Source organism: Paenibacillus sp. J23TS9 (genome assembly GCF_018403225.1).
GTDB lineage: Bacteria > Bacillota > Bacilli > Paenibacillales > Paenibacillaceae > Paenibacillus_AQ.
This window is the reverse complement of sequence record NZ_BOSG01000001.1, coordinates 1783413-1898755: the sequence shown is the minus strand read 5'-3', so window position 1 is coordinate 1898755 and position 115343 is coordinate 1783413. Positions and strand designations below refer to the sequence as shown.

Sequence of the window (115343 nt, the reverse complement as noted above, 5' to 3'; positions counted from 1 at the left end):
GAAAGTACTTATTCTTTGATTACACCCTATTATCTGTTTATTTTCGTGGATATTGTGTTCTTTCTTTTCTTCATGTTTCGTCCGAAATATATTGCCAGATGGAAGGAAAGAGGCTCTAGACGTATGAACCGTCCGGTTCTGATCGTGATCACTGCCGTTTCCTTTGGACTCTGTATCTTTAACATCTGGCCCAATCACGCAAGCATGAATGAGATCAAAAAAGCGAAGAGCATGGGGATACTTAATTACGAGGTATATACTCTGTTTGCGGATACGACGGAAAAGGACGAGATCATTAACTCCAAGGAAATTTCACAAAAATCCATTGATGAGCTTAAAAGCATCACAACGCCTGTATCACCGCAGTATTGGGGAGTGGACAAAGGTAAAAATTTGATCGTCGTTCAAATGGAATCCTTCCAGAACTTTCTGATCGGACTGACCCTTGATGGACAAGAGATCACTCCAAATTTGAATAAGCTGGCAAAAGAAAATATATATTTCAGCAATTTCTATACGAATGCAGGTCAGGGCACAACCTCGGATGCCGAGTTCGTAGTGAATTCTTCTTTTTACGTACCCAAAAATGAACCGGCAACCTCGTCGGTATATATGAAGAAAGCAGTGCCGAGTCTGCCAAGATTACTGAGTGAAAACGGCTATGATACTGCTACTTTCCATACCAATGATGTGGAGTTCTGGAACCGTAAGGAATTATACAAGGCGATTGGTTTTGACAAATATTATGATCAGTCTTTTTATGGTGATGAAGACCATATTGCTTTTGGTTCATCAGATGAGGTATTGTTTGCCAAAACAGTACCGGAGCTTACCAAACTTGATGCAAAGAATGAGCCTTTTTATGCGATGGTCATGTCGATGAGCGCACATCATCCTTTTCGCATTCCGGAAGATAAGTACAACATGAAGCTGCCTGAGAGATACGAAGGAACGCTGCTTGGCGACTATATTCGTGCTCAGAATTATGCGGATTTTGCCATGGGACAATTCTTGGAAGGACTGAAGTCTAGCGGACTTTGGGATGACAGTCTGATTGTGTTCTATGGCGACCACCAGGGAGTACCGATGTATACCCTTGGGAGCAAAGAGAGGGACATGATGGAGGAGTTACTCGGTCATGAATATGGCTATACGGATATGTTCAACATACCGTTCATCATGCATTCCCCAAGCGTCGATCTTCCTGAAAAAATCGACTTAACAGGTGGACAGATTGATATTTTGCCTACGGTCGCGAATTTGCTTGGAGTATCGGTTCAGAATCAACTGCATTTTGGTGAAGATCTTCTGAACCAGCAGACAAATCTGATTCCGCTCAGGCACTTTTTGCCTTCAGGGTCTTTCATTAACGACAATAGCATGTATGTAACCGGTAATGCCTATGCGGATGGGCTTAACTATAGTTTAAGAGACAACACCATTTCAGCGGACGGATCAACCGAGATGCAATTTACAGCAGCGCAGCGTTTACTTCATATGTCCAACAGTTACATATTGCAGCTGCCAGATCTGCAATAATAAATAGCACGAAGTCAATTCTATTGACAGGGAATATTTGCAAACTGTATACTGAATCCAATTATAGGATTAAACGGAATGATTGGGAGTATTGAGGAATAACTCAACGATGAATAAGAGTGGTACCGCGAAGGGAAACCCTGTCGCCTCTTTGCAGGCGACAGGGTTTTTTTCAAGGGTGAAGAAAGAAAAAAGTGATACGGGAAATATCAAAAAATGTTGAAGGAGTGGATCTGTATGTCTTGTTTCATTTGTAATAAACATTCTGGTACCACAAACCAACCACCCGGAGGGTATATTTATGAAGATGACCATTGGATGGTCTGCCATTTTCCAGCTGAGCAATCCGTCTTAGGGCAATTGGTAATCGAATCCAAACGCCATTTTCTCGACTTTTCAGATATGACCGATGAAGAAGCGAAATCATATGGATACGTCGTCAAGAAAATATATACTATACTCAAACAAATGACAGATGCTGAACGGATCTATTCAGTGATAACGATCGATGGGGTCCCGCATTTCCATGCCCACTTCATACCTCGAATGAGTTATAGCGTTACGAAAGGTATGACGTACATCATTCAAGAGAAGTCATGTGACGAAAAAGAAGCCGTAGAAACAGCCCTGAAACTGAAAGAGATGTTTACATAGATTTGCGATACGAGTGATTCTAGCATTTGGAATATTGCAAAAAAAGCCGCTTAATAGCGGCTTTTCTATTTAATGGTTACTAAAAAACAATACTAAAGATCTGCTGCTGTACATTTAGCTATTTTGCAGAGCCGTTTCTTTGCTGGATAAGACTTCTTTTTTCAAGAACCAGCAGATAACAAAAGCAGCAATAATAAATCCGAGAGAAATCATGAACAAGTTGTGGAATGCATCCACGAACACGGTCTGCACTTTCAGTAGGAGTTCCATAGACAGACCTTTCGGAATACCGCCCGTAGCTAGGTGCTCGGCACTTCCTGCAGGCAGTTGACCGCCGATAGAAGAGACGCCGTCTTTAATATGCTTGGCAAGTAAACTGCCAAAGACGCTGAGTCCAACAGTCGTACCCAGGGATTGAATCAGATTAACCGTACTGAGCGCAATCCCGCTGTTGTCCTTGGAGACGGATTCCTGGACGATCAAATTGTCCCCTCCGAATAAAGCGCCGAGTCCCAGACCTAAGGTGAAAAACGAAGCGACAATATATACAACCGAGGTGTGAATACCAATCTGTGTCAGCAAAAAGATGCCGATGACCGGAAGAATGAAGCAGATGATAAACAGGTTTCGGTATGGAACCTTCGTAATCAGAAAACCATTCACGATGCTGGAGGGAATCGCGCCTGCCATAAAGGCGAGCATTAGATATCCCGATTCCGTCGGGGTTAATCCCATCACATTTTGGGCAAAGAATGGGAAAGTCGCAATTCCGCCCATAAGTCCGAGCATCAGAATAAATACCAGTAATGACAATACCACCACATTGCGGTTGCGGAACAGGTGAAGCGGAATGATCGGCTCCTTAACACGCGACTCTATCCAAATAAATAAGCCAAGCAGCAGGACGCCGAGAATCAGCATTCCTATAATTAACGGCGAGGACCATGCCAAGCCTTGATTATCCATCAAAACAGGCGACATCAGTAGTGACAGCAAGCCCATGGTAAGAACGGAAGAACCAAGCCAATCAATCGTTTTCTTCTCATTGATGCGGGATTCCCGCATTCCTACACCAAGTACTAGGGCGGCAATCAGGCCGACAGGAATATTGATGAGGAATACCCAATGCCAGTTCACGTGGCCGACGAGGTAACCTCCCACTGTCGGTCCAAGCAGCTGCGGCACAATCATCATCGGTCCGAATAAGCTTTGGATCTTGGCCCTTTGCTCCAGCGGGTAGGCATCTCCAATGATGACCAGAGCTATTGGCATGAGCCCACCGGCACCGATTCCCTGAATCCCCCGGCCAATCAGCAGCACCGTCATCGATGGTGCGAGTCCGCAGACGATGGAGCCTGCGATAAATAAGCCCATGCAACTTAAATAAATTACCTTCCGGCCGTATATATCGGCTAATTTACCAAGGATCGGCATAAATATGGTAGCCGCCAGCATGTATATCCCGGCCACCCATCCGTACAATGCCAATCCATGCAGGTCACGGATAATGGTCGGCATGGCCGTTGAGACGACTGTTTCGTCCAGTTCAGCGAAGATGAGACCGATCATCAGTCCGATCAGTACCAGCTTATTATGACTTGATTTCACTCCAAAACTCCCTCATTTCTGTATTCATTGTTCGAATAAAAACAATATAAGCAATGTATATGAACTGAATGTGAACTAAGGGAGGATATCTCAACTTACAAGCCTGTAAGGTTTATGTAAGCCAAATAAATAGGAGGAATAACCGTTTCCTTTTATACTGGGTGTAGGCTTTTGTTAGATGTTGTATCGACTTCATTAAGATGAGAGAGTAAAGGAGGGGTACTATGGAGGCAAAACAACGTAAGGATATCTTTACAATCGTACTTTATACTTTTTTGATCGTGTATATTATGTATCTGAGTTTTACTAAACTTCATGAACTCATTGATTGGGCTGCCCGGACGGGTGGACATTTGTTTAGTTATTTGCGCCATTTTCTTTAGATTAATTACACTGTGCGTCCTGCGAATCTGCTGGGTGAAAATGATACTAGGATATTTATTACAACAACGTTGTCTTAACGAAGCGTTGTTTTTTATTGATAACCGCTTATTGGTCAGAGGGATTTAATATTTATAACCAACACATTATTGATTTTGTTATATATAAAGAAAGTTACATTTAAGATTAAGGGGGAATCATGTCCATGAAATTAAAAAGAAATTTACTCATCGTGATATGCACATTGGTTTTCATAGGTGGTGGAGCAATGCTCTGGTTTGTTGTTAATCAAGCAATCCCAAATAATCAATCACAAAAACCCAAGTACAGGCAGTTAAATGCAGCGGAAAGACAACAATTGATGGATACTGTTAGTGGAATTATTACGAAATACGGAACATTTAAACTTACGTATACTACGGAACCACTGCCCGATGATGGAGTAGTTTATAGTATAAAAAAAATTAGGAAAGATACTCAGGTTGTTTTTGATAATGGCCATAGATATGACCGGGTGCCCGATGGAACGAAGTTCTAACTGCAAACCCAAATGAGGAAGACGTAGCATATATGTTAATAAATTGTTTGTGAATCCAATGGAATAAATACATAGACCTATCGTGCACACACAAGCATTGTTCTAAATTTCAAAAAATTGTTTACCTCAGCGTGTTTTTTTTATATTATAATGCTAATATCAAATGCGATGACGAGATGAGTAGATAATTGGATTCTTTTACAGAGAGCTCCGGAAGCTGAAAAGGAGTAGAGAGCACATTATTGAATAAAGCCTCAGAGCAGCACTTCGGAACCTGATGAAGGGGATGTCGTGCCAGGAGCTCCTGTTACAGAGCTAGAGTATATGCATGACATGATCATGCCTTACTCGAAGAGGCTTATATGGCGACATATTGGCGAATCTGGGGTGGTACCACGAGCATACAATCTCGTCCCTAAGACTACGGTCTTGGGGGTGGGATTTTTTTGTTGTATCCAAGTAAAACGCAGCACATCTGTCAAAAATGCACACCAATTCAGACGACTTGAATAGTTATCTAGAAGAAGAACATTGCCTGCCTAATCCGTTCTACGGAATATGGTGGATGCAATGAAACATGATGCCACTATCGAAAGGATTGAATATCTAATGTCAGAAAAGCTTAAAGTAGGTATTGTCGGAGGCACAGGTATGGTTGGTCAGCGCTTTGTTCAGTTGCTGGATAAGCATCCTTGGTTTAAAGTAACGGCCATTGCAGCGAGCAGCAGCTCTGCAGGTAAAACATATGAAGAATCTGTCCAAAGCAGGTGGAAGTTATCCACCCCCATTCCTGAAGATGTGAAAAACATTGTCGTACAGGATGCTTCGAAAGTGGAGGAAGTTGCCTCCCAGGTTGATTTTATTTTTTGTGCAGTGGATATGACAAAAAGCGAAATTCAAGCACTAGAAGAGGCATACGCGAAAACGGGTACACCTGTTATTTCCAATAATTCAGCGCATCGCTGGACACCAGACATACCGATGGTCATTCCGGAAATTAATCCAGGGCATATTGAAGTGATTGCTGCGCAACGAAAACGGCTGGGCACGAAATCCGGTTTTATCGCGGTTAAGCCTAACTGTTCCATTCAGAGCTATGTACCTGCACTGCATGCATTGATGGATTACAAACCAACGCAGGTGATTGCTTCGACGTATCAAGCGATTTCCGGAGCCGGTAAAAACTTTACCGATTGGCCGGATATGTTAGATAACGTCATCCCTTATATTGGCGGGGAGGAAGAGAAAAGCGAACAGGAACCACTCCGCATATGGGGCAGCATTGTAAATGATGAAATCATAAAAGCAACTTCACCTATAATTACGACGCAGTGTATTCGCGTTCCTGTAACGGATGGCCATTTAGCTACCGTATTTGCATCGTTCGAGAACAAACCTTCGAAAGAAGAAATCCTTGATCGTTGGCGTCAATTCAAGGGACGTCCGCAGGAACTGGGTCTGCCAAGCGCACCGAAGCAGTTCATCACGTATTTTGAAGAAGACAACAGACCGCAGACGAAATTGGATCGGGATATTGAACGTGGTATGGGTGTGTCGGTCGGCAGATTGCGCGAGGATTCCATTTACGATTATAAATTTGTAGGACTATCGCATAATACATTGCGTGGTGCTGCAGGCGGCGCTGTTTTGATTGCCGAACTGCTCAAAGCTGACGGGTACATTCAAGCTAAATAATAATGACTGTCGGTAACAGCAAATGTTGATAGGAGCAGAGAAGATGTTTCGCGAATTAACGTCATCTGAGTTGGACGCAATTTTGAGTTCGATCCATAGGGAGCAGCATTTTCTATACTATTCATACCTTACACACCGTAAGCATAATACAGTACATTACGGACAGTTTACAGACAAGGGTGAGCTGCTCGGCGTGATGGCCTATCTATGGGGACTTCCGTTTTATGCTTTTTCCGTGTATCCCATGAAGAAGTCATTTTGTCTCCGGTCCATGCTGTCATTCATAAAAATAGAACTTGAACTTCCTAACGATGCTGTTGGCGGCTTTATTATCAATGAAGAAGAGATGGGAATTCTCTCCTCTCAGATTGAGTTCTTCAAGCCTCCTAAAAAACTGCTTCTCATGAAGCATTTACATCAGGAAGCCTTGCCGCCGGCTGATCATCGGGTCATGCGATTGGGAACGTCTTATTTTGAGCTTATTGAGTCGAAAATGAAAGAACTACAAACAATGGCATTTACAAAAGAAGAATTAAGTAACCCGTTTTATGGCGTGCTGGAACAAGAGGAATTGATCGCAGTAGGCGGATATCATATTTACAGTGAGGATTACGTCGAACTGGGGAATATCGGAACAGACGCTGCATGGAGAAGACAAGGGTACGGTAAAAAGGTGTGCGCTGAGCTAACCCGTGACGGTAGATCCGTTACGCCAAATGTATATCTGAATGTCATCGAAGAGAATGTTGGAGCAATAGGACTTTATCGGTCGATCGGTTACGAAGCTATTTGCACTCAATACATTGTTGATTTTGTAATCTAAAGAACAAGGGGCTGTCTCATAAGTGGATTTCCCACGACAGAGACAGCACCGTTTTATTAAGGAACCGAAAAAATCTCAGCAAGGAGCGATTCTTCAGTTATTGGAGAACCGCATCTTTGCGCTTTTTCTCTACCGCGGCTTTCTTCAGTGTTTTTTCCTTGGACTTTTTCAGAGGTTGCGATTCCAGCACCTGTGTCCTGTGTTCGAGTTTCTCACTATTGATCTCCAACGATTCCCCGAGAAAGAACTTTGTCTTGATGCTTACACTCTTGATGCTCTGCGGCTTCGTTGCTGGCAAAAAACAGCACCTGAACCTTCTCTTGCAGCTTAACCTTGTGTTTAGCCACGGCCTTGCCCCAAACAAAGGTGTAGCGATTGCCATTAGCCTCAATCTTGGTATCATCTACGAAATAATGCTCCAGGAAGACATATTTTTCGTCCGTCAACGGCGGCATTCACGACATGAACGGGGTGATTTTCTCGAAGCAAGCAAAGTTGGTCCATGGAGTATTCAATGTACAAAGAAACCTCTCCTTTGAAATGGTTGTTCGCACTTCCATTTTACCAAAAGAAAGGTTTTTTTTGATTGTAGATCCTTGTCCGCTTAAACAGCGGAGAGGACGGACTGATTGTGGAAAAGCGGTAGCGGTCGCCTTGGTCTCCGGATTTTCACCGTAAAGGAGAATGAAAAAAATCTGGAGAGCACAGCGATTGGAACAACGGTCCGTTCACGCAGCGTCCACTCCAAGTGCTTACGTACATCAAGCCATAATAAATCCCATGGACATCATAATATATTCATACAGAGAACCACATCAACTCCTTTATGATGGTAATTGAAAGCGCTTGTTATTCCATCATGGGGTTGGGAGTGTGAACAATAGTGAAAAGGACGAATGCCGATTTAAAAATCAATTATGAGGAACTCGTATCACGGGCAGATTTACACTATGAACATACAGTGAAACGAAGTGAAGGCGGACTACCGCTGGGAAATGGGAGAATGGGCAGCTTGCTGTGGACATCCCCTTCCGCCATCAAATTTCAGGTCAACCGGGTGGATGTTTACGCAAACGACTGTAATACGAACAGCTTCAATCAGAGACATTCGGATTATGCTTATGCGAGTGCCTTTGTCGATATTGATTTTGTTGACTACGGAGAAGATGTTTTTCATGATGATCGAATCAAGCAGCATCTATGTCTATATGACGGATTAGCGGGGATTGCGGGCGATGGAGTGCAGGCACAGGCATATGCTTCAGCCAATCAAGATGTATTTGGAGTTAGAGTGCAGGACGAACGAGAAGCGCCCCAGGGAATCAATATTAAACTCAAAATGATTAGACCTGCGGAAGTCGTAACGAAAAGCCATTCGGCCATTTCGAGTCTTAGCATGGGAGACGGTATGATTATATTACAACAGGAATTTAGGGAGGGCAGCTATTACTGCAGCTCCGCCGTCGCCATCGGAATTTACGGACGTGAATCCATCGCCAGAATGAATGATGAGTATGGTGGCCAGATGCCTGTTGGAAGCTTTAGGGAGAGCCCAGTGATTGGACAGCCGAACGAAACCGAGATGCGTTTATGCGTTAAGCCGGGTAAGGGAACATTCGATATGTTTATCGGTAGTGCCGCCAGTTTTGACGAAAGTGAGGATGTCATCGAATCAGCAGTCGCGTTAGTGCGGCAGGCTGCTGTAACCGGGTATGACATCATGCTTCAGGAGCATAAAACTTGGTGGAATCAATTCTGGAGGAAATCGTATATTCGCTTAAGCAGTGAGGACAAGAGTGGAGAATTTGTAGAGCAGCATTACACTTATTATTTGTATCTAATGGCGTCGAACTCCAGGGGAAGCAGTTTCCCTCCTAACTTTGGAGGCATGCTGCTTAGCCCACGGGGAGATCTCAGACACTGGGGAGCTATGCACTGGTGGAATAATATGAATCTGTACTATAACGCTGTGCTTCCAACAGGTCATAACGAGCTTTTTCATCCATATTTCAACATGTATACCTCGATGTACGATTCATGCGCTGCGGCTGCAAAACAGCAATGGGGAAGTGAGGGCATCTACATACCCGAAGTAGTGACATTTAATGGAATGGAGGAATTGCCTGAGAATATTGCAGCGGAAATGAGAGATCTGTATCTGGTAAGGAAGCCATGGGATCAAATGTCTGACCGCTTCCGTGAGTTTGCTTATTCGAAGCGCCCGCATGAAAGCAGATGGAATTGGAAATATCATGAAAAATATGTGGATGGCAAATTCGTTTATGTAGAGAGAGGCTTCGGATCATTCGGTTTCACGACTCACATGTTCGCATCCCAAGCCGGAATTGCCTATCATTACTGGATGTATTATGAGTACACTCAAAACACTGCTTGGCTGCGGGAACGGGCATACCCAATGATTAAGGGAGTTGCTGAGTTTTTTCGCCATTTCCCGAACCTGAATAAGGATAAAGACGGCAAGTATCACATTTACAATACAACCAGTGACGAGAAATATTACGGTGGCAAAAATACAATGGACTCGATGGCGGGTATGCATACTATTTTTCCTATTGTTCTTAAGGCATCAGAGATCCTGGAAGTGGATGAAGAATTAAGACCTGTTTGGAAGGAACTATACGAACATCTTGCCCCCATGCCGCGCAGTGACCATCCTGATGCCGTTTTGAGTACTAAGGAAGGTGAGCCCGCTGTGTGGGTTGGTGCTATAGGACCTGTACTGGATAATAAGAGCGGCATTGAGTTGAAGCCGGGCCGGTTCGGTAATCTCTGCTCGTTGGAAACGGCATACGATAACCCGGAAATGTATGAGACGACGATGGCCACTATTAAATTCCAGGAAGGACTGCTTGATCATGATTGGAGTCGTGCGGCGTCGGAAATGTCGAGCACTGCGCGCGTGCTGGCCCACATGGGATTGGCGGAACCGTTCAAGCAGGTCGTATTGGCCCAATTGGAATGCGTCAACGCAGAACGGGATTATTGCTATTTTACGGACACAGGCAGGGTGAAATCTTTTGAAAACAGATTAACCGTTAGAGAAGGGATTAACTGCATTAGCATTCAGCGATTAGGCAATGCTGCCTCCGCGCTTCAGGCGGCGCTTTGCCAAAGCCAACCTCCAGGTCCCGGTAAAGAATCGGTCATTCGAGTATTTCCGGCATGCCCTGCGAATTGGGACGCACAGATGTCTTTATGGTGCCATGGTGGCTTTGTTGTCACATCCGAGATTCATTCAGGTGTCATTCCGTATGTTAACATCAGCTCTACATTAGGAGGAATATGCAGAGTCAGAAATCCATGGGGGGAAGCAGAGGTTACCTTGAACAGTGCGGCTGGCAAGGAATTAATCCTGAAAGGCTCATTGTTGGTATTCGACACACTGAAAGACGAGGATATTGAACTACATGTATTAAACTAATCGATTTGTATGGAAAGATACTCTGTTCGTTAAATATGTTTATGCTTTATATTGAAATTTTCACTTCATCATGCTTATAATAGATCGATAAAATTAGAAAAAGGTGTCTATATATGAGCATATTAAATGTTGAAGGATTAAGTCATGGTTTTGGAGATCGCGCCATCTTTAAGGATGTTTCGTTTAGACTTCTGAAAGGCGAACATATCGGATTAATCGGTGCAAACGGCGAAGGCAAATCTACTTTTATGAACATCGTTACGAACAAGCTGCAGCCGGATGAAGGCAAGGTCGAATGGTCTAAGCGGGTACGCGTGGGCTATCTCGATCAGCATGCAGTTTTGACGAAAGGCATGACCATTCAAGATGTACTCCGGGGTGCGTTTCAATACTTGTTCGACCTTGAGCAAGAAATGAATGAAATGTATAACAAAATGGGGGAAGTTACACCGGAAGAGCTGGAAAAGCTGCTGGAGGAAGTCGGCACAATTCAAGATACGCTGACCAGCCAGGATTTTTATATGATTGATGCGAAGGTACAAGAGACAGCCCGCGGTCTTGGCATTACCGACATTGGTCTCGACCGTGACGTCAATGACCTTAGCGGCGGTCAACGTACGAAAATCCTGCTGGCCAAGCTGCTGTTGGAGAAACCGGATATTCTGCTCCTTGATGAGCCAACCAACTATTTGGACGAACAGCATATTGAATGGCTTAAGCGTTATCTGCAGGAGTATGAAAATGCATTTATTCTGATCTCGCATGATATTCCATTTTTAAATAGCGTAATCAATTTGATTTACCATATGGAAAATCAAAAGCTGACCCGATATGTTGGTGATTACGATCAGTTCCAACAGGTTTACGAAATGAGAAAACAGCAGCTTGAATCGGCTTATAACCGTCAGCAGCAAGAAATTGCGGACTTGAAGGATTTTGTTGCCCGTAACAAAGCTAGTGTGGCTACCCGGAATATGGCGATGTCCAGACAAAAGAAGCTCGACAAAATGGATGTTATTGAACTTTCGAAAGAAAAACCAAAGCCGCAATTTAACTTCAAGGATGCCAAAGCGTCTGGAAAGGTAATTTTTGAAACAAAAGATTTGGTTATCGGCTATGACAGTCCTCTTTCCAGACCTCTTGATCTACAGATGGAACGTGGACAAAAGGTAGCGCTTGTTGGTGCGAACGGGATCGGTAAAACGACGCTGCTGCGCAGTATTTTAGGCGAAATCCCTGCATTATCCGGTTCGGTGGAGCTTGGCTACAATCAAGAGATCGGATATTTCGAACAAGAAATGAAAGAGGGCAATTACAACACATGCATAGAGGAGATATGGGAGACCTTTCCTTCCCTGAGCCAATTTGAAGTGCGCGCTGCGCTGGCCAAATGCGGACTCACAACCAAGCATATTGAGAGTAAAATTGCTGTACTGAGCGGTGGGGAAAAGGCTAAGGTCCGTTTGTGCAAGCTCATTAACAGGGAAACAAATCTGCTTGTTCTTGACGAACCTACGAACCATCTGGACGTAGATGCGAAAGATGAACTGAAGCGGGCGTTAAAAGCTTACAAAGGCAGCATTCTGATGATTTCTCACGAACCTGAGTTTTATAATGATATTGCAACACATATTTGGAATTGCGAATCATGGACGACAAAAGTATTTTAATTGACATTCATAGCAACGATGCTTAAAACCCAAAAGCCGCAGCAATGCGGATTTTGGGTTTTAAAGCAAATAGATTCAGAGTTAGGGTAGCTTGATTGTAAAATAATAGGATATGATGAAGCAGTATTCAAAATTTGATGTAGACTAGGAGGATGCATAATGAATCAAATTACTCTCGAAGTTCAGAACGCAGATGGAATCGTCCAGGCTACAAGCACGGATCATGGACAAGCCCATTTAGTTTACCGAAGATCCTATGGGCCTGGAGACGAGATTATTTTGAGAAGCGAAAATAAAAATGTATTTCTGGTCATCCAACTTGATGATGCGATGGATCCAGCCTTTATTTATATGAGAGGGCACGAGTACCGGTTCCACGTTCCTTTTAATGACAAAAAGATATCATACTCCCCAAAATCATTTGCAGGCGAATTGCATGTTCTGACTGCCCGCTCAGCGACGGAAGAAGAAATAAATGCCTATAAAAATCTAGCATTAAATGTATATGACCAGCATGAAAACGCAGCTTGTTTCCCGCATGCTTTTGCTAATGTGGAAACCCGCGGCGAATCCGTATTCGCGGCACGAAATGCCATTAACGGGAACAGTGTGAACTTCTCCCATGGAAAGTGGCCATTTGAGTCATGGGGAATTAATCAGAGGGAAGATGCAGAAATTACAGTGAACTTTGGAAGGACCGTGGAAATTGATAAGGTCGCGTTGACGATCCGAGCAGATTTCCCTCATGACAATTACTGGGAACGGGTTACATTAATCTTTTCGGACGGCAGCAAGCATACGGCAGAATTGGTTAAGTCGCATTTGAAGCAAACCATTCAGCTGGAACGAAGAAAAGTAGAGTGGGTTACCTTAAAAGAGCTCATTAAGTCAGATGATCCATCTCCATTCCCGGCTTTGAGCCAGCTTGAAGTTTTCGGTCATGAAGTCATGTGAACGCTTTCCTAGATGCTTGAATGTGGTATTGGAGTAATTAATAAGTTCTTAGGAGGAAATATCGTGAAAATTTCACAAATTCGTTTATTAGTGCCGAATGTCCGAGATTGTTTTTTGTTTTATAGAGATCTACTTGGACTACAAGTCCTCCATGGTAATGAAGACACTCCATATGCTGAGTTTTTAACGGGGGACATTCATATTGCGCTGGAGCCTCTTATGGTGAATGAACCACGGGCGGCTTTGCGTGAATCCAATGAATTCAGTGCAAACGATCAAGTTGCCATCATTTTCAGTGTGGATGATGTCGATGCAACTTTTGATCAATTGAGGAGCAGAGATGTTGAGTTTGTAAAAGAACCGCATGACACTCCTGAATGGGGTCATCGCGTAGCTTACTTTCGTGATCCTGCCGGTAATTTGATTGAGATCAATGGAGGAATTTAATTCTAACCTAAGAATCGATTAACACATATTTGTACAATTGGGTAATAAAACGGCGGCAGTCAAGGACAGGATTTTCTCGTCCACGATTGTCGCTGTTTCTGTTTTATTGGCAGTTTGATTCTTATTTTCAAGGGAGGCGTTTTTACGTATTTATGTTTTAAAGCTGTGCATATATTTGCGGGCTTGTGCCAATCGTAAGATGAGGAAGAATAGGGTGAGAATCCATCATGGGTTATTCCGCTGTCATATTTTAGAGGTTATGAAACAAGCAGCAATTGTTTAAGAAAGAATGATTAATGGGTAACTTTCTTAAGACGGTGTTTAACAAGAGGAGGACCCTATGAAAAAAATGCGGACATTCTTTATTATTATGTCTCTGCTGCTCTTAAGCTTATCGGGCATGCCTTATTTAATAGCAAGCTCAGCGGCAGAGCCAGCCTCAGGCAAAACCTATCAAATAGGAACGGACGTTACATTTGCCCCATTTGAATTCCAGGATGCTAACGGTAATTTCGTCGGTATCGATATGGATTTAATGGAGGCAATTGCCAAGGATCAGAACTTCAAGTTCGATATTAAACCGTTGGGTTTTAACGCTGCTGTTCAGGCTTTGGAATCCCGTCAGGTTGACGGGGTCATTGCCGGCATGAGTATTACGGATGAACGTAAACAAAAATTCGACTTTTCGGAGCCTTATTACAAATCTGGTGTGGTTATGGCTGTCCGCGAGGATCAAACAAAGGTCAAAGAATACGGAGATTTGAAGGGCAAGAAGGTTGCCGTGAAAACGGGCACCGAGGGCTATACCTTCGCACAATCCATTGCTTCGAAATATGGTTTTACCATCGTTCCTTTCGATGAATCCGTTCAGATGTATGATGATGTTAAAACCGGAAATTCGATCGCATGTTTTGACGACTTTCCCGTTCTTGCCTACGGGGTGAAACAAAAGAATGGGCTAAAGATCGTTACGAAGATGGAAGAAGGAGGATCCTATGGCTTTGCGGTCAGTAAAGGCCAAAATAAGGAGCTTCTCGAAAAATTCAATGCGGGTCTGGCTAATCTGCATGCAAACGGGGAGTATGAACGCATTACCGATAAGTACACCGGTGTAAATGCCGAAGAACCTGCCAAACAAAGCCGCTTGGGACTTATGGTGAATTCGCTGCCCCCGCTTCTTAAGGGGCTTGGCAAAACACTTCTATATACGATCATATCCTTATTTTTTGCTTTCATTCTGGGATTGATCTTCGGCTTCATGAAGGTGGGACAAAATAAGTGGCTGCGAAGCATCGCAACTGTATTTGTTGACCTTTTCCGCGGGATTCCGCTGATTGTACTTGCATTCTTCATCTATTTTGGCATTCCACAGGCTTTCGGCTTCAAAATGCCCTTGTTCGTGGCGGCAGTGTTGACGCTGAGTCTTAATGCGGGCGCATACGTGACAGAGATTATACGCGGCGGCATCCAGTCCATTGACCGAGGTCAGATGGAGGCTGCAAGATCGCTTGGTCTGCCTTACCGGAAGGCTATGATTAAAATTATTATACCGCAAGCAGTACGTATCATGATTCCATCATTTATCAACCAGCTTGTCATCACACTGAAGGATACATCGATTCTTTCAGTCATCGGTCTTGTGGAATTGACGCAATCCGGGAAAATTATTATTGCAAGAACGTTTGAATCATTCATTATTTGGGCTGAGGTCGCGATTTTATATCTGATTGTCATCACGATTCTGACCAAAATATCGAATCGCCTGGAAAGGAAGATGAATAATGGGTAAAATCCGGGTAGAGGCATTAAAGAAAAGTTATGGAGCGAATGAGGTACTGAAAGGCATCGACTTAGAGGTGAAAGAGGGCGAGGTTGTTTGCGTCATTGGCCCTTCCGGATCAGGAAAAAGCACCTTCCTTCGCTGCATCAACCGATTGGAAGACATGACAGCAGGCACCGTGATCGTAGATGATCAGGATATTAACGATCCCAAGACCAACATTAACAAGGTACGGGAGAATATCGGAATGGTGTTCCAGCATTTTAACCTATTCCCTCACTTCAACGTCCTGAAAAATATCATGTTCGCTCCCATGGAACTTGGAAAACAATCTGAGAAGGAGGCGCGTGCTACGGCATTGCGGCTTTTGGAGCAGGTTGGACTATCAGATAAAGCTGATGCATTCCCAAGTCAACTGTCGGGCGGTCAGAAGCAGCGGGTGGCCATTGCCAGAGCATTAGCGATGAATCCGGACATCATGCTGTTCGATGAGCCTACATCGGCGCTGGACCCGGAGATGGTCGGCGAGGTGCTCGGTGTCATGAATGATCTGGCACGAGAGGGGATGACCATGATGATCGTGACACATGAGATGGGCTTTGCCCGCGAGGTGGCCGATCGGGTCATCTTCATGGACGGAGGTTACATCGTTGAGGAAGGGTCGCCTGATAAAGTGTTCGGCAGCCCTAAACATGAGCGCACCATCAGCTTTTTGGAGAAGGTGCTGAAAGCTTAATCAATACCGATAAAATCATACACATAAAAAGCCGCCCATCGCGGCTTTTTTATTTGGAAATAGCAATCCAAAGGGAATTGCAACATGAGGCAACAGATTAGATTGCTAAATAGGTTTATCCGGAATGGCAAACGATACCGTCGTCCCTTCATTGGGCTTACTGGAAATGGATAAGCCTTGTCCGTACAATTGTATCAATCTTCTATTGGTATTGGAGAGTCCGATGCCTCCGTTTTCCTTCATAGTTGGATTCAACAGCTGGTTAACCTTTTCTTGTTCCATCCCCTTGCCATTATCGTATACTTCAATAAGCGTGAAGCTGTTCTGGCGGGTAATCCGAATACGAACCGTACCACCCTTGTCCTGACTGAGGAGGCCATGCTTGACCGCATTTTCAATCAGCGGTTGAATCGAAAGTGGAGGGAGCAGTATATTGATGTCTGGTTCAACTTCCCATACAACAGACAACCTGTCTTCAAAGCGCTCTTTTTCAATATACAAATAGGCTTCGGCCAGCTCCAGTTCATGGGAAAGCTTGACCAGTTCATCCGTATTAATAAAATCAAAGCTGATCCGCAAAAAAGATGCAAACGCTTCTCCCATATTCTGCATTTTCCCTATGTCGATCTCACTAAGTGACATAATTGAATTCAGCGTGTTGAACAGGAAATGGGGATGAATTTGTGCCTGCAAGTAAGCGGCCTCCATGCGCAAGCGTTCATTTATAGATTGCTTCATCGTGGTCAACGCCCTGATTCTGTATTTTAATTCCAGAGCATCTACAGGCTTCGTAACATAATCATTCGCTCCCGACGAGAATCCCGTGTAGATGTCAACAGGCTGACTCCGTGCAGTTAGCAGCAAAACCGGAAGCTCCGATACGGAATAATGCTCTCTTACTCTCTGGGTCAGCTCATAGCCGGACATCGTTGGCATCATGACATCGGCAATGAGTAGATCCCATTGCCGTGTACCCAATAATTCCAAAACTTCACGTGCGGAATGAGCTGTTGTAATGATATAAGGCTCCGTTGAAAGGATTTCAACGAGTACATTCAGATTAACGGGGTCGTCATCAACTGCAAGAATATTCAGCTTCCTCACACTCAAAAGGGGTGGGATATGTAAGGTTGTTGCAAGCTCGCCAATTGCGCTATCCGGAAAAGTGAATCCATGGGCTTCATTATCAGTTACGTCCATGATCTGGTGTAGAGGGACAGAGTCTTGCAACAATGGAGAAGTCGATTCGTTAGCTAACGGCAGATCAAAACTAAATACGGAACCCTTACCCGGTTCGGAGCGAACTGTCAATGCACCACCATGCATTTCAACCAATTGCCTGCAGATGCTTAAACCTAGTCCAATTCCTCTTCCATCGTTTATTCCATACGTCCCTTGTTCATATGGGAGAAACACTCTCGCCACTGTTTCCTCATTCATGCCGACACCGGTATCGGAGACATGAATGATGGCATTCCCGTCCCGTGTTTCTGCAGAAATGGAGATCATCCCTTCTTCCGTATATTTGAGTGCGTTATGTAACAGGTTATACAAAATTTGTACGAGTCTTTTCTCATCGGCCATGACCATCGGCATGGATTCCACGATATCCATATGCATTTGGATGGGCTTACCTTCAGTCATAAATTGTAACATCGCAATTATGCCGGGAATAATGGATTGAATCTTTAAAGACTCTTGCTGCAGCTCAATGCGGTGTTCGCGAAGTCGTGCGACATCTAGAAGATCACCAAGCATATAAGACATACGACGACTTATAGTAATTAGCAGATCCATATTCTTAACGCTTCTTTCATTCATCGTCCCTTTCTCATGGGTCACAACAGCCTGAGCGATATTCATAATTCCGTGCAACGGCGTTCTCAGTTCATGTGATGTATTGGCAAGAAATTGGTCTTTCAGCTTATCGGCTATTTGTAACTTCTCGTTAAGCTTGATATTTTCCCTGGAATTACGGAAGAATTTTTTAAACCAATACGTTGAAAATCCGATCATGGCCACAATGATATCAATTGGATAGTAAACGGTAGTAACGTTTTTGACAGACTCCACAATGCTCCATGACAAGTTGGATATGATGCCGACGGCGGATAGCAGTAAAAAGACGACGTCTTTGTCCAAGGTCTTCTTGGAAATCATTGTTCCAACGATATAAATAAACCAAGCAAATGGAATTGAATAAAAGACAATAAATATCTTATATTCGACCGCTCCATGTACCCATGAAGCCGGCGCTGCCATAAGAAATACGGAAAAGAAGACTAATACCGCGGTGTATGCCCGCAGCCATACGTTTTGCGGATAAATCAAAGAAAGCCTTCTAAATATAAGAAGAATAAAAAGGTTTTGCCACAGGAGGGCGATCAGCCTGATTTTGATCGCCCATGTGTAATTGATTGGCAGCCATAGCAAGAGGACGTTATCATGACCAATCGTAACAGCTACTCCAACAACGAACATTAAGAGACCTGTAGTGAACAAAGCCCTCTCTTGAGGATTGAAGAAGTATAGAATACAAGCATACAAGCCGTGTAGCAGCAAAATAATGAGTGTAACCAGTTGAAATCCGATAGAATACCAACGTGCATAGTCGATCGCAGCCTGAGAGCCAAAGCGAATGGAGCGCAGGATACCGCCGTTATATGGCTCGTCGAAATTGGCGACGTGAATAAGCAAGTGGATTTCAGTTGTTCCTTCCTTAGCGTAAGAAGCTGTATATGAGACATTCGTGGGGGTATATTCATGAGCGCTCACGGAAGGCTTGCCGATACTGTGAAATTTCACCTCATTCATTTCGACTTCCGATGAAGCTTCAATTCCCTGAAGCCAGAGCGCTACGGGCTGTTCCAGTGGATCAATCAAAATACGCAGCAAATACGTTCCGTACCCGTAGGAGGAACTTGAACTATTCAGTTGACTTCTCCAGTCACCAGGAACCTGGATATTGCTGAATCGAGTTTGCTCCGGCTGTATATCCTCATATGAAATGAATTGATCAGGGTAAAAATGCCACTGACCGTCCAAAAAGAATGAGGTGGATTTCTCCAAATCCAAACCGCGCATGTCAAGAACCCCATTGATGGCATGTGGATGCTCTGCTGTGGAAAATACTTCAGACCAGGCCCATCGAAGGCTGAGGAGAGTGCTGACAAATAATAGAATCATAGCTATGTATTTTAAGGTGGAATATTTCTTCATTCGCATCATAATACGATGGAATTCGACATAATTAGTTTGTATTCCTTTATTGATCGCGTTATTACGATGATGTCACAACATAAGCCGAAATAACGCAATAATTCCCCCAATCCTTTCTTACAGACCTGTAAGGAACGTGTAACCGAAATCAATAGGATAAATAGCGATCTCCTTTTAGAATTAAGGTAATTCTTTGTTGGAGCCCCCATGATCTTATAGCTTTTTTTTGTAGTCGAAAATTTCACTGAAAAATAAAGGAGTTACTATGGAAACAAAATTACGGAAGATCATCTTTACAGGATTCATTTTGTACACGTTACTGATATTATATTTTTTGTTTTTTGCTTTCAATAGATTAGATCATGAATACTCTGAGTTTGGATATGAATTTATGCTTATTCCAGAATCAGTCCCGATTCTATTTCCCAACTTGTCAGATCTATCATTTTCGTGGATATATGACTTGGGAAACATAGCTGCTTTTATCCCATTTGGTATAGTAATACCTTTGTTGTATCGTACACATCTTGTGAAGTTCATATCCGTGTTTGTCTTGGCGATTCTTGTGCTGGAGACTCTGCAATCGTTAACGTTTCTTGGTACTTTTGACGTAGATGATGTTATTTCAAATACATTAGGTGCATGGATCGGATTTTGTGCATATAAGGTAGGACTTATTATAAAAGTTTTTTGGAAAAAGCTCATTGCAATGGGGTTGACGATTACTGTTCTATTGGTCGGAATTATGGGAATCTCCGAAATCATTCATTATGCTGTGGAAAAAAGAGAAGGACCTATTCACGCATTAAATGAAGTGAAAGAAATTACGGGAAGTAAGCCTATGACGAAAGATCTTCCCATCTTCACTGTCGCTGGTAAGAAAATAGATCCGAAAATGAATTTGTATAGCAGTAATGGTCAAGAAATTAAAAAATATACTTATATTTTGGGGGATAAGAAGGATGTTCTGTTTTATTCATCTTTTGGAATTCCAGACAATGGGGACGATCATGGTGAACTAATCATCGCAGTGGATGGTAAGGAGATCGTTCAATACAATGAACAATATTATAAAGATGTGGAAACGATAGATTTTCCAATGAATACAGTTCATGAAATTACTATTACGCTTAAAGGAAATGCAAAGCTGTGGGATGTTAAGTTTAGTGAAATGAAGCATTGGTGGGAATGACAAACAGCTATGGTCCATAGCAGCTTCGGATTTCATTGTTCATAGGCAACGGGCATACTATGACGATAGGCCTAGAGTCATTTTGAAGCATTTTGACTGCCGTTTATAAAGTGGTTAACTTGGACAACTTGAGCAGTCATTCACAGATATCGGATGAATTTCGCCAAATTTTATAGCCTAAAAGAATCATTTTTCCGGGAATATCGTCGAAAAGGTTGTATGCCTAGCACTGGGTATAATACGATCAGACCAAGCCTTTTTATTCGTGAAAGCGAACAAAGTCGAATCACGACGAAAAACGGAGGAATATGTAATGAAGTTAACGATGGCCATTATGTCAAAATATTTATTGGGAGGCGTCTGCTTGCTTGGTATCGGCTGTTCCGAACAGAAACCGAGCGCGACGGAGGCATCCGCAAAACCTGAGGTATCCGGCAGTGAAATCCGGGTTCCGCACAATGAGAGCCTGCTTCTGTCGACGGACAAAAAGTGGATTGCGCAGGAGGGGCATCTGTCCGATTTAATCAGGCTGCAATGGACTGCGGATCGGGCCAAGCCGGCGATCGTCTGGGCAGATGAGAAAGGCAATGACAAGACGGCGATCATTTCCCATGACAAGGCAAACGATCCGAAGCAGCATGATCATAAGCATATCTCGTTTGAGACAACGATGTCGCCAACCGGAAAATATGCAAACCAGCTGTTTACCCGATTTGAAATCCCCTTCGACACCGACATCAGCGAGATCCGCACCCACTCGTCCAACTTCAATGTGATGAGCGGCATTTTGCGGGTAGCAGGGGAAGCCGAGACGAACCGGGACATCCAGTTCAGCGTTGCCGGCAAGGATAATGCAACGACACCGAGATGGGCCGTTCGCGCGGACAGCTCGAAGGAAGCAGGCGATAACACGGGGGCTGACCTGCAGTTCGTCCGCTACGGCGATGATGGAAAAGTGATTGACTCCGCGCTCACCATGCAGCGCAGCGGCGGTAATGTCGGGATAGGCACGAGTGAACCTGATACCAAGCTAGATGTAAATGGAGACAAGCTGCGTATCCGTGACAAGTATACGCCCGCTTCATCTACTGCCCCCTGCAGTCAGGGACAGATGTCTTGGGACGATCAGCATGTATATGTTTGCGTTGCTCAAAACAGCTGGAAAAGGACGGAACTGTCGTCCTGGTGACTTCACCATACCATTGTATTTACGCAGAGCAGCATCCCTAGGGAAGAATAAGTGTTTGCAGACTGCTTTCTAAGGATGTTTGACAGGAATATATTCATTAATAGCTGCGTATATCGCAGCTATTTTTATTGTGGCTATGTTAAATTCTAATGTTGATTTGTGGCCATAAGAAAACCGCCTTTGTGAAAAGGCGGTTAATTGAGCTATCGTCTCCCGTTAGCGTAATCATCTTAAGTGACAAGATCATCTTACCGTCTGGTAAACGAGACCTATGGCTCCAGAATCAAAGGTCTTGTTTTCGATAAGCTTAAGATTGATCTTCTCCTTGATACCTTGGAATAACGGCAACCCCTTACCGATCAGGACGGGAGAAACCGTAATTTTATACTCATCAATTAAATCAAGCTGCATAAGGTGGTGTGCGAACCTAGGACTGCCGAGGATGACCATATCCTTGCCTGGCTGCTGTTTGAGGTTATTGATCTCTTCCTCGATATCTTCTTTCACGAGTCTGGAATTATTCCATTCGACTTTCTCCAGTGTCGTGGAAAAAACGACTTTGGCTGTCTTTTCGATCCACTCGGCATGATTCCGTTCATGCTCCGAAGCTGATGGGTTCGAAGGCACAGATGGCCAGTAACTGTGCATCATCTGATAAGTCCCACGTCCCCAAATGACAGTGTCGGCAGTACTCAGAATTTCCTTCGCATGTTTCTCCAAATCAGCGTCGTAGGAAACCCAGCCAATGTCCATTTCTCCATTCGGCCCTTCTACAAAACCGTCAAGCGATGCGTGCAGAAATAGAACGAGTTTTCTCATTTTCAGTTCTCCTTTGTTCATGAGGGATTTTCACATTATACATTAACTACATTTTAGCAGAATTCTACTTGGGTTTTTCTTAAGGATTGTTAATCCCAAACCTGCCCGTTAGCTTAACAAGAATAAACAAAAAAGCCGAAGCTTTGTGCTCGTGTCGGTGACAGTAAACAGGACGATTTGATTTCTTATTCGATGAGGTGTTTTCATATTCCTTGTTGTCTATATAAAAAATATTTGGTTGCAACACCATTGAAGCGGTCCATCCATTTCTTCAAGCGGCTGTGATAGCTGTTTACGTTTTGGATATGTCATACGCCTTTCTGACGGTCACGGGCATCGAGGACACACCCTTGGTTCGGGATTGCAAAAAGATAAGTTCCTGCTTACCACTATCGTCTAATGTATCAGCAAGCTTTTTTAGCTTCTTTAAATCCATAGACAAGTTCAAGGTTTAACAAAGCCTTTATTTTAAGAATACAAGTTCTCGTCCATACCGAACAAAAACCCTTCATGAATTAGGACGGTCCCTTTTAATAAACAGTTATGAAAAGTAAACATAATTTGGTAGTATATAAAAAGATTGTTAATCGGAGGTGAGTTTATGATTCGAAGGTCAATCTTCATATTTGTAACGATAATTATATTCCTTGCGGGTTGTAGTAAGGAAGCAGAAAAGAATGCCTCAGATATTCAGAACTCCGCAGAGTCAGATCAAAGTAAAGCAACCTCAGACGTTCAGCACCCTTCAGATTCAACTCAAAGTGAACCGAGTTCAGAAGTTCAGAGTCCAGCGGACTCCAATCAAACTGAGCCTCCGGCTTCCCTAACAGATGAACAAATACTAATGAAACCTTCAGGCCGCTTTGCTGGTTCAAATTATAATGAACAGAAAGTTAATGAAGCGTTGGATCAATTACCAAGTGAATTGACAGCTGATCAATATAAGGAAGAACTCCTTCTCCTATTGGCCGAAGATTATCGTCCTTATGTGACTATTTTCAACAACTTTGAAACCGAGGTTAAAGTGAATAATGAGCGACCTGATGGAAATATCACGTTACCCACAAGTAAGAAGCTGCACATTTCGATCTTACTTGATGCCAGTGGCAGCATGAAAGCGCAGATCAATGGCAAATCAAAAATGGACTCCGCCAAAGAAGCTATACAGATCTTCGCAGATAAATTACCCCAAAATGCAGAGGTTTCTTTGCGGGTATATGGACATAAAGGAACAGGAAGTCAGAAAGATAAGCAAGTATCATGTAACAGTACAGAAGAAATATTTCATGGCCTAGGTGACCAGACAAATCAAATGAATACGGCGCTTCAAGGGGTAAAACCAGCTGGATGGACACCCATTGCAAATGCACTCAAATCTGTAAAACAAGATATTAATCCTGAAACAACTGATTCGGTCGTATATGTGGTTAGTGATGGAATTGAAACATGTGGAGGTAATCCGGTACAGGTTGCCAAAGAACTCAACCAATCCGAAGTGAAGACCGTTGTAAATATTATTGGCTTTAATGTGGATAACGAAGGACAGAAATTGCTTCGACAAGTTGCTACATCTGGTGGTGGAGAGTTCACTTCTGTAGATAATGACGAATCACTAAAAAATTATCTCAATGAAGCGTATGCCAAATTACAAGGCGAGTGGACGAGGTGGAAAGAAAAAGGAGAAGGACAGGCAAATACACAAAAAGAAAAGAAGCAGGGAACGATCAATAATGCAGAAACAGATATGCAAATACTAGCGAACAAAGAATATGATCATTTGCTGGCAGCCCTTAGGTATCTGGAAACTAAAAGAGGAAAGGCTATCCCTCACAGTGAGCTCTGGATGCAGATTACTGAACGTAAGAGTTTCGCATGGACTTATGCTCGTGATACCAAGAGACGTTTGTATGACGAAGTCACTAAAAGTGGAAATCAGGTTTATGACGATATCAAGGATGAAGGCGACAAGAATATCGATGATCTGAAAAACAAGAAAAATAACTAGGGGCTGTATCTAATGACATAAAAGTCTCAAGCATTAAAAGTCTGATTTTTTTCAGGCTTTTTTTATCGCTCAACTAATGACAATAAGTACTTATTACAGTTCACATTCAGTTCATAATTGTAATTTACAATTCTAAGTATTCAGTTATATAGGAGGAATTGCGATGGATCATGTATACAGAAAGGGAATAGATCCAAACAATGGAGATTGGGCGGTAGAAGCGCATGGACTCGTCAAAAACTTCGGTGATAACCGTGCAGTGGATGGCGTAGATCTGAAAGTGCGTGCCGGTTCAATCTATGGAGTGCTCGGTCCGAATGGAGCAGGCAAAACCACTACAATCAGAATGCTGGCGACCTTACTTCGGCCAGACGCGGGTTCGGCGCGAATCTTTGGTCATGATGTGGTGAAGGAGTCGCAGATTGTTCGTCAATTGATTGGAGTGACCGGTCAATACGCATCGGTTGACGAGTCGCTCAGCGCTACCGAGAATCTGATTATCTTCTCACGCCTGCTTGGACTCGGGCGCGCAGAGGCGCGCCGCAAGGCAGAGGAGCTGCTTGAGGAGTTTGGTTTGACGGAAGCTGCCAAGCGGCCGCTTAAGAACTTCTCCGGAGGTATGCGTCGTCGGCTGGATCTTGCAGCGAGCCTCATTGCACAGCCACCACTTATCTTCTTGGATGAACCGACTACGGGTTTAGACCCACGTACGCGTGCACAGATGTGGGATACGATCCGTCGTCTAGTGAATACAGGCTCAACAGTATTGCTAACAACACAGTATCTAGATGAAGCGGATCAACTGGCTGACCGGATCGCGGTTATCGATCAGGGCCGAGTCGTCGCAGAGGGAACCGTGGACGAATTGAAAGCTTCAGTCGGAACTTCATCGTTACAGCTGAGAGTCCAAAATCCACAAGACATTGAGAACGCGCGCCGGACCATTGAACAGGTGCTCAAAGTCCAGTCAAAAGTATCGGCGGAATCCGGTAATATTACGGCACCGATGGCGAACGCCGATCTGGTCACTGAACTGCTTATCACTCTCCGTGCAGCAGGAATTCACTTGACCGAATTGAGTGTGCAGAAACCAACACTTGACGAGGTATTTCTAACTATTACTGGGCATGGCGTGAAGGAAGATTCGCCACAGACATCCAGTGAATCGAATCAAGCTGAGGAGGCAAGAGTATGAGAAGCACTTCAATTCAGCCAGGCGCTGATCGCAATCTGAAAAATCATACGAGCTTTGGACAGTCTATTCGCAACTCGTTGACGATGGCCTATCGAGGACTGCTGAAGATTCGGCGAACTCCCGAGCAATTGTTCGACGTTACGTTACAGCCAATCATCTTCACCCTAATGTTTACCTATATCTTTGGCGGGGCCATCTCCGGTGATGTGGTAAGTTATTTGCCCGTCATCATTCCCGGCATCCTCGTACAGACCGTGATCACGACTTCAATTGTCACGGGCGTTCAACTGCGTGAGGATATGGATAAGGGCGTGTTTGACCGATTCAAGTCACTGCCTATCGCACGTATAGCACCGTTGGCGGGAGCCCTGTTGGCAGATACCGTCAGGTATACTATTGCGACTGTGCTCACCTTTGCCATGGGATATATTATGGGCTATCGGCCCGAAGGTGGTCTGGGTCATGTCGCCATCGCAGCGGTTATTGTCATTGCCTGTGCTTGGGCAATCAGTTGGATCTTCGCATTCTTCGGCGTGATTGCCCGTACTGCATCAAGCGTACAGGGGATATCGATGATCGTGCTGTTTCCGCTCACGTTTCTTTCTAACGCGTTCGTGCCGGTCGATACCATGCCGAACTGGCTTCAATGGTTTGTTAAAATCAATCCGATCTCACATCTGGTCACTGCCGTTCGTGATCTTGCTAACTCCGGAACTGTAGGATGGGATCTCGTTATTTCTCTCATCGGAGCGGCCGTCATTGTATTGATTTTTGCACCCATCACGGTCCGGGCATATATGCGTAGAACGTGATGACAATATCAATTGAAAGCAGATTAAGGTAGGGAAAATATGGGGGTGTCTCATAAGCCATGAAATGACTGCTTGGGACACCCCTGTTTTTGAGTAGGATGTACATAAGCACTTGGAGTGGACGCTGCGTGAACGGACCGTTGTTCCAATCGCTGTGCTCTCCAGATTTTTTTCATTCTCCTTTACGGTGAAAATCCGGAGACCAAGGCGACCGCTGCCGCTTTTCCACAATCAGTCCGTCCTCTCCGCTGTTTAAGTGGAAAAGGATCTTCGATCTACAATCTTCACAGAAACACAAAAAAAGAAACCGTTCTTTTGATAAAATGGAAGTGCGACCTACAAAAGCGGCAGGAAACCATGAGGTGGTATTGTCAGTCTAGAACGGCTGCGACACAGAATCAGGCTCGGGAAATACAACGGAGTGAAGAAGGTTACGCCTTGGCCGTATGTCGGATGACGGAACCGGAAAGCGTGTTTGGACAATTAAAGAACAACCGGGGCTTCCGGCTGCTTCGTGGCCTTTGCTGGGATTTAAAATAAGAAGGGGCTGTCTCTGTCGTGGGAAATCCACTTATGAGACAGCCTCTTCTTATAGATATTGATCCAGCCATTGTTTGCAGGTATCGGGTGAGCATTTGTAATTCATTCATAAAAATTCAGAGTGATACCCGCTCGTATCAGAACAATCGGTTTCATACTTGACCTACGATGCAACAATACCTGAGAGTGTAGTGTTTAATGCAAGGCGTTTCTGTCTTTATGTACCTCCTGATCACCGAAGGAAGTCAGGACGCTCTGTTCGACGACATCCCTGAGTTCTTTCTTGTGCGCGGCATATTGCTCAGCAGAAATACTTCCGCTGCGTAGGCGATCATCCAGCTGCTGTGTAAGCTGGGTCATCTGCAGATTGATGACATTGGCTATGTCCCCGCCTTGGTCGGCCGCAATATCATTCAGGGATTTGCCTTGATACAAGGATTCATACAGTTCCTCGTCGGACGATTGATTAAGTGCTTCCAGCAGGTCATCTTTTTCTGCGACGCCAGTGGAGAACCACTTCTCTAACGGACTTGCGCTTGTGATGGAACCGCTTAAAGCGGTGCCTCCGAAGGACATTACTACTACCATCGTTCCGACAATCATCACTCGCTTTATGTTCATGGTTAAAATCCTCTTTTCATGTTATTTGGTGCTTGTCATATGCGTAAAGTTTAGGGATGTGAGAGTTTCAGCCTAATGTTATTATAAACAGCAAACCTGAGTAGAACCTTAATTATTCTTTAAAATAATATAAAGTTGGGCGGATACGATCAGCGGGTGCATCATATATGCCGTCACATTATTTGATGTAAAGATATCCAAGCTCCAAGATTGATACGAAGGTTACTTGGGCTATTATGAATAGCGCAATACTCTGGAAGTAGGAAGTATGAATACATTCGTAGAATAAGAGTTATACGAATTCGAGGTGGATTAGAAAATCAACACAAAGAATAAAAATAATGAAGGAGATGGATGTATGATTCAAAGTTGGGTTAGAAGCATTTTCAAAGACAGAGTGAAAGGAGTGCCTGATCTTAGACCGTCCATGGAACTGAAAACACAAATGAAATTGCGCAATACATTATTGAAAGTTTAATTAGAACTCAACATCATATCTCTAGGCTTACTATAGTCGGAGCAACAAAGAGTGGGAAATCTAAGTTGAAAACGTACCGAATAAAAAATGACATAAAGTTTCGGACCAAATTTTTTTCTAGTATGGACCTAGCAAAAGATTGGTTGATCGATGAGATGGATTGAATCACAAGGAAGATCTCGACAGAATATAACACCGCTTCATGAAATCGTGCCTCCGGCCCTCGGTTCGACAGAGGCATTTTGGGGAGAGGGAACAGCCGGACAACCCTGCACAGGCTAAGTTCGTCGAACCCTTGTATTCGCGCCTAAGCCAGTGAGGGTTCGTGAATACAAAGACGTTTTAAGAAATTGGTCCAAACGATGAAATAATAGAGAGGATGAACGAATTGCCTTATCCCTTTGACTGTATTACTAAGTTTATGTTCTTTGAAACTCCTATTGAACCGTCTGATGTAATATTAATACCTGGTGGTAGTCATCCTCAATTGATGGAGAGAGCTGCCGAGTTATATCATAAGGGTCTGGCACCTTACATTCTTCCTTCAGGTGGACCAACTCAAAATGTGTCCTCTTCTGAATGGGATTTTCTTCGAGATGTGGGATTAAGTTTGGGTGTACCAGAAAGGTCAATCTTACGTGAAGATCAAGCGACAAATACATTTGAAAATGCAAGATATTCTTGGAAGTCTCTTCAACAACAGAGGATTTACCCAAGAAAAGCTATATTAGTTTGCAAGTCTTATTTTGCTAGAAGAGCTTTACTGACATACCAGGTTGAGTTTCCTAATGAGATTGAATTTTATGTGAGCCCGGTAACAGACAAGACGGGTATCACAAAAGATAACTGTTACTTGGATGAGCAAAAAATAAATGTTGTAATGAATGAATTGACGAAGGTAGGTCAATATTTTAAACACCATATTCCAAATTGGGTAAACAGTGAATAATAAGAGAAAGTTTTAGGAAGGCACCCCAAAAAACTATCGAATAGAGTTGATTAAATAATGGAATTTAAATCATTTGAGAGAAATGATCTCTTGAGTTGTACGAATACTTTTATTCATGTATTTAATCAAGAACCATGGAATGATGAATGGTCTACAGAAACTGCATTTCAATATTTACTTGATTATACGAATACACCTGGATTTATTGGTATTGTCGCTGAAGACGCAGGAGAGATCATTGGTTTTATTTTTGGTGTCCGTAAGCGTTGGTGGAGTAGAAATGAGTTTTTTATTAACGAAATGTGTGTAAGTGTAGAGAAGCAAAAAACGGGAGTAGGATCGAAGCTTATGAAATTCTTAGAGGAAAGACTTGAAATGGATGGAATTGAGAACGTAACTTTATTAACCGATAGAGGTATTCCTGCTGAGATATTCTATAAGAAGAATGGGTTTACTGAGATTAGTAGATTAATGTTTTTAAATAAGAACCTATAATGCCATCACTTAACCTGTAACAAATATTAAATCAAGATAAGTAAGTTGTTCGAAGTAACAATTACTTCGCATAACAATAAATGTCGCGGCCGTCCCTAAAACTAAACGAAACGAGTGATATTATTTTGATCCGTTTAATCCCAACGACAAGAGAAAACTGGAAAGATGCAATAAATTTACAAGTCCAAGTTCATCAAAACCATTATGTTCCATCAGTAGCTGTGTCTTTAGCTAAAGTACACATTCGTCCAGACGGTGATGAATACAAATATCTACCATTTTGCATATATAATACGGAGAATAGCTTAGTGGGCTTTGTAATGATCACAGTAGATGACACAACAGCTTGGTCATATTGGGTAAATGGTTTGCTGATTGATGCAAGCTATCAAGGTAAGGGTTATGGAAAGGCAACTATAGAATCTGTGATTAGGTATATAAAAGAGAACTACTATAATAGCAGGTGTTTGAATTTAACTGTATGTGCAGATAATGAAGCTGCCAGAAAGCTCTATGAAAAGTTGGGGTTTTCTGAGACCGGAGAAGTATATGATGATGAAATTGTATATCGATTCGTTTTTTAATTATAAAAGACATTCGTTATGAATACAGGGCGTTATAGGGAAACGTCGTAATACATAATCCACAGAACTAGAAAAGAAGAGACATATTCGAGAGTAAAACAGTCTTAAAAAGGAGTGCAAGAAAGAATGATTGCTTTTAAGAAATTAAGAAATAAATACGTAATATGGCATGCAAATCGTGTTAAATTTCCAGAGTTTACACCAAGCATTATAGTCAGAAAAAAAGTAACTTTTTCTGGAAGGGTACAAAAGGTAGGATTCCGCTTGGAATTAAATTGTATTGCTCAAAGATTGAAGTTAATTGGATGGGTGGAAAATTTGAAGGATGGAAGTGTGGAAGCGGATTTACAAGGAGAAGAGTCGCATATTGATTTTCTGATCAAATGCATGGGGACATTGAAACGGGCGTCTGTAAAGAAAATGACTATAATTGCTTTGCCAATTAGAGAAGGTGAAAAAAGTTTTACAATAGTGGATTAAAGCATATATAGCATAAGTGACTGATTCCAGAGATTACAACCGGTTAAAATAAAAATTGATGGGGAATTTCAATGAAAAGCAATATAAAGTACATCTTCTTTGATTGTATGGAGACACTCGTTGATCTATATGAACTGCCCAGAGATCATGATTATGCATTATGGGCCTTTAACGGTTGCGGAGTAGAACATTATTGGAATGACTTTGATGAATTTTTAAAGAAATACAATGAATCTAAGATTGAAATTGCATCAGTACTTGATCCGAATGAAGAGTATGAAATGATTAGAAGATTTGAATTCGTTGTTGAAAGAACAGATACCATCGATATTCACTTGAAAAATCATGTTGCAACAAATCTATATGATACTTTTTGGAGTACTTACAAATCAAAGTGCTTTATTAAGCAAGAGAAACTGGGTGTTTTGTTGGATTTAGCTAAGAAGTACAAGTTAGCAGTGGTTTCAAATTTTAAGATTAAAGATGGAATTGAAGAACTATTGCGCCTGAATGATGCAAGTAATCTATTTGAATTTGTGGTTACTTCTATTAATGAAGGTTGGAGGAAACCTAGTCCGAAAATTTTTGAATTAGCAATTAAATATGCTGATTGTACATCTGAACAGATTATATTTGTTGGCGACGATTACGAGAATGATTATTTAGCACCAAAGCGAATGAATATGATGTCAATATTATTAGAAAAAGAGACCAATAAAAATGATTACGAGTCGGAAGTAAGTACAGTAAAGAATTTTACTGAATTAAAGTCATTTTTGTTGGGATAATTCGAAGAAATCAATAAATCTAATAACTTATCGTTTTCCAATCCATATGAACAACCAATTTTTTAATCGGAATACATATTTCATCTTTGTAAATCTGTCAATTTAAAACAAGACAAGGACAAAGGAGCGAAAACAAATGACTAAGCCAGTACTTACAGGACCCACGATGGTATTACTCGTGCGGAATCTTCAAAAATCAATAAGATTTTATGAGCATCTTGGTTTTACTTGTGAGTTGATCGGTGGTCCAATAGTGCAGCATGTTCATATGAAAAGAGATTCTGTGACGTTTATATTACATCCTGTCACGAAAGAGGAAGATGTCAGACCTTATTCATCGATTGAAGGTGGATTGTATTTTGATGCTTTTTGCTATGGAGATGTCCGACGGTTGTTGGAGGAATTTATGGATAAGGAGATCCAAATCGTTAGAGGACCGGACTTAAATGACTCTTTTAGCGAATTTACGATTCAGGATCCTGATGGGTATCGGATAGCTTTTGGCGGATAAGTTATGTTTTTAAGGTTTGAACCTAAATGGTATGTAGTTACTGTGATTTGTATAATAATTACATTGATTATTGTTCTGATCACGGGTCATTTGAAATACCTGAATTTATGCGGTGCATTAATGTTTTTTGCTGCTTCGATTCGCTTTTGGAGAGACGAAGAAAATAGTTATATCCGCATCCCCTACCTAGTATTAGGTATATTATTTTTATTGGCATTTTTCAATATATTAAAATAATTACTTTTTGGAAATTTAAATAGGGAATCATCGATTACAAAATTGCCGTGAATCAGTGATTCCTGATAGCGGCTTTTTTAAATTAATATTAGTTATTAGCGAGACATCCACTCATATCGTGGCATACCCATGAAAACATTGAACAATTAAAGGTTGCGATTCTATGATACAATGGGTTTTACTGGAACTGTACATTGGTCAATTAATAACATGGGAGAGGTGCTTAACGAATGTCAAAAATTTTAACCCGAGCAGAAGTGGATACAGAATTAACATGGAATTTGAATGATATTTTTGAAACAAAAGAAGCATGGGAAGTAGAATTAAACGCAGTTCAGCAGGACATCTCCACTGTTACAACGTATCAAGGAAGACTCAGTGAAGGAGCAGATACGCTGCTGGCATGCCTTCTTGCACAGGAAGATCTTCAAGGAAGAATTAACCGAGTAGGAGCCTACGCTTATCTGCATCAATCTGGAGACAGCATAAGTCCTGAAAATCAGATGAATGCTACGAAAGCGCGTGATCTTTCTTCCATAGTCAGTTCAGCTCTTTCCTTTATCAAATCCGAAATTATCGAGCTTCCAGACGGAATGATTGAACAGTACATAAAAGAACAGCCTGAACTGCAGGTGTTCGAACGCAGTCTCGGATTGCTAATGCAATCCAAACCGCACAGATTGTCGGCAGAGACGGAACAGGTGCTTGCTTCCTTTGGTGAAGTATTAGGGGCGCCTTACCGTATCTATGAGCGCAGCAAGCTGGCAGACATGACATTCCCGTCCACAGAAAACGGCCAAGGAGAAGAGGTACCGGTTTCTTTTGCACTTTATGAGAACAAGTACGTTGAGTCTCCGGATACAGAACTGCGCCGTAATTCTTTTAAAGCTTTCAGCGAGACATTGTACAAATACCGCAATACGTTTGCTGAAGCCTACGGTACCGAGGTGAAACGCCAAGTCATTGAATCGCGTCTTCGCGGATATGACTCCGTTACGGACATGCTTTTGACGCCGCAGCAGGTCACCACAGAAATGTACAACAACATTTTGGATATTCTTCAAGAAGAGCTTGCGCCTCATATGCGAAAATATGCCGCGCTCAAGAAACGCGTGCTAAATCTAGACGAGATAACGTTTGCGGATCTGAAAGCTCCGCTTGACCCTGATTTCAGTCCCGGCATTTCTTTTCAGGAGGCAGGTGATCTGATCAAGGAAGCTTTAACCATCCTTGGTCCTGAATATGGGGAAATCGTATCGGATGCCTTTAAAAATCGTTGGGTGGATTACGCGGATAACGCAGGGAAGAGAACAGGTGCGTTTTGCATGTCGATTCCTGGAGTCCATTCCTATATTTTGATCAGTTGGGCTGATAGCATGAGAGGTGCCTTTACACTCGCTCATGAAGTAGGACATGCGGGCCATCTGATGCTTGCGAGCAAATATCAGCGTTTGACGAACTCTAGACCTTCGCTGTATTTCATCGAAGCGCCTTCAACGATGAACGAACTTCTGCTGGCTGATCATTTGCTGGCAAAGTCAAACGATCCGAGAATGCGTCGTTGGGTTATTTCGCAGTTGCTTGGCACCTATTTCCACAATTATGTAACGCATCTGCTCGAAGGAGAGCTTCAGCGCCAAGTCTACGACCTTGCGATGAACAATGTACCGATTACTGCGGTGAAATTATGTGAATTAAAAGGAAATATCCTGTCTTCCTTCTGGGGAGAGGATGTGGTAATTGATGAGGATGCCAAGTTAACCTGGATGCGTCAACCGCATTACTATATGAGTTTGTACCCTTATACTTACGCTGCGGGTCTTACCGCTTCCACGGCTGTAGCCAAGCTCATAAGAGAGGAAGGACAGCCCGCCGTGGATCGCTGGCTCGAAGTATTAAAAGCCGGTGGATCTATGAGTCCGCTCGAACTGATGAAACTGGCAGGCGTGGACATGTCTCAGCCTGATCCGATCCGCAGCGCCGCGGCTTATGTGGGCTCACTTATTGACGAGCTTGAGAGCTTGTATTAATTATGCAAAAACCCCACTTCTATATTGAATGATTTTTGATTAGCAAACTGCTGCGTATGGCTCCATGTTGTTGAGCAAATGCAGTATTCATCTATGTTTTTGACAAGTTCATCAATTTAGAGTAATATCCACATGTGATCGTTACCATCATCATGTGAACAGTCGCAGTATGAAAGCGAAAGTACGAATAAGTATCTAAAGCATAAGACTCTCTCTTAACAGGGAGAGCCTTTTTTTTGCATTTTACTTGCTAGGAATCCGGTTATAGGGGTGTGAATATTGGGAACGGAACATCGTAATCATGTACTTATTGTTGAAGATGACGACAATATTAGACGGTTTATATCAATCAATTTAACTACAAACGGATTCGTGGTCAGTGAGGCTGCGTTTGCAGATGAAGCGTTACAGCGCTTCACAACGAATCGGCCTGATGTTGTAGTTCTGGACATTATGCTTCCGGATACCAATGGATTTGAAGTCTGCCAGAAAATACGAGAGATGGATCCTGCGGTCATCATTGTCTTCTTAACAGCACGAGGACAAGATCTGGACAAAATCAAGGGCCTTGAGCTCGGTGCCGACGATTATATTGTCAAACCCTTTAATCCGTTAGAGCTGGTAGCACGAATTAATGCAATATTACGCCGATCAGAACTTGCTTTAAAACCGCCAAAAAGTGTACTTCAAGCCGGACCCATTCGAATGGATCTGAATTCGAATAAGGTGTTCAAACATGACGTTTATATCGAACTAACACCGAAGGAATTCCAAATGATCAGGACTTTCCTGGAGCATCCAGACACAGCACTTTCCAGGAATGAATTAATGAATCTCGTATGGGGAGAGGATTATATTGGAGATCCTAAAACGGTAGATGTTCATGTGCGGAAACTGAGAGAAAAGATCGAAGATAATTGTTCCAAGCCTCATTGGATTGAAACGGTATGGGGGCTAGGATATCGCTTCAGGAAGGACGATTGAATTAATGGGAATCCAGAAAAGATTAGTCGGAAGTTATCTTGTGGTCATTTGCCTCACGGTGCTCATCCTTGAGATCTTTCTTGTTTTTTCCGTGAGATATTATTATTTTCACAATATAGAGCGAATTCTGATGAATCAAGCGGAGTTATCCGCTTCTTTTTTTCAGCAATATTTTGCAGATGAGGATCTGGAGAAACAATCGGAACGATTACTGAAAGGATTTGCCAATAATTCCGATGCACAAGTGCAGATTATTAATCCATCGGGCCGACTATTGCAGGACTCTACCGGACTTCCGGGTGACAATATCATGATGAAGTTTGTAGATGTGCAAGAAGCTGTTAAAGGTCAACCTGGCGTTTGGAAAGGAGAGGACCCTGCAACCCAAGAAGCCATATTAGCGGTGTCTTATCCTTTAAAAGCTAATGATACTATCGTTGGGGGAGTCAGATTTATCACTTCGTTAACCGAAACAATAAGTACGGTTAATCAAATCACAGTCTTACTGATCTGTGTCGGAATGCTTGTTGTTGCGATCGTTACCATTCTTGGGCTCGTGTTATCATGGACCATTACAAGATCCATTAAAGACCTTAAACAGGCAGCCGACCAGATGACAGAAGGAAACTTCAGCATAAGAGTGCATAAGCGCTACCGTGATGAGCTCGGTACCTTGGCAGATACGTTAAATATGATGGCAAGTCGAATATCGAAGAGCGAACAGCTTAAAAATGATTTTATTTCTTCAGTGTCGCATGAACTGCGTACGCCACTTACGTCGATTAAAGGATGGATCATCACTTTGAAATCGAATGGGGTGGACAACAAGCCTCTGCTTCATGATGGACTGGGTATTATCGAATCAGAAAGTGATAGGTTAACCCGTATGGTGGATGAATTGTTAGATTTCTCTAAATTGGATAATGGAAGAATTACCATTCACTTTGAACCTGTGGATCTAACGGATCTAATACAGCGTATTGTCAGACAACTCGCCCCAAGAGCTGCTCGCCAAGGGATATCACTCGAAATACAAACAGGCAAAGCCCTTCCTGCCATTCAAGCAGACGAGAATCGGTTGAAGCAAGTACTGATTAATCTCATTGATAATTCAATCAAATTCACATCCCCCTCTGGGCAAATCCTCGTTGATGTTTATACGGCTCCAAGCAAAGTCGTTATTACCGTTGAGGATACAGGAACAGGAATTACAGAGGAGGATCTAAATAATGTACTGCAAAAATTCTACAAAGGGGATCAACATGCTTCCGGCAGTGGTTTGGGTCTAGCCATTTCTGAGCAGATCATTAAGCTGCATCATGGAGAACTGCGAATAAACAGTACAGTAGGCAAGGGAACGATCGTCCAAATTGAACTGCCGGTATAAGGGAAACTCAAATTTAACTATTTCATAACCACTTTATTCCCTTACACAGATACAATACTAAATAAGCTGATAAGCGAGGAGTCGATGATCCTAATGCCGAGCAAGTTCATTAGAATAGGTGCCATGTTGACAACGTTATGGTTGCTCGGAGGATGCGGGGTTCCAGCAACACCACTAGATACGATAAAACCTCCTTTATCAGAAGCAAACATGCAGCGATATAAGACAAGCCAAGAGTTGATCAAATTATTACCTGAGAAAGCGCAATTGTTAGCACCAATACAGGGACAAGAGGGGCAAGATATTTCTTTCGGAGATATGGACGGAGACGGTATTGACGAAGCTGTCGTTGTATATGAAGACAATGAAAACATAGGTAATACTCTAAAAGCCGCGCTGTTTAAGCAGCAAAATGAGACATGGCAAAAGATCTCGGAAGTCAATGGATTTGGTTACGGTCTGGAGTATGCCGGAATTTTTGATATTGATCATGATGGAAATAACGAACTTGCGTTAGGCTGGTCGTTGGGTGACGCAGGAAAAGGCCTGGATGTCTACAGGTTGAGTGAGGATAAGTTAAAGCTGTTATCCAAAAAGGCTTTTCACGAAGAATTGAATCTTGAGTAATTTGTCCCAAGGATAGTCTTTGTCGTTGATGGAGGTGTTCTATGATTTGAACAGTAAAATAAGAGGACGCCCTGATTATGTACTTCTATTTTTAACGGTGCTGCTTGTTGGTTTTGGATTAATGATGATATTTAGCGCAAGCTATCCGGTTGCCATATTAAAACATAATAGTCCGTGGCACTACGTCGTGAAACAAGGCGTATTTGCGCTCATCGGATTATTTGTGATGTTCATTTTTATGGGTATTCCTTTTTCACGGTGGAAAAAGGCTTCGCCAATTCTGCTGCTGTTCTCATTGCTCGCACTAATGCTTGTATTAATAGGGGGCGCGAACATCAACGGTGCGAGAAGATGGTTTGTGTTGAGCGGTTTTAATTTGCAGCCAGCAGAGTTCACCAAGTTATCCATTATCGTATATCTATCAGCAATCATTAGCAAAAAAGGGGATCAAATCCGGAATTTTCGTAGAGGCTTACTACCCATTTTGGTCATGATAGGCATCATTCTGCTGCTTGTCATGAAACAACCCGATTTCGGCACGGTGTTAATCCTGTTCTTTATTGCAATAACGATTCTTTTAGTCGGCGGTGTTGATCTCCGTCACCTTTTCATCCTGTTCTTGGCGCTCGTTCCTGTTTTGATTTACCTGGCCATAAGTAAGAGCTATCGTCTCCAGCGAATCACTTCTTTTCTACATCCACTTGATCATCCGGATGACTCGGGGTATCAGCTTATTCAGTCGCTTTATGCGTTAGGGCATGGAGGTATTCGCGGGACTGGAATTGGTCATAGTGTGCAGAAGCTGTTTTATTTGCCCGAAGCCTATACCGATTTTATCTTTGCTGTGGTTGGCGAGGAACTGGGGTTTATTGGCACGTCACTGCTCATCATCGTATTTTTTCTTTTTATCTGGCGAGGTTTTATTGCTGCAATCAGGAGTAATGATCCATTTGGCCTAATGCTGGGCATGGGAATCGTTATGATGATATGTATTCAAATTATGTTGAATATTGGTGCCGTTATCGGCAGCCTGCCCATTACAGGGGTACCGCTTCCTTTTATCAGCTATGGAGGATCTTCGCTCATTTTGTGTTTAGCATGTACAGGCATTCTACTTAGTATTTCTCGAGACAACTATAGAAAACGTAAAGAAAACGACAGAAATTCAACAAAATAGAGGTTGTCATATGTTTATCACCAGCAAACTTGCAAAACTTGATAAGTTCACGCTTTTTCTTATATTGTGTCTTGTTGCCATTGGAACCATAGCAATTTATGGGGCAACGACGGATACACATTTAGATGGTCTTCACATTAGTTATTTATATCTTTTCGGTGCTTTCTGCATTCCGATGTTATTTCTCGCATTGCTGGATTACAAAATTCTATTGGGCAGGTTGTCCTACCTTTTCTATGGAATCGGCATAGCGATGCTTATTGTGGTCAAATTGTTCGGAGAACACATTAACGGTGCATCCCGTTGGTTAAGTATTGGGGGCTTTCAGCTTCAACCTTCTGAGCTGGCTAAAATATTCACAGTGCTACTGATTGCTCATGTATTGGGTGAGCGGGAGGGAATGAAGCTCCGTCTTTTTCAAGATTTAGTTCCGATTTGCATCATTTTCTTGATTCCTTTCATCTTAATCATGGATCAGCCCGATCTAGGCACTTCTCTCGTTTTCGTTGGTATATTAATTAGTATGCTGTGGATTGGTAACATCCGTTCAATATATATGATTCTTTTCCTTGGTTTATTGATCACTACGATCGGCACAATATTGTGGTTATATTATGCCAACTTCGAATTGTTATCTAAAATTGTAGAGCCACACCAAATGTCAAGAATTCAGACCTTTCTGGACCCAACCAGCGATCCCGATAAATCATGGCATGTTAAAAACGCAATGACGGCGATAGGTTCGGGAGGATTGACAGGAAGCGACGGAATCTATTTACGTAAAGGATTTATTCCTTATGCGTATTCTGATTCGATATACGTGGTCATTGGCGAGGAATATGGTTTTATAGGTTCTTCCGTGCTGCTGCTGTTTTATCTACTGCTCGTGTATCGTATGGTGCATATTGCCATGGAAAGTAGGGAACGTGCAGGATCATATTTGGTTATCGGGTTTATCGCAATGATCATTTTTCAAGTTTCCGTTAATATCGGAATGCATATCGGCTTGCTTCCCTTGACGGGCATATCCTTGCCTTTCATAAGTTATGGCGGCAGCTCGCTTCTTAGCAATATGATTGCGATCGGCCTCGTGCTCAGTGTGAAAATTCATAAAAATGAAATCTCGATTGAACCATCTGTGAAATAAAAGGCAGATGATGTTAATAGGATCACGAAGGAGTATCTCTAAATGATTCAACTGGAAAAACTAAAGAATTTACTTTCGAACTGTGATGAAAATTCTATGTTGACATTTGTTGAAAATTTCAAGCCGTATGATGTGGCCATATGTGTAGAAAAACTGGATAGAGCAGAGCAACTCCAATTGATGAAATTGCTTCCCCCCGATATGTCTGCCGAAATCATAGAATATTTGGAGCCTGTATTGCAATATCAGATTCTTAATCATTTAGAGGAGAACGAGACATCGCAGGTACTGAATAAAATGTCAGGCGACGTAGTAGCAGATATGATGCTGGCCATTCATCGGCATCAGGCTGTCAAGCTGTTGAATCTGCTTCCACAAGATTATCGGGATAAAGTCCTAACATTAATGACATTCCCAGAACACACCGCGGGGAGCTTGGCAACGATCGATTATATCGCAGCACAAAGCTCATGGACTATCGAGAGAACGCTGCAGCATATCCGCAAAGTTGGGCATGATGCGGAAATCACTTCCTATGTCTATGTGACTGGAATTAAAGGGGAACTTTTAGACGTCGTTTCATTGAAAACAATTATTTTATCCGAGCCTCAGACAAGGCTGGAAGATATCGTAATAGGGGAAGTCATTTCTGTACCGGCCACGATGAAGCAAGAGGAAGCAGCGGAGCTATTATCCCGCTATGATTTGGTGGCCCTACCCGTTGTAGAGGTACAGAACCGGCTTATTGGTGTCATAACTGTCGATGATTTGATTGATGTCATACATGAAGAGGCTACAGAGGATATTCATAAACTGGGTGGAAGCCAGCCGTTAACAGATGCTTATTTCAAAACCTCCGTATTTCATTTGTACAGAAAACGGATCGTATGGCTATTGATTTTGTTTGTGGCTGAAGCTTATACCGGTACGGTTCTGAGACACTATGAGGAAACGCTCTCCGAAGTGATTGCACTGGCATTCTTTGTTCCGCTGCTAATAGGTACAGGTGGGAACACGGGAACCCAAACCGTATCCACTTTAGTCCGGGCTCTTGCCGTAGGTGACGTGCAGTTTCGTGATATTTTTAAAGTGATGAGAAAGGAAATAACCACAGGCCTTCTGACAGGAGCCTCCATTTCATTGATAGCTTATTTACGCGCCTTGTTTCTTGGAGTTGAATCGAATGTTGGACTGGTCGTTGCCATTACAGCCATGTCCATCGTCATTTGGGCTTCCTTTGTTGCCGCTATCTTGCCATTAATATTGCATAAGTTGAAAGCAGATCCCGCAGTCGTCTCGGGGCCATTCATTACTACTTTGGTAGATGGGACAGGTCTTATCATATACTTTACGATTGCCAAAATACTGCTTGGGCTTTAACTTAATTGCCTTTACCGCTGAATTCCCATGAAGGGAAATACAGCGGTATTTTTGTGTTTTGAGGTTCTTTTTTTGCATCTTTACATCAATTGTACATACTTGTCTGCATGTATTGGTTATTGCTCGAATAAGTTTAGAAAGTAGAACAGGACAGACAGTAGGGTGGAGATGCAGCAGATGGGAATGAATAAACAAAGCTTTATTCGCGGGACGTTCATTTTGACCGTATCGTCATTTTTTACAAAAGGGCTTGGATTTGTTAACGGAATATTGCTGGCACGCTTTTTGGGAGCTGAAGGCGTAGGACTGCTTATGATTGCACATCCGCTGCTTCCGTTGTTTATTACGATGACAGAACTTGGGCTCCCTGTAGCGATTTCGAAGCTGGTATCTGAGGCAGAGGTTAAACGGGATGAAGCACGAGTAAAGCGTATTCTCGCCGTATCCTTAACGGTCACAGGCAGCTTAAGTGTTGTATTAACCTTGGCGGCTTTATTCGGTTCCAAGTGGATCGCCTCGATTGTTTTAGCCGATCAGCGGGCGTATTTTGCAATGGTCGCCATTACGCCAATCATTCCTATTATCGCGATGTCAGCTGTACTGAAGGGGTATTTTCGCGGTAGACAGAACATGAACCCCCTCGCCTTATCTGACATCATTGAAAATCTGGCGCAAATCCTCGTCATCATCGGAGTTGTCAAAGTGCTGCTTCCGTACGGCATCGCCTACGCTGCGGCAGGGGCGATGGCTGCTGCTGTTATCGGTGAAGGCGTTGGTTTAATCTATTTGTTTGCCGTATTCAAATGGTCCAATCGGGGGAGGGTCAGGGAAAACCCGCCCATTGCGCCAAGTGCTTCGCTTAAGGGAGATCGCACGCTGAGAGATTTGCTGCGAATCGGCTTGCCGATGACAGGCAGCGGATTTATCCATTCCATCTATCATGCTTTTCTCCCGCTTCTGATTACGAAAAGCTTGGTGCTGTTCGGTGTCGGCGTGGAGGTAGCGACCAAGCAATTCGGTCTGTTGGCCGGTTATGCCATTCCGCTGCTATTCCTCCCCAGCTTCTTTACCCAATCGCTGTCGACAGCGTTAATTCCGGCGATCAGCGAGGCAAGTGTGGACAACAATACTCAGCTCATGCACAGCCGCATGGACATGGCCATGCGTACCGCGCTTATTGTCGGTGTGCCCTGTACTATCATCTTATATCTATGGGCAGTACCGTTAGCGACCTTAATCTATCATGCGCCAGAAGCTGGCGTGCTGCTCAAGCTGCTTGCACCTTTATTTTTTCTCCATTATTTTGAGGCGCCGCTGCAAGCGATTCTGCTAGGCTTGGGCAAAGCGTCAACCGTCATGTGGAATCATGTGATGACGAATATTTTTGAAGTGAGTCTGATTTATGTGCTCGGTTCTAACCTTGGAATCGAGGGAGTTGCGATGGGATTTGGGCTTGGCATCCTGCTGCTGACCCTACTGAATTTTTATTCCGTCGCTACTACAATCGGCTTTTATTTTGACCTCCGTATTATCGTCAAAGCAGGAGCGGGAGGCATTGTCATGACGGTTACCAGTCTGGCAGCTCACCGTTTTCTGGAACGCATGGAATTGGGACAGACGGTTGCGTTATTCGGAGCGCTCCTCATTTCGTTGATCGTCTATGCTGCAACATTGCAGTTAACCCGCGCTTTGCGCAGCGGTCCGAAAACGCCGACAATTACGCCGGTTTCTTGAATGGGAATTTACGTACTGGTTATGAAGCAGAGAGCGCTACTGAAATAAATAAGAAGATCCGGTACCACGTAGGCATCGGATCTTCTTGGATGGTCATAGTAATAAGATCATATAAGCTAACGAATCCGCGAAATTCGCGGATTTTTTGTGTGCATATGTATTACTTCCCTACGAGCTCATCTTTTACCTCGAACGATTCCACTTCTCTAACTTCACCGTATAATTCATTTAAATGCTCCACATGAGCCATGCCCCAATCATTCATTGCCTGCAACACAGGGGTCATACCTATTCCATATTCCGTAATAGAATATTCAACTTTAGGTGGGATTTGCTGATATATTTTACGATGAACGATATCATGATTCTCTAATTCTCTTAATTGTGAGGTAAGCATTTTTTTTGTTATATCCGGTATTGCTTTTTGTAGTTCGCTAAATCTCATCGTACCATTCGAAAAAAGCTGAAATAAAATAACAGGTTTCCATTTACCAACCAGGATCTCTAATGCCGTTTCGACTCTACATTCAGCTGACATGTTAGCACCCTCTCACAGTATTAGTATAAGCAATGTACTAGGTATCATTTTGTATACTATGTTTAATTTAAGTGCCTACTTCCAATGAATGACCCTTTGGCATTATTATAGCTCTATAAGTTAGGCATATACAAGGAGGGGCATCCGTTATGAATATTGCTTTATGGATCGTCCAGGGACTTTTAGGATTAATGTTTATTTTTGCAGGCTCGATGAAAGCATTTCAGTATGAAAAAGCGCAGGCTTCATTGCCCTGGGTAAAAGAATATTCAAAAGGTTTAGTTACTTTTATCGGGATCTCGGAACTGCTTGGCGGACTGGGTTTGATCATCCCTCAAGCTACGGGAATTCTACCTATCCTGACACCGATTGCAGCGATTGCTCTTGCAATAGTCATGGTACTGGCTGCCGGCTTTCACGCGAAACGAAAAGAATATCAGGGTATCGGGATGAACTTCATTTTGTTAGCGTTAGCTGTGTTTGTTGCAATTGGGCGCTATTAAGTTTGTCGTTTCAATCATACGAAAATCATGATGGAACATCGTTACCGACATGATGTAACTGTTACAGAAATAAGGAGGTCAGACTATGCTTTCCCCAGTCTTTTTGGCACATGGTTCACCGTTTACTATATTTGAGGAATCCGATTTTACGAAGTTTCTCAAACAATTCGGCCAAGAATATCGCCCTAAAGCGATCGTCATATTTTCGGCTCATTTCGAGAGCGAAATGACGACTATAGCCGCTACCGATGATGTTCATGAGATGGTGTATGATTATTACGGGTTTCCGGATTCCTTTTATCAGGTACAGTATCCCGCGAGAGGTTCAACGATTGTTGCTTCTATCGTGGAAGAACGGCTGCGCCGGAATAATATTCCTGTCCAGCAGAAATATCGGGGGCTGGATCATGGCGTATTCCCAATTATGATGCATGCTTATCCGGAAGCGGATATTCCGATCGTTCCCGTATCGGTCAATCCTTTCTTACCGGCAAGACAGCAAATTGCGATCGGTGAAGCACTTCAAGGTCTGGAGAAAGACGGTATTCTCGTCATCGGCAGCGGTTTCGTAAGCCATAATCTTCGTGCTTTTGACCGGGATAAGGATGCGCCACCTCGTGAATGGGCTGTGCAGTTAAAAAATTGGATTCGAGACAAAGTGGTTACCAGGGATATTGAGTCCTTGAGTCAGTATGATATCCTGGCACCGCATGCAGCGATGGCAGTACCGCGGGCAGAGCACTTCGTGCCGCTGCTTATAGCGCTGGGAAGCGGAAACTCCGGTAGCGATATTCGCGTTTTATTTGATTCAATCGAGCATGGTTCCGGAAGTTCGCTGTCTATTCAGTTTTAATCTTGGCTGTCAGAATACTAATAATATGGGCACGTTCCATGCCTTAATTAACGGTAATAGTTGAATAGATCGCTGAAGTGACAGAGAAAAACCTACCTACCTGTAAGCAGGTGGGTTTTTTATTTTCAAAAATAACTTAAACACTTGGAGTGAAAGTGATCTGAAAAAGAATTGAAGAGGCTATACCGGAATCAAAGACAGTTGGTGGCAGTTTTCCTGAGATAGCGTGCATGCCAAACTTTACAGCAAAACCCTGCCCTATTGAGGAGCGGGGTTATATATTGTGATTAGCTTATACTTTTTTTCTGGGATTGGATTTTTACATGAAAAGTAGAGGCTTACGATAAACCGTTGTTATAATCCCATTGAGCAATATTGTTAACCTCGATGAAATAATTTGGTTTACAATTGAAAAATATCAAGCTATGATTTACCCATACATAGATGTCGACTCTAGTAGGTATTTAATTTGAGAACATAGTCATGGAGGACGCAAATGAAAACAAAAGAGATGGTTTTTGCTGCATTATTCGCAGCATTCATAGGAGTATTAGGTTTGATTCCACCGATTCCACTGGGTTTTATCCCGGTATCCATTACTGCACAAACACTTGGCGTTATGCTCTCGGGATGCTTTTTAGGAAAGAAGACGGGTACGATTAGTTTGGTTTTGTTTATCGTATTAGTCGCTTTAGGTTTACCTTTATTATCTGGTGGACGCGGAGGTCCTTCCGTATTCGTAGCACCGTCAGCCGGATATTTACTAAGCTGGCCATTGGCCGCGTTTTGTATCGGGTATGTAACGGAAAAGGTATGGTTAACCGTAAAGACTTGGAAAATGATCCTGATCAATTTAGTTTTTGGTGTGGTATTAGTTAGTTTAATTGGTGCGCCGGTGATGGCGCTCATTACCCATACATCTGTCTGGGCCGGACTTGTAGGTGCTACCGCATTCTTGCCGGGGGATTGTATCAAAGCCGTTATCGCAGCCATTATTGCAATACAATTAAAAGCCATCAGCCCGATTGAAGAAAAAGTGAATAACACATAATTACTTAAACTGCGAATGGGTGTGATATGAAATGAATCTAGTAGAACCATTACTTCGTTATGCTGTACAACAGCCGGGCAAAGTTGCCTTATCCGATGGTGAAGAGAGCCGAACTTACTTGGCATTAGTACAGAGGATGATGCAAATTGCGCAGGGACTTCAACAAAATGGCCTGACACAGGATAAGATCGCTATTTTATCTACGAATCGCATAGAATTTGTGGAGGTTTTTCTAGGAGCCATATATGCAGGTTGTATTCCTGTACCTTTGGATCCGAAATGGAGCATGAACGAAGTCAATGCGATTGTACAGCAATGTCAGCCGAAAATGATTTTTACGGAAACTAGATTCGTAAAGAATCTGGTTTTGCAGGATACAGAGATCAAGCTTCTAACCTTTTCAGCAGAAGAAGCAGGTTCGTATGACAACTGGCTGCAGACTTTCAAGCCAGAAGCAGAAATGGATGATACGAATGAATTATTATTTATCGGCTTTACTTCAGGCACAACAGGAACACCCAAGGGGTATATGCGCACCCATTTTTCTTGGATCAAGAGCTTTGAGGCGACGAGCGAAGCCTTTCAACTAGACAACATGGAGCATATTATAGCTCCAGGCCCACTCGTTCACTCCTTATCCTTATTCGCATTAATGCAAAGCTTATCCAGTGGGGCGACCTTTCATATGGTACAACATTTCAATGCAAGACTGGTTTTAGATCTGTGCAGGCAGATTCCAGATGCTATTTTGTTTGTTGTGCCCACGATGATTGAATCGATGATGCAAGAGATCATCCCCGGACAGACACACATCCAAGCCTTGATTAGTTCAGGTGGGAAATGGTCCGAAGCGTCCAAGCAAAGGAGCAAGGAAGTATTTTGCGGGGCTAAGATCTATGAATATTACGGCTCTTCCGAAGCAAGTTACATCAGTTATTTGGATGTTCATGATCAGAGAAAAGCGAATTCAGTAGGAAAGCCCTTTTCAGGCGTACAAATTTCCATCCGGGATGAACATTTTCAGGAAGTATCTACTGGGAACGTCGGGCAGCTGTACATCCGAAGTGACATGATGTTTATGGGCTATTATCAATTGCCTGAGGAAACGTCAGCCGTTTTTCGTGACGGATGGCTCATTCTTGGCGATTATATGTCTGTGGATGACGATGGTTATTTGTATATGGCTGGACGTTCTAAAAATATGATGGTAACGGGTGGCCTTAATGTATTTCCTGAGGAAGTCGAGTCCGTGCTGCAGCAAATTCCGGAGATTCAAGAAGTGATGGTACTTGGGGTGCCTGATCCCTACTGGGGAGAACAAGTGACGGCACTCGTGAAATGGAACAGCCAACAGCATTTATCTATCGAAGATATTAAGAAATATTGCCGACAGTATTTAGCGAGCTACAAGGCACCAAAGCAGCTCATCACGGTGGATGAGTTCATCTACACAAGCAGCGGGAAATTAGCTCGTCAGGCGATGAAAGATTATGTGAAGAGAGTGATGGTATGACAGAAGCTGTGATTGTCATGGCAAAACGTACGCCCATTGGTAGAATGGGTGGCGTTTTAAGCGGGCTTGAGCCGGAGGCATTATTAGCGCCGCTTATTCAGCATATTGTAGCGGAAACGAAATTACCCAAGGACTTCATCGATGATGTCATCATTGGCAATGTGGTAGGTCCAGGTGGGAATATTGCAAGAGTTGCTGCTCTTGAAGCAGGACTTCCTGTCACCGTCCCTGGCGTTACGGTTGATCGGCAGTGTGGTTCGGGTCTTGAGGCCATCAATATCGCAGCACGCTTCATTCAAAGCGGGGCCGGTGAGGTTTATTTAGCAGGTGGTGTGGAAAGCACAAGTCGCGCGCCATGGAAAATGGCGAAGCCGCAAACATTGATGGGCGTACCCCAGCTGTATACACGTGCACATTTTACCCCAAGCACCTACGGCGATCCGGATATGGGTATTGCCGCGGAGAATGTCGCCCATAAATACGAGATATCCAGAGAAGAACAAGATCATTATTCTTTAAAAAGCCACCAAAAGGCAATCCATGCTCAGCAGACAGGACGATTTCAGCAGGAAATAGTACCGCTTCAAGTTGATGGCGAATGGGTGACTAGTGATGAATGTCCTAGAGCCAACACGAGCCTCGAAAAGCTGAAAAAGCTATCGCCAATCTTTCTGGAACAAGGTACCGTAACCGCTGGTAATGCTTGTCCTCTCAATGATGGAGCTGCGCTTGTTCTAATCATGTCCCGTGAAAAATGTGAGGAGCTTAAGTTAAAGCCTATATTGCGCGTAGTGGATGCTCAAGCGGCAGGTGTCGATCCGAATTATTTAGGAATGGGCCCCGTTCCAGCTGTCCAGAAGGTGCTGAGTCGTCAACAGATGACCGTGGCTGATTTAGACATTGTGGAGTTTAATGAAGCATTCGCCTCCCAAGTATTGGCTTCGCTAAATCAGCTTCAGATCCCTCAGGAAAAGGTCAATCTTGGTGGTGGCGCGCTTGCTATTGGCCATCCATATGGTGCATCAGGGGCGATTTTAATGACGCGTCTATGTGCTGAAATGCTGCATAATCCTTATCAAAGAGGTCTGGCCACGCTGGGCATTGGCGGTGGTATCGGTATCGCAACCCTTGTGGAGGCGATGGAATGAAGAGAATTCAGCATCAAATTTATATCACAGCGGAGTGGATTTCCCAGTATGCAGACAGTATTGAGGCTCCTTTGCAGTCGATACATGGCAATCTCATCGCACCTGCGACAATGCCCGTTATTTTCTGGCAAGCATTTGATATTCCTTGGCTGAACATGAAAGCCCCCCTGATTCACGGATCGCAGCGTTTTTCGTATGAGGCACCGATTACGGCAGGCATGATCTTGGACTGTGAATTAGCATTAACGAATGTAGAGCGAAAAGCGGGTAAACAAGGCATTCTGACATTTTTTACACATACGCTTGTTTGTAGATGTGATGGCGAACTTATTGTCACAGCGGATACGGTATTGATTCGGGTAGGTGATGATCACGAAAAAACACATAACCTATGAAGCCATTCGGCAATATGCCGCAGCTTCTAAAGATACGGCAGACATTCATTTGGATGCTGAAGCCGCAGCAGGGGCGGGATTCAAACGGCCCATCGTGCATGGTATGTATATCATGGGACTGGGACAATCGCTTTATTTGAGCGAGCATCCAACGCAATGGATCTCAACGTATGATATGAAATTTCAAAAGCCGCTTTTAGTAGATTCGGTAGCGATTTTTGAATTTGTGGACAGTGATGGCCATATCCTGATGACCGTTACAGCAGAGTCTGGTGAAGTGATTGCATCGGGAACATTGTCAGTGAAAGAGAGGCAGCGATGAAAAAAGTAGCGATCATCACAGGAGCGACAAGAGGAATTGGGCGCAGTATCGCCGCTAATCTTGGACGATCCGCTTATCAAGTCGTAGTTAATGGGACGAATCGAGTGTTAATCGACCAAGTCGTGCAGGAGATTCATGATGCAGGTGGGGAGGCGGCCGGTTACTGTGCTGATATTGCAAATCCGGCCTTAGTCACTGCGATGGTGGATGCCGTCATAGCTGATTATGGACGCATCGATGTACTGATACATAACGCTGGAAATGTTCATGATCAAAAATGTCTTCGTATGACGGATGAAGAGTGGCATTCTGTACTCGATGTTCATTTGAATGGCGCATTTTATACGATTCAGCGCGTGCTGCCCCATATGCAAAATAATGGCGGAGACATCATTCTGATGACTTCGACTGCCGGATTAACAGGTTCGGTTGGACAAGTGAATTACAGTGCAGCAAAGGCGGGTATGCTCGGCGTCGTGTGGACGCTCGCTGCCGAACTGAAGCATCATCAGATTCGGGTGAATGCCATTTCCCCTGCTGCCTTAACGGATATGACAAGGCCTGTAATCGATCATTTGAAGGAAAAGTATGCTATTCGTCATGAGCCATTTCCGGAGTTCTGGCGGGTAGGGGAAGCAGATGATATCGCCCGCTTCGTGGCCGCCTTATTGGCACAGCCGGATCCAGAGCTAACAGGTGAAATATTTGGCGTGAACGGCTCCAAGGTGACCAAGTGGCAAAAGCCGGAGCCTGTCTTTACCGAGAATAGCATTGAGGCATTCTTCACAACGTGGTACCGACAGAAGGGAAGTACATGAATGCTTACATTCAATCAAGTTCATTTCTATTATAAAAAGGGACAGCCCGTCTTAGAAAATATAAGCTTTACGATCGAACCAGGTGAGTTCGTCGCGATCGTTGGCGCCAATGGTTGCGGGAAATCTACAATTGCCAAGCTAATGGATGGACTGCTGCTTCCGAAGGAAGGTCGTGTGGAACTTAACAACTTAGACACGTCAAAGCCTTCTGACCTTACCCGGATTCATGAGCAAATCGGTCTGGTCTTTCAAAATCCAGAGGATCAATTCATTACCACAACCGTTATGGATGAGATACTGTTTGGCTTGGGAAATATTCGCGTGCCAAGAGAGGAAATGCTTGAGCGTCTTCAGCATGCATTGCAAGCTGTTCAAATGGAGGATTACTTAGAAGCCTTGCCACACGAGTTATCCGGCGGTCAAAAGCAGCGCGTAGCCATTGCGGCTATTGTGGCCATGCGCCCTCAAATCATTATTTTCGATGAGGCGACTTCGATGCTTGATCCACAGGGGAGAGAACAGGTAATTTCCATTATGCGTGAGCTGCATAGGAAAGGCATGACCATCATTCACATCACACATCACATGGAGGAAGTGCTATCTGCTGAGCGCATGTTACTCATACATCAAGGGAGACTCGAATTTGATGGCGACCCGCTGGCCTTTTTTGAAACCATGCCCGCTGCGGACTATCAATTACACTTACCATTTGCCGTGCGACTACATCAACAACTTCATGAAAAATCGCCACTTACAGCTGATTGGAAGGAGATGATTCGTTCACAATGGTCTATCAACTAAACGATGTGAGCGTGCATTATACCAATCAAGCGGCTATACAACATGTAAATTGCACAATCCAAAAGGGGAAGTTTATTTCCGTTATCGGTCAAACGGGTGCAGGAAAGTCTACGTTTGTTCAAGTGCTGAAGGGGCTGATTCCCGCCATTGATGGAGACTATTTGGTTCATAGGCAGCCAGTTAATAGAGATGCTAAAGGGCAGATCAAGGTCGTCCCGGAAATCGGATTCGTATTTCAATATCCAGAGCATCAGCTATTTGAGACGACGGTTCAAAAGGAGCTTGCCTTTGGGCCGAAACAACGAGGGTTTTCAAGTCAGCAGATTACAGAGTCTATTAAAACGATTTTACCGCAAGTAGGTCTGTCGGAGGAAATTCTTCCGTTTCCTCCCTTCCAATTAAGTGGAGGTCAGAAGCGACGAGTAGCCATCGCCTCTGTGTTGATGATGGACCCGGAGCTGCTTATCGCGGACGAACCGACAGCAGGTCTTGATCCGGCCAGCCGAGTCGATATGCTGCAGTTACTCAAGAATTGGCAACTACAAGAGAATCGCACGCTTATCTGCGTCTCACACCAACTGGAAGATGTCGCCGAATACTCGGATGAGGTTATCGTATTTCATGCCGGTCAACTTAGGGGTCATTATGACACTAACACTTTATTTCTGGAACAGTCCCAGCTGCTGCAGGACATCGGGTTACCGCTGCCAGAACCCATACAACTGCTAAAGATGATAGAAGAATTATCCGGCCGGAACATTGAGGTGGCAAGCTGTAGAGAAGAAGATATTTTCAAAGCCATTATGCCAATCTGGAAAAGAAGGGGCATCTGAATGGCTAATACCATACTCATAGGTCAATATATCGAGACGCATTCCATATTTCACCGGCTGGACCCGAGGACGAAGCTTATAAGCATCACCACAATGATGCTGAGCTTCCTGATGCTTGAAACGGGTCTTAGCTACTTGGTTGCAAGCCTCTTCGTGATAGGCTTGTTAATGATATCGAAGATTCCGGTCCGCGTGATTTGGAGAGGGATAAAGCCCATTTTATTCATCTTGATGTTTACCTTTCTATATCATGTTATCTTCACAAAAGGAACCGTAATTTGGTCATGGTCATTCATTGAGCTAACTGTGGAAGGGTTACAAAATGGGACGCGTTTCGTCTGGCGCATTGTTTTACTCGTCTTATTAGCATCTGTACTAACGTTAACCACAAAACCGCTAACATTAGCCTATGGTCTTGAAAAGTTGCTATCACCGCTATCCAAGCTTAACGTTCCCGTGGAGCAGTTTTCTTTAATGATTGTCATTGCGATTCGGTTTATCCCGACCATTGTGCAGGAACTGGACCGCATTCTTCTGGCGCAAAAGGCTAGAGGGTTTGACATGACGACATTACCGCTACCCAAACGGATGTTATCCTATATTCCGATTTTAGTTCCGCTGCTCTTCACGACCATTCAACGTGCCGAACAGCTGACCTACGCTATTGATACACGTGCTTATGGCAATGGTAAAGGAAGAACCAGCTATAAGCAGCTGAAATTTCAGAAAATGGATTATCAAGTAGGCGGGATCGTCATGTTATTTGCCTTGACCCTACTGTTATTAAGGTATAGATGAATGTATATGGTAAAATACGGGAGGTGTTAACGATGCAATGGAATACGAGGATCACTGAATTATTGCAAATTAAGTATCCTATCATTCAAGGAGGGCTTGCCTATTTGGCTTATGCAGACCTCGCTGCCGCAGTTTCGAATGCCGGAGGATTAGGACAAATCACTGCCATGAGTCTCCCGAACGCAGATGCTCTCCACCAAGAAATTCAGCGTACACGTACACTTTCAGACAAGCCATTTGGTGTCAACTTTGCTATTGGTATGCATGGTGTATCTTTCGAGGATCGAGTGCAGGTCGCGATTGATGAGCAAGTATCCGCTGTGACGATTACGGGCGGTAATCCTGCGGCGATTTTAGGGATGCTGCAGTCCACGGATATCAAAACACTGGTGCTCGTTTCCTCAAGCAGACAGGCACAAAAGGCGGAACAATTAGGTGCATCTGCTGTGATTGTTGTGGGGCAGGAAGGTGGCGGACACTTAGGGCGTGACGATGTTGGCACTATAGTTCTTGTTCCGCAGGTGGTTGATGCCGTTTCAATTCCCGTCATTGCCTCAGGGGGGATCGGAGATGGCCGCGGTTGGATGGCTGCCCAAGCACTTGGTGCAGAAGGTATCGAAATGGGGACGCGCTTTATTGCCACTCAGGAATGTGTTCATGCCTCTGCTTCCTATAAAAAGGCTTTAATCGAGAGTTCGGAGTTTGATACAGCTGTAATTAAACGTTCGATCCATTCTCCTGCCAGGGTTCTGCGAAGTGAATACATCGATAAAGTACTTGAAATCGAGCGCGAGTCACCAACTTATGAGGCGTTAAAGAATTATATTAGCGGAGAAGCCAACAAACGCTGGATTTACGACGACATCAAGGAAGAAGGCTTTGGTTGGGCAGGTCAAGTAACCGGTATGATTCATGATATCCCTACGGTTTCCGAGCTGATGGACAGAATGGTTAAAGAAGCAGGGAGTATTCGTAAAAAGTGGGGGTCTCTATAATTTATTAAAACAAGTGCTTGTCCAGTGCTTAAGACAAGAACTTATTTTCATAACCTCTACGAACAAATAAATTACTAACCGTCGTTGCTCTCTGATGAACGAAAGCGCGTGAAAGACCTTAGATTGATTTCTTATGGACTTTCCGGTACTTCAGCAGAAGCGGATAAAACAGGATGCCGCTGACAATCAGCGCAAGTCCAAGCAGGAACGTCTTGAGATCCGCGGTACCTGCTACAATCACCCATAGCGAGTAAATGGCAGCCAAAGCCGCTATGATCCCTTCGGTGACCCGCTCCTTCTGGAATGTGTAGGTTTCGCCAGTCCAGATCAGCTTGAGGTGGTAGAGCGATGCGATCAGGTAAGGGACCAGATAAGCTAGCGTAGCGATATAGATGATAAAATCAAACGCCGCCGAGATGGAACCCGAGATCGTGGATAGCAGCAAAATCTGTCCGAGGATGCTGGAGATCCAGAGTGATACCTTTGGCATACCTTTACTATTCTCCTTGGAAAAGGACGGCAGGAATACGCCTAACTTGGACGCTTGGAACGGCACTTCGCTGCTTAACAGCACCCAGCCGATGGTGGAGCCCAGCAGACTAATCAGGCCGAGGCCAGCTAGCAGCTTGCCGCCAATGGGTCCCAACACGGTAGAGATGCCGTCCACCAGCGGGTTCTGTGAAGCCATTAGTTGGTCTTGTGTCAGCAGGCCCATTGTCAATATGCTAATGCCTACATACAGTACGATCGAGATCAACAGCCCGGCGATGGTCGCGCGGCGGATATCCTGCTTGCGCCGGGCGCGTGCTGCAAAGACCATGGCGGATTCCACTCCGATGAAAGCCCAAAGCGTTGCAATCGCGGCCGAGTTAACCTGGGAAAGCAGACTGAGCGTCTCCCCGCTGTCGTTAGTTCGTGGAGCCAGGAATGGCCCAATATTGCTCTGCTCAAACGAAAACAGGGCAATCACGATGAAGAGTGCAAATCCGATGACCTTGGTGGCCGTAGCAATAAAATTTAACCTTCCCGCACCGTTCATGCCTTTTTGACAGATGGCGTATGTTCCCCATAGCAGTAGCGAGCAGACGAGAAACGTCAGGGCATTGCCAGCTTTTAACGTGAAATTCCCGATGGTCAGCCATTCCTTGCTACTGGTAAGCACCGGGAAGAAGGTGGAAAGATAGCTTGCGAACGTCGTGATAACCGCCACAAAACCGGCGATATTGCCTACCCAGTATCCCCAGGTTGACATAAAGCCAGCCAAGAGGGAGCCATGGGAACCTTTACGAAACAGCTCCTTCGCATAGATTTGCGGGCCGCCGCTAAGCTCAGGCTTGCGGACAGCCAAGCTGCCGAAGACAAGCGCCAGGGTGAGTACACCGAGTCCTGTAGCGCCCCACGCCAGAATGACCCCGGCAGGACTTGCCGCTTCCGACAGAGATCGAGGCAGCATGAAAATTCCGGAACCGACCATGTTGCCGACCACGAGGGCGGTCAGGATCCAGAAGCCTAATTTATGTCTGGTCATGATGATAAACCCCTTTTGAAAATTTTCGGAAAGTTACTTGCTGATATGAAAAAATGAACCGACAGGTATTTATAATACACTTTCTTCTGCTAAAGCGCCAGAGTAAATATCAGGAGAGTGCTTATTTTCCTTCCGTCAGCAAGAGCCCGATGTTTCGGCAGACCGTGCGAGGGGGAAGAATAGATGAGAAAGTAGAGCAACCGACAAGGAGCGTGAAACCCATGAGAGAAATTCGTGAGGGCAGTCAGGAACTCGTCCTCGTGGAGGATGGACAAGACGTTGCGGAGATTCACTTCAAGCCGCTCGATGACCGGATCATTGTTATTGACCATACGTATGTATCGGAACAGCTGCGAGGCCAGAAGATAGGCGATCAGCTGGTGAAGGCGGTCGTAGATATCGCCCGCAAGGAAGGCAAGCAAATCGTTCCCGCGTGCTCGTTTGCTTTGGCTCAATTTAAAAGGCATAAGGAATATAAGGATGTCTGGGCGCAGGTGGAAGGGTAGCAAACGAAACAGGGAGCATGTAGCATGATGGCAACGGGTTAATTAACGAAGGAACATAGATCCAGAAGGAGCTGCGGAAATCGCGGCTTTTTTTGTTTTAGGCTACAGGTCGTATTCGAGAATGCGTTGCCACCATTAAGCTATCGGAAATTCAGGTACGTTTTGTAGAAACATCTTGAATGCGTTAAAGAATCGTCAGTTCTGCAGCATCCCCAAAAAAGCCCCTGCAGCCAGCGATGGGGTCAAATATTTGTGGACAGCAATACCGATATGCCGATCCGGTAGGGGGATTTCTGTTCTAAGCTCCAGCAACGATCCGTCCGCAATACGAGATGCGACAAAGTCCCGAGGCAAGAAGGCTATCCCATAACCTCGCTCGGCAAATTCCGCGAGCATATCCAAGCTGCTCAACTCGAAATCGGCTTCCACTTCCACCCCTTGCGATCGGAACCACCCTTCGATGAAAAATCGTGTCGAGCTGCCCATGGATAGCATTAACAGAGGAAGCTTAGTCAGCTCTTCAGTCCGTAAGGGCTCTCGTGTCCAATCCGCAAAAGCCGTTCCAACGACCGCACAATAAGGCGAGGCATGGGAGTCGAGGACCTTGATTTCTTCATCCGATACCGGCAGATGGACGAAGCCAAGGTCCAGAGAGCCTTTTTTTAAACGTTCCAAAATGCTGCTGGTCCGCTCCTGCGTCAGTTGAATGCGAATGTCGGGATAATCGGCATGGAACGAGTCGAGCGAGGGTAAAAGAAAATCCTTAACGATCGCCCCGTTTGCACCAATTCTCAGCCGTCCTTCGCTAAACTGCTTCAGTTTCTTCATGCGGCGCTCTGCAGCATCAAGTTCCTCGAACGCTTGCCGGACATGCTTATACAAATCCTGTCCTTCTTGCGTTAAGCGGACCCCCTTGGATAATCGGTCGAATAGCACAACACCGAAAGCCCCTTCAAGCTGCTTGATTGCATAACTCACAGAAGGCTGCGTCATATGGAGATTTTGCGCGGCTTTCGTCAAATTGGAAGTCTCAGCAGCATGCAGGAAAACGCGATACCATTCTGTGTTCGCGATCATTTGATATCAATCCTCTCTATGGCACACGTCGAATATTACGATTTCATTTATTTCAAGTATAACTCTAAACTGAAAGAGAAGAAATTCTAAATATTCGGGGAGGAATTAGCATGGCGGGAAGTACGTTCGGAGAGCGGTTAAAAATGACCACGTTCGGGGAATCACACGGAGAGGCTGTAGGCGTAATTGTGGAGGGTGTCACGCCGGGCGTTGAGCTGGACGAGGCATACATCCAGATTCAGATGGATAGAAGAAGGCCGGGACAATCCTCAGTCACGACTCCCCGGAAGGAATACGATAAGATACGCATCCTATCTGGCCTATTCGAGGGGCGTACAACGGGGACGCCACTGTGCATCATGCTTAACAATACAGATATGCGCCCGTCAGCATACGACGACATCCAAAACATGTACCGGCCCGGGCATGCGGATCTCACATATGAGAAAAAGTATGGAATTCGCGATTTTCGCGGCAGCGGCAGGGCTTCAGGAAGGGAGACGACTGCTCGGGTGGCTGCGGGAGCGGTGGCGCGTAAGCTTTTGGACCGGCGGGGTGTTTCGATTCTGGCCTATACGACTGAGATCGGCGGTATAAAATGCGAGAATTTCGACGCCGATGTCATTGAACGCAATGCGGTGCGGGCGTGCGATACGGCAGCCGCAAGTCGCATGATCGAGAAGATCGAACAGCTGACTGAAGAGGGTGACAGCTGCGGAGGTATCGTCGAATGCCGAATCCGCGGCGTCGCTCCGGGGCTAGGGGAGCCCGTGTTCGACAAATTGGACGCAGAGCTGGCAAGGGCTATGTTGTCCGTGGGCGCGATTAAGGGTATTGAATTCGGGGCGGGCTTTCAAGCAGCCGCAATGCGGGGAAGCGAACACAATGATCAGATGGACACAGATGGATTCCTGACAAACCATGCCGGGGGGATCATCGGAGGAATCAGCACAGGAGCTGATATTGTGTTCCGTGTCGTCGTCAAGCCGACTTCATCTATTTCCTTACCACAACGGACTATTGACGTGAACGGCAATGAGAGGGAGATTAAGACGATCGGCAGGCATGATCCGTGCATTTGCCCCCGCGTCGTGCCCGTGATCGAAGCCATGGCCTGCATGGTGATCGAGGATCATTACAAGCGCCAAGCAGCTTTGCTGAATGAATAAATGGCCTCCAAAGTATGTTGGGAATCAGAGAGGAATTTCCATATTATTAGGTTATCTAGTTCAACGAACGTGGCAGGAATATCGTGAGAAAAGAAAATATCCTCTTAAGAGTCCGCGGAAACCGCGGCCTTTTTTTGTGGATTCAAAATAACGAAACGATAGCCTAAATGACGACAATGTTCACGATTTAATTTCTTACTATGAATTAATTTTGCTCAATTGTGTATTGATGTTTGGATAGGGGTGATTCGGAACTGTGAGTTGGATCAGGAATTGGAGGGAATTAAAGATAATTCGAGTAAAGCATAGCATCCACTCATTGTAAACGATGCCATGAACACATATTAGAAGATTTTGAACCTATCCTTGACTCTTTGCTTCTTTACATGAAGTGTTTGAAAGGAGTAAGATTTCATTCGTAATCATGACTTGTGAACCTGAAATTATATACTCCTAGATCGCTTAATTCTGAAATCAGGAGCGGGGGAACCAAAGAGGATGAGTTTTTTTCATCCTAGGGGTGAATCACTTGGTTATTAACTATAAGTGTAGGGATACTTTCAAGCCCGAATCCGTCAGCTAACCTCGTAAGCGTTATGAAAGAGGAATTTGTCGTGTGCAAAAGTTTTTAACAAGCCACGGGAAGGTCCAACTTTCCTGCGGCTTTTTTTGTCGTGTCGAAATGGTTATGAGCGATAACCGTTTCGGGACATCTATGATATTACAACTTGACACTGGCGGTGACACTAAGGCAATGGCAGCATTAAAAAGACTTCTAATCGGGCGGCCTCTGAAATCGACCCAACTGGGAGAACAAAAACTTAATAAAAAAAAGGCGTTGGCAATACTTTCCTCTGACGCCTTATCATCCGTTGCTTATGGACCGGAACAAATCCTGTTGGTTTTGATCACGGTAAGCACGGCAGCATTCTGGTATTCGATACCCATTGGGATCGGAGTATTGGTTTTATTAACGGCTCTGATTCTTTCATACCGTCAAATCATCTTTGCTTATCCGCATGGCGGGGGAGCCTATGTCGTATCCAAGCAGAACCTGGGGGTTTATTCTGGGCTGGTTGCGGGTGGCTCTTTGTTGGTCGATTATATTTTGACAGTTGCCGTCAGCGTGTCGGCGGGCACAGACGCATTAACTTCGGCTTTCCCTGCCCTGCATGAGCATACGGTGGCTATTGCCGTAATTTTTGTCATTCTGATTACGATATTGAATTTAAGGGGTGTAACCGAGTCTGCATCTATCTTGGCCTACCCGGTATATTTATTCGCATTTGCATTATTCATCCTGATTGGGGTAGGTATGTACAACATTATGACGGGACATGTGTCTCCCGAATTACATGCTCCGATTGGGACGCCGGTTGCCGGCATCAGCTTGTTTTTACTCTTAAAAGCATTCGCATCAGGCAGCTCGGCTCTTACAGGGGTTGAAGCGATATCGAATGCTATACCCAACTTTAAAGATCCTGGACCCAAAAATGCGGCCAAAACGTTAATGGCCATGGGAATCCTGCTTGCCCTGTTGTTCTCGGGTATCGTTTTCCTTGCTTATTATTTAGGTATCTCGCCTAATGCTCATGAAACGGTAGTATCTCAAATTGCCAAGCAGACCTTCGGCCGGCATTTTATGTACTTCTTTATTCAGGGAACGACCGCCTTAATTCTGATCCTTGCAGCCAATACGGGATATTCAGCTTTCCCCCTGCTTGCGGTCAATCTTGCCAAGGATAAGTTTATTCCAAGAATGTTCACTGTCCGGGGAGATCGTCTCGGGTATTCGAATGGCATTATCATCCTGGGATTATTATCGATCGTCCTGATTATTGCGTTCCACGGACAAACCGAGCATCTGATTCCATTATATGCGGTGGGTGTATTCATTCCATTTACCCTTTCACAGACGGGCATGATGGTCAAATGGATTCGCGAAAAACCGGCAGGCTGGGTCCCTAAACTGATTATTAATACGATAGGAGCGCTTATCAGCTTTACGGTTTCCATCATGTTCTTTATGACCAAATTTTCGCAGGTTTGGCCTGTACTGATATTCTTGCCGCTGATCGTTTATCTTTTTCACCGCATTAAGAAGCATTATGAAGCAGTTGGTGAACAATTACGACTTGCCACTTGTGAGCAAGCTGTCCCGATTGAAGGTAATGTCGTCATTCTGCCCGTGTCCGGCATCACACACGTTGTCGAGCATTCCTTGAATTATGCGAAGTCACTGTCAGCCGATCAGATCATCGCCGTTTACATTCCTTTTGAAAGAGAAGAAGAGACACGGTTCGAGGAAAAATGGAACCAGTGGAGACCCGATGTACGTCTTGTGACTTTGCATTCTCCTTACCGGAGCATCATTCATCCTCTAAGCAAATTTATCGATACGGTGCACCGGAAAGCCAGTGAATCCCATTATCAAGTGACGGTGATTATTCCACAGTTTATTCCTAAGAAAAGCTGGCAAAATCTGCTGCATAACCAGACAAGTTTTATGATTCGCGCCTATTTGCTTTATCGCAAGGACGTCATCGTAACGACTGTTCCGTATCACCTGAAAAAATAACGACAACATTACAGAAACCCTGTCGGCAAACGCTGTCAGGGTTTTTTTCGTTGTATGCAAGTTTCAAAGATCTTATCTGTCATGTATTTGAATGAATATCCAGGAATGGAATCATAATAGCAGGAAGAATGCCTTCACAAAGAGATGACCACAATGATGAAGCGAGTGATGTTGCTTGAAATGGATATCAATGGCGTGTCTCCTGTTCAAACTTCTGCAGGACCAAGACGGAGATCAGGATCATGGCATGCTGACCATTACCCATGAGGGGAAATCCATTTCCAGTCTGAAACGGGATGCACATAATACTTTGGTGTTTCCTCTGCTGGATATGGAAAAGTATAACCAATGGGTGAACGAATTGGACCTGAAAACATATAAGGAACCAATAAACGCCCGAATTGACGGTAACGGACAAATTGTCTCCGGTCAAAATGGGTACATGCTTAACCGAAGAGAGCTTCTTAAACGGTACTATGCATACCTCTACAGCGGTGGAACAGCTTCTATAGAAGCACCTATGTATCCGGTGTATCCGAAGGTAGATACGGAACTGCTGGCTTCGCTGCGGGCAAAACCAATCGGTTATTATGTAACGTATTACAACGCCAATAATACAGATCGTTCTCATAATATCGCTTTGGCAGCCAAGGCGATTGACAGTACCGTCATATTTCCTGGAGAATCCTTCTCCTTTAATCGAGTGGTCGGGATTCGAACGGCGGGAAGGGGGTACAGGAGGGCAACAGTCATCGTGCGTGGAGAATTATCTGAAGGCGTAGGTGGAGGTATCTGTCAAGTATCCTCAACTCTATTTAACGCGGTCGATCGGGCAGGATTACATATTGTAAAGAGATATTCGCACAGCCGCCACGTTCCCTATGTTCCTCCGGGAAGAGATGCGACCGTAAGCTGGGGGGGCCCGGACTTTGAATTTAATAATGCTTATAACCAGCCTGTACTGATCCGGGCATATGCAGGTAACGGAAGTATGGCCGTCTCCATTTTTTCATCTGATGTGATCGAATATCTCCCCAAAAAGGTACCAAGCATTTCTTATCAACTCCCTGAAGAAGTACGTGATATACCGCCGTTACCTAACCCAGTGAACGGAGAATGAACAAAAAACATATCCTATTGAAAGCTCATAGTATCGTTTTTTAAAATCGACAGCAGCACGACAAGAGCGCTAGCTGCTGATATAATTTAGCTTGGGAGAAAATTCCCTTTGGATTAGGAAAAATTAAAAGCATGTTTACTAAATATTAGGGAGAATGTCTATGATGAATAAAATTGGACAAGTGATGTTGTATGTAAACAACCAGGATGAGTCAGTGGATTTTTGGACGAAAAAATTAGGATTTCATATCGTTTCCGAAGAAAATAACGGTCACATGAGATGGATTGAAATTGCTCCAACAGAGGGAGCGGAAACAAGCATCATACTCCACAGCAAAGAATTCGTTGCTAAAATGTCTCCTGAATTAAATTTGGGAACGCCTTCTTTGATGTTTTTTGCGGATAACCTAGACGAGCTGCATAGCAGCTTATCTAATAAAAATATCAAGGTGGGTGATATCGTAAATCTCCCTACCGGCAGAGTATTTAACTTTGCGGACAATGAAGAAAATTACTTTGCTGTTCTGGAAAAATCTAACTAAGACAGTCACAGCTTTGAATGAAACAAGGGCACCAGCAATGCGTTTATGTATATCGTCGTTGAATAAAGCCTCTCCCGTGTCGGGAGAGGCTTTAATATGTTCAGCAATGCGAGCTCTATGCTATCTGCGATATACTCGGATCGGCAAGGAAGTGAGCGTTTGTCCGGCAGCAGAAGGCGTGAGGTTCGCTTCCAGATTGAAACCTTGGACCGGTTCAATCCTCTCAAAATGATTCATGAACAGCCCTAGTCCGATGTTGGCCTCGAGCCGCGCAAGCGGAGCGCCTAGACAAAAATGAGGACCATTGCCGAAGGTCAAATGCTTTTTATTGTTAGCACGGTGAATGTTTAAGGTGAAAGGATCCTCAAACATCTCTTGGTCCATATTGGCAGCACTCATCCAGGCTACAACGACATCGCCCTTTTTTAATTCCACACCGAGCACGTTGTTATCCTGCTTCACCGTCCGGTCCATTTTTGCGATATGAAAACGGTAACGCAGCATTTCTTCCACCGCGCCAGGAAGCAGCTCACGGTTCGATTGTATTTCGGTATAAATCTGATCGTTATCATATAAGAAGGAATAGAATGTGCTGGACAGCAGATGGCTTGTCGTTTCTATGCCTGCTCCCAGGATAAACATGGTCATCCGAACAATTTCATCATCTGTTAACCGTTCACCGTCTACCTCCGCCTGAATCAGGTCAGAGATAATATCATCGGCAAGATTCGTTCTCTTCAGAATCACGTGGGGAAGGAGGTAGCTGTAGTAATTTTTGGCAGCCTGCCGCTTTAGTTCCTGAACATCTTCGATATGATCCATAGGGAGCGGAAGGAAAAGATGGTCGACCCATTCTTTAAACAAGAACCGATCCTCAGGTGGAACACCCAGCAGTTCAGCTATCACGATCGTAGGCAGTGCGCCCGAAAAGCTTTTGACGATATCAATGACGGGCTCGTCACCCATATCCTCAATTAACTGGCTGACTACTTCATGGATACGAGGCTCCCACAGCTTTAAGCTTCTTGGCGTAAAAGCAGCAGAGAGCAGGCTGCGGCTTTTACGGTGATCCGGAGGATCTGAGTTCAAATTTACTCGGCCTGAATTATGATGCCCCTCCTCATTATCTGCTCCGACACTGATCGTTGTGCGGGTTCGCACACTGGAAAAGTACTCATAATCGCTTAAAACTCTCTTGACATCCTCATACCGGAACACATTCCACGAATTCGTTGCTTCATTGTAGCTGATCGGTTCATGTTCTAAATGGTGTCTGTACCAATCAAAGGGATTAAACTCCTCCGCAGCTGATCGAAACTGGGTGATTTCAGCTAAAGAGATAATTTCCTCTTGCATAATATTCACTCCCGTTTTTTTGATATGGTGAATACTTATCCGATTGCCATATGTCAATCGTATCATACGGAAAATTGGGAAACCACTTTCGAACGACCCATGACAAAAGGTCTGTGCTGCGTGAATTTTATATTTTTTTGTAATTACATGCCAAGCGTCTATATTTCATGCTGAAAGGACCCGATGGTAAAAAGCTGTTCATTAATATTCGCAATATGTTAGGTGATCTCGACAATATGAAACCTTTACATTTATAATTATGTTGATTTGTGACATTTTAGAAAGACATCAAATAAAAACATGATTGTCATTTTGTTATTTTCTAGAAGAAAATGTTTGCAAAAGTGGAGGAGTTGGACATGCAGGAATATGAATATGAATTTGCAGATTTTATTTACTATACTCCCGCGGAACTGGATAAGGAAGCTCGAATATGGCCAGTCCGGGCGGGTCGGAGTTTGGGTAAACCCAATTACAAAGTAGGGCCGAAAAGGATCGAAAGCTACAGCCTCCACTTCTTGCAAGAGGGAATGATCCGGCTTGAATTCGGCGACAAATGGATTGATCTGCAGCAAGGTGACCTGTTTTGTTTGTATCCGGGTCAAACCTACTGCTATTACAGACTTCCCTCGGATTCGACGCTTCGGATGAACTGGCTCGCGCTTGATGGAGAAAGGGTCCAGCCTTTATTGGAGATGGCGGGAATTACGCCTGAAAGACCGTTTCGTCAAAAGGCTATTTCCTCCCGTGTGAAAGAACATGCCGAAAAAGTAATTGATGAATTGGAAGATGTTGTAAAGCGGAACCCGGCGAACGCGCTCAAGCTGCAAAGTCTCGTTTGCGCACTGATGGCCGAGCTCATGCCAGTTACCGTCGATTCCCCTGTAGCAGAACCTTCAGGGTGGATTGATGAATGTATGGAATTTATGGAGCTGCATGCCTCAGAGGGGATATCCGTACAGCAGGTCGCTGCTTTTGCAGGGGTTCACCGCTCTTATTTCTCCAATATGTTTGCCTGTCAGGTCGGGATGCCTCCGCTTAAGTACCTTCAGAAAATCCGCATGGTCAAAGCGAAACGATTGTTACAGGAAACGGATGCGACCGTTACAGAGATTGCACTTTCTCTTGGGTATCCCAACTTGTACTCGTTCACCAGGGCTTTCAAAATTTACTACAAGGTAAGTCCACTTATCATTCGGAAACAAAGGTGAGAGTAGACCGCATGACGTGTAAAACGTAAGCGCTTGCAACTATCTTTATCCATTAGATTCAATAAATTCTTTTGCGAGGAGCTCCCTATATGAAGCTTTCAACTCTTCGAAGATGGTTTTCGCCCCAAACTACCATGCAGGGAAAAATATTTATCGCATTCGGTCTGATCACTTTTCTGTCCATCGTCTCCGTTACCGGAATCGTCTATGTGAACATGCGCGATACGATCAAGCATAACGCGGTTACTTCCGTATCGGACAGTATTCGCCAGGCGGACGAATCCCTCAATATCATGCTGGAGGAGATCGATCGGTTGAACACGGTTGTCGTGACCAACAAAAATACGGTGATCGATACAATCATGAGCCCGAATGAGGAGATTAGCTATGAATGGTTTCAGGAACAAAAGCGAATCACTGAATTTTTATCGGTTCTGATCAACTATAAACCTTACATTTCTCGGGTTGCCGTTGTCGGTCTGAACGGTAAAGTATTCTTTACAGGTGGTCCTTGGATGGACCGTACCGTCCTTGGGACACCCATGCTAAATTACATGCTGCAAAACGGCTCACGCCATGCTTATTTTAAACCTAAAGGAGCGGCGGATGCCATTACTGTGGGACGTGAGATCCGTTATAACCGCGAGACAGTGGGCATTGTCATGGTCGATTTGGACTACGAATTCATAAAAAAAACGTATGGTGTAAAACCGACTGCAGATAGCATGCTGTATGTTCTTGATGAGCAGAATGGATATGTTTATCAATCCGAGTCTGCACCATCCTCATTTGCGCCTTCCCTGGAAAAGGTTGTCGATCTCAAACGGAAACTTGCAGGGCAGGGCGGTGTAGTGGAACAAGAAATCAATGGAAGATCCTACATCGTCGTCAGCCGCCTATCCGAATATACAGGCTGGAGCACACTGGCGCTGATTCCGCTGGACTCCCTGCTCAGCGAGTCCACCCGAATCCGCAATTTGATGGCCGAGGTAGCGATCATTGTCTTCATCATCATTCTGATTGGCTCCCACCAGGTCTCATCCCGTACAACCCTGAATATTCGCAGGCTTAGATCCATGATGATGCAGGTTAAGGACGGTAATTTATCATTTCCTAAAACGGAGATCAAAACCAAAGACGAAATCGGTCAGCTATATCGTGTTTTTATTAGCATGGTTGATGAATTGAAGCGGTTGATGGAAGGCATACGAAAGAGCGAGAAGAAGAAACGCGAGGCGGAGCTGACGGCGCTGCAGGCGCAAATTCGCCCGCATTTTCTATATAATTCGCTGAACACGATCAAATATTTGGCTAAATTGAATGGTGTGCCCAATATTGAGGAAGTTTCCGGCTCCTTAATCGAGCTTATGAGGGGGTTACTGGGGAACTCCAATGAATTTTTAACGCTCCAGGAAGAACTTGACTATGTGTTCAGCTATGTTTCCATCGTGAAATACAAATATATGGAGCCGATTCAGGTGCATACGCAGATCGAAGACCAATCGCTGCTTGAATGCAAGGTGCTGAAGCTCATGCTGCAGCCCCTCGTAGAGAATGCCATTATGCACGGGATCGGTCCATCCGATAATGGCGGGCAAGTGTTGATACGGGTATATGAGGAGGATCAGGACGTACTCATCGAAGTCATCGACAACGGTAAAGGCATGGAGCAGGAGCAGATGGACGCCCTGCTGGGAAGCTTGGACCGGGAAGACGCCACTTCGCGTTTCAGCAGCATGGGCATCCGCAACGCGCATGAACGGATCGTCAGGATGTTTGGCGAACCATATGGTTTAAGCCTGCACAGCGAGCCGGGATTGTACACGAAGGTTGAGATCCGGTTTCCGAAAATACATCATGCGGAGACATCCGCCCAAGAGGTGGTCTAGACATGTTCAAGGTTCTTTTGATCGATGATGAGCCGTTGATCAGTAACGTGATCCGAACGTTATTCGACTGGAAAAAACATGGATTCGAGTTCGTCGGCGAAGCCTACAGCGGAGAAACGGCATTACAGATGATGGAGGATTCGCTGCCTCATATTGCCATCATCGACGTCAATATGCCGGAAATGAGCGGCGTTGAGCTTCAAGGCATCATACGGACACGGCATCCGTCCGTCAAGACGATCATGCTGAGCAGCTACGACGATTACGATTACGTACGCGAATGCATGCGGAACGGGGCAATCGACTATTTGCTCAAGCACCGGCTGGACGAGGCGCTTCTTTTGAACGTATTGAACAAGGCCGTGATGGACTTGCAGCAAGAAAACCAGGCGAAGGAAGGGCAGCTGGCGAGCAAGAAAATGGCCGATACGCTAAGGCCCGTATTCATACGGGAGCATATTGCCGACCTCGTGAGAGGCAGGGACGATGAAAACTCCACAATGGCGGGCTCAAGTCTGCTGGAAGGCTTGTATCCGGAAGCGGTCCGATTTGTTGCGGCAGCCGTTCAGATTAACCCTTTTTTGCTGCTTACCGCATCCTACAGCGACATGCAAACAAACCGGTTGGTGCAGCAGGCGGTAGACCTGATGCAGCAAAGCTTGGGCGATATTCATGAACGAACGGCCGCCTACGTGGAGAACGGACGGCTGGTCGTCGTGTTCGCATTCAAGGAACGCAGCGAGCATGCCGCTACCGGTGAAGCACAGCGATGGATGGCCAGGGTTCATCATTCCCTTGAGTTGATGTTAAACCTGAAATCATCGTATGCGATCGGACACCCTTGCGCCGGTTTGGCCCAGTTAGGCGACAGCTACGCGTCGGCCGTGAAAGCACTCGATGCTTCACCATCCGCAGCCGCGAAAGCCGTGCAGGATTCGGAAGGGATTCAAGCGCAGCGAACGGGTCGGGAAACAGCCTATTCTCAGCAGCTGCATATGGCTCCGACCATCGAGGATCAGAAGGAATTGATCCTAGCGATCGAAAGCTTGGACCAGGGAAGACTGCATCGCCTGATCGCCTCGGTGTTCGCAGCCGTCCGTCATCTGCCGTATCATGCGCCTGCGGTACAGATGGCGGCAAGCGAACTTCTGCACACGGCCGACAAGGCATTAAGAAAATCCATGCCGCTGCATTCGGTGGAAGCCGCCATGAAGGAACTCCCGCCGCGTGGCGATTTGGGCAGAATCGGCAGCATCGGGGAATTGGAGCAGTGGCTGCAAGCCTACTTCGATCTGATGCTTCTATGGCTTAAACAGCAGCGGGTGAAGGGCAATTACTCCCGTCATGTATCCCAGGCGATTCATTTAGTATTGGAGCGTTACCAGGGCTATATCACGTTGGAGCTCGCGGCTGGCGCTATCGGTCTGAATCCATCCTACTTAAGCCGGCTATTCAAGGAGGAAACCGAGCTCACCTTCTCCGAATACGTGAACAAGGTCCGCATTGATGCGGGACGCAAACTTTTGGAAAGCGGACAGTACTCAGTCAAGCAAATCAGCAGCCAGGTGGGATTTTCGACATATAATTACTTCTTCAAGGTGTTCAAGGAACGCATCGGAATGACGCCTCAAGCTTATTTGAACAGCCTCCGTACGGGAGGGAAATCCGAAACCGTAAAATATGTGGAGTAAATAGTCATATTATTAGAATTTGCTGCCACGACAGGTGAACTATAATACTCACATGCACTAGGGGAAACGCTTACAAAGGTTCCTAATTATATATAAACGGAGGTCATTGATTCATGTCCAAACACTGGGCTAGAGGTGCGCTGAGCACGGCGCTCATCTCGGCATTATTACTCGCAGGTTGCGGTTCCAATAGCGAAAAAGGAGCCGAATCCAAAAACACTGAGGGTTCATCTGAAACAACTGTCAGCGCGTCCGGATTTCCGCTGACGAAAGATTCTATTACTCTGAAAATGTTCACCCGAATTGCTCCCGTCAACGGCGCGTTCAAGGATATGCCCGTTTTCCAGGATTACGAGAAAATGAGCAACGTCCATGTGGAATTCACCGAAGCGCCGACGGACGGCTTTCAGGAAAAGAAAAATCTCCTGTTTGCATCCAACGAGCTGCCTGACGCTTTTTACCGGTCGGGGATTTCGCAGCTGGAAGCAACCCGCTACGGTGCGGCTGGCCAATTGATTCCGCTGGAAGATTTGATCGAGAAATATGCTCCCAACCTCAAGAAACTGATGGAGGAATATCCGGAGATCCGCTCGGGCATCACGACGCCGGAAGGTCACATTTATGCGATCCCGGGTATCGTCACGCTGGACGCCGCCCGTACAGACAAAAAATGGATCAACCAGGCGTGGCTCAAGAAGCTGAACATGGACATACCGGTAACGACTGATGATCTGTACAACGTCCTGGTCGCCTTCCGCGATAAAGATCCGAACGGGAACGGCAAAAAAGACGAACTTCCGATGACCGCACGTGCTCCGGTACCAGGTCAAGGATTGCCAATCGTCAATATGATGAGCGGTTCGTTCGGTCTCGACCAGCAGCTAGGCTACAACATCAATCTGGTAAACGACAAGGTCGAAATTTGGATGGGTAATGATCGGAACAAAGAAATGCTTCAGTATTTGAACAAGCTTTACAAGGAAAAACTGCTAGATCCCGATATGTTCTCGCAGAAGGAAGCGGACTACCTGGCGAAACAGTCATCGGGGAACACAGGCTTTTTCTTTGACCAGACGAACAATGTATTCATGCCGATCAAGGATCAATACACGGGCATCGCACCGTTCAAAGGCCCGCATGGCGACCAGATGCAAAGCCAGGGCGCGCCAATCGCCCGGGACTTCGGAGCCTTTGCCATCACCTCTGCGAACAAGAATCCGGAACTCACGATGCGCTGGATCGATTACTTCTACAGCGACGAAGGCTCTACGATGCTGCGTTTCGGCAGGGAAGGCGAGAACTACGAAATGAAGGACGGCATTCCTTACTATACGGAAGCTTTCCTCGCATCGGGCGATCAAGGTAAAATCACGCCGTACGCCGGCGGAGGAGCTCCTCATCTCATCAGCGATAAAGTGGCCTCTTTCATCAATCCTCCGCAGGTTCAGGAAGCGCAGGACAAGCTGACGCCGTTCATGCCGAAGGTACGCTACGCATCCCCGATGTTCGATGAGAATACCGCTCAGGAAGTCAACGTCCTGCGGAATGACATCGACAAATATTACGAAGAGCAAAGCACGAAATTCATCGCAGGAGCCCTCAGCTTCGATAAGTGGGACGAATTCCAATCCACGCTTAAAAAGATGAAGATCGACAAACTGCAGGACCTGTATCAGCAAGCCTACGACAAGATGAAAAAATAATAGACATCATACGATTTCACGCATTCGTTAGGAGTAGATGCTTATGAAGAGTACTCAAGTCCGCACAAATGCTGCGCTGTCCCGGAAAATTCCGGGACAGCGGGGCCGTGTGTGGAGACAGATGGTTAAACGGTCAGATCTGTATCTTATGCTGCTGCTGCCCATCGCCTGGTATTTGATTTTCCATTACGGGCCGATGTACGGACTGCAAATTGCCTTCAAAAACTTTAATCCAGCCAAGGGTATCATAGGCAGCAGTTGGGTCGGTTTCGACCACTTCGTACGTTTTTTTGAGTCATTTTATTTCTGGAGGCTGCTCTGGAACACGTTAGCGATTAATCTGTTCTCGCTGCTCATCGCATTCCCGATTTCGATCCTGCTTGCACTGATTGTCAATGAAATTCGCAGCAAGACCTTCAGTAAAATACTGCAAAACATTACGTTTATTCCGCATTTTATTTCCGTCGTCGTCATCGTCGGCATTCTGAATGTTTTCCTGTCGCCTACTACGGGGCCGATCAATTCGCTAATCGAAGCTCTCGGCGGTTCGCCGATCCGTTTTCTGGAGGAAGCCGGTTGGTTCAAGACCATTTTCATCGGCTCGAATATATGGCAAAACATGGGGTGGCAATCCATCATCTATATCGCGGCACTCAGTGGAGTGAATCCGCAGCTATATGAAGCGGCCAAGATGGACGGAGCTTCCAGGCTGCGTCGCGTGTGGCATATTTCCCTACCGGGTATCATACCCGTCATCGTCATTATGCTCATCCTGGATATTGGACATTTCATGGACATCGGTTTCGAGAAAATCCTGCTCATGCAAAATAATTTGAATATTGAATCAAGTGACGTAATTTCCACGTTCGTGTACACAACCGGTATTCTCAAAGGCGAATACAGCTACACAGCGGCGATCGGATTATTTAATTCGGCTATCAATCTGGTACTGTTGCTGCTTGTCAACCGATTCGCACGCAAAGTATCGGAGACCAGCTTATGGTAAAGGAGGAAAATGAGCATGTCTAATCAAGCTTCCATAAGCCGATCGTCGGATGAAAAGATATTCGACGCCGTAATATATACCATTGCTACACTCATCATTTTGATCGTGTTATATCCGCTCATTTTCGTGGTCAGCGCGTCATTCAGCGATCCGGCGAAAGTATTGAACGGGGAAGTATGGCTGCTGCCTAAAAACATTTCCTTTGATGCTTACACAAACATTCTGCATAATGGGAAAATATGGAATGGTTATACCAACACGATCATATATACGGTGGTTGGTACGATCGTCAATATCATCATGACCGTGTTAGCGGCGTATCCGCTGTCAAGACCGGATCTGCCCGGACGCAAGGTACTCATGGTGATCATAACGCTGACCATGTTTTTCGGAGGCGGACTTATTCCTTCGTATCTGCTCGTCAAAAATTTGGGACTGCTTGATACGATGTGGGCTTTGATCATTCCTGGGGCAATTGCGACATATAATCTGATCGTGATGCGGACTTACTTTCAAACCAGCATACCATGGGAATTGCAGGAAGCTGCCCATATCGACGGTTGTTCCAACTGGCGGCTGCTGCTGAACATTATCCTGCCTTTGTCCAAGCCAATCCTGGCTGTAATGGTTTTGTTTTATGCCGTTGGGCATTGGAACTCTTATTTTAATTCCTTGATCTACATCCGTAATGAAGCACGGTATCCACTTCAACTGGTGCTGAGAGAGATATTGCTGATCAGCCAGAGCGAAGCGGTCGACGCTAACGTCGGTTTGGAGAATAAAGTGCTGCTTGCGGAGAGCATCAAATATGCAGTTATTATGATCTCCAGTCTGCCTATATTGATTATGTATCCTTTTGTACAGCGGCATTTTGTTAAGGGTGTCATGATCGGGTCTATCAAAGGTTAGCACACATTCATAGACGTCTCGTATGAAATAACGACATTTAGTATCCTACCAACGGAGGTTTATTGTGCAAACAAACGCGAAGATTACAATCGACAGCAGCCGAACCAGCGGGCATACCATTAACCCTTACCTTTTTGGGCATTTCGTAGAGGACATCCGGGATCATATGGAAGCGATGCTTGCATATCCACTAAGGGACATGGATTTCGAGAGCGAAGCGAACGCGGCGAAAGCGATCTCCGGCAGCTGGGTTTCATTTACGAACGGCAGAAATACGCAATATGCACTGGAAGCGCCGGCCCTGAGACATTCGGGACGCGCCCAGCGCATTCGCATCCTGAGCGATGATGAGGCCTATGCGGGTATTGCGCAGAAGGTGGCGCTAAAGGGACCGGTAGAATATACGGTCAAACTTGTCGCTCGGGCCGCCATTGAGCTCCGCTATCTGTTCGTGGAAGCGGTAGATCGGCGGACGGAGGAGCTTCTCGGACATGCTCGTATCGAGCTAAGCAGCCATAACTGGCAGGAATACGAAGCCAGCTTATCCATCTCCCGTACATGTTCCGACGCCGAATTCCGGGTCTATATTCCGGCAGATCACCCCAGATGGACAGATCATGTATCCACCGGCATGCTTTGGCTTGATCACGTATCTTTGCTCCCTGCAGACAGCATTGGCATGGTGAAGCGTGAGGTTGTAGACATGACCCGGGATCTTAACGCGGGAATGATGAGACTCGCGGGAAATTACATCAGCGCCTACCATTGGGAGCATGGCATAGGTCCAGTTCTTGAGAGACCCGTTATGTACAACGAAGCTTGGGGAGGGTGGACCAGCAAGTATTTCGGCACGGACGAATTTATCCGGTTTTGCCGGGAACTGCAGGTGGAGCCGCTGATCTGCGTCAACGACGGATCCGGTACACCGGAGGAAGCTGCCGGGTGGGTAGAATACTGCAACGGCAGCATCGACACCCCGATGGGAGCCCTGCGGGCGGCGAATGGTTATCCCGAGCCGTACAATGTCCGGTACTGGGAAATCGGCAACGAGGTGTGGGGCCAGTGGCAGGTTGGCACCTGTTCCGCAGACCAGTTCGCAAACCGATGCAAAGCATTCGCGCAGGCGATGAAGACGGCTGATTCCTCGATCATGCTCTTGGCCTGCGGACATACAGATCCTGAATGGAATAAGCCGGTACTTGATCTGGCTGGAGAACATTTCGATTATTTGACGATGCACTTATATCACGGCTTCAATCGTTTCGGAATGAACCGGGAAACGCCGGCAGATGAACGTTATAAAGCAATCGTCTCTTTTCCCGAGTGGACCCGTGGCGATATCGGGCAGGCGGTGGAGCTTATCCATTCGAATCCGAAGCACAGCCATGTGAAGCTGGCCATTACTGAATACAACACCATGTACTATCCGAATACGAACCGAAAAGGGCTACCAGACGAACATACATTGGGCGCGGCTGTCGCCAATGCAGCCAACCTGAACGAAATGCTTCGTTCCAGCGATATGGTGCATATCGGCAGCTTCTCTGATTTGGTGAATGGCTGGCTCGGAGGATGCATACGCGTAGGCGACTATTATGCCGATCAATATTGCGGCAAAGAATCCGGTTGGAGCGGGCTTCCACTCAATGTATACGGTACTCCGACTTATGAAGTGTTAAAGCTCTACGCCAATCGGGATATCCGGCGAATCCTTCCGGTTGATACTGTATGCGGCTCCTTCTCCGTAAAGTCAACGAAGGAGACGAAAATCAATCTTGAAGCACTTCCGGATCTGGACATTACGGCCTGCACGAACGAGGACGGAAGCATCATCACCTTGTTTATCGTGAACCGCAGCATGCAGGAGGTTAAGGCCGAGCTTGACTTGCACTCGTTAGATTCTATCGACGATACCCTCTTGTATGAGATTACGGGGGATTCCTTCGAAGCTATAAATACCGTTTTCGAACCGGATCGAATCGCCTGTACCTCCCGTACGGTTCCCGTTTCCGCATGGCAGCAAGGCTACCCGTTACGACCAACATCCGTTTATGCGGTCGAAATCAAAGCATCACATGAGGCAGGAGGCACAGCATGACAACCAAAGCATACACCAAGGACTATCCCAGGCCGCAATTCGTACGCGAGAATTGGCTGAACTTGAACGGGGAGTGGAGCTTCCGCTTCGACGACGGAAATCAAGGGGAGACGGAGAAGTGGCAGGAGAAGTTTGATGGAACGCATACGATTACCGTTCCTTTTTCTTACGAGACGCAGGCGAGCGGGATCGGAATCGAAGAATTCCACCCGCAGGTCTGGTACCGCAAATCGGTTCATATCCCGAAAGAGGCCGATGGCAAACGGACGATATTGCATTTCCAGGCAGTCGATTATGTGGCCAAGGTATGGGTAAATGGAGCGATGGTCGGCTCTCACCAAGGCGGCTATGCGGCTTTGTCCTTCGATATTACCCCTTATCTGGTCTTCGGTACCGATAATCATATCACCGTAAAAGCGGAAGACAGCAGCAGCTGCACTCAACCGCGAGGCAAACAGCGTTGGACTAAGGATAACTTTGAATGCTTCTATGTCCAGACGACCGGGATATGGCAAACCGTATGGTTGGAATACGTGGAGGAGCAGAGCCTTGATACGGTGAAAATAACACCGGATATCGACCGCTCGATCGTCCGCTTCGATTATCAGGTGAGCGGGGTAGAGGTGGCTGGTGATTTGAGGCTGGAAGCTATCGTTACTTTGAAGGGCAAGCCGGTCAAGCGAGTCAGTCTGTTCATTGATCGCCCGTGTCTGACCGTCGAGGTCGATTTGATTCATGAAGCAAATGGGCCGTGGAAGAAAAGCCTCTGGTCGCCGCAGAATCCAAACTTATATGACGTAGAATTCGTGCTGTACTCGGATGATCAAGTCAAAGACAGGGTGTTTTCCTACTTCGGGATGAGAAAGATCTCGATTGAAAAAGGGAAGGTGCTTCTGAACAATGCACCGATCTATCAGAGATTGATACTGGATCAGGGGTACTGGACGGAGAGTCATTTAACACCACCGAATGAAGAAGCCCTCATTGAGGATATCGACAAAATTCTGGAGATGGGTTACAACGGCGTACGCAAGCATATGAAAATCGAAGATGCCCGTTTTCTCTATTGGTGCGACGTAAAAGGCCTGCTGGTATGGTCCGAAATGGCAGCAACTTTCGAATTTCATGATCGCGCAGTCGATGCATTCACGAAGGAATGGCTGGAGATCGTCCAGCAGCAATATAATCATCCAAGTATAATCACATGGGTTCCGTTTAATGAATCATGGGGAATAGCGTCCATCTTACATGATCAGAGACAGCAGAAATTTACCGAGGGCATTTATCATTTGACGAAATCGATCGATCCGTACCGCCCGGTGATCACGAACGATGGCTGGGAGCATACCGTTTCCGATATTCTGACGCTGCATGATTACGTCGAGACCGGGGACGGATTCTTGAAGCGGTATTCAAATATCGATGCCATCTTAAATAAAGATACCACCTGCAATCATTGGAAGTATGCTTTTGCCGACGGATACGAATACCGGGGACAGCCCATTATGGTGACTGAATTCGGCGGGATTGCTTATCAATCGGATAAAGGCTGGGGTTACGGCCATCAAGTGACTTCAGACGAGGATTTCTTGAATCGGTTCGAAGGTCTAACCCGGGCGATCAAAAGCGTGGAACATATTTGCGGTTACTGTTACACGCAGGTTACCGACGTTCAACAGGAAATCAATGGCCTTCTGACGGAAGACCGCAAACCGAAAATCCCTTTGGATAAAATTAAAGCGATTAATTTAGCATAAGTGAACGCCGCAAACAAAAAGAGCCAATCAGCTTCGTCAGCTGATGGCTCTTTTTGTTTTTATCAGAACCGGATTAATCCTTTGTTTGCATTTTAATTTGCATAGCAACCTTTTCTCCCAGTTCCGCAGATGCGTTGGTCAAATAGTCCAAGATAATCTTTTGTGTTTCATGGGAAATGCCTGTGAGATCTGCTGAAAGATTATCTACCAAATGATCTTGCTGCATAGGAGAAAGAGCGCGATAAAATTGGCCGGCTTGTGTAAAATTATCCGGTTTAGCTAAGTCGGTACGCTCGAGATCTCCCTCCACAAATCTCCCGTTGCCGCTGGTCACAAGGGATGCAGGTGACCAATCTTCCTGATGGTTGACAGGAATTCTGCGGAACTCCGGCCCCAATCGTCGGCGCTGTGAATCCCAGTATATATTGGCGCGTCCCTGAAGCATCTTATCATCCGATAACTCGGCCCCATCCAAGAGATTGGACGGTGAAAAGGCTATTTTCTCCACCTGTTCCATATAATTATCCGGATTATGGTCTAATACTAACCGGCCAACCGGCAGCAAAGGGTATTGTCGTTCATCCCAGACTTTTGTATCATCCAGCGGATCAAAGGGAAGAGTGGCCGGGTCATTTGGGTTCATCAGCTGCACGTAAAGCCCGTAATCAACAGTCTTTCCGGCTGCTATTGTATCATATAAATCCTTGCCTGAAATATCCGGATTCCCGCCAGCTAACCGGGCAGCTTCATGACGATCGATATACTGCTCGCCGGCAAAAGGCATCCAATGGTATTTAACATAGGTGCGGACACCCAGTGCATTCCTCCAGACATAAGTATTCACACTATGACCCTTCATGTGGCGGAGGCTTTTTACCGTGCCTACGTCAGAGTAGAGCCAGACCAGAAAATGAGTTGATTCGGGCGCCCTGGCCACAAAGCTCCAGAAGCGTTCAGGATCGATCAGGTTGTTTTTCGGCGAGGGAAGAAAGGCTTTGATGGACTCCGGAAAACGTATGGCATCCCGTACAGAAAACACGGGGATATGATTGCAGACCAGATCAAAAATGCCTTCATCCGTATAAAATTTGGTGGAAAATCCCCGCACATTGCGAGAAGTATCCGGGGTGCCTTTATTGCTTACAGCAAGCGAAAACCTTACAGTGACGGGGACCTGCTGACCGGGATTTTGCAGAAAACAAAGTTTTGTAAATTCAGTCATGGAATGAATGGTCTGAAAGTAACCGAAAGCTCCAAAGCCCTTCACGTGAACCGGTCTTTCAATAATTTTTGTATGTACAAAGGTTTCCAGGGTTTCGTGTAAAATATTATCCTGTTCCAGAACGGGGCCCCTTTGGCCTACCGTTTGTGAATGCAATGCTGCCGGAATATCTTTTCCCCATTGTGATGAGTGATTCTCTCTGAGAGCGACATCGTTCTCTTCATCTTGTCCAGAAGATCTCGGAGGAACTATTTCTTTTGCCAGGATTACGGTTTCCGGTACATGATTATCAGGGTTTCCTTTAATATTGTTTTCTTTCATCATCGCCCTCCAATTTCTATGAATCAATCCTCTCTGATAATATTGTTTTATGCTGAGCTCCAGTGAAAATATTACCATTCCCGATTGTGTGGAGGGCAGAAGATACAGGTTCTCCGGATATAGCATAATTATCTTAAGCCATATCCGGTTTTATAATTAATGAAGACGACGGGTCAATGACCAAAATAAAAGAGCAGCAGCACTAACAATCGCACCTAACAAGCACACTCCATTCCAGCCGGAGTATTCGTAGATACGGGTAGACGCGATGGACCCGGTGGCGCTGCCAATCGAATAGAAAATCATATAACCGGCAGTCAGCCTACTGCGTGCCTCAGGGCGCACAGTAAAGATCATGCTCTGGTTAGTGACATGTACGGCTTGTATCGCGAGATCAAGCAAGATAATACCAACAATTAATGCAAGAAGCGAGTGTTTGGCATAACTAATGGGCAACCATGATACTAGCAACATAAACAACGCTGCGCCGGTGGTCCTCTGCCCTAAACCTAGATCGGCTAGTCGGCCTGCTCGCGCTGCCGCTAAGGCTCCAGCAACTCCGGCGAGACCAAACGCCCCAATTGCGGTATGCGAAAGAGAAAGTGGCGGGGCACTGAGAGGCAGCACGAGGGAAGTCCATAATATGCTGAAAGCAGTAAAAATCAACAGAGCTAATACAGCGCGGATACGCAGTATTCGTTCATGTACAAACAACATGATTACCGATCGAAGCAACTGTAAGTAGGATAATGACTCTCTTTCCTGATCATAATGCGGCAGAACTCGGAACAATATACCTGCCATGATTAGCGTTAATAAAGCTGAAACAAGATATACATAACGCCAACCGGCTAAATCCGTCAATATGCCAGCGAAGGTACGGGCAAGCAGAATGCCAATTACGATTCCGCTTGTCACCAATCCGACGATACGCCCACGATCGGCTGAGGCAGACAAAGTCGCCGCGAACGCAACAAGCGCCTGTGTCACTACGGCGAGTAGTCCAACCATTGCTATTCCTATGAACAACATTGTGCTGGAGTGCGCGATGCCAACCACGATCAGAGCTAACACGGATAAAGTCATCTGACTCACAATCAGCCAACGCCGGTTTAATAAATCGCCGAGGGGCACCAGCAGTAAAAGTCCCATCGCATAACAAACTTGAGTGATCGTTATCACAATGCCAATGGATGAATGTGTAATACCGAACTCGCTGGAAAGAGAGTCCAGCAAGGGTTGAGCGTAATATATGTTGGCGACTGCTAATCCACAGGCGATGGCAAACAAGAGTGCCACATTTCGAGACAACGGAGAAACAGGAATCGATTCTGGTTCAATTTGCGCTGCTTGATCCATGTCTACTTCTATGCCGGCATAATCTCCTGTATTGGCTTCCGTCTTTTCAATGAACTTCTCCATATTACAGATAACAACTCCTTAGATTTTCGATTTTCAAATATCATAACGTACCGAACGGTATGTTATGATTACGGATAAATATAACCTTGAAAAAAATGAACTGTCAAGTGATCGACATGGATAAAACGTAGAATTTTTGATTTGAAAATATTCTTGCTCTATTACTTGTATGAGTCGACGAGCTATATAATTTAACTTTCTTGACAGATTAAATTTCAGGAAATAAGATATTAACATACCGATAGGTATGATATAAGGGGGGAGTATTATGGTTCGACCACGTGAATTTGATGAGGAAAAGGCATTGGATGCCGCTATGCAAATATTTTGGGAAAAGGGGTTCGAAGCTACCTCTTTAAGCGATTTGACGTCAAGAATGGGCATTCAGCGACCAAGCATATACTCAGCCTTCGGAGATAAAAAAGAACTGTTTGAAGCTGCATTGAGGAAATATACGCGATCCCATTCTGCTTATGTTCGCGCCAGTCTTCAAAACAATTCTTCTGTTCAAGAAGGATTCCGTGCCTTTTTTGAAAATTTAGTAGCAAAAGAATATGATAAAAGCCCAAATCGGGGATGCTTTTGCATCAATACGATGGTAGAACTCTCGCCACATGATGAGAAATTTGAAGTCCTAACAAGGGAACACCAAATGTATCTTTCAGTAATCTTTCAAGAAGCGATTGAAAGAGGCGTGCAATCAGGTGAACTTAAGTCGGATTTAAACATAAAGGGATTGGCACAGACGCTTGTCGTATCGCTAATAGGGCTAACCGTGATCATGAAATCTCGTCCCGAACGATCATTTGTTGATAATTCTGTTGAAGTTATACTCACATTACTTAAGTAGAATCAACAAAACAAGGAGAAATGCTGTAATCATTTGCTAAGAGAAGATCTACTACAAGCCACTCTATTGTAGAGTGGTTTTGTTTCTATGCTTCGATACATGCACCGACCCAAATCACAAGTAACGTGAGTTTATTCATCCAGAATGAACCTTTCAAGTAAGATGAGCCAATAGCCTAACAATACATACGATGAGATGGAAATTTCAAAGGTGGAGAAATAGTAGTTATTGATTTCGTTGCAGTCAGTAATGTACTCGTTGCTACGAAACGGCTCTTCATTAAACTAACGGGCAGTTTAGTTCAGAAGCAGGTGAAAGTATCATCCAATATGTGGTAATGTATATTTTTCCTAAAACGAGGAACGTGAGATTAGAGGGGATATGGTTATCGTCTTTCAGTTTTAGGTAGTTTGAGCTGATGTCCAAGATAGATTTCACTAATGAGGAAATGGTTAGTACCTTGGGGAAGCGTATTGCATATTTACATCAGTTTTCGAGGAGTTTTAAACATGGTTCAAGTTTTATAGACCCCATTATGAGATAGAGTGAATTAATAACGTATTGACCAAATTTCGATCAGGCGAAAAAATCGGTATTATCACCACCGAGGAATTTAAAATTATTGAAAATACATTATCGCTGGTAACCGGATCGTATGAAAGGGTTGAGCAAAAGTTCTGAAACATGGGGATTCATCCATGCCGACATTCACTATAGCAACTTAATCAGCACATCAAGGGGAATTTCATTCATTGACTTTGATTTATCGGGATTTGGATATTACGCACTGGATGTGGCTTCTGCTGCCCTATTTACTAAAAGTGAATTACGGGATGATCTGCATTCCGGCTACACAAATATAATTTCCAGAAAGATAGACATTGCACAATTAGAGGACTTGATGTTTTTGGAAATATGCGGGCTTTATGCATTTCGGGTAAGTAGAGAAGAAATGCATATGTGGATACGTGAACATATACTAAGCCTGATTGAACTTTGTAAATCCTTGATTAAAGGCAAAATGGTTTTTTATAAAATCAATCAAGTAGGTTTAACAAACTAGAGAAGCCTGTAATTAAAGAAAACAAAATACGCAGCTGATCAGCACCCTCTTTACCTTACAACACTAACAAAGTTCTTATGCTTCACATGGTGTTACGCTAACGAGACACGATAGTTGAATCACCGACCGATAAGGCCGCCGAGTACTTAGGCGGCCTTTGTTCATTATCAAGAAAGCTCGATTATAGCCCAGGGATTGAGCAAAGAAGGTTGGCGGTTAAGCCCTACGCGAATTTCGCCGATAGCCCCGTTAAGCTGAACCGTACCATAAGTGACGGCGTAAATTTTGATTACTGGTATAGAGTGATAAAATTCCCTCTGGAGCTTAGTCTCTACGAGTTGCTCCGGCTTGATTATTCATCGGTGATGGCTTTCGTCCTCGCGGCTTTGGTTTCAATCCCTCCAATTTCTCAGCCCTATACTCGCCAAATACCGACGTAACGTGCGTTCTGACATGCCGTGCTGTGCACAGCTCTCCACCTGATCTGGCTAGCTTTAGCCGAATCCAATCCGTCTGCCAGCAGCGGGGACAACAACTGGACCCGCTGCACGGCGATTTCTTCGCTTTCCGACATCCCGTACTCGAGTACTATGGCCTCTGCTGACTCCTGCTGATTCAGCAGAGCCTCATGGTTTTGGTTACGAATTCAATTCGTAAATTCCGCAGGCCAGCCCAGATAAGAACGTCAAATCGATACTTCACCGGTCTGCATCGTGTCTGGCAGCAATTCGTCGACGAGGGTGGCTTCCAATTATTTGGCGAAAAGTTCATTACCCATTCTAGAAACATCAAATCAAAGGAAAAATCATATAACTAATAAATATATTTATTTTATATATCTTTATGATATAATAAACACGATCAAAAGAATAAGGAGGAAATTTTCTATGTTCAAAAGTGGCAACGTATCTGTTATGGTAGCGGATTTAACAAAGGCAGTGGAATTTTACGTCGAAACCCTTGGTTTGAAGCTGCAACACGAAATGGGGGGGCATTTTGCTCAAGTCGAAGCACCGGGATTGACGATTGGACTTCTACATCTTGACGGAGAACAAGGTACTCAACCGCAAACATCGGGTAGCATGTCTATTGGATTTGAGGTAGAGGAACTGGAGTTAGCCATCGAGACACTGAAATCTCGGGGTGTTGAATTCCATGATTATGTAGAAGGCAAAGCAGCCCAGGTCGTCCACTTCAGTGATCCTGAAGGTAATACCCTTTACTTGGTTTGTAATCGTTAATCCAAGGAGAGAAAAGTGACAATGAAAAGAGGCGTCTTCTCATGACACAGAAAACCAACGTCAACATGGTTATAATCGGACTGCTGGCGGCGATGTTCATCGGCGCGTTGGACGTGACCATCGTCGCCACCGCCACGCCGCATATTATCGCGGATTTGTATGGTGAGAGCCTGTTCAGTTGGGTGTTCGCGGTTTACACGTTGACTACCTGTGTGGCTGTGCCTATTTTCGGCAAGCTGGCCGATTTGTTCGGGCGCAAAGCCGTGTTTGCGGTCGGCATCGGTTTGTTCGTATTGGGTTCTATTTTGTGCGGGGCCGCACAGTCGATGGCGGAACTCATTTGGTTCCGGGCCTTGCAAGGAATCGGGGCCGGGGCGCTGGCGCCCGTATGCTTTACGATTATCGGCGATTTGTTTTCGGGCAAGCAACGCGGCAAAATGATGGGCGTCTTCTCGTCCGTTTGGTCCGTGGCAGGCTTGCTCGGTCCGCTTATCGGCGGTTATTTTGTCGATCAGGTGTCGTGGCGCTGGATTTTCTACATCAACGTGCCGATCTCCGCCGCCGCCTTGCTGCTAGTTACCGTATTTTTGCACCAACCGATCGAGCGCCGGGCGAAAAAAATCGATTACCTCGGCGCGCTCACCTTTACCGTTTCCTTTTCCGCGCTTCTGTATGCGCTGCTGAGCGGCGGGTCCGACCATCCGTGGGATTCCCCGTTGATTATAGGGCTGTTCGCGGTAGCGGCCGTGTTTTTGCTGTTGTTCCTCTGGATCGAAAAACGGGCGGAGGAGCCGATGATGCCGTTGTCGATTTTCCGCATCCGCGTGTTGAACGTAACGAATGTCAGCGGTTTTCTGACGTTCAGCATCACGACGGGCTTGACGATTTACGCGCCAATCTGGATTCAGTCTGTGCTTGGCCATTCCGCGACAAGCTCTGGCTTGATCGTCATGCCGATGTCACTGGCATGGCCTCTTGCTTCCAACATGGTCGGCAGGCTCATGTACCAGATGGGGGTGAAGGCATCGATCGTGTTCGGTTCTGGTCTGGTGGTGGCCGGCTCCATTTGGCTTGCCGCGCTTCAGATGAACTCTCCTTACTTTTACTGGATTGGTATCCTCGTCGTAATCGGGCTCGGGATGGGCTTTGTCGCGACGCCCTCCACGGTTGTCGTGCAATCCGCCGTTGGCTGGGAAAAACGCGGCGTCGTCAACGCTTCCAGCATGCTATTGCGCGCAATGGGCCAAACGATCGGCATCGCGGTGTTTGGCACGATTTACAACCAGCATGTGACAACGCTCGGTTCCAAATCGGAGCTGGCTGCCGGAATGCATTCCGTTTTTCTGCTCATGTGTGCCATTGCGATTGTGAACCTGCTCGCCGTGCAGCTCCTGCCGAAACACCGCGAGCTGATGGCGCAGCAGCAGTCGGCGTGACGGGTACACAAAAGAAGTCTGAATTGGCCACCCTGGAAAAAGTCGCAACGACCGCGGCTTTTTCTTTTTTTCTGGCATCCGTACGCTAAACTATCGTTTACTTATTATATCTTTGCGATATAATAATAAGCAGTTAATAGTAAGGGAGGCCATTCACTTGAACGAATTGTTCATTCTCGGTGAATTAATGAATAATCCGATGCATGGCTATTTGCTACATCAGATTTTGAACGCGATTATTGGACCGACGCGAAAAATCAGCTGGGGGGTGCTATATCCGCTCATTCACGGCCTGCTTGCAGACGGGCTGATCGAACAAGTACCCGATGAACAACCGAAGGGCGATGGGCAGGGAAGAGGGAAAAAGAAAAAGATGTATACTATCACAGAAGAAGGAAGGATGCGATTTTTTCGGTTGATGGAAGAACCGATTCCATACTCGCCGGATTACGAACAGCATTTTTATACCAAACTGAAAAATTTTGATCTGATCAGTAGGGAATTGCAATATTTAATTTTACACCAGTACAAGGATTACCTGCGCTATGAAATCCGCTATGAGGAAGAACGGTTGGAGTATGCGAGTAAGGATGAGCGGATTCCCGAAGGGGAACAGCATTATATTCTGATTTTTTTCCGGCATCGGTTAGAAAAGCTCCATTTTGACGAAAAGTGGGTTTTGCAGTTGATTGATAACCATCGAATGAATGGAGAAGGGCTTAACCGTGATTGAAAAAAACCGTTGGATCAACTTCCATTCGCAGAGAAGATTTCAGGTTTGAGTAACTTGCAATTTCTACCAGTGGTGCTTCCTGCTCGTCCTTCGTAACCGTATTGGATATGTTACGGTTGAATGAGAAGCGAAGCTTTCTTTGCAGGAAACATGGGAAAGAAAGGCTAAGGTAGAATCATGGCCCAATTCCGTAAGTACGGGACGCCATCAAGGGGGCGCTCGTTCGTAATGGGAAATAAGTTAACAGAAGTTCCTAACGTCTTAGGCGATGGGAACTTCTTTTTATCCACCCCAAACAACTTCGCTTCGTCTCTCCAGACACCGTTCAGTTTGCCGTCCTCGACTCATCGAAAAAATTTCTAAGATATTCGTCTCAACTGTACCATTTTGCTGCTTGCAAACGGAGACAGCTTAAAGGAAATTCAGGAATGGCTGGGGCATATTATGGATTTCGTCTGCGCAAACGAATCAATTTCCGTTTTACTCATGGATTTAAAACGTTACTATGACGTTGGAATCGTCACCAATGGTTTATACGACCCTCGATTAAAAATTCAGCAAATGGGAGTGGCAGAAGTGTTCAGTGATGACTCCATATTTCACTCAGAGCAGTTAGGTTACCGCAAACCCGATCCACAAATCTATACCGTTGCGTTAGAGAAGTTTGGCAAAAAGCCGATGAGACGCTCTTTATTGGTGATTCTTGGACTCACGATGTCGTTGATCCAATGGAAGCTGGAATAGATGCTATCTGGGTTAACCCAAAGGGGCTCCCCCAAACTACAAATCATTGTCCAGTAGCAATTGTGCCTGATGTTACAGAGATACGGCGCTTATTGCTCAATTAAATTGGGGGACAAAATGAGCGAATATGTTCGAGAATTACGTAGGCGGCGTAACGGCCCATTATATGATGGATGATCAATCGCTGTTCGGGCAGAGGCAAAGAGCTTGTTATAAGGATTGAAATGAAGAACGGTTGATGCCAAGAGCGTCAACCGTTCGTTTTATGTTTGGTTGATTTGTCGTTACAACATGTTTTTTTGTATACTAATTTGATTTGTTGCAGAAGACTCCCGCAATCAGGATTGATCACGTACCTCCATATTTTTTTCTGTAGTGACTGAGTGTAAGAAGCGGCCAGATGTACCGATAGCTGTGATAATTAGAATAAAAGTTACCTGGAAGGCCAGAACCCGTTGGATACGAGGACTTCCAATCGTTCTCGTGCAAAGATGTGATTAATCTGAGGATTCCTTGATCAACCGCTGGTGTTGTCTGCTGCTGAACAGCAATAAGAGCGTCGAGTGCCCAGGCCGTTTGGGAAGGCGTGCTCTCCCCTAGAGGCACGTAACGCATTAGCCGGTCACTTTGACAGGATTCTCCCCATCCTCCGTCCAGATTCTGTATGCTTAAGAGCCACTCGGCTCCTTTTTGCAGCGCTTCATGGCTTGCTGGAAGGCCAGTAGCCCGTAAACCTGTTAATGCAGCCCAAGTACCATAGATATAACAAACGCCCCATCTTCCGTACCATGAACCGTCTTTCTCTTGATGATGAATCAGCCATTTCGTTCCCCGTTTGATGAATTCATGTCGTGCATCAAGCCCGGCACAGTTTCCGAGATACTCCAGGGTGCGACCGGTAAGATCCGCCTCCGAAGGATCGATGGCAGCGGATTTGGCACCGTCGATCGCAAGCCAAGTGAGCATTTCTTTGTTGGTGTTTTTTTCGAATGCCGGCCAGCCGCCGTCTTTATTTTGCATGGACAAGACCCAATTCAGACCGCGATTCCATGATTCCTGATATGTTGAGGAGGTACTCGACAAGCTTTGAATAGCTCGTAAAGCTGCTGTGGTATCATCTACATCCGGATTGATCGTATTCGACTCGGAAAACCCCCATCCACCGGGTACCGTATTCCGATTATGGATGCTCCAATCGGCGGTTTTATGCTGCTGTCTGGACAACAGATACGAACCGGCACGCCGAATCGACACATGATCATCGGCAATCCCCGCGTCTTGCAAAGCATAGGCGATTAGAGCCGTATCCCACACGGTAGAGGGAGAGTTCTGCATCGTTGTTTTATCTTCAGAGCGGCACTGCATCGCGGTAATACCTTGAATGGCGCGCGTGATGATTGGGTGCTGCCGATCGTAATCCATAGCCAGCAAAGCAAAAATCATGAGAATCGTACTACTGGCGTAGCTGTAAAGGGTACCGTCGGATTCAATCCGTTGGAGCATGAATTGTTCCGCTTTGGTACTCGCGGCTTCATGAATGTACCGTGGTGTACCAAGGAGCCTGCTTAGACCTGTTTGGATGTCGTCCTGCATCTCCTGATATCCCCGGGAGACATGCTCATCATCCACGTCCAGACGCGGATCCGTGAGATCAGAAAGATCAGGGGCATGGGCTGTTGTGATCGAAAAACGCCGATCTGCCATAATGAGCATAGGGGTGAGATGTACCCTCGAATAGCCGGAAAAGTCAAAATAGTTGATGGGAAAATAGTTAGGGAACAGCAGTACCTCCAGCGGGATCGACGAGATCGAGAAGGGCCATTTGATTTGCCCTGTAGCGGCGAGGATGGCCTTCGTCAAAATACTGGTGACTTTTCCAAGACCGCCTTTGGACCGAATATAATGTTTGGCCCGCTGAATCGGCTCGTCCGTTACCACACTGTACCCGGAGTAGAGCAGGCCGTAATAGGCTTCAACCGATGCGGATAAGTTACCTTCCTCTTCATCAGGATACAATGCCCAGAAGCCACCCTGCTGCTGCCCGTCAAGGATTCGATCATGAAGCTTTCTGATGAGAGCTTCGTTCTGTACGTTCAATATTCGAAAGAGAATAATGACGTATGCATCGATAACGATCCCATTCTCAAAACAGAATTGCCAAGACCCGTCTTGCTGCTGCCGCTGAATCAGGAATTCCGACAGCCTTTCGATTTCCTCATCTACTGTACTCATTATTTTACCCATTCTGCGGGTACCTCCGAAGTATGTCTTTTTAAGCATTATATGATGGTGGAGAAGGGGAAATGAGGGGGAGTCTTTGAACGCATTCCCATATGTATGAACTAAGACAGTGTAGAAATTAATAAGTAGGATGTGGTCCTTTTTACATGATATGTTATTTTGTCATGTGACAAAGTGATGACTGTAGTCACTATTTTGCAAAAAGGTAATCAATTATGCTGAATAGAGGAGGTTGCTCTTGACAAGAAGCAGTCGTATGAATCGATCAGCGATTCGGCTTTGTAGCTAAGGGACGACTTCGTGCGATATTAGAGTTCATAATATAAGAAGAGGATGATTTGTATTATTATTACATTGCAATCTTTGAAAAAGCTATTTTTATGCTTACTTAGTTTTATATTGATTTTTTCTAGTAGTCTTACGATTAAACTTATAGGAAATACAGCTTTTGCAGCTACGAACAAAATTACTTTTAGCGGGCCTTACGGTGATGTTTTTGGTCCGGATGGTATCGCTACAGATGGAGAAGGTGGCTCGACTGATATACCCGGAATTAAGATTCAAGTATTTGGAATTGATAACTCTGGAACAAAACTTAGCACCGGAAAAATGAATTATTATGACGGCGCTCATCCTAATTGGCTAGGATATCCGCCTCTAATTACTTGGTTCGATGGAAACAATACACCTTCTTATGGGTTGGCAATAAAATCTGAAGATGGTACAAACTTTAAGCTGAGTTCAGTTAACTTTTTGGATTGGGGATACTGGACAGCTGAAGATTTTATAATAGAAGCATTTGAAAATGGTATATCCAAAGGAGTGTTTCCGTTTATTGGAAATTCAGATGGTAATTATATTGCCCTCGATCATTCCTCAATATTAACCTCGGTTTTTGATAATATCGACGAAGTGAGAATTTATTCAGCTTCTGGGTTAGAAGATGCTTTTGTTTCAGTTAATGACATCGTAATCGATGATGCTATTCCTGAAACCATCGTACCTGTTATCTCAAATCTTTTGAGTAGCAATCTTACCCAAACTGCCGCTACTGTAAGTGCGACGAGTAACGTCGACGGTACAATTCATTATGTAATCGCGAAAAATTCGATAAAGCCATCAAATTCAGAAGTTGTTCAAGGAGATCATATGGGAGGCCCGGCTATTAGGGCAGGATCTGGAACGGTAACCGCTGGATTAACAAAAAGTTTCAATATTAGTGGACTGGAAGCAGGGACGGAGTATTACGGTTTTTTTGTTGCCAGTGACAGCAGTAATAATTTAAGTGATGTATACGTTGAAAGTTTCTTAACGCTTGCTAACAGCTACACAGTCACGTTCAAGGACTGGAATAATACAACATTGAAGATAGATGCAGTGAATCAAGGAAGCAATGCGACAGCACCAGCGAGCCCAACGAGAATTGGCTACACGTTCACAGGCTGGGATGTAAGTTTTACGAATGTAACCGCTAGTATAACGGTAACGGCGCAATATAAAGCAAATGAGTATATGGTTAACTTCGAAAGTGACGAAGGTAGCGTGGTAGGAGCAATTCAAGCAGACTATGGTACGCGAATCATAGCGCCGACAGAGCCGACGAGAACCGGCTATCACTTCGATGGATGGTATAAGGAAGCGGCATTAACAAATAAATGGGACTTTGCAAACGAAACGATACCAGTTGGCGGCATGACGTTATATGCAAAGTGGACAACAGTATATAACGTTACGTATATGGGTAATGGCAATACGGCTGGTAGCGTGCCGATTGATAAGACAGAATATGGGTCTGGTGAAGTCGTTAGAGTGAAGGATAATATCAATTCGTTAACAAAGTCTGGCTACAGGTTCGTTGGCTGGAATACAGAACCATCTGGTAATGGCATCAACTACGCTGCGTCGGCTACCTTTGCGATTCATACAAATGTTATTTTATATGCTCGCTGGGACAGTATTCCAATAATTCCAAGCGAACCGGAAACAACATCTAATCAAGGGAACAGTACCCCATTAATTCCAAATAAACCGGAAATAACTGATAATAGTATGAATATACTTATCAACGGTAAGACAGAAAGGATTGGAGCGGCGGCAAACACATCCAAGGTGAATGATCAGTTAGTGACTACCATCACTTTGGATCAAAAAAGATGGGAAGAAAGAATCAAGAATGATGGTCCAGAAGAAATCACGATTCCAGTTACAGAGACGTCCGATATAGTTATTCTCAAGCTTAGCGGACAAATGGTCAATTATTTACAGGATAGTCAAGCAAGTATCGTTATTCAAACAGGCAACGCGAGCTACAAATTGCCTGCAGGGCAAATAAACATGCAGCAATTAGCGTCTCAATTCGGTGAAGGTACTAATATTCTTGACATAAGAGTGCAAATTGAAATCGCAGAGTCAACGTTAGAAACAATGAAAACTGTGGAATATTCAGCATCTAAAGGGAATTTCACAGTCCTCGTTCCACCGGTTAGCTTCACAGTAACAGCGACTTACCGTGACAAATCGTTTGAACTATCAAAGTTCAATACTTATGTAGAACGGTTAATTACTCTCCCTGAAGGTATAGATCCGAATAAAGTAACGACAGGAATTGTATTGGAGCAGGATGGGACTGCTCGTCATGTGCCTACCAAAGTCATATTACTTGATAGGAAACATTATGCTCAAATGAAGAGCATGACGAATAGCACATATTCGGTTATATGGCATCCGCTCGAATTCGTAGATGTTAAGCAGCATTGGGCTAAAGGCGCAGTAAATGATATGGGAGCGAGGATGGTAATTCGCGGCTCTGGTAATGACCTATTCAATCCTGATCAAGACATTACCCGTGCGGAGTTCACTGCGATTATCATTCGTGGTCTAGGGTTACAATTGGACAGTAGAGCATCTAGCTTCAAAGATGTAAAGAGCACAGATTGGTATAGCAGCGGAATACAAACTGCTTACTCCTATGGCTTGATTAACGGATATGTTGATGGAACATTCCGTCCGAATGATAAGATTACTAGGGAGCAAGCGATGTTGATTGTTGGTAATGCAATGAAGATTACTGGCTTGAATGATAAACTGCCAGATGCTACGACTGATGAAATTCTTAATCGATTCAAGGACGCTAATGATGTTTCAGAATGGGCAAAAAGTAGTGTTGCTGAGAATATTCAGTCAGAGATCATATCAGGGAGAAATGATGCTCGAATAGTACCGAAGTCTAATATTACGAGAGCAGAAGTTGCAGTTATAATTCAGAAATTATTACAGAAATCAGATTTGATTTAATCGGTTTGTATGAGGACCGCTAGCTAGTTATTACCGATAATAAAAATTGATAATATATACAAATAGAAAGGGAATGAGTTGGAAGAAAACCGACTCATTCCCTTTTTAGTGCATCCACCATGGGCGATATCTATAAGGTGTCGAGGGACGAAGGAAGTCGTAGCTAGCCATTGGCTTAAGACAAAGGTGTTTAGCATGACGTTGATTCTGGTCACAGATGAGAAGTAATAAAGAGTCATGGAATACTGCGTTTATTGTTTTTGCTTTGACGAAATGTTTGTCAAAAATAAATTTAAATATTCCTTTACGGGAATATTCCCTCTATGGTATATTTATAACAAGAAATCTCGGCTATACTGAATTGAGGTGATGATGGTAAGGGGAACAGAGAGAATCACTAATGACTGTATTCCATGGAGCTGCCGGTCTGTAACCCTCACCGAGAAATATGGAACTGACAACATTTAACGCTTTAGCCGAACCGAGCCGTTTACGTATTGTGGATATCCTGCTGAAAGGACCGATGACGGTAGGCGATATCGCTGAACGTTTAGAGATTCGCCAGCCTCAAGCCTCAAAGCATCTGAAGGTGCTGCTTGATGCCGGTCTGGTCGAAGTAAAAGCAGATGCGAATCGGCGTAATTACATGCTTCGTTCGGAGCCGTTTATGGAACTGGACAGTTGGCTGAATAATTACCGGAAAATATGGAATGAACGGTTTGACAACTTGGATGAATACTTGAAGAAGCTACAAGCGGATGGGAATAAGCCGAATTAAGCACCTAATTTGAGGAGGAAATGTTAATGACGAGCAAAATGATAACCCGTGTAGAAGGACAAGTTCTTGTACTTGAGCGAGTATTTAATGCACCGAGGGATGTGGTATTTAAAGTGTTCTCCGATGCTGACCATTTGAAGCAGTGGTGGGGGCCTCGCGGGTGGGAGGTTACTGTATCCGAGATTGATTTTCGTCCTGGTGGTCAATGGCATTACTGCATGAAATGTATGGATAAGAATCAGGGAGATTTCTTCGGCATGGAGTCATGGGGCAAATCAGTGTACCAAGAAATCGATGAGCCTGAGAAAATTGTCTACATTGACTATTTCTCAGATGCGGAAGGCAATAATGCAGAGGGAATGCCTGTCACGACCATCACATTAACGTTTGAGGAGCAGGATGGGAAAACCAAACTGATTAATCGGGCGGTATATGAATCCGAGGAAGCGCTCAAAACTGTGATGGACATGGGGATGGAGGAAGGTATTACCCAAACCTGGGATCGCCTTGAAGAATACTTGCCATCTGCACAGTAAGCTAAACTCAATACAACTAGCACTAAACAATATAGGAAATGGCCGGAATCACTATGGAGACCGGTCATTTTTGTGTCCTTGAACAAGAAAACGAATTCGCTATAATGGATACAGTGATTAGGAAAGGAATGCAGTCATGAATAAATTCATCGTCATTGGATCGGGAATCCTTGGGGCTTCAACGGCATACCAGCTAGCAAACATGGGAGCAGAGGTCCTTATTATAGATCGTAAAGATAAAGGACAGGCGACAGATGCCGCTGCCGGCATTATCTGTCCGTGGATATCACAAAGACGCAATCAGGCATGGTATCGGCTGGCGAAGGCTGGCGCATGTTTTTACCCGGGACTGATTGAAGACCTTAAAAGCGAAGGGGAAACAGAAACAGGCTATGCTCAGGTTGGGGCACTTAGTATTCATCAGGATTTGGAGAAAATCAGCAAGATGGAGGAGCGGGCATACAAGAGAAGAGCGGAAGCACCTGAAATGGGCGATATTACCAGGCTTAATGAGAATGAAACCCGTGAGCTGTTTCCTCTGTTAGAAGAAGGTTACCAATCTGTTCGAATTAGCGGCGCCGCCCGAATTGATGGTCGCGCACTGCGCGATGCGTTGATCCGTTCAGCACAAAGAAAGGGTGCCACTGTTATAGACGGTGATGCATCTCTTGAGTATCAGTCGAGCCGCGTAACAGGAGTCACTGTCGGTACAAATAGCTACTCGGCAGACAAAACCATTGTTTGTGCGGGGGCTTGGGCAGGTCAACTGCTGCAGCCATTGGGCATTCATTTTGACATCCGTTTTCAAAAGGCACAAATCATGCATTTACTGGTTCATGATAGACAAGACACAGGGAATTGGCCTGTAATCATGCCGCCTTCCGACCAATATATCCTTGCTTTCGATCAACAAAAGATCGTTATAGGTGCGACTCATGAGAACGAAATCGAAGGCTACGATACAAGGATCACAGCGGGAGGAATGCAGGAAATTCTGAACAAGGGGTTAGCTTTGGCACCTGGTTTAGCTAATAGTACTTTTCAGGAGGTACGAGTTGGTTTCCGTCCTTTCACACCAGGCTTTCTTCCGGTCATAGGCGCTGTCCCTGGCTGGGATGGTCTTTTGGCGGCTAATGGTCTCGGGGCTTCCGGATTGACGATGGGCCCATTTATTGGTAATCAGCTGGCCAAACTGGCACTGGGAAAGGCATTGGATATCGATATCCATGATTATGACATTCGCAAAGCAATGGAGGAGAGTTAATCATACCCTATGTATATCTAATTTTAAACGATCTGAAGATATGCGTACTAAATCCGAAAGGAAGAGGAGTTTTAAGTCGAGGCGGCGGTGTAGAATAAAACGGATAAAATAGATGCGATTAAAGCGGTTTATATTGAGATGCACCAGGCGAGTGCTCTCAGAATGATTTCCGTATGAACACAGCGCGGAGTAGAAAAAGCCGGAAGGGAGCAGCAATCATGGAGATTCGAATATTTCAAGCCTTATGGGGACTGGAAGGCAGTTATGCCGAGCTGATGAAACGCGCATCCGAGGAAAAATACGCGGGGATTGAGGCGCCTTTGCCTCCGATTGGGGAGGAAGAAGCTTTCAAGGAGCTGCTGGAGGTAAATAATCTCGATTATATTGCGCAGATTGTAACCTCCCAAGACCATGCAGCCTCGTTTGTTGCCCAACTGGAGCGTGCAGTGGCATTCGAGCCTCTGCTTGTGGTTTCGCATAGCGCCAAGGATGCGATGCCAATAAAGGATCAGATTGATTTCTTCAAAGTGGCACTGGAAGCTGAGCGTCATGCGGGTATTCCGGTCGGGCATGAAACTCATCGTTCACGTGCAATGTTTACTCCTTGGGCTACTGCAGCCCTGCTGAGAGAACTGCCCGATCTAAGAATTACGGCCGATTTCAGCCACTGGTGCTGTGTAACGGAATCCATGTTGGAGGACTACCAGGATGACTTGAGTCTGGCAGCAGAGCGTACAATTCATATTCATGCCCGTATTGGTCACGCGCAAGGACCGCAGATCCCGCATCCTGCTGCGAATGAATACGACTATGAGCGTAATGCCTTCAAGCAATGGTGGGGAGATATTCTGAGGCAGCGGAGTCAAAACGGAGCGGCTTATGCTACAGTAACGCCTGAATTCGGTCCGCCAGGGTATATGCCGACGCTCCCGTTTACCCGTCAGCCGGTAGCAGATTTGCGTGAAGTGAATGCTTGGATGGCGAATTGGTTCAGGGAAAACTATTGAGGGATGCTACTTACATAGATTCTGTAGAAGAAGTCTATCCATAGGATAGACTTCTTCTTGTCTTTTAGAGTAGGTGACCGTTCTCATCGCAATAAATCAGGTGACCTGCCGCAAGCCTAGCATTATCAATAGCGAACGAGTCAGTCTTGCTCTTTCAACCATTTAAGGGCATCATCGCTTTCCAACCTAATTGGTTTCTCTTCTGTCCCAACAAAAATATATTGGGCAGACACTTCATCAATTCCTTTTGCACCTTTGAAGTTAGTTCCGTAGAGTAGGGCTCCATCAAGTGATGCACTTGTTAAATCAACGCCAGAAAAATTTGTGTGGCTTAAATTTGCTCTTCGAAAGGAAGTTCGACGCAAATCCGATCCAGATAAGTCAGCATAGCTAAGATCTGCATTATCAAATGACGCCTTGATACCTGTGCATTTTTTCAAAATCGAATGTTTTAATGACGCGAAATCAAATACAGTTTTACTCAGTATACTTTCCGAGAAATCTGTTTCATCAAACGAGGTGCTTAAAAAATAGCAATCACTCATGTCATTATTTGATAAGATTGAATTGTTTACATTGGATTCTACAATTAATGAACAACTTAGATTCATGCCAGTAATGTCTAATTTGCTCATATCTACTTTTTCAATTTCTAATTTCTCACCCGTTTCACCATCTGAATCTGCCCACTGGCTATGTTTTAAAAATATGTTTTCAGTATCCATGGAATTACTTCCTCTCAGATATTTTTATTATGGCCACCACAATATTTTATCACTTAAGCCTAATTCCTTAACTGCCTCGCCTACTTCTTTGATATGTTCCGGGAACATTTTTGTGGTGTCTATGATTACATTTTCACCTTTTGAAAGAGATTCTTCTATATCAGAAATTGCTTTTTCAAGTGAGTACCCTTTTGGTGCAAATTTAGAATACCATCCTTTTACGTCCCATTTTACACCTGCAGCATCAATAAACTCTGCACCGGCGGGATTGGGATCCCGGACTATAGGACCAGGTAAATCGCCTCTTGCCTCTAACTCCAAGCCTGCCTGTCTCTCGATCCTTGATTTTTCATTAATTTTAAAATTTTTGGCTGGATCTTTAGCTAAACTCTCAAACTCTTCTGGTGGTCTATTAAAGTATTTTCCTTCATCCCCATACTTGTTCATTAAGTCTTTGTAATAGTCTGGAGCTGTTTCCCTAATTTTGTCCAATTCAGCTTTGGACATCTGCGGAGGTTTCGACTTAACAGGGACGTCGATATCCGGCTTCCGGGAACCGAGTTTATCCAAGAACTTGCGCAAGTACCGGCGTCCTTTCTTGCCAACCCATTTGAGCACTCTGCCGAATGGGATTCGGCTCAGTGCAACAGCGATAGCTATGGAAAGCAATCTACCGGGACTCAGAAGCTTCTTCGGATCGCGGATATAACCGGCAATCTCATGTCCGCTCCCGGCGATTCCCGCCCCCGTTATCGCGAAGCCTAAAGCTGGCATGAATCCGACGAACAGCATAGATAAGGCAATGGCTCCGAGCATAATTGCGGCCTGTTCATACCAGTCCAGCCGATCCCACCAATTTTGCAGCGAATCGAACATGCAGGCGAAACATGCCGGAGCTCCTCCTCCCGTATGAGTCCCGATACCTGCGATTATAGAGGCCACGAGCAGAATCACAGCAAGTCCGGTTAGCGCCTGGTAAAGAGTCTTTACCCGAGACTGGACAGACTCCTGTCTACTGTCCGCTTCTTCATTTCCATAAAGTAAATGAAATCCAAGCTCCCTGCGTTCCCGGTAAAAGCCGAGCCAATATATGAATTTTCCCCGGTCCAGACATAAAGAGCGGGTCATATTCCACAGCTCGGTAAACGGATTAAGCAGCGGCTCGTTAGGCAGCGCCGGAAGACGGTTTCGTATTTTGTTCAGCGACCAGTAATCAGCAAAAAGCGATGCGGTCAGCATCAACAGGAAGACCGGCTGAGTTTTATAGCCGCTGCCCGTCCAATCATGAAGCCGGAACACCCAATTCGGCAGCTGGTGCTGACCGTTATATGCCGCGTGATCCAGAATGGACCACAGCAAAATGATTGCCGGGAACAGAAAAACCCATTTCGTCAGTTTTGTCCACAGCCGATAGGCAATTCCGCACGCAAGCGCGATCATAGCGGTATGTACGGGATGACCAACGGTCATTAACGTTGGAAACACACTTTCTTCAAAACGCCCGGGAAACAGCGAGAACAAGTCCCAATGAATCGTTTCGCCGCCCAGCCATGTAAAGCTGTAGCCGAACTTTTCCTCCAGAGCGCCGAAACTTTGCCACCTACGGGAGAGCTCTTCCATCAGTTGGAAGCCGACGCCGGTCGCCGCTCCGATGAGCGTGTAATCGCTTAAACTCAAGGCGGAAGCTCGACGGGAAAACAACAGAAATATGCCTAACGGAAGGAGCTTCCACAGTTCTTCGAAAATTGGCGTGATCACGGCCATGGACCAAGTATCGGATGGTTTTCCTCCAAAAATCACGTGGAGAGCATTGACCGTAAGCGTTGTGAACGGAACGACAAGAAAAACGCCTGCCAGAACGAACAGAACGATCTGCTTCCATGGCATCGTTTTGCTTCGACAGAGAAACCAAAATTGCAGCAGCACATAAAACGACCATAAATATTGAACCATCATGGTACGGGAATCTTTAACGAAGAACAAGCTTAAAGCAAACATGATTAGCGACGACCAGGACAAAAGCGTATACGCCGTTTTAATAAACGGATATTTCTCAATCCATAATTGGCAGGTTCGATAGATGGCCTCAAGGAAATCACGAATTCCGGTCCGAATAGTCCAGATCGCATTCACTAGATGTCGCCTCCTTTGAAAACCGATTTCATACAAGCAGGATATCTCTCTTGACGATAGTTCGGCCATGAATAAAAAATGAATTCATCAAAACCATGGTTTCCGATCGACGGGGCGGAGGTTAAATTATAAGTATCTCCTGCAACATGTACCTGTCTTATTTCGCTCAGAATACTAGTAGTATAGACATTATTGTAAAATCTGGCAAAAGGCGTAAGTCTCAAATCTTACTGAATTATGTCGATTAAAAATCCGGAAAAATAGGTATTCACAGACTGTCTCATTTACCTTCATGAACGAATAAAGTAATCTGGTTTGCCATGTAATTAGGCCTATATGGTTTTTTATACTGGAATTAGTTTGTAGGATTATCTCGGTATCCTAAGACATTTCATCTCGGTGTCATTCAGGAGAGCGAAGAGCGGGGGAGTGCCATTTCTAGCAAGTTTCAGTGTACGCGGTTCGAATTTTCCATCAGGCGAATTCGAAGGCTGAAAGCCGGGAGATGCGGAACCCGTTCCCGGCTTTCTTTTAGATTTCAAATCAAACTATGTTACAGGTACACAAATTTCACAATAATCATTGTGAATCATATCACCAATGTATCTTTCAAAAATCGGTTTGTTGTCAATTTGATATCCATGGTTTTGTAATGCTGGGATGATTTCAGTCCATGCTCTTTGAATATCTTCAGCTGTATGTTTGACTTTGAACGTGACATATTTCCCACCGGAAAGTTCATTCTCGCAAATGGAGTTATTAATTTGATAATCGTTTGAAATGACGATACAAGCGTCATATCGGCAGATTTCAGGAAGTGTTGTTTCCGGGTTATCTTGCGGAATTCCGAGCAGTATTGACGATTCAGTAAGCAAATTTCTTTCCTCAGCCCATTTTTTTAATTTATCCATTGCTTGAATGTTTCCAGGACCATAGGGACCAACTTGTCGTACATACGCGATGCGAAATGCAGGAAGAGATTCGACTTTAATATTCATATTTTCTAATTCCTTTCTGTTTTAGATGTGCTACATTTCGAATGCTATCATGATATAAAAATATATACATTTGTTTTTTTCGGGAGAGATGCAGAATGAAATATGACCAGGCGACCGGCTATGCGCTTCAGGCGATGCTCTATCTGACAACGGCAGCATCTGGTAAGCCAGTTGGTGTGCAACTGCTGGCTGAAATACTGGGCGTTTCCCAGACCGGAAAGATGCATATGATCAGAATCCGGCTATAGGAAACTGCCGTTCTTTAGCAAGGATGGATTTGTGATGCGCCATGATTTGATCTAGGATCATTGCAATTTGGATTCAACAGATTGTGAATTTCGATTTTGTATCACTTCTTGAAAGAGCAAATTGGGATCTTCTCCTTGCTTCAGTCCAAGTAATTTCTCCAAATCCCCAATAGTTAGTGGTTTAGCATGATGCATCAATTCATAACCCAATTGACCGTTAGATTCCAGTGTCGCATTCTTAACGTCTGCTATATTGGATATTCCTTTTTCCCGCAGTTTCATCTCCAGCTGATCCACAGTCATTCTTAAAGAACGTAAATTTTCCTGAACAATATGCCCATTCTCCACGACGATTTTAGAGGTTCCAGACACAATCTTTTCAAACCAGTTAAACTTAACCTGTAAATACTCAATAATGAACAAGGTCGCAATAAAAATAGCGGCAGAACCCACAGCCTTATATATACTGTGATTGGCTATAGGCTGAACGATGGTAGTACCGATCGAAATGATGATAACCGTTGTAACCACGCTCATTTGTGCGATGGATTTTCTCCCGGCAATTCTCAAAAGAACCATTGCAGCAATAATCAAAAAAAATGAATCCCAAATCCAAGAAAAATCCAAAGGAACCCCTCCATATGAAAATATTTCAAAATTAGAGTGTTCACATTCCCAGAAATATATTCCTTTTGATAAGTTTTCAGATTATATGGGATGGAGCCAACTGAGTTTCGGCGCGACCAGAATTCAGCACGGCTACCCAGTTATCCCTAATCATTCCTCCATGTTCCCGATAGGTACTAATCAATATAAGGCAACATCAATGAGTTCTTGCATTGGGTTTGTCATGCCAGCTAGAAAGTACATCCTTTCAATACAGAGGAGTTAGTTTCTATTCGAAAGTTCGCCGGAGAAAGTCTTGACTATTCGATTCTACAACAATTCAAAAAAAAGCTGACGCCGATAATGTACCAGCGCCAGCCTGCTGACTAGAGTGTATTGGGTTTGCTACAGATTCCAGATACGGTACAGAATCACTGCCGCTTCTGCACGGGTGAGCAAATCTTTCGGCGCGATTTTGCCATTCATGCCGTTTACAACTCCGTATTTCATCAGTGCACCCGCGCTGACTTTGGCGTAACCGGAAATGCTCGCCGCATCGGGATAAGCATCTAAACTTACGTTATCTTCAACTTGTTTACCGACAACCGCTAACGAGCGTGCAGTTAGCACCATCATATCTTGACGGGAGATATTACTACCGGGCTTGAACGTATTGTCCTCAAAGCCAGCCGCGATTCCGAGTGAATTGGCGATAGCAAGTTCGTTACTATAATATGCGGATGGTTCGACATCACTGAACATTGCTTCATTATTGACTGTACCTTTTAATTCAAGGGTTCTGACAAGAAGCGATATAAAGTCGGCTCTTGTGATGGATGCTTCTGGTGAAAAGCTGCTCTCGGCTGTTCCTTTGATGATATCGCGGGCTGCCATGGCATCAATGGCTTGTTTTGCCCAAGGGACGTTTTGCAGATCGCTAAACGTCTTGGATACATAGGCTACTGCAAAAGTACTAAAATGGGTCGTTTGGAAAACAACCGTTCCGGTTGCCGCATTATACCGACCATTCGGAACAGGGATCACGCTGCCTTTACTATCAATGAACCATACTACGATGTGGTCCGGATGGCTAAGCTCATCCGCTGTCAGCGTGTAAGGGATAGTTACTGTTATAGGCGCATTTGGGTTATTCCAGGCAATGATGCTGTCGCCTGCTACGATGTTCAGATTGATAACCGGATGGCTGCCGATCCTTTCGCGGGCAGCTGCATCCAAATGGTCCGTGGAGGCAGTGCCAATGCGGATAGACACCTGCTCAGCGTTTACTGACATATTGGACAGCATGTTGCTTGGAATATGAAGGACCGCGTTTTCTGTCTTCAACACAAGCTCGAAGGTTTCCTGACCTTTCAGACTTTGAGCCGGCAATTGAAATTCATATGATCGTACATCTTTTTGTTTTGTCATTTCAATAACGATTTGTTTCCTGCCGTTTGTTGGAAAGGCTTGCTCCAGCGCCTTTTTCAAGCTGTCGCTGAAAATGGTGCTGACCGCACGACCATTGGAGATCTTTACTCCCGGCTTGATCGTAATCACGCCATCCCCGCTCCCAGAGTTTCCTGCTGTTTGCGGGCTGCTTTCTATAACGCTGTCACTACCATGGCTGTTGCTACTGTCACCATTGTTTCCGTTTCCGCCGTTACCATTGCCGGAGCTGTTGTCATCCGGCTTTGCGGGTTTGCCGGAGAGGGTAAGTACGCCGAAAACGGATGGATCCTGATAGCCATTGCCAGTTGTATCATTCCATGCGGCAGCGCTTTGGCGGGCACCGTCTTTCGCATCATTAACCTGAGCGTCGAAGCCTATTTTCATCTGATTTGTCGGCGTAATCGACTTGAATGGAATCTTCACTTCAACCGTGTAATTTGTTCCCGAAACCTTGGTTGCCGATTTGAAACCTTCTGCGACGCTGGCAGGATTGAATGAAGTCTCGTTGTCAAAGTTTATCCTGTACTGTCCATCGTCATCTTGATAGAACGTGGTTTTCGCGTTGTTTTCGTCCTTAAAGATTTCAACGGAATCTTGTTCCCAAACATTTTCGCTTGATTTGTCGAGCTGAGCATCGCTGACTTGGATTAATACATACAGATTTTGTTCATCCCAGAGCGCTTTAGCCGCTCCGGTCGCGCCTTGCCATGCCATCTGATACCGGTTCATCGGCATGGCAGGAGCTTGGCTCCAAACCTCATCGATTATCCCGTCAATAATAGGAGTACCATACATGGCAGTGGATTGGTTGGCATTTCCCGACTCCGGATGATGTTCTTCCATAAATTTGTCCGGATCAATGACGCCATAGTAAGCCGGTTTGGCTTGCAGGCTTTTATCAAACAACAATGGATTGGAGGAGGCCCTCCAGCTCGTGTTATCATCCATTCCCCAGAAGGTAATGCGGCTGATGTTTGCGGCATGTTCCTTGAAGATATTCATCAATTGGGCGTACAGATAGCCCTGAGCATTGGCAAGCTTCTCGGTGAGTTGGTAGTTGCTTCCAGCCTGAATGTCAAGCTCGCTGATGCTGACTTCCACGCCTAAGGAAATAAACTTCTCCAGGGACAGCTTCACATTTTCCGGGTTTGTATTGACATTATAGTGCCCTTGCATGCCAACACCGTCGATCAGCCGTTTGCCTTGGTGTGTCAGAGCGTACTGATCATTGATTGTTTTAACCATGTTGTAAATGGCCTGGGCTTTATTCTGGTTATCTTCGTTGTAATCATTGTAATAAAGCTTGATATTCCAATCGGGATGATTGTCTAACACTTCTCTTGCGGCCAGGAACGCTTGCTCTACATAATCTGGACCGATGGCATTATACCAGGGGGATTGGCGTAATGACGTTTTCAAATCGGCCGGATTCGACGGATTATCGCTCATCGCTTCATTGACGACATCCCAGGAAATCACCTTGTTGCCGAAGTGCTCCATAACGGTTTGAATATGGGTTCGCAAGTTTTCTAAGGCTTCTTCACGGCTCAAAGATACGGTGTTTCCTTGTGCATTCTGTGTCGTATTCATCCAGGTGGGAGACTGCTGGTGCCATACCAGCACATGTCCATGCATCTGCATGCCTTCAGATAGAACTTTCCCAACCATGGCATCCGCTGCGTTATAAGTAAAGTTGTCTTTCGTCGGCTGCAGCGCATCCGGCTTCATGGCGTTGCCTGCCGTGGCGACATTGTGATGCATTTTCAAAAGCTCAAGCCGAACTCCCTCCAGATCCTCCGCCGAGATGGCGTTTCCGATCAGGAAATCGTTTTGATACACTTTTTTGATGGCAGTCAAATCCTTCTGAATTTCGATTGGGCCCGAGCTTGTTTTTTCAAATCTGATATCATCGATAAAAAAGGAGGCGTTCGCATTATTTGAACTTTCCACATAGACGGTTAAATATTCGCCGCCCACTCTGTTATATCGGTAGGTTCCCTCAAACTGAACCCAATCGTCGCTGGTACTGATTGTTTTGGGAGCTAGAGCCACATAATTAGCACTGCTTCCGGTGCCAACTTGGGTAGATATCTGGATCTGGGAGCTTGCGGGATCGATCAGTTTGATCCACGCCGAAATCTTATACTCGCTGCCTTTGTCCACATATTTCTCCACACGTAATGACGGCCCGTGCCATGTGGCTGTTCTTCCTTCTACTTTTAAAGCGTATGAACCTTCTGCAGTATGATTGGCTTTATTGGTGACGGTCAACGTTTCAGTACCTGATCTGCCTTCGAAGCCGCCATTCGTTTGATCCTCAAAGTTGATCTCAGAGAAAGGTAAGGCCGGGTCTCTAGGTGTTTCTTCACCGCCGCCGTCACCGGAAGCTATTTTCTCGGTAATGAGGATGTCTCCGATGTAGAAGGGAACAGGGGCGCCTGCAGGATTGGATTGAACACGTAGGCGTGTATCGCCCTTGCTGGTATCCAGAGTAAACTCTTTGCTTAAAGTGAATGCTTCCCCGGCTTTAAAATCGGCTCCCGCCAACCAACCGTAGCTTTTGTCAACCGTTTGAAGATACGCTTGTGCTCCAGCGGGTACCTCGACTCCGGCATCCACATAACCGGTCACGTTGATTGTGTACGTTTTCTCGTTTTCCAAGCCCAAATCGGTGAAAGTGAAATCAGCAGCATCATAGTCATGAGTTCTACTGCTTACATATAAAGCTTTTCCATCCTCATTGCCTGAAAAAACCTGGTCGGAGACCTGCGTCAGGCTAGCACCGCCCGATTGAATGGCTGTACCGACCCCGTCAGCAAATGTTTCATGGTAAACTGTTACCGGTTCTTCCAGCTGCGTTGTTTCAGCTTTTACATTCGAAGTGAACCAGCCTGATGGAATAAGCAAAGCCGCTACGATTAAGATGGACATGACTTGTTTGATCCATTTACTCATTCAATGCACTCCCCCTAATAGATTCAATATTAAGCGCTTACATTTACATGAACCTTTTCTCCTTTCCCGCCAAATGATACCATTCAACAAGAAAGCATGTCTTACTCAAAATTAAAGAATATACCGTACTTATTACATATAAAATAATTTTAGTTTCGGTGAAGTAAAGCAGAAGGATTTTGCATGGGATGAGAAGGATGGTTTCTTTTACAGCCATTATTACGGCCGTAACGGACATGACCATATACGTCCGACAATGCTATAATCCGGATAAGCTTTGCTTTGAATACCACTCTTTATTGATAGAATACGATCCGAAAGCGGGGAATCATGAGATGGAATATGTGAAACTCGGGAATACAGGCTTGGATGTGTCTCGCCTTTGTTTGGGCTGCATGGGTTTTGGCGTGGCAGACCGGTGGATTCACCCATGGGTTCTCGATGAAGAGCGCAGTCGTCCCATTATAAAAAACGCACTTGATAGGGGCATCAATTTTTTTGATACGGCCAATGTGTATTCCGACGGAACCAGCGAAGAAATTGTGGGAAGAGCGTTAAAGGATTATGCCAACCGGGATGAAATCGTCCTTGCGACGAAAGTTCATTTTCGTATGCATCCAGGTCCTAATGGCGCCGGACTTTCCCGTAAAGCCATCATGAGTGAAATCGATAAAAGTCTGAAGAGATTGGGAACAGATTATGTGGATCTGTATCAGATTCACCGGTGGGATTACAATACGCCGATCGAAGAGACGATGGAAGCCCTGCATGATGTGGTAAAGGCAGGTAAAGCAAGATATATAGGCGCTTCTGCCATGTATTCGTGGCAATTCCTGAAAGCACTGCATGTAGCTGAGAAGAATGGCTGGACCCGTTTTATATCTATGCAAAACCATCTAAACCTCATCTATCGTGAAGAGGAGAGGGAAATGCTTCCTCTTTGTAGAGAAGAAAAAATTGGTGTCATTCCATATAGCCCGCTCGCTTCAGGAAGATTAACGCGTGACTGGGCAGAAACAACGCATCGTTCCGAAACCGACCAAGTTCAGAAATCAAAATATGATGCTACAGCGAATGCCGATCGGTTAGTTGTGAAACAGGTAGCGGACATCGCAGAGAAGCGGGGCGTTCCTCGTGTTCAAATCGCACTAGCCTGGCTGCTGCAGAAAAATCCGGTAACAGCTCCCATCATCGGTGCAACAAAAATATCCCATCTTGAAGACGCAGCAGCTGCTCTTTCGATTCAATTGACTGTAGAAGAGATGAGGTCTTTAGAAGCGCCGTATGTTCCTCATCCGATTATAGGATTTGAGTAATTAAAAAGAAGGGGGCGATTGCGGAAATTGCAGCAGTAAAAGACGCTACACCGGCAAAAATTGCCCTCGCATGGGTTCTTGCCCAGAAGTCATGGATCGTAGAACGGAGCTCACTCAAAAATAGTGAATAATTATCGGTCTATCATGCCTTATGCTGCTCCATTTTTTTATGGGGCAGCTCTTTTTAACTTAAAATTCGTTTCGTGCCTGCAAATCGCCATGCAGCAGCAACTTCCATAGACAAATATACGTTTAACATAATAATGAATGAAGAATGTATGTGTTAAAGCAGCTGCCGGTGCAGGGGATCCATTGGAATCCCTAAGCGAGGAGGATTGGATCATGGCAAGGAATCATAAATATTCTTACCGTATAATTATCACTGTCATTGCAGTTGCTGTTGCGTTAGGGATAGCGTTCGTTTTTTTACCTAAAAGCTCTTCAACGAACGACATCTTTTTAATCCCCGAAGGTTATGAAGGCGATATCCAAGTGAATTATAACGTTGCAGGTGCTCCTAAGCTTGAAAAGGAAGGGAAGTTTGATGTGATTCCGCTTCGCGCCAATGGAACCTATGATACTTCGACACCGGATATGGAATACGGATTGGTAACAGACCAATATTATTATGTGGATCAGAACGGACGAAGAACGCCAATTGATCATAGTTGTATCCATGTTAAAGGAAACGGTACGTCTGAGGTTGGTTCGATCATTACAAGACATCAGTATCTGAAAGTCACACGAACGAAGTGCGGTGAACAATTTCAATCTTGGGGAAGTTGACTGAACAGTGGGAGGGTGTTTATGGAAGTACAACATACGATTAACAGGATTGTTGACAATTTAAAACCAATAAATGGTGTGAGGGCTTTGGTCCTTGGCGGATCAAGAGCCAGAGGAAGTCATAATATCCATTCAGATATTGATATTGGCATATATTACGATTCCGGTATTGGATTAGATATTTCCGGGATTCAACATGTCGCCACAATCATAGATGATGCTAGTAAAGATAACTTAGTTACGCCAATCGATGGCTGGGGACCATGGATTAATGGTGGCGGTTGGCTGAGTGTTAATCAGTATCCTGTCGATATTCTATATCGTGATCTCAATAAAGTTTCAACAGTCATGGAGCAGTGTCTTTCAGGAGAAATTACAATTGACTATCAGCCTGGGCATCCGCACGGATTTATCAACTCGATTTATTTCTCGGAAATAGCATTGTGCAAAATACTATGGGATCCTTCCGGTATTATTGGAGAATTGAAAACTAGAACGATTCCATATCCACCCGAGTTTAAAAAAGCAATCATTGAAAAGTTTCTTTGGGAGGCTACTTTTGCACTTGATACAGGAAGAAAAGGTATTTATAAAACAGATGTAGCGTATATTGCAGGATGCTGTTTCCGATCATTATCCTGCTTGAATCAGGTTTTATTCGCTCTTAACGAATGTTACTGGATGAATGAAAAAGGAGCTGTTGCCATTGCCGATTCATTTTGCGTGGCTCCTAGGCAGTACATCAATAAAGTAAATGCTATACTAGGCTTAGTGACTAATGATCGGAATCATTTGGAAGGGTCTTTAAGTTTGCTGCGTGATCTGATTCTCGAAACAGAGAGCCTTATGTAATACGGAACTTACTGTCGAGAGACAAGAGCATATACGCTTAAAAGTTCGCGGAAATCGCGGATTTTTTATTTTATGGATATACGTTCTTATCCTGGGCATGCGACAAAAGTTTATATACATAGCTACGGATTCTAAGAACTTTTAATAGATAAACAATGAAATGTATGGAGGATTAATGATGGCAAACATATTGGTAGTTGAAGATGAAAAACCGATTAGCGACTTGATTACAATGAATTTAAAGCTTGTGGGGCATCAGTTTTTTAAAGCTTTCAATGGGGTGGAGATGCAGACAATTCTGGAACAGGAGAAGGTTGATCTCATTTTGCTCGACGTTATGCTGCCCGGTTTGGACGGTTTTGAGCTCATGAGACGCAATCGGCATTTAAATGTTCCGGTTATTTTTATTACCGCTAAAGATTCATTATATGACCGCATTACTGGGTTTGAACTCGGCGCGGATGATTATATTATTAAGCCTTTCGAAATTTTAGAGCTGCTTGCGCGCATAAATGTGGTTTTACGTCGGAACGCACAGGAACATGACGGATTTATTGCGGAAGGGGTTGATGTCCGTTTGGCGGCACGGAAGATTTATAAGAACGGACAACTTGTCGAATTAACTGCAAGAGAGTTTGAACTGTTGGAGGTTTTGATTCAGAACAGAAATATCGCGTTGTCCAGGGACAAGCTGTTGGAGCTTGCCTGGGGATATGAATTTGAAGGCGATACCCGCACCGTGGACGTACATATCAGGCAGCTTCGCAAAAAACTAGGGTGGGAAGAACGCATAAAAACGATTTATAAGCTTGGTTACCGTCTAGAATCGGAGGGATGAGGCATGCGATTTTGGCAGAAATCACTACTGGTCGTGCTTCTCTTGTTCATTCTTACCCTTGATGTAAGCGTAATGATGATCATGAAAAAAAGTTGGCAGCTTAATATGGAAAGAGAGATTCAAAGGGCATCCAGTGAGCAGGCATTAATTGCCAACAACATCTATGAAAATTTGAATTCAATCAAATCCCGGGGGATGTCCATTCATGATACCGTATTATTTGATGTTGCACGCTCTTATGCAGATTATTATCGGCAGCAGGGAATCACTTTACAATTATGGGATCAGGGGCAGTTTAGTGTATAGTGACGATTCTGCTACGAAGGACATGCCCGTAATACCAAATGAACAAGCAGATGAAGAAACGGCACGCGAAGTTATCATTACCAAAGAGCTGCCAGCTCCTTACAATCACCTCCTGCTGACATACCGGCGGGATATCGGGGAGTTGTATGCCAAACAAGCCGAATTGAATCGTTATTTTATTTATATCAATTTTATCGCCAGTCCAATTCTTATTATTTTGCTGTATATCCTGATCCGACAGTTAACCAAACCTTTGCGGTTATTATCTAATACGACCAAAAATATCGCAGAAGGAAATTATGGTGAACGGGTAACTTTAAAGAATAACGATGAATTTGGTGAATTGGCGCAAAATTATAACCGTATGGCCGAAGCCGTGGAACTTCATGTAACCGAGCTTTCTGCTATGGCTGAGGCAAAGCAAAGAATTGTCGATAACCTGGCTCACGAATTGAGAACCCCTCTGACAAGTATGCAGGGTTTCGCCCAATATTTGAATTCCGCAAACATCGGTGAAGAAGAACGAATGACGGCCAGCGGTTATATCTGGAGCGAAACATTGCGCTTGAAAAATCTGGTCTTTAAGCTGCTGGATCTCTCCATCCTAAGTCACCAGCCGGTAGAACGTACAGCGGTGTCGGTTGTTGATATATTTGAATCCGTCCGGCGAATGGAACACAATAATTTGGAGATGGCCGGTATTAAACTTGTCCTTCAGGTTGAAATCGACAGCGTATTGGGGGATCGTGATCTACTAGCGTCTTTTCTGATCAATTGCATTGAAAATTCAATTCACGCTTCATCCGAAGGTTCCGAAATCAGACTTCTCGCTTATGAACAGAATTCCACAGCTGTACTGGAGGTGCGCGATTTTGGGAGAGGTATGAGTGCCAAGCAGGTGGAACTAGCGTTTGAGCCATTCTATCGAGTGGACAACGCCCGGTCGAGAGAACATGGGGGAGCAGGACTTGGTTTATCTTTATGCCGTCAAATTGCGGAGGCGCATCAGGCGATGCTGTTTCTCGAATCCGAGGAACAGATCGGCACAACCATTCGAATTAATTTACAACTTCATAACAACAACCTTCTAACTCGATAACATTTTTAAATTAAGGTATACATAGGCGGTCAAGCCTACTTAAAAAGTGGAGGTTTTAACTGTGAACAAAAAGAATGTCCTGGCAGCCCTCGCAATAATCGCCGTTTCTGGCGGATTGCTCGCAGCCAGCACGTTTGCTGTCCTGCATTTTGTTCCCACGCCTGTACCTGAACTGCATGGGGATTCTAAGAGGCAAGGGATACCAGCAATGACTTTAGCAAACAGCAAAATACCGATTTTAAAGGTAGAATCGCCAGTTCCGGTAACGACGGTTAAGGAATATCTGGAACAAACGATGACGGACGAGGATATTCAACAAATCTATCATTATTTTGACAACATCAAGGTTGAAGCGGAAGCCAGTAACCGTAAAATGACCGATCAGGAGGCTAAAAGACTGAAGGTATTAAAGGAACAATATATGTATGAAGGTATTCGTCCTCATAAGCCTTTGCCCCTTAAAGAGGGAAACTATAGTTTCTATTTAGACTTGAGTAAAGCAGCTTATGTATATCCTAAGCGGCTTCTGACAGATGAGGAATTATTGCAGTATATTGATTGGTACTCCCGAGTGGATTTTGCTTTGAACAAACGGATCGTCAAGCCCCAGCCCGATACAAAAGATATAAGTGAAGCAGATGCGTTGGCAAAAGCTCATGACAGTGTAACTCGTCTGTTCGATGTCGATGTCTCGAAACTGGAAGTAACCGCATCATACCATAAATTTGGCCCTGGTCAAATTGGAGAATGGGTTGTTCATTTTCAGCCTTACAATGCGGAGAGACTACAAGCAAGCGGAGAAACTTATTTCATGTATGATGTATTCATAGATTCCTTGAGCGGGAATGTGATCGATACCACTCTCTTCAATTCAAACTATAAGAGAACGCCCATCACAGCCCCTATGAAAGAGCAGATCAAACAGGATCACAGCTGGATTGATGCGGCAAGAACCATAGTAAGAGAGAAACAGGGCGAAGCTCGTGTGATCACAAAGACGTCATTCATTGAGGATGTCAAATATGATCAACGCGGCGTTGTAGCCATATCCATCAGCTTAGAAGACGGTAACGCATATATAGCAGAATTGCGATATCCCGAAAAAACGTTACGATGTCTTATATATGAACCGGCTCCAAAGAAGAAATAGTCATAGGATATGTTTTATATAAAACAGAAAAATGTTCCATGTGATAACAGAGAACTCATTCAGAATTGGTTTGTCTAATTAAATCTTCTACAATGTATCACCAGACAAAAATCCCATTTCTATATTGAAGTGGGATTTTTGCGTCCAAAAACTAGCATTAATGCTCAAGAAATCATAATAGAGGTGCATGATGAAAAAAGTCATTCTTTCAATGTTTTTATCCCTATTCTTTCTTATCATTTTACCAGGCCAAAGCCAGGCGGCAGCTAACCAATCTAAGATCATTTTAGACGGTCAGAAAGTGATTTTGCCTTCTGATGTCCAGGTTACGGTAATTAATGAGCATGTTATGATCCCAATTCGTGTTGTTGCTGAGAATCTGAAGTTTAGAGTGGATTGGGATCAAAAATCTCATTCTGTAAAAATCCAGCAAAATTCAAATATAATTTCTTTACACGTTGACCAAAGAGAAGCGAAGGTAGCAGAGAAGCCCGTCATACTGGATATCGCTCCTCAAATTCTGAATAAAAGTGTAGTCGTTCCTATACGCTTCGTAAGTGAAGAGATGGGACTCGCGGTGAGTTGGGACAATAAGGATAAAATTGTATATCTGACAAGCAACAACAATGATTCTGCGCAAACTGAAGATTCTACTCCCCATTCAGAAAACAATGAAAAAGTATTATCGTTAAAACATATCAACGAGATTAAGTTTTTGAATAACCAACTCGTTGTAAGTATGGATGGAAAAGTTACCCCAATCATATCAGATTTAAAAGACCCTCATCGAATTGTTGTTGATTTACCAAATACAACGTTTGGTGATTTATCTCAACCATTGGATACAGGATCTATGGGTAAATTGGATGTTCGTGGTCAACCCAATGTATCGGAAGTGAGATATTCGTTATTTGATCGTGATCCAGATCAAGTCAGAATCGTGATTGAATTAATACAAGCTAGTGTAATTCACGTTAATCATGAATTTATCGGTGATCAACTGGTTATTGATTTAAACGATACCAGTGATTTCGAATCTCCTATTCAAGCGCCCTCTGCAGGTGAGCAGGTGAGAAAGATTGTAGTGATCGATCCTGGACATGGAGGAAGTGATCCGGGGACGACAAGTATCTCTAAGAAACATGAGAAAGATTTTAATCTTGCTTTATCTCTGAAAGTACAAGAACTCCTGTTGAAGGAGCCTGAAATCGAAGTATTGATGACCCGCGATACCGACGTGTACCCAACCCGAACGGAACGTGTGCAGTTCGCCAATAAAATAAATGCCGACGTATTTGTATCTATACATGGAAACAGTGTTCTCGAGTCTCCTCAAGCCAATGGTACAGAGACTCATTATTATCAGCGAAGCAGCAGTAAAGAGCTGGCTAATGCGATTCACAAGCGATTAATTAAAGCGATCGGGCTGAAAGACCGCGGTGTAAAAGATAGCAGTTTGCAAGTCATCAGAGAAACGAAGATGGCTGCTGTCCTATTAGAAGTTGGATTCCTGAGCAATATCTCCGATGAAAAAGCGATGCTATCCAATACCGTACAATACAAAGCTGCTCAAGCCATTGTCGATGGAATAAAAGAATATTTGAGCATCAGGTAAGTAATACAGGAATATGGGACCGAACACATTATATCGGCAACGAGCCCATATAGAGCAAATTGCGCCCTTTGGGATTTCCTGCTATACTTTTCGCATGTATTTATGATTGGGGGTTTTACTGTTGGCAACGCTGAATTGCTCATTTGCTAGGAAGTCCTCATGCAAAGCCTAATCTAGGGCGATACTTTGCGTGGGGTGCGATAGAATGAATTCGATCGCCCAAACTTACTTTATCGTTTCTAATAACGGGCTTTGCACCTTATGATTTTTTTATTAAATATAAGGGGCTGAAGAGCTATGAGTACACCATTTATTAGAAACCATCAATATAACATTATTACGAAGCAAGCGGAATTTCTTCAGAAAACGCTGCGAACCGTCGCGGATCGGAGAGTCTTGGAGACGGTAAGATATCGTGCAGCTACGAATATTATTGAAGCATTTCCCGGTCTGACAAAGGATCAGCAGCGAATGCTGGAGCAGATATCGACCTTCGAGACGGCATTTGATTTCCAGAGATATCTTAGCGCATTGGAACCATATCTGGAACCATATCCACCGATTACACTGAAGCAGATTCAGAAGCTATTCCCTAAAAATAAAAAGTTGAAAATACCTGATCTGGGATCCATTGACTTTCGATATGTGACGTATCTGAGCTGGGTAGATATTGCCACGAACAAATTATTCATTGTTTATCCGTTCGAAGGACAGTTTATCGGCATCGAGGGAAGAATTACGCCGACACACAAGAAAGGTTACTGCCTGTTCTGTAATCGTCATCAAGAGCTTGCCTTCCTCACGGTGAAGACTAAGCCTGCGAACGCTTTACCGGATCATTATTCTTCCATTGGACAATATGTTTGTATGGAGAACCAAGGATGTAATCAGAGTATTACGGATACAGCTGCACTGGAGAAGTTCATTCTCTCCGTTCGTAAATAACACTAGTTTTAAACGGCTGCCCATACGGCAGCCTATTTAATTTTTTGATTTTAATGAAAAGTCACACCTGATGCTTCACCCAGGTGTGGCTTTTCGCGATATGGATCCGATATTTCCATGAAGTCAAACCGTCATCTTCACCCATGATAATATCGTATCTAAGATTATTGGAAGAATAGGCGAATTTCAATTATAATAGTAACTTCAATATAGGATGATAACAGGGAAAGAGGGAACGAATGCCTACTATACTGGTTGCTGACGACGATGCGAACATTCGCGAACTCGTTTGTTTATTTCTACGTAACGACGGATTCTCTACGGTCGAAGCCGCTGACGGCAAGGAAGCACTGACTGTCTACGCCTCAACTGCTGTCGATCTTGTCGTGCTCGATATTATGATGCCGATCATGGATGGGTGGACGTTATGCAAGGAACTCCGAAGAGCCAATCCTGATCTTCCGTTACTAATGCTGACTGCACGAGGCGAGACATGGGAGAAAGTAAAAGGGTTCGATCTGGGAACGGATGATTATTTGACGAAACCATTCGATCCGCTTGAGTTAACAGTTCGTGTTCGGGCATTGCTCAAACGATACCGGATTGGCTCTACGCAGACGATCAAGTTCGGCAACGTCACCCTTGACCGGCAGACTTATAAAGTGATACGAGGGACGGAATCGTTCACGCTCCCGCTTAAGGAGTTCGAATTACTGTATAAGCTCGCAGGCACACCCGGGCAAGTCTATACGCGGGAGCAGTTGATTGATCAGATTTGGGGGATCGATTACGCAGGCGACGATCGAACGGTGGACGTACATATCAAACGCCTTCGCGAAAGGTTCGCGACGACACCTGATTTTCGGATCGAAACGGTGCGCGGGCTGGGGTACCGGCTTGAGGTTCACGAATGATCAAATCTTTATATATTCGTGTTGTTCTGACATTTCTCGTCTCCGTTATCGCTGGCACAGTCATTGCTTTTTATGCGTCTACTTGGATATTCGAAGACAAATTGAACCAGAATGCGCAAATCAATTTACGCAACTTTGGTCAAGACGTCATCCGGATTTATAAGACGCTTCCGTTACCCGAAGCGGACGCGTTCGTGAGTGAAATGAAGCAGCTCAATTCCTATTATATTCGGATTTACGAAGCAACAGGCCAGTTTCAGTCATACGGTAAACTTAACGGACATAAGCCTGCTGCTGTGACGATGGACAATCTCAAGAAAGTCATCGATGGAGGGGTTGTTCAGGACACGCCGAATGGGATTGCTACGGTTCTCTTAGGGTTGCCGTTGAAAACGGAGATGGGAACGAAAGCGATGTTTTTGGAAACGCTCGCCCCCCCATCTGCCTCTTTTGTCATCAAATGGGGATTGACCTTTGCAATCAGTTCGTTGATAGCAGGAAGCCTATTGATTCTTATCGCCTCCGTATTCCTGGTCAGACCGATCAAAAAGCTGACAAAAGCGACTAAACGTATCGCATCTGGAGATTTCAATATTAATTTGAATATTAAACAGGCGGGTGAGCTGGGAACGTTGGCTCGAAGCTTCGAAGAAATGATGCATGATCTGCAGCAGCTCGAGCAGATGCGCAGGGAATTCGTAACGAACGTGTCGCATGAGGTACAATCTCCGCTCACATCGATATCCGGTTATGCGCTTGCCCTTAAGCAAGTCAATCTCTCAGATCAGGAACGAAGCCGGTATCTGGACATTATCATCACGGAAGCGCAGCGGATGTCCAAAATGAGCGACAGCTTACTCAAGTTGAGTTTGCTCGAATCACAATCACAGCAGCTTCGTCTAGTCACGCTCAGCCTGGATGAACAGATCCGTCGGGTTATCGTGGCGCTTCAGCCGCAATGGTCTGCGCGTAATATTCATTTCGACCTCAATTTGAAAGCCGTCCGATTAATGGCAGATCATGATCTATTAAATCAGGTCTGGACGAACATCATCGGCAATAGTATTAAATTTTCCATGGATGGCGGCATCATTAACGTCAGCATCAAACAAGATATCAAATACGTGATCGTCCGAATATCCGACACGGGTATTGGTATTTCCTCGGAGGACCAGAAGCGTATATTCGAGCGGTTCTTCAAGGCAGATCGTTCCCATAGTCGTAAGTATGGCGGCAGCGGTATGGGTCTTGCCATCGTGAAGCAAATCATTTCGCTGCATCAAGGCGACATTCGAGTGGAGAGCGAGCCTGGTCAAGGAACGACATTCTTTGTCACTTTGCCAATTACAACCTCAATTGAGTAATTCAATTGTACGGCTTCATGCGCAAGCTTTCTTGCGTGTGAAGCCTTTTATTTTGGGTCAGTTCATATTCCGTTCATATTGTCGTCATGGGGAGTACATCTTCGTCAGATAAGCTTCTTTTAACGGCTTCTTATTCAAGACAGCCCAATATAGAGAAGAGGGACAGGAGTAGATGAACATGAAACCAATAGAAGAGGTAACGAAAAAAAGGATGCGTAAGCCGCTGCGTATTTTACTCAAAACCTTAGGCGCCATAGCCATAGCAATCGTGCTTTTTCTAGCCATTGTATTTCTCGTGAATGTTTTCGCAACAAAATCGGATCAAGCAAAAATCGTGCCGTACGGTCAACACGTGTCTGTGGACGGAAAAAATATGAATGTGTTAATTCAAGGCGATGGCAAGGAAACGATCGTGCTTCTGCCTGGTTATGGAACCGCTGCACCGGCGCTTGATTTTAAGCTGCTAATCGATGAACTATCTCCATATTATAAAGTTGTTGCCGTTGAGCCTTTCGGTTATGGATTAAGTGATGGAACTGAAAAAGATCGAACCACAGAGAATATCGTAAGTGAAGTTCATGAAGCGCTACAGCAGCTTAACATTAACCAATACATTCTCATGGGCCACTCGATTACAGGCATTTACGGCATTAATTATGTGAACAAATACCCTAACGAGGTGACTGCCTTTGTCGGAATCGATAGCAGTGTTCCAACTCAACCGGGTATGGATGTTAAATTCCCATTAAAAACGTTTGCATTTCTTAAAAAATCAGGTCTCCAAAGATTGATGGTCAATTTTGGTAGCAGTCCCTATGCTGGACTCCCATTTGATGATCGCACCGTAGAGCAGATGAAAATGATATCGAATAAAAACTCGAATAGCTCCACGATGTTGAATGAGATGGACCATATTTCTTCCAATTTTAAAGGAGCTCAAGGTTTAACCTTCCCAAAAGACCTTCCGCTTCTACTCTTTGCACAAGCGGATAATCAAGGTGTACCCGGATGGATCCCTCTGCATGAAGGGCAGATCAAAGATTCGGTACATGGAAAATTAATCACAATGGATGGATCGCATTATCTGCACCATACCAAATTCAAAGAAATTGCTGAAGACGTTAGAGCATTTATGAAAGAAGCAAAATAAAAAGAGCGAATGGAAAGCCGTCCTTTGGAATGGCTTTCCATGGTTTTATATAATTCGGCAGGTGTCTGGGTCTATTGATGAAAGAGAGGGACACAAATGAGATTATTTGAAATACTTTTAGTTCTATCCTGTTTTGCTTTACTACTCGATTTATTGTTTATTAAAAGAAGCGCACAGAAAACAGGAGT

General features: G+C 44.6%; 98 protein-coding genes, 1 riboswitch and 1 other annotated feature (2 of these 100 cut by a window edge). Of the genes, 80 read left to right on the top strand and 18 right to left on the bottom strand.

Annotated features, from left to right (window positions below):
* Together KJS65_RS08975 and KJS65_RS08970 are read left to right on the top strand one after the other, a co-directional pair.
* Positions 1–1539, top strand: partial view of an LTA synthase family protein gene (locus tag KJS65_RS08975; RefSeq protein ID WP_244864449.1) — the 3' portion only. The gene continues 318 nt to the left of window position 1, outside the view; 1539 of the gene's 1857 nt are visible here — the last part of the coding sequence; its start codon lies off the left edge, out of view; it ends in the stop codon at positions 1537–1539.
* A 237-nt stretch (positions 1540–1776) separates the two neighbouring features.
* The gene (locus KJS65_RS08970; protein WP_213649515.1) at positions 1777–2193 is read left to right on the top strand and encodes an HIT family protein; all 417 of its coding nucleotides are present in this window, start codon (positions 1777–1779) and stop codon (positions 2191–2193) included.
* A 114-nt stretch (positions 2194–2307) separates the two neighbouring features.
* Here KJS65_RS08970 and KJS65_RS08965 read toward each other — a convergent pair whose 3' ends face one another.
* Positions 2308–3801, bottom strand: coding sequence for an MDR family MFS transporter (locus KJS65_RS08965; RefSeq protein ID WP_244864448.1), 1494 nt, complete (start codon positions 3799–3801; stop codon positions 2308–2310).
* Positions 3802–4387: 586 nt separating this feature from the next.
* On the opposite strand from KJS65_RS08965, the gene KJS65_RS08960 reads away from it, so the two are divergent.
* From KJS65_RS08960 to KJS65_RS08950, 3 genes are all read left to right on the top strand, one after another.
* Positions 4388–4720, top strand: a complete 333-nt coding sequence (locus KJS65_RS08960; RefSeq protein ID WP_213649514.1) for a hypothetical protein — start codon at positions 4388–4390, stop codon at positions 4718–4720.
* Between the two features lie 159 nt (positions 4721–4879).
* Positions 4880–5140, top strand: a binding site (T-box leader).
* 189 nt (positions 5141–5329) lie between these two features.
* The gene (asd, locus tag KJS65_RS08955) at positions 5330–6415 is read left to right on the top strand and encodes an aspartate-semialdehyde dehydrogenase (RefSeq protein ID WP_213649513.1); all 1086 of its coding nucleotides are present in this window, start codon (positions 5330–5332) and stop codon (positions 6413–6415) included.
* Positions 6416–6458: 43 nt separating this feature from the next.
* Positions 6459–7238: a GNAT family N-acetyltransferase gene (locus KJS65_RS08950; protein ID WP_213649512.1), complete on the top strand. Its 780-nt coding sequence runs from the start codon at positions 6459–6461 to the stop codon at positions 7236–7238.
* 215 nt (positions 7239–7453) lie between these two features.
* On the opposite strand, the gene KJS65_RS08945 is transcribed toward KJS65_RS08950, so the two are convergent.
* On the bottom strand, positions 7454–7684 hold the full coding sequence (locus KJS65_RS08945) for a hypothetical protein (protein ID WP_213649511.1): 231 nt from the start codon (positions 7682–7684) through the stop codon (positions 7454–7456).
* 437 nt (positions 7685–8121) lie between these two features.
* Between KJS65_RS08945 and KJS65_RS08940 the strand changes: the two genes are divergently transcribed.
* The 6 genes from KJS65_RS08940 (at position 8122) to KJS65_RS08915 (ending at position 16267) form a co-directional block, all read left to right on the top strand.
* Positions 8122–10680 carry a glycosyl hydrolase family 95 catalytic domain-containing protein gene (locus tag KJS65_RS08940; protein ID WP_213649510.1) on the top strand — a complete coding sequence of 853 codons (2559 nt, stop codon included), beginning with the start codon at positions 8122–8124 and terminating at the stop codon, positions 10678–10680.
* A gap of 113 nt (positions 10681–10793) precedes the next feature.
* Positions 10794–12350 (top strand): ABC-F family ATP-binding cassette domain-containing protein, encoded by a 1557-nt coding sequence (locus KJS65_RS08935; protein ID WP_136605290.1) that lies wholly within the window; start codon positions 10794–10796, stop codon positions 12348–12350.
* A 159-nt stretch (positions 12351–12509) separates the two neighbouring features.
* A complete protein-coding gene (locus KJS65_RS08930; RefSeq protein WP_213649509.1) occupies positions 12510–13304 on the top strand; it encodes a carbohydrate-binding protein in 795 nt (264 codons plus the stop codon).
* A gap of 63 nt (positions 13305–13367) precedes the next feature.
* Complete coding sequence (locus KJS65_RS08925) at positions 13368–13751, top strand: VOC family protein (RefSeq protein ID WP_213649508.1); 384 nt, start codon at positions 13368–13370, stop codon at positions 13749–13751.
* Positions 13752–14091: 340 nt separating this feature from the next.
* Entirely contained in the window at positions 14092–15540 is a 1449-nt protein-coding gene (locus KJS65_RS08920) for an amino acid ABC transporter substrate-binding protein/permease (protein ID WP_213649507.1), read from the top strand.
* Positions 15533–16267 carry an amino acid ABC transporter ATP-binding protein gene (locus KJS65_RS08915; protein WP_213649506.1) on the top strand — a complete coding sequence of 245 codons (735 nt, stop codon included), beginning with the start codon at positions 15533–15535 and terminating at the stop codon, positions 16265–16267. The genes KJS65_RS08920 and KJS65_RS08915 overlap by 8 nt, the downstream gene beginning before the upstream one ends.
* Positions 16268–16372: 105 nt before the next feature.
* Here the strand turns inward: KJS65_RS08915 and KJS65_RS08910 are convergent, their stop codons facing one another.
* Entirely contained in the window at positions 16373–19351 is a 2979-nt protein-coding gene (locus KJS65_RS08910; protein ID WP_244864447.1) for a hybrid sensor histidine kinase/response regulator, read from the bottom strand.
* A gap of 400 nt (positions 19352–19751) precedes the next feature.
* Between KJS65_RS08910 and KJS65_RS08905 the strand changes: the two genes are divergently transcribed.
* Entirely contained in the window at positions 19752–20678 is a 927-nt protein-coding gene (locus tag KJS65_RS08905; protein WP_213649505.1) for a VanZ family protein, read from the top strand.
* A gap of 313 nt (positions 20679–20991) precedes the next feature.
* Positions 20992–21867, top strand: coding sequence for a hypothetical protein (locus KJS65_RS08900; RefSeq protein WP_244864446.1), 876 nt, complete (start codon positions 20992–20994; stop codon positions 21865–21867).
* 243 nt (positions 21868–22110) lie between these two features.
* Here KJS65_RS08900 and KJS65_RS08895 read toward each other — a convergent pair whose 3' ends face one another.
* A complete protein-coding gene (locus KJS65_RS08895) occupies positions 22111–22686 on the bottom strand; it encodes a dihydrofolate reductase family protein (RefSeq protein WP_213649504.1) in 576 nt (191 codons plus the stop codon).
* Between the two features lie 601 nt (positions 22687–23287).
* On the opposite strand from KJS65_RS08895, the gene KJS65_RS08885 reads away from it, so the two are divergent.
* The 3 genes from KJS65_RS08885 to KJS65_RS08875 all read left to right on the top strand — a co-directional run bounded on the left by KJS65_RS08885 (position 23288) and on the right by KJS65_RS08875 (position 26698).
* The gene (locus KJS65_RS08885; protein WP_213649503.1) at positions 23288–24691 is read left to right on the top strand and encodes a vWA domain-containing protein; all 1404 of its coding nucleotides are present in this window, start codon (positions 23288–23290) and stop codon (positions 24689–24691) included.
* A 163-nt stretch (positions 24692–24854) separates the two neighbouring features.
* Entirely contained in the window at positions 24855–25886 is a 1032-nt protein-coding gene (locus KJS65_RS08880) for an ATP-binding cassette domain-containing protein (RefSeq protein ID WP_213649502.1), read from the top strand.
* On the top strand, positions 25883–26698 hold the full coding sequence (locus KJS65_RS08875) for an ABC transporter permease (protein WP_213649501.1): 816 nt from the start codon (positions 25883–25885) through the stop codon (positions 26696–26698). The genes KJS65_RS08880 and KJS65_RS08875 overlap by 4 nt, the downstream gene beginning before the upstream one ends.
* Positions 26699–27433: 735 nt before the next feature.
* Here the strand turns inward: KJS65_RS08875 and KJS65_RS08870 are convergent.
* Positions 27434–27859, bottom strand: a complete 426-nt coding sequence (locus KJS65_RS08870) for a hypothetical protein (RefSeq protein ID WP_213649500.1) — start codon at positions 27857–27859, stop codon at positions 27434–27436.
* An 866-nt stretch (positions 27860–28725) separates the two neighbouring features.
* Between KJS65_RS08870 and KJS65_RS08865 the strand changes: the two genes are divergently transcribed.
* From KJS65_RS08865 to spoVB, 14 genes are all read left to right on the top strand, one after another.
* Complete coding sequence (locus KJS65_RS08865; protein WP_213650710.1) at positions 28726–29286, top strand: YdcF family protein; 561 nt, start codon at positions 28726–28728, stop codon at positions 29284–29286.
* Positions 29287–29343: 57 nt separating this feature from the next.
* Positions 29344–29781 (top strand): GNAT family N-acetyltransferase, encoded by a 438-nt coding sequence (locus KJS65_RS08860; protein WP_213649499.1) that lies wholly within the window; start codon positions 29344–29346, stop codon positions 29779–29781.
* Positions 29782–29906: 125 nt separating this feature from the next.
* A complete protein-coding gene (locus KJS65_RS08855) occupies positions 29907–30365 on the top strand; it encodes a GNAT family N-acetyltransferase (RefSeq protein WP_306432965.1) in 459 nt (152 codons plus the stop codon).
* Between the two features lie 126 nt (positions 30366–30491).
* Entirely contained in the window at positions 30492–30845 is a 354-nt protein-coding gene (locus tag KJS65_RS08850) for an acylphosphatase (protein WP_213649498.1), read from the top strand.
* A 71-nt stretch (positions 30846–30916) separates the two neighbouring features.
* Complete coding sequence (locus KJS65_RS08845; protein ID WP_213649497.1) at positions 30917–31633, top strand: HAD family hydrolase; 717 nt, start codon at positions 30917–30919, stop codon at positions 31631–31633.
* A gap of 136 nt (positions 31634–31769) precedes the next feature.
* A complete protein-coding gene (locus KJS65_RS08840; RefSeq protein ID WP_213649496.1) occupies positions 31770–32144 on the top strand; it encodes a VOC family protein in 375 nt (124 codons plus the stop codon).
* Between the two features lie 467 nt (positions 32145–32611).
* The gene (gene pepF, locus KJS65_RS08835) at positions 32612–34411 is read left to right on the top strand and encodes an oligoendopeptidase F (protein ID WP_213649495.1); all 1800 of its coding nucleotides are present in this window, start codon (positions 32612–32614) and stop codon (positions 34409–34411) included.
* Positions 34412–34690: 279 nt separating this feature from the next.
* Positions 34691–35395: a response regulator transcription factor gene (locus KJS65_RS08830; protein ID WP_213649494.1), complete on the top strand. Its 705-nt coding sequence runs from the start codon at positions 34691–34693 to the stop codon at positions 35393–35395.
* 130 nt (positions 35396–35525) lie between these two features.
* On the top strand, positions 35526–36782 hold the full coding sequence (locus KJS65_RS08825) for a sensor histidine kinase (protein ID WP_244864445.1): 1257 nt from the start codon (positions 35526–35528) through the stop codon (positions 36780–36782).
* Between the two features lie 93 nt (positions 36783–36875).
* Positions 36876–37409, top strand: coding sequence for a hypothetical protein (locus KJS65_RS08820; protein WP_213649492.1), 534 nt, complete (start codon positions 36876–36878; stop codon positions 37407–37409).
* A gap of 46 nt (positions 37410–37455) precedes the next feature.
* Complete coding sequence (gene ftsW, locus KJS65_RS08815) at positions 37456–38586, top strand: putative lipid II flippase FtsW (protein WP_213649491.1); 1131 nt, start codon at positions 37456–37458, stop codon at positions 38584–38586.
* A gap of 10 nt (positions 38587–38596) precedes the next feature.
* A complete protein-coding gene (locus KJS65_RS08810) occupies positions 38597–39733 on the top strand; it encodes an FtsW/RodA/SpoVE family cell cycle protein (RefSeq protein WP_213649490.1) in 1137 nt (378 codons plus the stop codon).
* A 42-nt stretch (positions 39734–39775) separates the two neighbouring features.
* A complete protein-coding gene (gene mgtE, locus KJS65_RS08805) occupies positions 39776–41113 on the top strand; it encodes a magnesium transporter (protein WP_374706145.1) in 1338 nt (445 codons plus the stop codon).
* Positions 41114–41290: 177 nt separating this feature from the next.
* Positions 41291–42847 carry a stage V sporulation protein B gene (gene spoVB, locus KJS65_RS08800; RefSeq protein WP_213649489.1) on the top strand — a complete coding sequence of 519 codons (1557 nt, stop codon included), beginning with the start codon at positions 41291–41293 and terminating at the stop codon, positions 42845–42847.
* A 160-nt stretch (positions 42848–43007) separates the two neighbouring features.
* Here the strand turns inward: spoVB and KJS65_RS08795 are convergent, their stop codons facing one another.
* The gene (locus KJS65_RS08795) at positions 43008–43385 is read right to left on the bottom strand and encodes a winged helix-turn-helix transcriptional regulator (protein WP_213649488.1); all 378 of its coding nucleotides are present in this window, start codon (positions 43383–43385) and stop codon (positions 43008–43010) included.
* A 149-nt stretch (positions 43386–43534) separates the two neighbouring features.
* On the opposite strand from KJS65_RS08795, the gene KJS65_RS08790 reads away from it, so the two are divergent.
* The 12 genes from KJS65_RS08790 (at position 43535) to KJS65_RS08735 (ending at position 53415) form a co-directional block, all read left to right on the top strand.
* Positions 43535–43888: a DoxX family protein gene (locus KJS65_RS08790; protein WP_213649487.1), complete on the top strand. Its 354-nt coding sequence runs from the start codon at positions 43535–43537 to the stop codon at positions 43886–43888.
* A gap of 85 nt (positions 43889–43973) precedes the next feature.
* The gene (locus KJS65_RS08785; RefSeq protein ID WP_213649486.1) at positions 43974–44741 is read left to right on the top strand and encodes a DODA-type extradiol aromatic ring-opening family dioxygenase; all 768 of its coding nucleotides are present in this window, start codon (positions 43974–43976) and stop codon (positions 44739–44741) included.
* A 496-nt stretch (positions 44742–45237) separates the two neighbouring features.
* Positions 45238–45792, top strand: coding sequence for a biotin transporter BioY (locus tag KJS65_RS08780; protein ID WP_213649485.1), 555 nt, complete (start codon positions 45238–45240; stop codon positions 45790–45792).
* 31 nt (positions 45793–45823) lie between these two features.
* Positions 45824–47305 carry an AMP-binding protein gene (locus KJS65_RS08775; RefSeq protein ID WP_213649484.1) on the top strand — a complete coding sequence of 494 codons (1482 nt, stop codon included), beginning with the start codon at positions 45824–45826 and terminating at the stop codon, positions 47303–47305.
* Positions 47302–48453: a thiolase family protein gene (locus KJS65_RS08770; RefSeq protein WP_213649483.1), complete on the top strand. Its 1152-nt coding sequence runs from the start codon at positions 47302–47304 to the stop codon at positions 48451–48453. The genes KJS65_RS08775 and KJS65_RS08770 overlap by 4 nt, the downstream gene beginning before the upstream one ends.
* Positions 48450–48848 carry an FAS1-like dehydratase domain-containing protein gene (locus KJS65_RS08765; RefSeq protein ID WP_213649482.1) on the top strand — a complete coding sequence of 133 codons (399 nt, stop codon included), beginning with the start codon at positions 48450–48452 and terminating at the stop codon, positions 48846–48848. Before KJS65_RS08770 ends, KJS65_RS08765 begins: the two co-directional genes overlap by 4 nt.
* Positions 48820–49170 (top strand): MaoC family dehydratase, encoded by a 351-nt coding sequence (locus KJS65_RS08760; protein ID WP_213649481.1) that lies wholly within the window; start codon positions 48820–48822, stop codon positions 49168–49170. Before KJS65_RS08765 ends, KJS65_RS08760 begins: the two co-directional genes overlap by 29 nt.
* Positions 49167–49988: an SDR family NAD(P)-dependent oxidoreductase gene (locus tag KJS65_RS08755; RefSeq protein WP_213649480.1), complete on the top strand. Its 822-nt coding sequence runs from the start codon at positions 49167–49169 to the stop codon at positions 49986–49988. The genes KJS65_RS08760 and KJS65_RS08755 overlap by 4 nt, the downstream gene beginning before the upstream one ends.
* A complete protein-coding gene (locus KJS65_RS08750) occupies positions 49989–50789 on the top strand; it encodes an energy-coupling factor transporter ATPase (RefSeq protein ID WP_213649479.1) in 801 nt (266 codons plus the stop codon).
* The gene (locus KJS65_RS08745; RefSeq protein ID WP_213649478.1) at positions 50774–51622 is read left to right on the top strand and encodes an ATP-binding cassette domain-containing protein; all 849 of its coding nucleotides are present in this window, start codon (positions 50774–50776) and stop codon (positions 51620–51622) included. The genes KJS65_RS08750 and KJS65_RS08745 overlap by 16 nt, the downstream gene beginning before the upstream one ends.
* On the top strand, positions 51623–52420 hold the full coding sequence (locus KJS65_RS08740; RefSeq protein WP_213649477.1) for an energy-coupling factor transporter transmembrane component T family protein: 798 nt from the start codon (positions 51623–51625) through the stop codon (positions 52418–52420).
* A gap of 32 nt (positions 52421–52452) precedes the next feature.
* Positions 52453–53415, top strand: a complete 963-nt coding sequence (locus KJS65_RS08735) for an NAD(P)H-dependent flavin oxidoreductase (RefSeq protein WP_213649476.1) — start codon at positions 52453–52455, stop codon at positions 53413–53415.
* 118 nt (positions 53416–53533) lie between these two features.
* Here KJS65_RS08735 and KJS65_RS08730 read toward each other — a convergent pair whose 3' ends face one another.
* A complete protein-coding gene (locus KJS65_RS08730) occupies positions 53534–54943 on the bottom strand; it encodes an amino acid permease (protein WP_213649475.1) in 1410 nt (469 codons plus the stop codon).
* Positions 54944–55164: 221 nt separating this feature from the next.
* Here KJS65_RS08730 and KJS65_RS08725 point away from each other — a divergent pair, with 221 nt between their 5' ends.
* Positions 55165–55449 (top strand): GNAT family N-acetyltransferase, encoded by a 285-nt coding sequence (locus KJS65_RS08725; protein WP_213649474.1) that lies wholly within the window; start codon positions 55165–55167, stop codon positions 55447–55449.
* Positions 55450–55644: 195 nt separating this feature from the next.
* Here the strand turns inward: KJS65_RS08725 and KJS65_RS08720 are convergent, their stop codons facing one another.
* The gene (locus tag KJS65_RS08720) at positions 55645–56526 is read right to left on the bottom strand and encodes a LysR family transcriptional regulator (protein WP_213649473.1); all 882 of its coding nucleotides are present in this window, start codon (positions 56524–56526) and stop codon (positions 55645–55647) included.
* Positions 56527–56636: 110 nt separating this feature from the next.
* On the opposite strand from KJS65_RS08720, the gene aroC reads away from it, so the two are divergent.
* The 4 genes from aroC to KJS65_RS08700 all read left to right on the top strand — a co-directional run bounded on the left by aroC (position 56637) and on the right by KJS65_RS08700 (position 61934).
* Positions 56637–57695, top strand: a complete 1059-nt coding sequence (gene aroC, locus KJS65_RS08715) for a chorismate synthase (protein ID WP_213649472.1) — start codon at positions 56637–56639, stop codon at positions 57693–57695.
* 449 nt (positions 57696–58144) lie between these two features.
* Positions 58145–58305: riboswitch (cyclic di-AMP (ydaO/yuaA leader) on the top strand.
* Between the two features lie 144 nt (positions 58306–58449).
* Positions 58450–60273, top strand: coding sequence for an APC family permease (locus tag KJS65_RS08710; protein ID WP_213649471.1), 1824 nt, complete (start codon positions 58450–58452; stop codon positions 60271–60273).
* A gap of 175 nt (positions 60274–60448) precedes the next feature.
* Complete coding sequence (locus KJS65_RS08705; protein WP_213649470.1) at positions 60449–61393, top strand: VanW family protein; 945 nt, start codon at positions 60449–60451, stop codon at positions 61391–61393.
* A gap of 160 nt (positions 61394–61553) precedes the next feature.
* Positions 61554–61934 carry a VOC family protein gene (locus KJS65_RS08700; protein ID WP_213649469.1) on the top strand — a complete coding sequence of 127 codons (381 nt, stop codon included), beginning with the start codon at positions 61554–61556 and terminating at the stop codon, positions 61932–61934.
* A 120-nt stretch (positions 61935–62054) separates the two neighbouring features.
* Here KJS65_RS08700 and KJS65_RS08695 read toward each other — a convergent pair whose 3' ends face one another.
* The gene (locus tag KJS65_RS08695) at positions 62055–63290 is read right to left on the bottom strand and encodes a cytochrome P450 (protein WP_213649468.1); all 1236 of its coding nucleotides are present in this window, start codon (positions 63288–63290) and stop codon (positions 62055–62057) included.
* A gap of 359 nt (positions 63291–63649) precedes the next feature.
* Between KJS65_RS08695 and KJS65_RS08690 the strand changes: the two genes are divergently transcribed.
* The 8 genes from KJS65_RS08690 (at position 63650) to KJS65_RS08655 (ending at position 75554) form a co-directional block, all read left to right on the top strand.
* Positions 63650–64501, top strand: a complete 852-nt coding sequence (locus KJS65_RS08690; RefSeq protein WP_213649467.1) for an AraC family transcriptional regulator — start codon at positions 63650–63652, stop codon at positions 64499–64501.
* Between the two features lie 89 nt (positions 64502–64590).
* Positions 64591–66390, top strand: a complete 1800-nt coding sequence (locus tag KJS65_RS08685; protein WP_213649466.1) for a cache domain-containing sensor histidine kinase — start codon at positions 64591–64593, stop codon at positions 66388–66390.
* Between the two features lie 2 nt (positions 66391–66392).
* Positions 66393–68081, top strand: a complete 1689-nt coding sequence (locus KJS65_RS08680) for a response regulator (RefSeq protein ID WP_213649465.1) — start codon at positions 66393–66395, stop codon at positions 68079–68081.
* Positions 68082–68194: 113 nt separating this feature from the next.
* Positions 68195–69784 carry an extracellular solute-binding protein gene (locus tag KJS65_RS08675; RefSeq protein WP_213649464.1) on the top strand — a complete coding sequence of 530 codons (1590 nt, stop codon included), beginning with the start codon at positions 68195–68197 and terminating at the stop codon, positions 69782–69784.
* A gap of 43 nt (positions 69785–69827) precedes the next feature.
* Positions 69828–70790: an ABC transporter permease gene (locus KJS65_RS08670; protein ID WP_244864444.1), complete on the top strand. Its 963-nt coding sequence runs from the start codon at positions 69828–69830 to the stop codon at positions 70788–70790.
* Between the two features lie 15 nt (positions 70791–70805).
* The gene (locus KJS65_RS08665; RefSeq protein ID WP_213649462.1) at positions 70806–71699 is read left to right on the top strand and encodes a carbohydrate ABC transporter permease; all 894 of its coding nucleotides are present in this window, start codon (positions 70806–70808) and stop codon (positions 71697–71699) included.
* A gap of 64 nt (positions 71700–71763) precedes the next feature.
* Positions 71764–73797, top strand: coding sequence for an alpha-L-arabinofuranosidase C-terminal domain-containing protein (locus tag KJS65_RS08660; RefSeq protein WP_213649461.1), 2034 nt, complete (start codon positions 71764–71766; stop codon positions 73795–73797).
* On the top strand, positions 73794–75554 hold the full coding sequence (locus KJS65_RS08655) for a glycoside hydrolase family 2 protein (RefSeq protein WP_213649460.1): 1761 nt from the start codon (positions 73794–73796) through the stop codon (positions 75552–75554). The genes KJS65_RS08660 and KJS65_RS08655 overlap by 4 nt, the downstream gene beginning before the upstream one ends.
* A 73-nt stretch (positions 75555–75627) precedes the next feature.
* Here KJS65_RS08655 and KJS65_RS08650 read toward each other — a convergent pair whose 3' ends face one another.
* The gene (locus tag KJS65_RS08650; RefSeq protein ID WP_244864443.1) at positions 75628–77100 is read right to left on the bottom strand and encodes a catalase; all 1473 of its coding nucleotides are present in this window, start codon (positions 77098–77100) and stop codon (positions 75628–75630) included.
* A 153-nt stretch (positions 77101–77253) separates the two neighbouring features.
* Positions 77254–78456 carry an MFS transporter gene (locus tag KJS65_RS08645; RefSeq protein ID WP_213650706.1) on the bottom strand — a complete coding sequence of 401 codons (1203 nt, stop codon included), beginning with the start codon at positions 78454–78456 and terminating at the stop codon, positions 77254–77256.
* A gap of 331 nt (positions 78457–78787) precedes the next feature.
* Between KJS65_RS08645 and KJS65_RS08640 the strand changes: the two genes are divergently transcribed.
* Together KJS65_RS08640 and KJS65_RS08635 are read left to right on the top strand one after the other, a co-directional pair.
* On the top strand, positions 78788–79369 hold the full coding sequence (locus tag KJS65_RS08640) for a TetR/AcrR family transcriptional regulator (RefSeq protein WP_213649459.1): 582 nt from the start codon (positions 78788–78790) through the stop codon (positions 79367–79369).
* Between the two features lie 655 nt (positions 79370–80024).
* Complete coding sequence (locus tag KJS65_RS08635; protein ID WP_213649458.1) at positions 80025–80432, top strand: phosphotransferase; 408 nt, start codon at positions 80025–80027, stop codon at positions 80430–80432.
* A gap of 415 nt (positions 80433–80847) precedes the next feature.
* Here KJS65_RS08635 and KJS65_RS08630 read toward each other — a convergent pair whose 3' ends face one another.
* Positions 80848–81006: a hypothetical protein gene (locus KJS65_RS08630; protein WP_213649457.1), complete on the bottom strand. Its 159-nt coding sequence runs from the start codon at positions 81004–81006 to the stop codon at positions 80848–80850.
* Positions 81007–81319: 313 nt separating this feature from the next.
* Between KJS65_RS08630 and KJS65_RS08625 the strand changes: the two genes are divergently transcribed.
* The 4 genes from KJS65_RS08625 (at position 81320) to KJS65_RS08610 (ending at position 84586) form a co-directional block, all read left to right on the top strand.
* Positions 81320–81673, top strand: coding sequence for a VOC family protein (locus KJS65_RS08625; RefSeq protein ID WP_213649456.1), 354 nt, complete (start codon positions 81320–81322; stop codon positions 81671–81673).
* Positions 81674–81714: 41 nt separating this feature from the next.
* A complete protein-coding gene (locus KJS65_RS08620) occupies positions 81715–83109 on the top strand; it encodes an MDR family MFS transporter (RefSeq protein ID WP_213649455.1) in 1395 nt (464 codons plus the stop codon).
* Positions 83110–83266: 157 nt separating this feature from the next.
* Positions 83267–83842 (top strand): PadR family transcriptional regulator, encoded by a 576-nt coding sequence (locus KJS65_RS08615; RefSeq protein ID WP_213649454.1) that lies wholly within the window; start codon positions 83267–83269, stop codon positions 83840–83842.
* A gap of 387 nt (positions 83843–84229) precedes the next feature.
* The gene (locus tag KJS65_RS08610) at positions 84230–84586 is read left to right on the top strand and encodes an HAD family hydrolase (protein ID WP_244864442.1); all 357 of its coding nucleotides are present in this window, start codon (positions 84230–84232) and stop codon (positions 84584–84586) included.
* Between the two features lie 348 nt (positions 84587–84934).
* On the opposite strand, the gene shc is transcribed toward KJS65_RS08610, so the two are convergent.
* Positions 84935–86830 carry a squalene--hopene cyclase gene (gene shc / locus KJS65_RS08605; RefSeq protein ID WP_213649453.1) on the bottom strand — a complete coding sequence of 632 codons (1896 nt, stop codon included), beginning with the start codon at positions 86828–86830 and terminating at the stop codon, positions 84935–84937.
* Positions 86831–87160: 330 nt separating this feature from the next.
* Here shc and KJS65_RS08600 point away from each other — a divergent pair, with 330 nt between their 5' ends.
* From KJS65_RS08600 to KJS65_RS08580, 5 genes are all read left to right on the top strand, one after another.
* Complete coding sequence (locus KJS65_RS08600) at positions 87161–90121, top strand: InlB B-repeat-containing protein (RefSeq protein ID WP_213649452.1); 2961 nt, start codon at positions 87161–87163, stop codon at positions 90119–90121.
* A 448-nt stretch (positions 90122–90569) separates the two neighbouring features.
* Positions 90570–90899: an ArsR/SmtB family transcription factor gene (locus KJS65_RS08595; protein ID WP_213649451.1), complete on the top strand. Its 330-nt coding sequence runs from the start codon at positions 90570–90572 to the stop codon at positions 90897–90899.
* Positions 90900–90925: 26 nt separating this feature from the next.
* Positions 90926–91435 carry an SRPBCC domain-containing protein gene (locus KJS65_RS08590; RefSeq protein ID WP_213649450.1) on the top strand — a complete coding sequence of 170 codons (510 nt, stop codon included), beginning with the start codon at positions 90926–90928 and terminating at the stop codon, positions 91433–91435.
* Positions 91436–91571: 136 nt separating this feature from the next.
* Entirely contained in the window at positions 91572–92699 is a 1128-nt protein-coding gene (locus KJS65_RS08585; protein WP_213649449.1) for an NAD(P)/FAD-dependent oxidoreductase, read from the top strand.
* A gap of 218 nt (positions 92700–92917) precedes the next feature.
* Positions 92918–93706 (top strand): sugar phosphate isomerase/epimerase family protein, encoded by a 789-nt coding sequence (locus tag KJS65_RS08580; protein ID WP_213649448.1) that lies wholly within the window; start codon positions 92918–92920, stop codon positions 93704–93706.
* A 140-nt stretch (positions 93707–93846) separates the two neighbouring features.
* Here the strand turns inward: KJS65_RS08580 and KJS65_RS08575 are convergent, their stop codons facing one another.
* From KJS65_RS08575 to KJS65_RS08565, 3 genes are all read right to left on the bottom strand, one after another.
* Positions 93847–94431, bottom strand: coding sequence for a pentapeptide repeat-containing protein (locus tag KJS65_RS08575; RefSeq protein ID WP_213649447.1), 585 nt, complete (start codon positions 94429–94431; stop codon positions 93847–93849).
* 27 nt (positions 94432–94458) lie between these two features.
* Complete coding sequence (locus tag KJS65_RS08570; protein WP_213649446.1) at positions 94459–96564, bottom strand: PrsW family glutamic-type intramembrane protease; 2106 nt, start codon at positions 96562–96564, stop codon at positions 94459–94461.
* Between the two features lie 548 nt (positions 96565–97112).
* Positions 97113–97562, bottom strand: a complete 450-nt coding sequence (locus KJS65_RS08565) for an AraC family transcriptional regulator (protein ID WP_213649445.1) — start codon at positions 97560–97562, stop codon at positions 97113–97115.
* 95 nt (positions 97563–97657) lie between these two features.
* Between KJS65_RS08565 and KJS65_RS08560 the strand changes: the two genes are divergently transcribed.
* Positions 97658–97810 carry an Rrf2 family transcriptional regulator gene (locus KJS65_RS08560; protein ID WP_213649444.1) on the top strand — a complete coding sequence of 51 codons (153 nt, stop codon included), beginning with the start codon at positions 97658–97660 and terminating at the stop codon, positions 97808–97810.
* 57 nt (positions 97811–97867) lie between these two features.
* On the opposite strand, the gene KJS65_RS08555 is transcribed toward KJS65_RS08560, so the two are convergent.
* Together KJS65_RS08555 and KJS65_RS08550 are read right to left on the bottom strand one after the other, a co-directional pair.
* Positions 97868–98437 (bottom strand): DUF421 domain-containing protein, encoded by a 570-nt coding sequence (locus KJS65_RS08555; protein WP_244864441.1) that lies wholly within the window; start codon positions 98435–98437, stop codon positions 97868–97870.
* A gap of 384 nt (positions 98438–98821) precedes the next feature.
* Positions 98822–102820: a glycoside hydrolase family 10 protein gene (locus tag KJS65_RS08550; RefSeq protein WP_213649443.1), complete on the bottom strand. Its 3999-nt coding sequence runs from the start codon at positions 102818–102820 to the stop codon at positions 98822–98824.
* Positions 102821–103155: 335 nt separating this feature from the next.
* On the opposite strand from KJS65_RS08550, the gene KJS65_RS08545 reads away from it, so the two are divergent.
* The 13 genes from KJS65_RS08545 to KJS65_RS08490 form a co-directional block, all read left to right on the top strand.
* On the top strand, positions 103156–104136 hold the full coding sequence (locus tag KJS65_RS08545) for an aldo/keto reductase (RefSeq protein WP_213650704.1): 981 nt from the start codon (positions 103156–103158) through the stop codon (positions 104134–104136).
* Between the two features lie 342 nt (positions 104137–104478).
* Positions 104479–104922: a DUF6843 domain-containing protein gene (locus tag KJS65_RS08540; RefSeq protein ID WP_213649442.1), complete on the top strand. Its 444-nt coding sequence runs from the start codon at positions 104479–104481 to the stop codon at positions 104920–104922.
* Between the two features lie 21 nt (positions 104923–104943).
* The gene (locus tag KJS65_RS08535; protein ID WP_213649441.1) at positions 104944–105774 is read left to right on the top strand and encodes a nucleotidyltransferase domain-containing protein; all 831 of its coding nucleotides are present in this window, start codon (positions 104944–104946) and stop codon (positions 105772–105774) included.
* A gap of 175 nt (positions 105775–105949) precedes the next feature.
* Positions 105950–106612: a response regulator transcription factor gene (locus tag KJS65_RS08530; RefSeq protein ID WP_306432964.1), complete on the top strand. Its 663-nt coding sequence runs from the start codon at positions 105950–105952 to the stop codon at positions 106610–106612.
* A gap of 3 nt (positions 106613–106615) precedes the next feature.
* Positions 106616–106918: a hypothetical protein gene (locus KJS65_RS29815; RefSeq protein ID WP_244864440.1), complete on the top strand. Its 303-nt coding sequence runs from the start codon at positions 106616–106618 to the stop codon at positions 106916–106918.
* Positions 106911–108017, top strand: a complete 1107-nt coding sequence (locus KJS65_RS08525; protein WP_244864439.1) for a sensor histidine kinase — start codon at positions 106911–106913, stop codon at positions 108015–108017. The genes KJS65_RS29815 and KJS65_RS08525 overlap by 8 nt, the downstream gene beginning before the upstream one ends.
* A 61-nt stretch (positions 108018–108078) precedes the next feature.
* The gene (locus KJS65_RS08520) at positions 108079–109167 is read left to right on the top strand and encodes a hypothetical protein (RefSeq protein ID WP_213649440.1); all 1089 of its coding nucleotides are present in this window, start codon (positions 108079–108081) and stop codon (positions 109165–109167) included.
* A gap of 187 nt (positions 109168–109354) precedes the next feature.
* Positions 109355–110782 (top strand): N-acetylmuramoyl-L-alanine amidase family protein, encoded by a 1428-nt coding sequence (locus KJS65_RS08515; RefSeq protein ID WP_244864438.1) that lies wholly within the window; start codon positions 109355–109357, stop codon positions 110780–110782.
* Positions 110783–111079: 297 nt separating this feature from the next.
* Positions 111080–111727, top strand: coding sequence for a FusB/FusC family EF-G-binding protein (locus KJS65_RS08510; RefSeq protein WP_213649439.1), 648 nt, complete (start codon positions 111080–111082; stop codon positions 111725–111727).
* Positions 111728–111966: 239 nt separating this feature from the next.
* The gene (locus KJS65_RS08505; RefSeq protein WP_213649438.1) at positions 111967–112641 is read left to right on the top strand and encodes a response regulator transcription factor; all 675 of its coding nucleotides are present in this window, start codon (positions 111967–111969) and stop codon (positions 112639–112641) included.
* Positions 112638–114005 (top strand): sensor histidine kinase, encoded by a 1368-nt coding sequence (locus tag KJS65_RS08500; RefSeq protein WP_213649437.1) that lies wholly within the window; start codon positions 112638–112640, stop codon positions 114003–114005. The genes KJS65_RS08505 and KJS65_RS08500 overlap by 4 nt, the downstream gene beginning before the upstream one ends.
* 178 nt (positions 114006–114183) lie before the next feature.
* Positions 114184–115155, top strand: a complete 972-nt coding sequence (locus KJS65_RS08495; RefSeq protein WP_213649436.1) for an alpha/beta hydrolase — start codon at positions 114184–114186, stop codon at positions 115153–115155.
* Between the two features lie 96 nt (positions 115156–115251).
* Positions 115252–115343 carry the start of an alpha/beta hydrolase family protein gene (locus KJS65_RS08490; RefSeq protein WP_213649435.1) on the top strand. Its footprint extends 1363 nt past the window's final position, so the window shows 92 of its 1455 coding nt (coding positions 1–92); its start codon is at positions 115252–115254; its stop codon lies off the right edge, out of view.

Excerpts from the sequence above, each read along its gene's own strand:
- KJS65_RS08620 (WP_213649455.1), top strand. The coding sequence starts at position 81,715 with ATGACACAGAAAACCAACGTCAACATGGTTATAATCGGACTGCTGGCG.
- KJS65_RS08680 (WP_213649465.1), top strand. The coding sequence starts at position 66,393 with ATGTTCAAGGTTCTTTTGATCGATGATGAGCCGTTGATCAGTAACGTG.
- KJS65_RS08545 (WP_213650704.1), top strand. The coding sequence starts at position 103,156 with ATGGAATATGTGAAACTCGGGAATACAGGCTTGGATGTGTCTCGCCTT.
- KJS65_RS08810 (WP_213649490.1), top strand. The coding sequence starts at position 38,597 with ATGTTTATCACCAGCAAACTTGCAAAACTTGATAAGTTCACGCTTTTT.
- KJS65_RS08885 (WP_213649503.1), top strand. The coding sequence starts at position 23,288 with ATGATTCGAAGGTCAATCTTCATATTTGTAACGATAATTATATTCCTT.
- KJS65_RS08690 (WP_213649467.1), top strand. The coding sequence starts at position 63,650 with ATGCAGGAATATGAATATGAATTTGCAGATTTTATTTACTATACTCCC.
- spoVB (WP_213649489.1), top strand. The coding sequence starts at position 41,291 with ATGGGAATGAATAAACAAAGCTTTATTCGCGGGACGTTCATTTTGACC.
- KJS65_RS08500 (WP_213649437.1), top strand. The coding sequence starts at position 112,638 with ATGATCAAATCTTTATATATTCGTGTTGTTCTGACATTTCTCGTCTCC.
- KJS65_RS08535 (WP_213649441.1), top strand. The coding sequence starts at position 104,944 with ATGGAAGTACAACATACGATTAACAGGATTGTTGACAATTTAAAACCA.
- KJS65_RS08825 (WP_244864445.1), top strand. The coding sequence starts at position 35,526 with ATGAATCAAGCGGAGTTATCCGCTTCTTTTTTTCAGCAATATTTTGCA.
- KJS65_RS08595 (WP_213649451.1), top strand. The coding sequence starts at position 90,570 with ATGGAACTGACAACATTTAACGCTTTAGCCGAACCGAGCCGTTTACGT.
- KJS65_RS08640 (WP_213649459.1), top strand. The coding sequence starts at position 78,788 with ATGGTTCGACCACGTGAATTTGATGAGGAAAAGGCATTGGATGCCGCT.
- KJS65_RS08760 (WP_213649481.1), top strand. The coding sequence starts at position 48,820 with ATGATCACGAAAAAACACATAACCTATGAAGCCATTCGGCAATATGCC.
- KJS65_RS08685 (WP_213649466.1), top strand. The coding sequence starts at position 64,591 with ATGAAGCTTTCAACTCTTCGAAGATGGTTTTCGCCCCAAACTACCATG.
- KJS65_RS08730 (WP_213649475.1), bottom strand. The coding sequence starts at position 54,943 with ATGACCAGACATAAATTAGGCTTCTGGATCCTGACCGCCCTCGTGGTC.
- KJS65_RS08935 (WP_136605290.1), top strand. The coding sequence starts at position 10,794 with ATGAGCATATTAAATGTTGAAGGATTAAGTCATGGTTTTGGAGATCGC.
- KJS65_RS08625 (WP_213649456.1), top strand. The coding sequence starts at position 81,320 with ATGTTCAAAAGTGGCAACGTATCTGTTATGGTAGCGGATTTAACAAAG.
- shc (WP_213649453.1), bottom strand. The coding sequence starts at position 86,830 with ATGGGTAAAATAATGAGTACAGTAGATGAGGAAATCGAAAGGCTGTCG.
- KJS65_RS08540 (WP_213649442.1), top strand. The coding sequence starts at position 104,479 with ATGGCAAGGAATCATAAATATTCTTACCGTATAATTATCACTGTCATT.
- KJS65_RS08770 (WP_213649483.1), top strand. The coding sequence starts at position 47,302 with ATGACAGAAGCTGTGATTGTCATGGCAAAACGTACGCCCATTGGTAGA.
- KJS65_RS08930 (WP_213649509.1), top strand. The coding sequence starts at position 12,510 with ATGAATCAAATTACTCTCGAAGTTCAGAACGCAGATGGAATCGTCCAG.
- KJS65_RS08765 (WP_213649482.1), top strand. The coding sequence starts at position 48,450 with ATGAAGAGAATTCAGCATCAAATTTATATCACAGCGGAGTGGATTTCC.
- KJS65_RS08785 (WP_213649486.1), top strand. The coding sequence starts at position 43,974 with ATGCTTTCCCCAGTCTTTTTGGCACATGGTTCACCGTTTACTATATTT.
- KJS65_RS08710 (WP_213649471.1), top strand. The coding sequence starts at position 58,450 with ATGGCAGCATTAAAAAGACTTCTAATCGGGCGGCCTCTGAAATCGACC.
- KJS65_RS08550 (WP_213649443.1), bottom strand. The coding sequence starts at position 102,820 with ATGAGTAAATGGATCAAACAAGTCATGTCCATCTTAATCGTAGCGGCT.
- KJS65_RS08580 (WP_213649448.1), top strand. The coding sequence starts at position 92,918 with ATGGAGATTCGAATATTTCAAGCCTTATGGGGACTGGAAGGCAGTTAT.
- KJS65_RS08575 (WP_213649447.1), bottom strand. The coding sequence starts at position 94,431 with ATGGATACTGAAAACATATTTTTAAAACATAGCCAGTGGGCAGATTCA.
- KJS65_RS08600 (WP_213649452.1), top strand. The coding sequence starts at position 87,161 with ATGATTTGTATTATTATTACATTGCAATCTTTGAAAAAGCTATTTTTA.
- KJS65_RS08750 (WP_213649479.1), top strand. The coding sequence starts at position 49,989 with ATGCTTACATTCAATCAAGTTCATTTCTATTATAAAAAGGGACAGCCC.
- KJS65_RS08755 (WP_213649480.1), top strand. The coding sequence starts at position 49,167 with ATGAAAAAAGTAGCGATCATCACAGGAGCGACAAGAGGAATTGGGCGC.
- KJS65_RS08840 (WP_213649496.1), top strand. The coding sequence starts at position 31,770 with ATGACTAAGCCAGTACTTACAGGACCCACGATGGTATTACTCGTGCGG.
- KJS65_RS08950 (WP_213649512.1), top strand. The coding sequence starts at position 6,459 with ATGTTTCGCGAATTAACGTCATCTGAGTTGGACGCAATTTTGAGTTCG.
- KJS65_RS08515 (WP_244864438.1), top strand. The coding sequence starts at position 109,355 with ATGATGAAAAAAGTCATTCTTTCAATGTTTTTATCCCTATTCTTTCTT.
- KJS65_RS08585 (WP_213649449.1), top strand. The coding sequence starts at position 91,572 with ATGAATAAATTCATCGTCATTGGATCGGGAATCCTTGGGGCTTCAACG.
- KJS65_RS08960 (WP_213649514.1), top strand. The coding sequence starts at position 4,388 with ATGAAATTAAAAAGAAATTTACTCATCGTGATATGCACATTGGTTTTC.
- pepF (WP_213649495.1), top strand. The coding sequence starts at position 32,612 with ATGTCAAAAATTTTAACCCGAGCAGAAGTGGATACAGAATTAACATGG.
- KJS65_RS08720 (WP_213649473.1), bottom strand. The coding sequence starts at position 56,526 with ATGATCGCGAACACAGAATGGTATCGCGTTTTCCTGCATGCTGCTGAG.
- KJS65_RS08740 (WP_213649477.1), top strand. The coding sequence starts at position 51,623 with ATGGCTAATACCATACTCATAGGTCAATATATCGAGACGCATTCCATA.
- KJS65_RS08635 (WP_213649458.1), top strand. The coding sequence starts at position 80,025 with ATGAAAGGGTTGAGCAAAAGTTCTGAAACATGGGGATTCATCCATGCC.
- KJS65_RS08560 (WP_213649444.1), top strand. The coding sequence starts at position 97,658 with ATGAAATATGACCAGGCGACCGGCTATGCGCTTCAGGCGATGCTCTAT.
- KJS65_RS08505 (WP_213649438.1), top strand. The coding sequence starts at position 111,967 with ATGCCTACTATACTGGTTGCTGACGACGATGCGAACATTCGCGAACTC.
- KJS65_RS08875 (WP_213649501.1), top strand. The coding sequence starts at position 25,883 with ATGAGAAGCACTTCAATTCAGCCAGGCGCTGATCGCAATCTGAAAAAT.
- KJS65_RS08670 (WP_244864444.1), top strand. The coding sequence starts at position 69,828 with ATGAAGAGTACTCAAGTCCGCACAAATGCTGCGCTGTCCCGGAAAATT.
- KJS65_RS08745 (WP_213649478.1), top strand. The coding sequence starts at position 50,774 with ATGGTCTATCAACTAAACGATGTGAGCGTGCATTATACCAATCAAGCG.
- KJS65_RS08790 (WP_213649487.1), top strand. The coding sequence starts at position 43,535 with ATGAATATTGCTTTATGGATCGTCCAGGGACTTTTAGGATTAATGTTT.
- aroC (WP_213649472.1), top strand. The coding sequence starts at position 56,637 with ATGGCGGGAAGTACGTTCGGAGAGCGGTTAAAAATGACCACGTTCGGG.
- KJS65_RS08695 (WP_213649468.1), bottom strand. The coding sequence starts at position 63,290 with ATGCAAGAGGAAATTATCTCTTTAGCTGAAATCACCCAGTTTCGATCA.
- KJS65_RS08970 (WP_213649515.1), top strand. The coding sequence starts at position 1,777 with ATGTCTTGTTTCATTTGTAATAAACATTCTGGTACCACAAACCAACCA.
- KJS65_RS08850 (WP_213649498.1), top strand. The coding sequence starts at position 30,492 with ATGATTGCTTTTAAGAAATTAAGAAATAAATACGTAATATGGCATGCA.
- KJS65_RS08860 (WP_213649499.1), top strand. The coding sequence starts at position 29,344 with ATGGAATTTAAATCATTTGAGAGAAATGATCTCTTGAGTTGTACGAAT.
- KJS65_RS08780 (WP_213649485.1), top strand. The coding sequence starts at position 45,238 with ATGAAAACAAAAGAGATGGTTTTTGCTGCATTATTCGCAGCATTCATA.
- KJS65_RS08665 (WP_213649462.1), top strand. The coding sequence starts at position 70,806 with ATGTCTAATCAAGCTTCCATAAGCCGATCGTCGGATGAAAAGATATTC.
- KJS65_RS08915 (WP_213649506.1), top strand. The coding sequence starts at position 15,533 with ATGGGTAAAATCCGGGTAGAGGCATTAAAGAAAAGTTATGGAGCGAAT.
- KJS65_RS08630 (WP_213649457.1), bottom strand. The coding sequence starts at position 81,006 with ATGTCGGAAAGCGAAGAAATCGCCGTGCAGCGGGTCCAGTTGTTGTCC.
- KJS65_RS08565 (WP_213649445.1), bottom strand. The coding sequence starts at position 97,562 with ATGAATATTAAAGTCGAATCTCTTCCTGCATTTCGCATCGCGTATGTA.
- KJS65_RS08735 (WP_213649476.1), top strand. The coding sequence starts at position 52,453 with ATGCAATGGAATACGAGGATCACTGAATTATTGCAAATTAAGTATCCT.
- KJS65_RS08910 (WP_244864447.1), bottom strand. The coding sequence starts at position 19,351 with ATGCGCGGTTTGGATTTGGAGAAATCCACCTCATTCTTTTTGGACGGT.
- KJS65_RS29815 (WP_244864440.1), top strand. The coding sequence starts at position 106,616 with ATGCGATTTTGGCAGAAATCACTACTGGTCGTGCTTCTCTTGTTCATT.
- KJS65_RS08645 (WP_213650706.1), bottom strand. The coding sequence starts at position 78,456 with ATGGATCAAGCAGCGCAAATTGAACCAGAATCGATTCCTGTTTCTCCG.
- KJS65_RS08820 (WP_213649492.1), top strand. The coding sequence starts at position 36,876 with ATGCCGAGCAAGTTCATTAGAATAGGTGCCATGTTGACAACGTTATGG.
- KJS65_RS08530 (WP_306432964.1), top strand. The coding sequence starts at position 105,950 with ATGATGGCAAACATATTGGTAGTTGAAGATGAAAAACCGATTAGCGAC.
- mgtE (WP_374706145.1), top strand. The coding sequence starts at position 39,776 with ATGATTCAACTGGAAAAACTAAAGAATTTACTTTCGAACTGTGATGAA.
- KJS65_RS08920 (WP_213649507.1), top strand. The coding sequence starts at position 14,092 with ATGAAAAAAATGCGGACATTCTTTATTATTATGTCTCTGCTGCTCTTA.
- KJS65_RS08675 (WP_213649464.1), top strand. The coding sequence starts at position 68,195 with ATGTCCAAACACTGGGCTAGAGGTGCGCTGAGCACGGCGCTCATCTCG.
- KJS65_RS08655 (WP_213649460.1), top strand. The coding sequence starts at position 73,794 with ATGACAACCAAAGCATACACCAAGGACTATCCCAGGCCGCAATTCGTA.
- KJS65_RS08845 (WP_213649497.1), top strand. The coding sequence starts at position 30,917 with ATGAAAAGCAATATAAAGTACATCTTCTTTGATTGTATGGAGACACTC.
- KJS65_RS08510 (WP_213649439.1), top strand. The coding sequence starts at position 111,080 with ATGAGTACACCATTTATTAGAAACCATCAATATAACATTATTACGAAG.
- KJS65_RS08795 (WP_213649488.1), bottom strand. The coding sequence starts at position 43,385 with ATGTCAGCTGAATGTAGAGTCGAAACGGCATTAGAGATCCTGGTTGGT.
- KJS65_RS08905 (WP_213649505.1), top strand. The coding sequence starts at position 19,752 with ATGGAAACAAAATTACGGAAGATCATCTTTACAGGATTCATTTTGTAC.
- KJS65_RS08880 (WP_213649502.1), top strand. The coding sequence starts at position 24,855 with ATGGATCATGTATACAGAAAGGGAATAGATCCAAACAATGGAGATTGG.
- asd (WP_213649513.1), top strand. The coding sequence starts at position 5,330 with ATGTCAGAAAAGCTTAAAGTAGGTATTGTCGGAGGCACAGGTATGGTT.
- KJS65_RS08895 (WP_213649504.1), bottom strand. The coding sequence starts at position 22,686 with ATGAGAAAACTCGTTCTATTTCTGCACGCATCGCTTGACGGTTTTGTA.
- KJS65_RS08725 (WP_213649474.1), top strand. The coding sequence starts at position 55,165 with ATGAGAGAAATTCGTGAGGGCAGTCAGGAACTCGTCCTCGTGGAGGAT.
- KJS65_RS08590 (WP_213649450.1), top strand. The coding sequence starts at position 90,926 with ATGACGAGCAAAATGATAACCCGTGTAGAAGGACAAGTTCTTGTACTT.
- KJS65_RS08775 (WP_213649484.1), top strand. The coding sequence starts at position 45,824 with ATGAATCTAGTAGAACCATTACTTCGTTATGCTGTACAACAGCCGGGC.
- KJS65_RS08700 (WP_213649469.1), top strand. The coding sequence starts at position 61,554 with ATGATGAATAAAATTGGACAAGTGATGTTGTATGTAAACAACCAGGAT.
- KJS65_RS08900 (WP_244864446.1), top strand. The coding sequence starts at position 20,992 with ATGAAGTTAACGATGGCCATTATGTCAAAATATTTATTGGGAGGCGTC.
- KJS65_RS08650 (WP_244864443.1), bottom strand. The coding sequence starts at position 77,100 with ATGATGAAAGAAAACAATATTAAAGGAAACCCTGATAATCATGTACCG.
- KJS65_RS08495 (WP_213649436.1), top strand. The coding sequence starts at position 114,184 with ATGAAACCAATAGAAGAGGTAACGAAAAAAAGGATGCGTAAGCCGCTG.
- KJS65_RS08870 (WP_213649500.1), bottom strand. The coding sequence starts at position 27,859 with ATGAACATAAAGCGAGTGATGATTGTCGGAACGATGGTAGTAGTAATG.